Raw genomic sequence first — 115,343 nt, forward strand, 5'->3', positions numbered from 1 at the left:
GACGCCGCCGAACAATCATTGAGCCTCAACCCCCGGACTCGGTCCGGGGGTTGAGGCTTTTTTGCGTTCCGGCGTCCCTCCTGAAGCACGGGTCGCGCCGGCGTACGGGCGTTTTGGAAACGCCCGTACGGATGGGCTATGCTTCATCTCGTTGCCGCGCGGACACCGCGGAAGCAACAGGCCCTATAGCTCAGTCGGTAGAGCGTCTCCATGGTAAGGAGAAGGTCAACGGTTCGATTCCGTTTGGGGGCTCGGTAACGCAAGAAGGCCCCCCGCCCAACCGGCGGGGGGCCTTCTTCCTTTGTCAGCTCTTATGGGGCTCGTGCACGCGCATGGCCAGGATCGCCATGTCGTCCGAGGCGGGCTCCGCGGCGAAGCGTTCGACCGCCCGCAGCACCCGGGCGGCCACCGCTCCCGCCGTCAGGCCCGTGCAGGTCCTGAACACATCGGCGAGACCGTCGTCGCCCAGCATGCGCGGGCCCTCGCGGCGTTCGGTGACGCCGTCCGTGACGCACAGCAGGACATCGCCGGGGTCCAGGGTGACGACCTGCTCGTAGAGCTCCAGGTCGTCCATCACGCCAAGCAGGGGTTGTGGGTCCGCCGCCGGTTCCACGGAGCCGTCCTGACGCAGGCGCAGCGGCAGCGGGTGACCGGCACACACCACCTTGAGCACCGCGCTGCCGTCCTCCTGCGGCCACAACTCCCCGTACAGCAGTGTGAGGAATCGGCTGCGGGCGCCCTCGTCGAGGATGGCGGCGTTGAGCCGCTCGAGCACCGCGGGGCCACCGAAGCCCTCACGGGCCAGCAGACGCAGGGCGTGGCGGGCGAGGCCGGTGACGGCCGCCGCTTCCGGTCCCGTACCGCAGACATCGCCGATGGCGAAGCCGTATGCGCCGTCCCGGATGGGGAACAGGTCGTAGAAGTCCCCGCCCACCTCGTTGCCCTCGCCGGCGGCACGGTAGACGACCTCGACCTCGACGCCGGGGATCTGCGGCATGTCCGGTGGGAGCAGGCTGCGCTGGAGGGACTGGCTGATCGCCACGCGCTCGGAGTAGAGGCGGGCGTTGTCGAGGGCGAGAGCGGCCCGGCGCGAGAGGTCCTCGGCCAGTTCCAGGATCTCCTGGCGGAAGTGGTCGTCGGACGGCTTGCCGAGCGTCAGCATGCCGATCACGCGGTTCCGCGCGACGAGCGGGAGAACAACCGTCTCCCCGCCGACCGCCGCCGCCGTCGCGAGCGTCACGCCGATACCGGAGGAGACCGGCGGGCTGGAGCCGAGGCCCAGTTCCCGCTTGGAGGCGAGCAGAGCGGCGCGCTGTGCGGTCTCCGCCGGTGCGTTCCACACCCGGGCGCCCGGGGTCGGTACAGGGTCCGGCGGATCGATCCTGGACAGAAGCGCCTTGAGGCCGTCGATGCGGTCCTCGTCCTCGTGGAGCACATAGCTGAGGTACGGCTCGGAGGACTGGTCGGCGATCGTGTAGACCGCGCACCAGGTGGCGAGGGTGGGGACCGTCATCTGGGCCATCAGGGCCAGGGTCTGGTCGCGGTCCAGCGTGCCCGCGAGCAGATCCGACGCCTCGACGAGGAAGGACAGGGAGCCGCGTCGGAGCCGTTCCAGTTCGCCGAGGCGGGCCGACTCGACGGCCAGCGCGATGCGGTCGGCGGCGAACTGCAGCCGCAGGGCCTCTTCGTTGGAGTAGCGTCCGGCGGATTCGGCGGCCACGCCGAGGGAGCCGGTGAGCCGGCCCTCGACCTTGAGCGGGACGGTGACCACCGATCGCATGCCGGTGGAGTTGAGGAGCGGTACGGCGCCGGGGACGGCGGTGAGGTCCTCGTGGACGGCGGGCATTCGAGCCGAGCCGTAACGGCCGGTGCCGGCCTCGACCGGGACGCGGGCGAACCGCTGGCGGGCCGAGGGGAGTCCGGTGGTGGCGCGTACCTCCAACTCGGTCTCGTCGTCCGTGGCGAGCAGCAGGAAGGCGGCGTCGCCGTCGAGCATGTCGCGGGCCCGTTCGACCGTGCGCTGGAGCAGGCCGTCGAGATCGTCCGGCGCGGGCGAGCCGATGAAGACCTCGAACGGGTCGGTGGCGCGGCTCTCCGCGCCGTGGTCGGAGACGGGCGCGCGCTGCGGGGACTGCAGAACGGCCCGTTCCTCGTCGCGTACGAGGAGACAGACCGTGGACGGCTCGCCGTTCCTGTCGCGTACCCGGAGGTGGGAGGCGTAAACGGGGACGACGCGGCCGTCCGCCCCGCGGATGCCGTAACTGCCTTCCCAGCGGGAGAGCTGCAGTGCCTCGGCGATGCCTGTGCCGATGCCGGGCGTGTGCGGCCAGGCGGCGAAGTCGGTGAGCGGTTTGCCCATGACCTGCTCGGCCGGGTAGCCGAAGAGCCGCTCGGCGTCCTCGTTCCATACGACGATCGTGCCGCTGCGGTCGATCTGGATGACGGCCACGCGCATCCGCTCGTCGGCGACGGGGAGCATGGCCGTGGGGAGGGCGGGGCCCGCCGAGCGGGTGCCCACCGGACGCTGCGGAAGGTCCAGTTGGAACCAGACCTGCTTGTGCGTGGGCGTGTACTCGACACCCCAGCGGGAGGCGAGTGCCGCGCACAGCAGCAGTCCGCGTCCGTTCTCCCGGTCGGGGTTGCCGAGCGGAAGACCGGTGCCCTGAATGGGGATCTCGCGCTCGGGGTAGCGGTCGGCGACCTCGATCCGCACACCGTCCTCACTGCGCAGGCACAGGACGTCGGCCGAGGTGCCCGCGTGGATGACGGCGTTGGTGACCAGCTCGCTGGTGAGGACCACGGCGTCGTCGACGACGTCCGAGTACCCCCAGCCCTGGAGGGTGTCGCGGACAAAGGCACGGGCGGTCGCGACGGACCGCCCGATGGGGTCGAAGCTGGCGGCCGCCCGCGCGGTGATCACAGAACTCCTCGTACGCGTCTCGACGCCCGGCTCTGCCATGGTCGGCTTGCCCCTCCCCGTGCCCGGTGGTCGTGGATTGCACCGCACCGCCCCCGCCGGGCGGACCGGGGCGGTTGGACAGCCGGACGCCAGGTTACTTACCTTCGCTGTCCGAGCGGATGCCGGTCGAGGCTGTTTCCGCCCTCCGGGGGTGGGGACGCTATGCGAAGCTGCCGAACTGTTATGGCCTGGTTCCGGCATGGTGAAACACTGGGCAGGCTGCTGAGTAGGCCCGGGCAGTACGGTCAACCCCTGCGGGAGGGACACGGTGGAGTCTGGCGTGGCGGCGCGTGGCAAGGATACGCGCGCGAAAGGCGGACGGTCCCGGAGCAATGGGACAACCGAAGTCGACACAGCGGCCCTGAACAGGCTGAAGTCGGCGCTGGTGGCGATGCGGGACGGGAACTTCCGGCGCCGCTTGACCGTGTCCGGCGACGGCGTCATGGCCGAGATCGCGGCGGTCTTCAACGAGGTCGCCGACCGCAATCTGCATCTCACGGGCGAGATCGCCCGGGTCCGCCGCATGGTCGGGCGCGAGGGAAAGCTCACGGAGCGGCTGGAGACCGGGGCCTGCGAGGGCTCGTGGGCTACGGCCATCGACGCCTCGAACGAGCTGGTGGACGATCTCGCGCGGCCCGTCTCCGAGGTCGGCCGGGTGCTGTCGGCGGTCGCCGAGGGTGATCTGGACCAGCGCATGGAGCTGCGCTCGCACTCGACGGACGGCCAGGACGGCACGGTGCGGCCGCTGCGGGGCGAGTTCCTGAAGGTCGCGCGTACGGTGAACAGCTTGGTGGACCAGCTGTCCGCGTTCACCGACGAAGTGACCCGGGTCGCGCTGGAGGTCGGTACCGAGGGCAAGCTCGGCGGCCAGGCCCAGGTGCGCGGAATGTCGGGTTCGTGGAAGGACCTCACGGATTCGGTCAACACCATGGCGTACCGGTTGACGGCTCAGGTGCGGGACATCGCCCTCGTCACGACGGCCGTCGCCAAGGGCGATCTGTCGCAGAAGGTGACCGTCCATGTGGCGGGAGAGATGCTGGAGCTGAAGAACACCGTCAACACGATGGTGGACCAGCTGCAGTCGTTCTCCTCCGAGGTGACGAGGGTCGCCCGGGAGGTGGGCACGGAAGGCGAGCTGGGCGGCCAGGCGACTGTTCCCGGTGTGGCCGGCGTGTGGAAGGACCTCACCGATTCGGTGAACACGATGGCCGGCAACCTGACCTCCCAGGTGCGGGGCATCGCCGAGGTGACGACGGCCGTCGCGAACGGCGATCTGTCGCAGAAGGTCACGGTGAGCGCACGCGGCGAGGTGGCGCAGCTCGCCGAGACGATCAACCAGATGACCGAGACGCTGCGGACGTTCGCCGACGAGGTCACGCGTGTGGCCAGTGAGGTCGGTGCGGAGGGTCTGCTCGGCGGCCAGGCGCAGGTGCCGGGTGCGGCGGGTACGTGGAAGGACCTCACCGATTCGGTGAACACCGTCTTCCGGAACCTGACCACCCAGGTGAGGGACATCGCGCAGGTGACGACTGCGGTGGCGAACGGTGACCTGTCGCAGAAGGTCACGGTCGACGTCGCGGGCGAGATGCTCGAGCTGAAGAACACCGTGAACACCATGGTGGACCAGCTGCAGTCGTTCGGTTCCGAGGTGACCCGGGTGGCACGGGAGGTCGGCGTCGAGGGCCGGCTGGGCGGTCAGGCCGAGGTGCCGGGTGCGGCGGGTACGTGGAAGGACCTCACCGATTCGGTGAACACCGCGTTCCGCAACCTCACCGGCCAGGTGAGGGACATCGCCCAGGTGACGACTGCGGTGGCGAACGGTGACCTGTCGCAAAAGGTCACGGTCGACGTCGCGGGCGAGATGCTGGAGCTCAAGAACACCGTCAACACGATGGTGGCGCAGCTGTCCTCGTTCGCCGACCAGGTGACGCGGATGGCGCGGGACGTGGGCACCGAGGGCCGCCTCGGCGGTCAGGCGCGGGTCGACGGCGTCAGCGGTACGTGGAAGGAGCTGACGGACTCCGTCAACTTCATGGCCGGCAACCTGACGTCCCAGGTACGCCAGATCGCCCAGGTGACGACGGCGGTGGCGCGCGGTGATCTGTCGCAGAAGATCGACGTGGACGCGCGCGGCGAGATCCTGGAGCTGAAGAACACCATCAACACGATGGTCGACCAGCTCTCCGCGTTCGCCGAGCAGGTGACCCGGGTGGCCCGTGAGGTTGGCACCGACGGGCGGCTGGGCGGCCAGGCGCAGGTGCCGGGCGTCGCCGGTGTGTGGCGCGACCTGACGGACTCGGTGAACGGCATGGCCGAGAACCTCACGGGCCAGGTGCGCAACATCGCGCAGGTCGCCACGGCGGTGGCGCGCGGTGATCTGTCGCAGAAGATCGACGTGGATGCCCGGGGCGAGATCCTGGAGCTGAAGAACACGCTCAACACGATGGTCGACCAGCTGTCGAACTTCGCCGAGCAGGTGACGAGGGTGGCCCGCGAGGTGGGCACCGAGGGCATCCTCGGCGGCCAGGCGGAGGTACAGGGTGTCTCCGGCACCTGGAAGGACCTCACCCAGTCCGTCAACTTCATGGCGAACAACCTCACCAGTCAGGTGCGCAACATCGCCGAGGTCACGACCGCGGTCGCCAAGGGCGATCTGTCGAAGAAGATCACCGTCGACGCCAAGGGCGAGATCCTGGAGCTGGTGACGACCGTCAACACGATGGTGGACCAGCTGTCGGACTTCGCCGACGAGGTGACGAGGGTCGCCCGCGAGGTGGGTACGGAAGGTGTGCTGGGCGGCCAGGCGCGGGTGCGCGGTGTCACCGGCATCTGGAAGGACCTCAGCGACAACGTCAACCTCATGGCCAACAACCTGACCAACCAGGTGCGCAACATCGCCCGCGTCTCCTCCGCGGTCGCCAACGGTGACCTGACCAAGAATGTGACGGTCGAGGCGCGCGGTGAGGTGGCCGAGCTGGCGGACACGGTCAACACCATGGTGCGGACGCTGTCGTCCTTCGCCGACGAAGTGACCCGGGTGGCCCGAGAGGTGGGCACGGACGGGCGGCTGGGCGGTCAGGCGCATGTGCCGGGCGTCTCGGGCACCTGGAAGGACCTCACCGAGTCGGTGAATTCCATGGCCTCCAACCTCACCGGTCAGGTGCGGCAGATCGCCACGGTCACCACCGCGATCGCGAAGGGCGATCTGACCCGCAAGATCGACATCGACGCGCGGGGCGAGATCCTGGAGCTGAAGACGACGATCAACACGATGGTCGACCAGCTGTCGTCGTTCGCCGAGGAGGTCACGCGCGTGGCCCGCGAGGTGGGCACAGACGGGCAGCTGGGCGGTCAGGCGCGGGTGCGCGATGTGGACGGCACCTGGCGCGATCTGACCGAGTCGGTGAACGAGATGGCCGGGAACCTGACCCGGCAGGTGCGTGCCATCGCGGCCGTCGCGACCGCGGTCACCCGCGGCGATCTGAATCTGAAGATCGACGTGGACGCGGCGGGGGAGATCCAGGTCCTCCAGGACAACATCAACACGATGATCGCTAATCTGCGCGACACCACCCTCGCCAACGAGGAGCAGGACTGGCTGAAGGGCAACCTGGCCCGTATCTCCGGTCTGATGCAGGGCCGGCGCGATCTGGACGACGTCGCCTCGCTGATCATGAGCGAGCTCACTCCGGTGGTCTCGGCGCAGCACGGTGCGTTCTTCCTGGCGATGCCGACGGGCGGTGGCCCGGACGTGTCGGGCGGAGGTGAGTCGTACGAGCTGGTCATGCGCGGCAGCTACGGCTACTCGGCGGGTCTGATGCCGACGTCGTTCCGGCCGGGGGAGACGCTGATCGGTACGGCGGCGGAGGAGAAGCGGACGATCCAGGTCAATGTGCCGCCGGGTTATCTGAAGATCTCCTCGGGGCTCGGTGAGGCGTCACCGGCGTATGTGATCGTTCTGCCGGTGCTGTTCGAGGGGAAGGTCCTCGGTGTCATCGAGCTGGCGTCGTTCCAGCCGTTCACGCAGATCCAGCGGGACTTCCTGAACCAGATCGCCGAGATGATCGCCACGAGCGTCAACACGATCAGCGTCAACACCAAGACCGAGGTGCTGCTGAAGCAGTCGCAGGAGCTCACCGAACAGCTGCGTGAGCGTTCCGCCGAGCTGGAGAACAGGCAGAAGGCCCTCCAGGCGTCCAACGCGGAGCTGGAGGAGAAGGCCGAGCTGCTGGCCCAGCAGAACCGCGACATCGAGGTGAAGAACACCGAGATCGAAGAGGCGCGGCAGGTGCTGGAGGAACGGGCGGAGCAGCTCGCGGTCTCCATGCGCTACAAGTCGGAGTTTCTGGCGAACATGTCGCACGAGCTGCGGACGCCGCTGAACTCGCTGCTGATCCTCGCCAAGTTGCTCGCCGACAACGCCGAGGGGAATCTGTCGCCGAAGCAGGTCGAGTTCGCGGAGACGATCCACGGCGCCGGTTCCGATCTGCTGCAGCTGATCAACGACATCCTCGATCTGTCGAAGGTCGAGGCGGGCAAGATGGACGTCAGCCCGACGCGTATCGCGCTGGTGCAGCTCGTGGACTACGTCGAGGCGACGTTCAGGCCCCTGACGGCGGAGAAGGGGCTCGACTTCTCGGTCCGGGTCTCCCCGGAGCTGCCGGCGACGCTGCACACCGACGAGCAGCGGCTGCTGCAGGTGCTGCGCAACCTCCTGTCGAACGCGGTGAAGTTCACCGACAGCGGCGCGGTCGAGCTGGTGATCCGGCCGGCGGGCGCCGATGTGCCGCAGTCCATCAGGGAGCAACTGCTGGAGGCCGGTTCGCTGCGGGACGCGGACGCGGATCTGATCGCCTTCTCGGTGACGGACACCGGTATCGGGATCGCGGCCGGCAAGATGCGGGTGATCTTCGAGGCGTTCAAGCAGGCGGACGGGACGACCAGCCGGAAGTACGGCGGTACGGGACTGGGGCTGTCGATCAGCCGGGAGATCGCGCGGCTGCTGGGCGGCGAGATCCACGCGGCGAGCGAGCCGGGCCGCGGCTCCACGTTCACCCTGTATCTGCCGCTGTATCCGAGCGAGCTGCCGCCGCACGGGTACCCGCAGCTCGCGCCCGGTACGGGTGACGACCGGAGTGAGGAGCCGGCCGCGGTGGAGGGCATGCAGGCGCCGGCCGCATCCCCTCGGCCTGCCGGAGCCCAGGTGGGGCCCGCGGCGCTGCTGCGCCGGCGCCGCAAGGCCCTGGCTGCGAGGAACGGGCAGCAGACGCTGCCCGGCCAGACGCAGGGCCTGGAGCCGTGGGCCGACGTGAGCGCCGGTCAGGAGGGGGCCGAGGAGCGGCGGGTGTTCGCGTTCGACGGCGAGAAGGTGTTGATCGTCGACGACGACATCCGCAACGTCTTCGCGCTGACGAGCGTGCTGGAGCAGCACGGTCTGTCGGTGCTGTATGCGGAGAACGGCCGGGAGGGCATCGAAGTCCTGGAGCAGCACGACGATGTGACGGTCGTGCTGATGGACATCATGATGCCGGAGATGGACGGCTATGCGACGACGACGGCGATCCGCAGGATGCCGCAGTTCGCGGGGCTGCCGATCATCGCCCTGACCGCGAAGGCGATGAAGGGGGACCGGGAGAAGGCCATCGAGTCCGGCGCTTCGGACTATGTGACCAAGCCGGTCGATCCCGATCATCTCCTCGCCGTGATGGAGCAGTGGATGCACGCGAGGTGAGCGGGCGCCGCCCGCGTCGCGTCCTGTCGCTGATCGATCCCGTCCGAAAGTGTGTGGGGTTGGCGTCTACGGGGAACTATCCGGTCTCCCCCCACGTTTTCGGTACGTGCACAGTGACATCACGGTGACAGGGTGTGGCGACGGGCGGGGTGCGGCTACGATGACCGGCACAAGGACGGGCGACGCAAGGGAGTCGTCCCCTGGGGCGGCGCCCGGTGCGTCCTCCGGCTCTGTGAGCCGGAGAGACCCCATGCCGGGGCGAGGAGGACGGGGCATGGTGCAGAAGGCCAAGATCCTCCTGGTCGATGACCGGCCGGAGAATCTGCTCGCGTTGGAGGCCATCCTCTCCGCGCTGGATCAGACACTGGTGCGGGCATCGTCAGGGGAGGAAGCGCTCAAGGCGCTGCTGACAGACGATTTCGCGGTCATTCTGCTGGATGTCCAGATGCCGGGCATGGACGGGTTCGAGACCGCCGCACACATCAAGCGGCGTGAGCGGACCCGCGACATCCCGATCATCTTCCTCACGGCGATCAACCACGGACCCCACCACACCTTCCGGGGTTACGCGGCAGGGGCCGTCGACTACATCTCCAAGCCGTTCGACCCCTGGGTGCTGCGCGCCAAGGTGTCGGTGTTCGTCGAGCTCTACATGAAGAACTGCCAACTGCGTGAGCAGGCGGCTCTGCTGCGCCTCCAGCTGGAGGGCACCGGCCAGGGCGACGCGGGCGGCAGCCGTGAGCCCGCCGGCCTGCTGGCGGAACTGTCCGCGAGGCTCGCGGCAGTTGAGGAGCAGGCCGAAGCGCTCTCCAAGCAGCTCGACGACGATTCCGCCGACGCGGCGGCGGTGGCGACCGCGGCCCACCTCGAGCGCAAACTCACCGGTCTTCGCCGTGCCCTCGACGCACTGGAGCCCGGCACCGGCGGGGGTGCCCCGACGCTGCCCTCCCAGAGCTGAGCCGTCCGCGGTTCGGCGGAGGGGCGGTCAGCGTCCTGAAAAGGCGTCAGTTTCCTGCCCCGTCATGCGCGACACGAACGGGTGAAGCGGTGGGCACACGTGTCCGCTGCCGTCGTCACCGGTAACCTCAGCACCATGGCCTCACGTACGTCCGGCAAGGGTTCCCAGGGCACGGCGGGCACCGCGAAGCCGCGCGCCGGCCGTACGACCGACGCAGCGAAGAAGGCGGTGCCCGCCAAGAAGACCGTCGGGAAGAAGTCCGCACCCGCGAAAAAGGCGCCCGCGAAGAAGGCCGCGGCCAAGAAGACGGCCGCCCCGAAGCCGGCACCGTCCCCCACCGGGGGCGTGTACCGGCTCGCGCGGGCCCTCTGGCTCGGTCTGGCGCACACGGTGGGCGCGATGTTCCGCGGGATAGGGCGCGGCGCCAAGGGACTTGACCCGGCGCACCGCAAGGACGGCCTCGCGCTGCTGCTGCTGGGCCTCGCGCTCGTCGTCGCGGCCGGCACCTGGTCGAACCTCCGCGGGCCCGTCGGCGATCTCGTCGAGATGCTGGTGACCGGCGCCTTCGGACGCCTCGACCTGCTCGCACCGCTGCTGCTCGGCGCGATCGCCGTGCGCCTGATCCTGTATCCCGAGAAGCCCGAGGCCAACGGCCGGATCGTGATCGGCCTGTCCGCTCTCGTCATCGGTGTACTCGGCCAGGTCCACATCGCCTGCGGCTCGCCCGGCCGCGACGAAGGCACCGAGGCCATGCAGGATGCCGGAGGACTGATCGGCTGGGTGGCGTCCAAGCCGCTGATCTTCATGATGGGCGAGGTGCTCGCGGTCCCCCTGCTGGTGCTGCTCACCGTCTTCGGCCTGCTCGTCGTCACCGCGACTCCTGTCAACGCCATCCCGCAGCGGCTGCGCCTGCTCGGCTCCAAGCTCGGCCTCGTCGACGCCGAGCGCGAGAGCGGCATCGACGGCACCGAGGACGAGGAGCGCTACGACGAACAGTGGCGGGAGTCCCTGCCCGGCCGTCCGCGCCGTTCCTCTCCGCGCCGCCGTGACGAGCCCGCCGACGCCTACGGCCCGGACCTCCCCGAGCAGGAGGCGCTCGAACGGCGCAAGCGCCCGCGCCGCCCCTCCGTGCAGCCCGCCATGGGGCGCGAGATGGACGCCGTGGACGTCGCCGCCGCGGCGGCGGCCGCGCTCGACGGAGCCGTACTGAACGGCATGCCGCCCTCCCCGCTCGTCGCCGACCTCACGCGCGACGTCACCGCGGACCGGCAGCGGGTCGCCTCGCCGGTGCCCACCGCGCGCGAGCCGGAGGGCACCGGGCCGAAGCCGCAGGACTCCCGGCGGATGCCGCAGGAGCCGGCGGCCAAGGGTTCCGTACCGGACCTCACCAAGCCGGCGCCCGACGATTCCCAGCCTCTGCCGCCGCGCGCCGAGCAGCTGCAGCTGTCGGGCGACATCACGTATTCACTGCCCTCGCTGGACCTCCTGGAGCGCGGCGGCCCGGGCAAGACGCGCAGCGCCGCCAACGACGCGGTCGTCGCCTCGCTGACCAACGTCTTCATGGAGTTCAAGGTCGACGCGGCCGTCACCGGCTTCACCCGTGGCCCGACGGTCACCCGCTACGAGGTGGAGCTCGGTCCGGCCGTGAAGGTCGAGCGCATCACGGCCCTGACCAAGAACATCGCGTACGCGGTCGCGAGCCCCGACGTGCGGATCATCTCGCCTATCCCCGGCAAGTCCGCGGTCGGCATCGAGATCCCCAACACCGACCGGGAAATGGTCAACCTCGGAGACGTGCTGCGCCTCGCGGACGCCGCCGAGGACGACCACCCGATGCTCGTCGCGCTCGGCAAGGACGTCGAGGGCGGCTATGTGATGGCCAACCTGGCCAAGATGCCGCACGTCCTGGTCGCCGGCGCCACCGGTTCCGGCAAGTCCTCGTGCATCAACTGCCTGATCACGTCGGTGATGATACGAGCGACACCGGAGGACGTCCGGATGGTGCTCGTCGACCCCAAGCGGGTCGAGCTGACCGCGTACGAGGGCATCCCGCATCTGATCACGCCGATCATCACCAACCCCAAGCGGGCCGCCGAGGCCCTGCAGTGGGTGGTACGCGAGATGGACCTGCGCTACGACGACCTCGCGGCCTTCGGCTACCGCCACATCGACGACTTCAACCAGGCCGTGCGCAACGGCAAGGTCAAGCCGCCCGAGGGCAGCGAGCGCGAGCTCCAGCCGTACCCCTACCTGCTGGTCATCGTCGACGAACTCGCCGACCTGATGATGGTCGCCCCACGTGACGTCGAGGACGCCATCGTGCGCATCACCCAGCTGGCGCGCGCGGCGGGCATCCATCTGGTACTGGCGACCCAGCGCCCCTCGGTCGACGTCGTCACCGGCCTGATCAAGGCGAACGTGCCCTCACGGCTCGCGTTCGCGACCTCGTCGCTCGCCGACAGCCGGGTCATCCTCGACCAGCCGGGAGCGGAGAAGCTCATCGGCAAGGGCGACGGGCTGTTCCTGCCGATGGGGGCAAACAAGCCGACCCGTATGCAGGGTGCCTTCGTCACCGAGGCAGAGGTCGCCGCGGTCGTCCAGCACTGCAAGGATCAGATGGCCCCGGTCTTCCGTGACGACGTCGTGGTCGGCAGCAAGCAGAAGAAGGAGATCGACGAGGACATCGGCGACGACCTCGACCTGCTGTGCCAGGCCGCCGAGCTGGTCGTCTCCACTCAGTTCGGCTCGACGTCCATGCTGCAGCGCAAGCTGCGCGTGGGCTTTGCGAAGGCCGGCCGGCTGATGGACCTGATGGAGTCACGGAACATCGTCGGCCCGAGCGAAGGGTCCAAAGCGCGTGACGTTCTCGTGAAACCGGACGAATTGGATGGAGTGCTCGCCGTGATCCGGGGAGAGACTCACTCGTAAGGGTTTCGGGAGCAACCGTTTCCCTTGGTCGTACGTCAAGTTGGAGGGAGGAGCAGCAAGGTGTTCTGCCTTGGGAAAGAGCGGCCATTCCTATGGCGTACAAAGTCTCGCGCCCGGTTGCCCCACCCTTTCGTACCACCCATAGACTGAACCTCCAGCAGGTGGTTACACGCTCGAAAGGCGCCCCCGTGTCCATCGGCAACTCCCCCGAAGACAACCGGCCTTCAGTCGAAGAAGACGACCGGCCGTCGATCGGTCACGCCCTGCAGCAGGCGCGTGTCGGCGCCGGTCTGACCGTCGACGAGGTCAGCTCCTCCACCCGGGTGCGCATCCCTATCGTGCACGCGATCGAGGAGGACGACTTCTCCCGCTGCGGCGGCGATGTGTACGCGCGCGGCCATATCCGCACGCTCGCACGCGCCGTCGGGCTCGCCCCCGAACCCCTGATCGAGCAGTACGACGCCGAGCACGGCGGACGCCCGTCGCCGACGCTCGCCGCACCGCTGTTCGAAGCCGAACGTATCCGCCCCGAACGACGACGGCCCAACTGGACCGCGGCCATGGTCGCCGCCATCGTCGTCGTGGTCGGCTTCGCCGGCTTCACGCTCTTCAGCGACGGCGACGGCAGGGACACCCAGGTCGCCGAGGGGCCCGCGCCCGCCGAGCCCAGCCCGGCCAAGCCCGGGGTGACCAAGCCCGCCGACCCCAAGCCCGACCCCTCGGACAGCGCCATCGCGGCAGTGCCCAAGGACAAGGTCACGGTCAAGCTGTCGGCCACCCACGACAAGAGCTGGATCTCCGCCAAGTCGCACAACGGCAAGCTGCTCTTCGACGGCACCCTGCTCAAGGGCGAGTCCAAGACCTTCCAGGACGACGAACGCGTCGATCTCATCCTCGGCAATGCGGGGGCGATCGAGCTGTTCGTCAACGGCAAGAAGGTCGACGGCGACTTCGAGATGGGTGGCGTCGAGCGGCTGTCCTACACCAAGGGCGACCCCGCGGCCGGCTGACCGGGCGCGGGGCCGCGCCCCGGCGACGGGCGGCCCACGGGCGCAAGGCGAGCGGGCGACGGACGGGAGAACCCTCGCGGCAGGGAGGCGGGCCGGGACAAAGTAGTCTTGAGTCCATGCCCGAACGCCGTACCGTCGCCCTTGTCACTCTCGGCTGCGCCCGTAACGAGGTGGACTCGGAGGAGCTCGCAGGCCGCTTGGCAGCGGACGGCTGGGAGCTCGTCGAGGAAGCCTCCGACGCGGATGTCGCCGTCGTCAACACCTGTGGATTCGTCGAAGCCGCCAAGAAGGACTCCGTCGACGCCCTGCTGGAGGCCAACGATCTCAAGGATCACGGGCGCACCCAGGCGGTCGTCGCCGTCGGCTGCATGGCCGAGCGGTACGGCAAGGAGCTCGCCGAGGCGCTGCCCGAGGCGGACGGCGTGCTCGGCTTCGACGACTACGCCGACATCTCCGACCGGCTCCAGACCATCCTCAACGGCGGGATCCACGCCTCGCACACCCCGCGCGACCGGCGCAAGCTGCTGCCGCTGAGCCCGGTCGAGCGCCAGCACACCGAGGTGGCCCTGCCCGGGCACGGAGACATCGCGCCGGCGCCGCAGGACCTCCCGGAAGGTGTCGCGCCGGTGTCCGGCCCGCGCGCACCGCTGCGCCGCCGCCTCGGCACCAGCCCCGTCGCCTCAGTGAAGCTGGCCTCCGGCTGCGACCGGCGGTGCACCTTCTGCGCCATCCCGTCTTTCCGCGGTTCCTTCATCTCGCGCCGCCCGAGCGATGTGCTCGGCGAGACGCGCTGGCTGGCCGAGCAGGGCGTCAAGGAGATCATGCTGGTCTCCGAGAACAACACCTCGTACGGCAAGGACCTCGGCGACATCCGCCTCCTCGAGACGCTGCTGCCCGAGCTGGCCGCCGTCGACGGCATCGAGCGCGTGCGTGTGAGCTACCTGCAGCCCGCCGAGATGCGCCCCGGCCTGATCGACGTGCTCACCTCCACGCCCGGGATCGCCCCGTACTTCGACCTGTCCTTCCAGCACTCCGCCCCGGGCGTGCTCCGCGCGATGCGCCGCTTCGGCGACACTGAGCGCTTCTGGGAGCTGCTGGAGACCATCCGGGGCAAGGCCCCGCAGGCAGGTGTACGGTCCAACTTCATCGTCGGCTTCCCCGGTGAGAGCGAGGCCGATTTCGCCGAGCTGGAGCGCTTCCTCGGCGAAGCCCGCCTCGACGCCATCGGTGTCTTCGGCTACAGCGACGAGGAGGGCACCGAGGCCGTCTCCTACGACAACAAGCTCGACGCCGACGTCATCGCCGAGCGCCTTGCGCACCTGTCCAGACTCGCCGAGGAGCTCACGGCGCAGCGCGCCGAGGAGCGCATGGGTGAGACCCTCGAGGTACTGGTCGAATCCGTGGACGACGAGGACGGGGCCGTGGGCCGCGCCGCACACCAGGCGCCGGAGACCGACGGCCAGGTGCTGTTCACCTCCCCCGAGGGCCTGGTGCCCGGCCGCATGGTCGAGGCGAAGGTCGTGGGCACGGAGGGCGTCGACCTCGTCGCCCAGTGCCTTGGCGAGGAGGCGGGCAGATGACCGGAGTGCCGGCATCCGCGGCGGGTGGTTCCGGGAGGCCGGCGCCCGGCGGCAAGCTGGGCACTGCGGCCGTCAATCAGGCCAGCCTCTGGAACATCGCCAACATCCTGACCATGGTGCGCCTGGTGCTGGTGCCGGGCTTCGTGGTGCTGATGCTCCAGGATGGCGGCTACGACCCGGCCTGGCGCGCCTGGGCCTGGGCGGCGTTTGCCGTTGCCATGATCACGGACATCTTCGACGGGCATCTGGCGCGCACGTACAACCTGGTCACCGACTTCGGGAAGATCGCCGACCCCATCGCCGACAAGGCGATCATGGCGGCGGGGCTGATCTGCCTGTCGGCTCTCGGTGAGCTGCCGTGGTGGGTGACCGGCGTCATTCTCTTCCGCGAGCTGGGGATCACGCTCATGCGGTTCTGGGTGATCCGGCACGGGGTGATTCCGGCCAGTCGCGGCGGCAAGATGAAGACCCTCGCCCAGGGCACGGCGGTCGGGATGTACGTGCTGGCGCTGACCGGACCGCTGGCGACCATGCGCTTCTGGGTGATGGCGCTCGCGGTCGTGCTGACGGTGGTCACCGGCCTGGACTACGTGCGACAGGCGATCGTCCTGAGGCGCCAGGGGATCGCCGAGGAGCGGGCCGCCCGGGCGGCGGCGTCCGATGCCGAGGGCGCGGAACGGTGAACACGGCGGCTCGCGTGCTGGCGCTGCTCGCGCAGCGTGGCGAGACGCTTGCCGTCGCCGAGTCCCTCACCGGCGGTCTGGTGGCCGCGCAGCTGACGGAGGTCCCAGGAGCCTCTCAGTCCTTCCGTGGGTCCGTGACGGCCTATGCGACCGCCCTCAAGACGGATCTGCTGGGGGTCGACGGCGCTCTCCTGGCGGCCCGCGGCGCGGTCGACGGCGAGGTCGCGGCGCAGATGGCGGCGGGTGTACGGGGCCGGCTGGGTGCCGTGTGGGGCATTGCCACAACCGGCGTCGCGGGGCCCGAGCCGCAGGACGGACAGCCGGTCGGCACGGTCTATGTTGCCGTTTCGGGACCTTCCGGCGCCGGGAAAGTGGCCGCTTTGCGGTTGAACGGCCACCGGGAGGAAATCCGTAGAGAGACTGTACGCAGAGTGCTCGACCTGCTCTCTGACGAACTTCACGGAAATGCGCGGACACAGGATACGGAACAGAACGGGGGGACTTGATGTTTGCAGCCCTGAGTGAACACGACATCGCTCCCCGCACGGCCGCCGTGCAAGGCGGTACGGTGGGGCGTGAAGGATGCGGCTACGCGGTCCGAGGAGGGAGCCACCGATGATTCTGCTCCGTCGCCTGCTTGGTGACGTGCTGCGTCGGCAGCGCCAACGCCAGGGCCGTACTCTGCGCGAAGTCTCCTCGTCCGCCCGAGTTTCGCTCGGCTATCTCTCCGAGGTGGAGCGGGGGCAGAAGGAGGCATCCTCCGAGCTGCTCTCCGCCATCTGCGACGCGCTTGACGTACGGATGTCCGAGCTCATGCGCGAGGTGAGCGACGAGCTGTCTCTGGCCGAACTGGCCGAGTCGGCAGCCGCCACCGAACCGGTGCCCGCGCCGGTACGCCCGATGCTCAACTCCGTCTCCGTGACGTCGGTGGCAGGTGTGCCGACGGAGCGGGTGACGATCAAGGCGCCCACGGAAGCGGTCGACGTCGTCGCCGCCTGATCCGTAAGGCACTGCACGGCTGGGTTTGAGGCAGGTCCCGAGTGGTACGCGAGTACTGGTCGGGGCCTTCTTCTTGTTCCCGAATGACCCTTTTGTGTAGTTGTGCGATTGTGGAGCGTAGTCGGCATCCCAAGGGAGGACGCGCATGTCTGTCGTGAAGAGCCCTCTGTCCGAGGCGGACCTCAAGACGGTCGGTGACGCGCTGAGGGGCGCACTGGTCGACCTGATCGATCTCGCCCTGGTGGCCAAGCAGGTCCACTGGAACGTGGTCGGGCCACGGTTCAGGTCCGTCCACCTCCAGCTCGACGAAGTCGTCGCCACCGCGCGCCAGCACTCCGACACAGTGGCCGAGCGCTCGGCGGCGATCGGTGTGACGCCGGACGGGCGGGCCGCCACGGTGGCCGCGCAGAGCGCGATCGCGTCCGTGCCGGAGGGCTGGATCAAGGACGTGGACGTGGTGCGGACGCTGGTCGACGCACTGGGCGCGGTCATCGTCCGGATGCGGGAACGCATCGATGCGACGGAGAAGCCGGACCCCGTGACCCAGGACATTCTGATCGGGGTGACGGCCGACCTCGAGAAGCACGCGTGGATGTTCCAGGCGGAGTCCGCCTGACCGGTGGTCGTGCGCGGGCAGTTCCCGGTGCCGGGCGACGGACGCTTGAAGGGGGTGGCGTTTCGCGAGGGGGCCATGCCGGGGTGCCGATCGGCCGGGTGGACAAGGACGTTCGAGCGCCGGGGCTGCCAACCGTGCGCCCCTCCCGGCGACCGGATCCGCCGCACTACCGTGGACGGTTCCAAGGAGGCGGCATGGCGATACGCACAGCGGTTCTCGTGCCCGTCGCACTGCTCGGTCTCGTGGCGGGCGCGGTGTGGTGGTGGGCCGTCCTGCGTCTGGCGCTCGTGCCGGAACAGGCGGGCGTCCTGGAGGGGGCGGTGGCGGCGGGTGGTTGGGGGCTGAGCCTGCTGCCGGTACATGTGTCGGCGTCCCGCGGCGTCACCAGGGCATCACGACGCCGCCGTTCGGACGGAATATCTGACCCGTCGTGAACGACGAGGCGTCGGAGGCGAGATGAAGGACCGCGTGGGCGATGTCCTCCGCTTCGCCGACGCGGCCCAGCGGGGACGCCCTGATGAGCGCAGCCTCTGCCCGGCGCTGCTGCTCGGCGTCATGACGGTCGGTCATGGGGGTGCGGATCCAGCCGGGGGCCACGGCGTTGACGCGGATGCCGTGCGGCCCGAGCTCGGTCGCGAGTGTCCTGGTGAGCTGGACGACCGCCGCCTTGGCCGCGCTGTAGCAGAGCAGACCCGCTTGTGCCGAGTCGACGGCACCGGACGCCATGGTGACGATCGAGCCGCGGCCGGCGGGGCGCTCGGATGCAGGGACGGCCGCCGAGCTGCGTTCGCTGCTGCCCGGACGGGCCCGGTCGATCATGGCCCGGGCTGCCTCCTGACAGGTGTACAGCACTCCCTTGAAGTTGACGGCCAGGACGCGGTCGAGATCCCCGTCCCGCGTCTCGAGCACCGTGCCGGTGTGCATGATCCCGGCGATTGCGGCCACGATGTCGAGTCCGTCCGTGCTCCCGATCGCGGCCCTGAGCCCCACCCGATCGGTGACGTCGACGGTGTGGGTGACGGCGGTGCCGCCGCCGCTGCGGATCAGGGACCGGGTCTCGTCGAGGCCCCGTGCGTCGATGTCGGCGCAGTGCACGACGGCCCCCGCTTCGGCGAGCAGGACGGCCGAGGCGCGTCCGATGCCGCCCGCGGCTCCGGTGACGAACGCCGTACGGCCGCCGAGATCGTACGCCGAGAGGCCCATGGGCGGACCGTACGACCGATCTGACGGTCCGTCAATCAACGGGCCCCGATTGGCAGCCCGGGCACCAGTAGGTGGGGCGATCACGGCCCCCGTCACCTTGATCGGCCCTGCGTACGAGCGTTCCGCAGCGGGGACAGGGGCGGCCCTCGCGGCCGTAGACGTACAGCCGCTGTCCGGGGCCGCGACGGCCTGTGGTGACACGTTCGGGGCGGGACTTGTTGGCGTCCAGGAGCCGGTGGGCGGTGGCCAGGAGACGGGCGAGCGTGTCCGCAGGCAGCTCGCCGACGGGGAGCCAGGGCGTCACGCGGGCCAGGAAGGCCAGCTCGGACTTGTAGACATTGCCGATGCCGGCGAGGTTTCGCTGGTCGAGCAGGGCCTCGCCGAGGGGGCGGGCAGGGTCGGCGAGGAGGTTGGCCACCGCTGTGTGCGGATCCCAGTCGGGGCCGAGCAGGTCGGGGCCGAGATGCCCCACGGCCTGCTCCTCGTCCGCGGTAGGGAGCAGTTCCAGGACGGGCAGGCGATAACCGACTGCCGTGTAGGCCTCGTTGCCGAGGACGGCACGGATCTGGTGCGCAGGGCCACCGCGCCAGCGCTCACCGGAGCCGTACACCTGCCAGGAGCCGTCCATCCGCAGGTGCGAGTGCAGGGTGAGGCCGCCCTCGATGCGGGTGAGGAGGTGCTTGCCGCGCGGAGTGACGTCCAGGACGGTGCGGCCGGTGAGATCCGCGGTGGCGAACCGGGGCACTCGCAGATCGGACAGGGTCAGCACGCGGTCGGCCAGTGCGCGGTGCAGGCGGTGGGCGGCCAGCCAGACGGTGTCTCCTTCGGGCATGGCATCCATGATGCGGGACGAAGTCGGGAGGGGCGGGCGGGCGGGCCTGGGCTCGGCTGGTCGGGGCGCAGCCGGACGGACGCGACGGCGCGGGAGGGGGCGTCCGGCTGGTCAGGAGGGCAGCGGGGGCGGTCCGGCGTCTTTCCGGCGGACGGGGTGAGGATGCTCGCGCGGGCTCGCGGGGGAGCCTACGAGGCCCGGGCGGGCGACGGGCGGCGTCTTTCCGGCGGGCGGAGTCGAGGATGCTCGCGCTGTCCGGCGGCGGGGCCTGGGCCCGATTGGCTGGGAGGGCGGTCGGCGGCCTTGATGGGCCGGTCCGGGGCTGGAGGAGAGGCGCCCGGAGGACTGGCGGGCGGGGCCTGGGCCCCCTGCCGGCTGGGAGGGCAGTGGGCGGCCTCGATGGTGGAGGGTGCCCGGGCGGTCGGCGGGCGGAGTGGAGGGTGCCCGGCCGGTCCGAGCGCCGGGTGGCGTCCGCAGGCGTCGGGCGTCCGGTCGGGCGAGACGAGCGTGGACCGCGGCATCCGGCTGGTCGAGGAGGGCCGGGCCGGGCTCGGGTCAGGGCCGCAGGCGCAGGCCCCTCGGTGTGGCGTGGAATCCGGCGGTCTCCAGCACACCGCCCAGGGGCGAGGTCAGTGCAGGCGAGCCGTTGGCCCGCTCCACCGTCACCGTCCCCAGCGCGCCCTCGCGGGCCGCGGCGGCCAGTGCGGCGGCCGCCGCATGCAGGGCCGGGGCCTGCGGGTCCGTCACCCAGGAGAGCAGCGTCTTGCCGCCGCGCTCCATGTAGAGCGTCAGCTCGCCGTCGACGAGGACGACGAGGGAGCCCGCCTTGCGGCCCGGCTTGTGCCCGGCGCCGTCGGGCGGCTCGGGCCACGGAAGCGCCGCCCCATACGCGTTCGCCGGGTCGGCGGCGGCCAGCACCATCGCGCGGGGTGCCGCCCGGCCCTCGTCGCGGTCCCGGGCGGTGGAGGCGGCACGCAGCCGGTCGACGGCGCCGTCCATCGCGAACTGGGCGGCTCCCAGGCCCTCGACGACATAGCCGCGGCGGGCCTGCCCGCTGTCCTCGAAGGCCGACAGAACGCGGTACGTGGCGGAGAAGCCGCCCTCCACGCCCTCGGCGGCCACCGCGCCGCGGGTCACCACACCATGGCGGTCGAGCAGGGTGCGGGCGAGAGCGTGCGCCCGGTGGGTCGGCTCGGGCTCCGGGGTGGGCAGGAGGGACCAGCGGCCGCTCACGGTCGGGGGGCCGGAGCGGGTGGCCGGCCGGGCCGCCACCGACACGGTGCCGTACCGGCCGCGGGGGACCGTGCGCTTGGCGCGATGCGCCGTCGAACCGGCCGTGCGGCCCGACCCGAGCAGGGCGCGCAGCGGCGCCAGAGTGTCGTTGGTGAGCCGGCCGGACCAGGCCAGGTCCCAGATCGCGTCGGCGAGTTGGGGATCGGCGACGTCGGGGTGGGTGGTGGCGCGCACCTGGTCGGCGATCTGACGGAAGAACAGGCCGTACCCCCCGGACAGGGCGGTCAGCACCGACTCGTGCAGGGCCGTCAGCTCCAGCGGGTGCGGGGGCGGGAGCAGGAGCGGAGCGGCGTCGGCCAGATAGAGGGAGACCCAGCCGTCCTTGCCGGGCAGGGCGCCTGCGCCCGCCCACAGCACCTCGCCGGTCGTGGTCAGTTCGTCGAGGAGCGTGGTGCTGTAGTGGGAGACGCGGGAGGGGAGGACCAGTTTTTCCAGAGCGGAGGCCGGGACAGCCGCGCCCTGGAGCTGCTCGACGGCGCGGGCCAGGCCGTCGATGCCGCGCAGCCGGTTGCTGCCCATGTGCTGCCACTGGGGGAGGAACGCGGCGAGCGCGGCGGGCGGGACCGGCTCCAGCTCATGGCGGAGCGCGGCCAGGGAGCGGCGGCGCAGACGGCGCAGCACGGCCGCGTCGCACCATTCCTGGCCGATGCCCGACGGGTGGAACTCGCCCTGCACGACGCGCCCCGAAGCGGCAAGCCGTGCCAGACCGCCTTCCGTGACGGCCGGGCCCATTCCGAAGCGGGCCGCTGCCTGGGCCGAGGTGAACGGTCCGTGCGTCCGTGCGAAGCGGGCGAGGAGATCGCCCAGGGGATCCTTGACCGGCTCGGTGAACGCCTCGGGGACACCCACGGGCAGCGCGCTGCCGAGGGCGTCGCGCAGTCGGCCCGCGTCCTCGACCGCGGCCCAGTGGTCGGTGCCCGCGATGCGGACGCGGATCGCGCGGCGCGAGGCCGCCAGCTCCAGGGGCCAGGCCGGCTCGCCACCGCGCTCGGCGAGCTCGGCATCGGTGAGGGGGCCGAGTACGCGCAGGAGATCCGCCACACCCTCCGCGTCCTTGACCCGACGGTCGTCCGTGAGCCACTGCAGCTCCCGCTCCAGCTCGCTCAGCACGTCGGCGTCGAGCAGCTCGCGCAGCTCCGCCTGTCCCAGCAGTTCGGCCAGCAGCCGGGAGTCCAGCGACAGGGCTGCCGCCCGCCGCTCGGCGAGCGGTGAGTCGCCCTCGTAGAGGAACTGGGCCACGTAGCCGAACAGCAGGGAGCGGGCGAACGGAGAGGGCTCGGGCGTGGTGACCTCGACCAGGCGGACCCGGCGGGACTCGATGTCCCCCATGAGCTCGGTCAGCCCTGGGACGTCGAAGACGTCCTGGAGGCATTCGCGGACGGCTTCGAGGACGATCGGGAAAGAGCCGAACTCGCTCGCCACCTGGAGCAGTTGGGCCGCGCGCTGGCGCTGCTGCCACAGGGGTGTGCGCTTGCCGGGATTGCGCCGCGGCAGCAGCAGCGCCCGCGCGGCGCACTCCCGGAACCGGGAGGCGAACAGGGCGGAGCCGCCGACCTGGTCGGTCACGACCTGGCTGACCTCGCCCTTGTCGAAGACCGTGTCCGCGGCTCCGACGGGTGCCTGCTCGCTGTCGTACGCCGTGTCGACGTGGACCGGGTCCTGATCGAGGAGGTCGAGACCCATCAGGTCGGCGTCGGGCAGGCGCAGGACGATGCCGTCGTCGGCGTGCATGACCTGCGCGTCCATGCCGTACCGCTCGGCGAGGCGGGCGCCGAGCGCCAGTGCCCACGGCGCGTGGACCTGCGCGCCGAACGGTGAGTGGATCACCACACGCCAGTCGCCCAGCTCGTCCCGGAACCGCTCCACGAGGATCGTGCGGTCGTCCGGGACGTGGCCGCAGGCCCGGCGCTGCTCGTCGAGATACGCCAACACGTTGTCCGCCGCCCAGGCGTCCAGGCCCGCCGCCAGGAGTCGCAGCCGGGCGTCGTCGGGCGCCAGCCCGCCGACCTCGCGCAGGAACGCGCCGACGGCACGTCCCAGCTCCAGCGGGCGGCCAAGCTGGTCCCCCTTCCAGAAGGGGAGGCGGCCGGGGACACCCGGGGCGGGTGAGACCAGCACCCGGTCCCGGGTGATGTCCTCGATCCGCCAGGACGTGGTGCCCAGGGTGAAGACATCGCCGACCCGGGACTCGTACACCATCTCCTCGTCGAGCTCCCCGACCCTGCCACCGCCCTTCTTGGGATCGGCGCCGGCGAGGAAGACGCCGAAGAGCCCCCGGTCGGGGATGGTGCCGCCGGAGGTGACGGCGAGCCGCTGCGCCCCCGGCCGGCCTGTCACCGTGCCCGCGACCCGGTCCCACACCACGCGCGGGCGCAGTTCTGCGAAGGCGTCCGACGGATAACGCCCCGCGAGCATGTCCAGGACAGCGGTGAACGCCGACTCGGGCAGCGCGGCGAACGGTGCTGCACGGCGGACCAGCGTCAGCAGGTCGTCGAACTGCCAGGTGTCCATGGCCACCATGGCCACGAGCTGCTGGGCCAGTACGTCCAGAGGATTGGCCGGGACGCGCAGCGATTCGATGGAGCCGGTGCGCATCCGCTCCGTGACGACGGCCGCCTGCACCAGATCGCCGCGGTACTTGGGGAAGACGACCCCTGTCGAGACAGCGCCGACCTGGTGCCCTGCCCGGCCGACACGCTGGAGACCCGAGGCGACCGAGGGGGGTGACTCCACCTGGACGACTAGGTCCACCGCTCCCATGTCGATGCCCAGCTCCAGGCTGGAGGTGGCGACGACGGCGGGCAGCCGGCCCGCCTTGAGGTCCTCCTCGACCAGGGCGCGCTGCTCCTTGGAGACCGAGCCGTGGTGGGCACGGGCGAGGAGCGGGGGCGCGCCCTGAGCGGCCCCCGACTGCGCCATGATCTCGGCCGGGGGCCCCTCCTCCGGCAGGGGAGCGCCCATCGCCCGCTCGTAAGCGATCTCATTGAGGCGGTTGCACAGACGCTCCGCGAGGCGGCGGGAGTTGGCGAACACGATCGTGGAGCGGTGGGCCTGGACGAGGTCGGCGATCCGCTCCTCGACGTGTGGCCAGATCGAGGGCTTCTCGCCGGGACCCTCGGACGCGTCCGCGGCGGGCGAGCCGCCGAGCTCCCCCAGGTCCTCGACGGGGACGACGACCGAGAGGTCGAACTCCTTGCCGGAAGGCGGCTGGACGATCTCCACCCTGCGCTGCGGCGACAGGTACCGGGCCACTTCGTCGACCGGCCGGACCGTGGCCGACAGGCCGATCCTGCGCGCCGGGCGCGGCAGCAGCTCGTCCAGACGCTCCAGCGACAGGGCGACGTGCGCGCCGCGCTTGGTGCCGGCCACCGCGTGGACCTCGTCGAGGATGACGGTCTCGACACCCGCCAGGGCGTCCCGCGCGGAGGAGGTGAGCATCAGGAACAGCGACTCGGGCGTGGTGATCAGGATGTCCGGGGGCCTGGAGACCAGCGCACGGCGCTCGGCGGCCGGGGTGTCGCCGGACCGGATGCCGACCCGCACCTCGGGCTCGGGCAGGCCCAGCCGCACCGACTCGTGCCGGATCCCGGTGAGCGGGCTGCGCAGATTGCGCTCGACGTCGACCGCCAGCGCCTTGAGCGGGGACACGTACAGCACACGGCAGCGCTTCTTGGTCTCCGCCGGGGGCGGTGTGGACGTGAGCCGGTCGAGGGCGGCGAGGAAGGCGGCCAGCGTCTTGCCGGAGCCGGTGGGCGCCACCACCAGAACGTCCGCGCCCTCACCGATGGCCCTCCAGGCTCCCTCCTGCGCGGCAGTGGGCGCGCTGAACGCCCCCGTGAACCAGCCTCGGGTCGCGGGGGAGAAGGAGTCGAGCGCAGTCCTGGCCATGCCCCCCATCGTGCACCCGACCACTGACAACGCGTGTCCACGAGGCGGACGGGCAGGTCGCGGACGCTGGGCCGGGCGCAGAATTGCTGCATGGAGAGCGACGCGGCACCTGACCGGAAGGACGAGTGGGCGCGGCACTGGCAGCACCCCGGTGTACCCGGTCTGGACCTGCTGCGTGCCCGTTATGTGCGTCACTCGTTCACCCGGCACACGCACGAGGGCTTCGTGCTCGGCGCCGTACGTCGGGGTATCGAGGACGTGCTCATGCCGGAGGGGACGATCCAGGCCAGGCCGGGCACCGTAGTCATGATCAATCCGGAAGTGCCGCATTCGGCGAGGGCGGGGGCGCCGGAGGGCTGGGTGTACTCGACCCTCTACCCGTCTTCCGGGCTTGTCGCGACGATCGCCGAGGACGTGACCACGCTGCGCGGCACCGCCGGATTCGCCGAGACGATCGTCGAGGACCCGGACACCGCCCGCCTGGTCCACGAGGTGCACCGTGCCGCTGAAGAGGGCAACGCGCTCGCCGCCGACAGTGTGCTGCGCATCACGGTCGCGCGGCTGCTGCGCCGCCACGGGCGTTCACTGCCCGCCCGTCCGCCGCTCGCGTCGGGAGCCCGTACGGCGGCGCTGGCCAGACAGCTTCTTGAGGAGCGGATGGCCGATCCGCCGTCGCTGGAGGAGCTCGCGCAGGAGCTCGGCACCAGTCCCTTCGCGCTCCTGCGCGCCTTCAAGGCCGCGTACGGTCTGCCGCCGCACACCTGGCTGACAGACGCGCGCGTGCGCCGCGCCCGCCATCTCCTGGAGGCCGGGACGGCACCGGCCGAGGCTGCCGTCGCCGTCGGCTTCGCCGATCAGCCCCACCTGAACCGCCACTTCACCAGGATCGTGGGCGTGCCGCCGGGGGCCTACCGGCGTGAGCGCACCGTTGTCCGCCCCAAGTCTGCTCGTTGATCGCAGCGCACGTACTAGGCGAGTCACCGCCGCCTCGACTGCACCGATCCACGGAAGCCGCCGAGGTCGTGCCTTGCCGACCTGCTCATGCGACTGCTTGGCAAGATCGAGGCCAGCCGGAAGCCCTGGCTCACCCAGCACTCCGCTCAATCCACCCGTGCACTCTTTCGCGTGAGGTGCAGAGAAGCACGTCGGACGTGAAAACGCAGCCCGATCCGGACCCTGTTCACGAAGCTCGCCCGGGTGCTTTTCTACGCGGGCCGCCAGTGCGGATGTTGCACTGCAGCGGGCAGCGGGCAGCGGGCCGCGGAGAGCGACCACCGCGCGGCGATGGCTCCAGTCGCGATCGACCGGTCCGCCGGCAACGGCCTTCGACGTGTGAGCACTTGGCGGCCGATTCAAACGCGGAGGGGACGCGCCCCCGCGGCGCGGTCTCCGAGTGCGCGGCCACCGCAGCGGGCGCGCGGTCCGGGGCGCGGGCGGGCCCTGGGTCGGCGTCGTACGTAGGCGTCGTACGTCGCACCGGGACCCCCTTGCCCCCAGCGGGACGGCACCGTACGCTCACCAACGACGTACCGACCAGCCGGTATGTCCCGTGCCTGAGTAGTACGCGGCGACGAGCAGCCTGCCGGCTGCGCCGCAGGCCCGATCCACCGCCGATCGCAGGAGCCGCCGGAGATGACCAACGTCAACCACCAGGTGCGCCTGGCCGCCCGTCCGGTGGGCGAGCCACAGCCCACAGACTGGAAGCACGTCGAGGAGCCGGTCGGTGAACCGGGCGACGGGGAGTTCCTGGTACAGGTGCTCTACCTGTCGATCGATCCGGCGATGCGCGGCTGGATGAACGCGGGCAGGTCCTACATCCGCCCGGTGGAGATCGGCGAGGTGATGCGCGCCGGCGCGGTGGGACGGGTGATCGCCTCCCGGCACCCCGGCTTCGCGGTCGGCGACCATGTGTCGGGCACATTCGGCGTGCAGGAGTACTGCCTGTCGGACGGGCGCGGCGTCACCAAGGTCGACCCGGAGACGGCCCCGCTGCCGACGTATCTCGGCACGCTCGGCATGTCGGGCCTGACGGCCTACTTCGGCCTGATCGACATCGGACGTCCCGAGCCGGGCCAGACCGTCGTGGTCTCCGGGGCGGCCGGGGCGGTCGGCAGCGTCGTCGGCCAGATCGCCAAGATCCTGGGCTGCCGGGTCATCGGCATCGCCGGTGGCGAGCGCAAGTGCCGACTGGTGGTCGATGAGTTCGGGTTCGACGCCGCGATCGACTACCAGACCGAGGACGTCCGCAAGGCGCTGCGCGAGCATGCCCCCGACGGCGTCGACGTGTACTTCGACAACGTCGGCGGCGACGTCCTGGACGCCGTGCTGCTCCGGCTGGCGCGCGGCGCCCGCGTCGTCATATGCGGCGCGGTCTCCCAGTACAACAGCACGGAGACGAAGGGCCCCGGCAACTACATGTCGCTGCTGGTCAACCGCGCCTCCATGACCGGCATGGTGGTGTTCGACTACGCGGAACGCTACGCCGAGGGAATCGCACAGCTCGTCACGTGGCAGGCGGAGGGCCGGCTGCGTGCGCTGGAGGACGTCGTACCAGGTGGGGTGGCGGCGTTCCCTGAGACCCTGATGCGCCTGTTCCGCGGTGAGAACCACGGCAAGCTGGTGCTCAAGGTCGCGGACGAGTAGGGCAGAGGGGAGAGGAATCCGGTGAAGGCACTGACCTACCACGGCCGCCATGACATTCGATACGGGGATGTCCCCGACCCAGCCGTCACCAGCCCCACCGATGCCGTCGTCCAGGTCACCACGGCCGGTATCTGCGGCAGCGACCTGCACATCTACAGCGGCAACTCGTTCAGCCCGGAACTGGGCTACACCCCGGGACACGAGTGCGTCGGCGTGGTCGTCGACACCGGCGACCAGGTCACCCGCTTCAAGCCCGGCGACCGGGTGCTGGTTCCCGCCTCGGTCGGCTGCACCCTGTGCCGGACCTGTGCGGCCGGGTTCACCGCCCGGTGCGAGCGCGCCAAGACCATGACGGACCTCTGCTACGGCGTGAGCCCGCAGCTCCCGGGCAGTCAGGCCCAGGCCCTCGCGGTGCCCTACGCCGACATCAACCTGGTGCACCTGCCCGAGGGCATCTCCGACGAGGCCGCCGTGGTCCTCACGGACAACGCCCCGACGGCCTGGTACGGGTGCCGCCGCGCCCGTATCCAGCCCGGCGAGACCGTCCTGGTCATCGGCCTCGGCCCGGTCGGCCTCATGGCCGCCCAGTCCGCCTTCGCGATGGGCGCCGCCCGTGTGCTGGGCGCGGACCTGGTCGCGGAGCGCCGTGCCTTCGCCGCCACCCTGGGCGTCGAGCCGGTCGAGGGCGAGGACGCACGGACGGCCGTACGGGAGATGACCGCAGGACGCGGTCCGGATGCCGTGATAGAGGCCGTGGGCTCGGACGCCACCATCGAACTCGCCCTCAAAGCCGTCCGGCAGGCTGGACGGGTCAGCGTCATCGGGGTCAGCCAGAACAAGGCCTTTCCCTTCCACATGGGACTGGCTCAGGTCAAGGAGCTGGAGTTCGCCATCGGACTGTGTTCGGTCCACTACGAACTCCCTGCCCTGATCGCCCTCGCCCAAGCCGGCCGGATCACCCCGGAGGTCGTGGTCTCCCACCGCTTCACCCTCGCCGAGGGCCCTGCCGCGTACGAACTGTTCAACAGCCGCGCCGACGGCGTCCGCAAGGTCCTTCTCGACCCTGCCCGTTGATGCACCTCGGTGCTGCCGCCGCGTCACACCTCCCGTGCCGGTGGCAGCACCACACCCCCCAACCCGTTGCGCGCCTAATGTGCGGAAGATCCGCGCCACCCATGCCGACAGCAGACCCCGCACCTCCCGGAGAAACGCGACCAGGCCGCACGTCGTGTCGGCCCGGGGCTCGGCTCGGGCGCGCAGACCGCCCAGCTCCGACCGTGAGCGGTACAAACGCCACCACAAGATCGAATGTCGGATCGGACTGCTGAAACAGGCCGGCGGCAGGGCCACGCCCTACGAGAGACTCGCCGTCCGCTACGAGGCGACCGTCCAACTCGCCTGATACGGCAGTGGCTGCAGCTGCCTGAGCAAGAGCTCAAACGCTGCCTACAGCCGCCCACACCGCCCCGGACGTCACCAGCGTCGCGACCCGCTCGACGCTCGTCCCTGGACGTCTCCAGCCACCGCGGCCTTGGTGCACAGAAGCGCAAGAACGTACAAGACGTCCCACGGCGCCCTTGCGTAACGTCCCCCGCGTGGCAGAACAGACAGCTCACCCAGAGATACCCACCCGAGAGGCACCGGTGCCGGGGCCGCGTGAGGCGACCAAACCGGACTCGGCCGTCGTCCGTGACGCCCTCGGCGTCGGGATCGCCGTCGGCCTGTCCGGATTCGCCTTCGGCGTGACGTCGGCGGGCTCCGGTCTCACCCTCCTGCAGACTTGTGCGCTCAGCCTGCTGGTGTTCACCGGCGCCTCGCAGTTCGCGCTCGTCGGGGCCATCGCGGCGGGCGGCAACCCGTTCGCCGCCGCGGCGGGCGCGTTCTTCCTGGGTGTACGCAACGCCTTCTACGGGCTTCGGCTGTCGCAGCTGCTCGCCCTGCCCCGTTTCGTACGGCCGCTGGCGGCCCACTGGGTCATCGACGAGACCACCGCCGTCGCGCTCGCCCAGCCCACGCGGCGCAGCGTGCGCATCGGCTTCACGGTCACCGGGCTCACGCTCTACGTGCTGTGGAACCTGACCACGCTCCTCGGAGCACTGGGCGCGGAGGCGATCGGTGACACCGACGCGTGGGGACTGGACGCGGCCGGGCCCGCCGTCTTCCTCGCCCTGCTCGCTCCCATGCTCCGCACGGCCACCGAGCGGGCCGTGGCCGGGCTCGCGGTGGTGCTCGGACTCGGCTTCCTGCCGGTCCTGCCCGCCGGAGTGCCGGTGCTGGTGGCGGCGCTCGCCGCGCCCGCCGTGCTGTGGCTCAAGGGCCGTGCCATCGGCGGGAAAAGGGACACCGCCCGGCACGCGGACGCGACGAGCCGCGGGCACGACGCGGACGGGGCAGGAGGGACAGGCCGTAAGAGGGCCCCGGTGACGGGCCGTACGAGGGCCCCGGACACGGGAAAGGCCCCGCAGAAGGGAAAGGGAGAGGACCGTTGAGCATCTGGATCGCGATCGCGGCGACCGCCGTCGGCTGCTACCTCGTCAAACTCGTCGGCCTCCTCGTACCGGCCGACACCCTGGAACGTCCGCTCGTGCGGCGGCTGGCCGCGCTGCTGCCCGTCGCCCTGCTCGCCGCACTGACGGCGCAGCAGACCTTCAGCGTTGGTGACGCGCTCGCCCTCGACGCCCGGGCGGCCGGACTCGGAGCCGCCGCCGTGGCACTGCTGCTGCGCGCGCCCTTCCTGGTCGTCGTCGGGGCGGCCGTGGCGGTCACGGCGGGCGTACGCGCGCTCGGGGGCTGATGGCCACGCGCGCGTGAATAGGGATCTTTCCGGGGAGCGCCCCCTCATCGCACGTCGCCCTATGGTCCCCACGCGCGCGTGGGGACCCGTACTCGGTCCGGGGAGGCTCCTGGCAGGGACGCGACTGCGGCCGTGCGCGCGTGAGTCGTCGGGGAACGCCGCCATCTCGCCGGCGACCAGGTGTCAGCGGTCACGCACGCGTGGGCCCGGCGCCAGGCAAGGTCTGGCGCCGGGCAGTGGCAGGGTCGGGCGTCGGCGGCGGGTCAGCCGATCGGACGGCCGTACGCCTGGAGCGTCCGCAACGCCTCGATGGTCGCCAGCGGCCGGGCTTCCAAGGCCGTCCCAGGCGCCCACGCGCGATAGGTGATCGGCCAGCCGCCGTCCGGCTCCTGCTGCGCCACCAGGTGATCCAGTGAGCCGGCCATCTCCTCGTCCGTGAACCAGCGACGGGCGAGGGACGCCGGAGTGGGGGCGTAGTGGTGCGGGAAGTGGTGTTCGCCGGGGGCGTACCCCGGGGCCACGGGCTGGTCGTCCAGCCGCCGCGGATCGAGGGCGACCAGCCGCTGTTCGCGGACCATCCGGCCGAGCCGGTCCGCGGTGGCCTCGGCGCGGGAGCGGTCCGGCGCGCTGTCCAGGAACGCGACCGCCGCCTCGATCTCGTACGGATGGGACTTGTCGAGGGCGTCCACGGCCGCCCAGCAGAAGTCAGTGGCCCGGAACAGCCAGGCGTGCCATACCTGATTGCGGTGCAGCAGACCGACGACCGGGCCTGTGGCGAGCAGTTCACTCGGCGGGTTGTCGACGATCGGGAGGAACGGGGCGGCCGGATATCCGCGCTGCGACGGGTGGATGGCGGGCAGCGCGCCGTCCGGCGTCGACACCTGGGTGAAGTAGCGGCACATCCGCTCCACACGCAGACCGCCGCAGCGGCCGATGGAGTCCAGCACCCGCAGGGCGTGCGCCGTGTGCAGGGGCTGGCTGACGGGGCCGCGCAGATCGGGTTCGAGCGCGTGGCCGTAGCCGCCGTCCTCGTTGAGGTACGCGGCCAGAGCCGTCTCGACGGCGTCCGAGCCGCCGCCGAGGAAGTGGTACGCGAACCGCCGCTCCTCGAGGACACGGGCGGTCAGCCAGATGAAGCGCTCGGCGCGGGCGAGTGGAGACGCGAGCGGTGTCTCGTTGGTTGCTCCGGTTCCAGCCATGTTCCGACCGTAGGGCGGAAAGGGCTTTCGGCAAGCCCGACGGGCGGGGCTGCACTCTCAGGGGGCGGGATACTGGAGTCATGCGGTTGACGATTTTCTGGGAGCGGATGGCCGATCACTTCGGCGCCACCTACGCCGACTCGTTCGCGCGTGATCATGTGATGGCCGAACTGGGCGGCCGCACGGTCCACCAGGCCCTTGCGGCGGGCTGGGAGGCGAAGGACGTATGGCGCGCTGTCTGCGCCGCCATGAACATCCCCGCTGACAAGCGCTGACACCCGGGGCAGGCAGTCCCTGCCGTCGGCGTACGCGACACTTGGCCGGTGGACCGGACCGACAGCAACACCCAGGACGAGACCTCCGCAGACGTGACCGCGCAGGACGTCGCCGCCTCCACCACACCGCCGGGCGCGCTCCCGCCGACGGCGGTGAACGGGAACGGCGGCGCTGTTCGCATGCCGCGCTGGCTGCCGCGCGCCATGGTGCTGGCGCTCGCCCTCTACGCCTGTTTCCAGCTCGGGAGCTGGGCCTTCCACCAGCTCATCGGGCTGCTGATCAACATCCTGATCGCGTTCTTCCTGGCGCTCGCCGTGGAACCCGCGGTGGGCCGCATGGCCGCGCGCGGCATACGTCGAGGGCTCGCCACCTTCCTGGTCTTCTTCGCGGTCCTGGTGGCCGGGATGGGGTTCGTCGTGCTGCTCGGCTCGCTGCTGGCCGGCCAGATCATCGACATGGTCGAGGACCTCCCCAAGTACATCGACTCCGTCATCCGCTGGATCAACGGCACCTTCCGCACCGAGCTGTCCCGGGTGGAGGTGCAGGACAGCCTGCTGCGCTCCGACTGGCTGCGAAAGTACGTGCAGAACAGTGCCAGCGGAGTGCTCGACATCTCGGCGACCGTACTGGGCGGGCTGTTCAAGCTGCTGACGATCTTCCTGTTCTCGTTCTACTTCGCGGCCGACGGTCCGCGGCTGCGCCGCGCCCTGTGCTCCGTCCTGCCGCCGGCCAAGCAGACCGAGGTGCTGCGCGCCTGGGAGATCGCGGTCGACAAGACCGGCGGATATCTGTACTCACGCGGACTGATGGCGCTGATCTCCGGCGCTTCGCACTTCGTCCTCCTGGAGATCCTGGGGGTGCCGTACGCTCCCGCGCTCGCGGTGTGGGTCGGCCTGGTCTCGCAGTTCATCCCGACGATCGGCACCTACCTCGCGGGCGCCCTGCCGATGCTGATCGCGTTCACCGAGAACCCCTGGTACGCCCTGTGGGTGCTCGGGTTCGTCGTGGTCTACCAGCAGTTCGAGAACTACATGCTGCAGCCCAAGCTGACCGCCAAGACGGTGGACATCCACCCGGCGGTCGCCTTCGGCTCGGTGGTGGCGGGAACGGCGCTGCTGGGGGCGGTCGGCGCGCTGATCGCGATCCCGGCGGTCGCGACGCTCCAGGCGTTCCTCGGCGCCTATGTGCGACGGTACGACGTGACCGACGACCCGCGCGTGCACGGACACCACCGGCCCCGCGCGAGCCGGGCGCTCGCCCGGATGCGGCTGGCGCTTCGCCGCGACCGGCCGGCGCCGGAGGGGCATCGGGCCGGGGTCGACGGGCTGCCGGAGGCGTGACCGGCGCGGGGGCGCCCGGTCGAGGCCTCGGCGCGACCGGCCTCGGTGCCGGTGGCCCGGCCCTGTCCCGGGACGTTGTCCCGGCCGGGGAGCGGGAGGACCCTGAAGAGGTACTACGACGCGACGGCGTACCGCCGGGGCCCGTTCACCCACCGGCATGGTGAGCTTGACACCAAAATCGAACATCCATTCTTATGGGGTTCCGGCCCTGATTCCCGCGGGATCCCGTGAGTTATCCACAGGCTGGAGGGACGGCGGGGCCCATTGTCAGTGGCAGGGGTTAGCGTCTTTGACGTGAAGCGATCGACTCAAGCAAATCGGGTGGAACCCATGGCAGGAACCGACCGCGAGAAGGCGCTCGACGCCGCGCTCGCACAGATTGAACGGCAGTTCGGCAAGGGCGCCGTGATGCGTCTGGGCGAGCGGCCGAACGAGCCCATCGAGGTCATCCCCACCGGGTCGACCGCGCTCGACGTAGCCCTCGGCGTCGGCGGCCTGCCGCGCGGCCGCGTGGTGGAGATCTACGGCCCCGAGTCCTCCGGCAAGACGACCCTGACCCTGCACGCCGTGGCCAACGCGCAGAAGGCCGGCGGCACCGTGGCCTTCGTGGACGCGGAGCACGCCCTCGACCCCGAGTATGCGAAGAAGCTCGGCGTCGACATCGACAACCTGATCCTGTCCCAGCCGGACAATGGCGAGCAGGCGCTGGAAATCGTGGACATGCTGGTCCGCTCCGGTGCCCTCGACCTCATTGTCATCGACTCCGTCGCCGCCCTGGTGCCGCGTGCGGAGATCGAGGGCGAGATGGGCGACTCCCACGTCGGTCTGCAGGCCCGTCTGATGAGCCAGGCGCTCCGGAAGATCACCAGCGCGCTCAACCAGTCCAAGACCACCGCCATCTTCATCAACCAGCTGCGCGAGAAGATCGGTGTGATGTTCGGCTCCCCGGAGACCACGACCGGTGGCCGGGCGCTGAAGTTCTACGCCTCGGTGCGCATGGACATCCGCCGCATCGAGACCCTGAAGGACGGCACGGACGCGGTGGGCAACCGCACCCGTGTCAAGGTCGTCAAGAACAAGGTCGCGCCGCCCTTCAAGCAGGCCGAGTTCGACATCCTCTACGGCCAGGGCATCAGCCGCGAGGGCGGTCTGATCGACATGGGCGTGGAGCACGGCTTCGTCCGCAAGGCGGGTGCCTGGTACACGTACGAGGGCGACCAGCTCGGCCAGGGCAAGGAGAACGCGCGCAACTTCCTGAAGGACAACCCCGACCTCGCCAACGAGATCGAGAAGAAGATCAAGGAGAAGCTGGGCGTCGGCGTCCGCCCGGAGGCGCCCGCGGCCGAGCCCGGCGCGGACGCGGCAGGCGCGGCGGTGCCCGAGGACGCGGCGAAGTCCGTGCCCGCACCGGCTTCCAAGGCGAAGTCGGCCAAGACGGCGGCGGCCAAGGGCTGACCCATGGCCCGGCGCACCGAATGGCCGGGCGACAGCGCCGACTCGTCGAGGGCCGAGCAGGCGCTGCCGCCCCAGGATCCGGCGGAGCGGGCGCGGGCGATCTGCCTGCGCCTGCTCACCGGGACACCCCGCACCCGTAAGCAGTTGGCCGACGCGCTGCACAAGCGGGAGATCCCCGCGGAGGTGGCCGAGGAGGTCCTCTCCCGGTTCGAGGACGTGGGGCTGATCAACGACGCGGCTTTCGCCGACGCCTGGGTGGAGTCGCGGCACCACGGCCGCGGCCTCGCCCGCCGGGCGCTGGCGCGGGAGCTGCGGACCAAGGGCGTCGACGCCACTCTGATCGACGAGGCAGTGGGGCAGCTCGACCCGGATCAGGAGGAGGCGACGGCTCGGGAGCTGGTCGAGCGCAAACTGCGCGCCACCCGTGGCCTCGACCGTGACCGCCGCCTGCGCCGCCTGGCCGGGATGCTGGCCCGCAAGGGGTATCCGGAGGGCATGGCGCTCCGGGTGGTCAAGCGCGCCCTCGAAGAGGAGGGCGAGGACACCGCGGACCTGGACGACACGACGTTCTAGCGGGTGGCCCGGGTGTCCGGGCGCCCGGCCCGCCGCCCCCTCGCGGCGCGTGCGCCAACGCCGGTACCTCCCGCGCGACCGACAGGCCCGCCGACCGGCCACTGCGTGCCACGATGCGCGCCGGCCCGCCTGCAACACGTGCGCCGACGCCTGCGACGCGCGATGCCCGGCCGCCACGCGTGTGCGCCGACGCCCGTGCGGAGCGGCCAGGGCGACTCGGTCCGCTGCCGACCAGGCGTGCGCCGACGCCGCCCGCGACGCCCGCCACGTGTGTGCGCCCAGGCACGTGCTTGCCATGACGCGCGACGCCCTCATGCCGAGGCCGTGCGCCTCTCCGCGCCTACCGCGTCACCGGCAGACCCGCCGCCCGCCAGGCCTGGAAGCCGCCGACGAGGTCGGTCGCACGGCTCAGGCCCAGTTGATGCAGAGAAGCGGCCGCGAGGGAGGAGGCGTAGCCCTCGTTGCAGATCACCACGATGCGAAGGTCGTGGTGCGTCGCCTCCGGGGCGCGATGGCTGCCCTGCGGGTCGAGCCGCCACTCCAGCTCGTTGCGTTCCACGATCAGCGCGCCGGGGATCACTCCGTCCCGCTCCCGCAGCGCCTGGTAGCGGATGTCCACGAGGAGCGCTCCGTCCTCGGCCGCCTCGAACGCCTCCAGCGGCCCGACGCGTACCAGTCCTTCCCGTACGTGCTCCAACAGTTCGTCGATCCCTGGGCGTTCGCTCACTGCCAGTCCTCCGGGCGCTCGACCTGCTCGAGCCGGAGTACCGCGCCCGACCTGCTGAAGCGCCTCATCAGCGGGAGCGGCGGATAGTAGGCGTGCACGGAGACGGCGTGGTCGGTGGGCGACTCGTTGAGCACTTCGTGGACATGGTGCCTGCCGAAGGCGCGCGCCCGGCCCGCGCTCAGGCGGCGCCTGCGGTCCACGCCTTCGTTCAGTTCGAGCGTCTTCCAGCCGCTCGCGGGAAGCCGGACGGCCAGGGAGTGTTCGGTCAGCTGCCCCTCGGCGGTGGCGAACGCGCCCAGCGACTCGGCGTGGTCGTGCCAGCCGGTGCCGGTGCCGGGCGGCCAGCCGATCAGCCACGCCTCACTCCCGCGCGGGCCGTCGAGCCGCAGCCAGGTGCGGCCTTCGGGGTCGCGCGGCAGGGAGGCGATCAGTTCCCGGTCGGCGGCGGCGCGCCGTACGAAACCGAGCAGCTCGGCGGCGGTGGGGCCGCCCGGAGCGTAGGCGCCGGCCGGGCGTGGAGCAGTGATGACAGCGGGTGCGGGAGCAGACTGGGACACGAAACCGTCCTGGAAGTTCGCTGGTGAGCGCACCGGCACAGCGGGCCACGGCGCGGGGAAGGCGATTCAGCAGGACGGGCGACACACGCAGCCCGCGTAGCGGACGAGGTCCATATGGACCCTCCGCCACAGGCGCACATCGGTGTCGTTCACGCTCCGGAGTACACCACGGGGCACAGTACGGGTCAATTGATGTCCGCGGTACGGCCGGCACGGTCGGTGCGAGCCGCTGAGGGTGCGCCACCGCGTACCGTGTCGGCCGCCGCGTACAGCTCGGCGGGCCGTACGCCCGCGAAGGCCGCCGCCAGGTGTCCGTCCGGCCGGACGAGCAGCACGGTGTGGGCCGACGCCCCGGGATAGCTCTCCGTCACCAGCAGCTCGGCCTGCATCGGAAGCCCCGTCACGGCCTTCGCCAGCCTGGGCATCACTCCGGCGCTCACCCAGTGCCGCCGGTCCCACACCCCGGTGCCCGGCGCGACGAGGACCACGAGCAGGCGGCCCTTCCCCAGCCGGTCCCGCAGCCGTGCCGCGGTGCCGTCGGGAGCGGTCACCCGTACGTCGTCGACGGGGGCGCCCGTCTCCGTGCCCACCGCGGTCCAAGGGGTCATGGACTCGGGCGTGAGAACCGAGTGCGCGTAGACGGGGGGTGCGCCGAGCGCGCCCTGACCGAGGTGACCATCGGTGAGCATCGTGTCGTGGCCGCGCGCCGCCCCGGGCAGGTAGGTCCGCAGACCGCTGCCGCTGCGCAGTATCGGCAGCGACTGGTCCGCGGCGCGCAGCCGCGCGGCGACGGCGGTGCGGCGCTCCTCCTGATAGCTGTCCAGCAGGGTCCCGGACGCCCCGTGGTGCCAGGCGCGCGCCAGCTTCCAGGCCAGATTGTCGACGTCCCGCAGCCCCTCGTCGACGCCCTGCGTGCCGAGTGCGCCGAGCAGATGCGCGGCATCACCGGCGAGGAAGGCCCGCTCGACGCGCCACCGGCGTGCCAGGCGGTGGTGCAGGGTGTACACGCCGGTGTCGATCAGCTCGTACGCCGGGGTCGCGCCGCACCAGCCTGCCAGGGTGTCCCGTACCCGGGCCACCAGCGCCTCGGGGGTGACCAGTTCGCCGCGGGGCGGCAGCAGCCAGTCCAGCCGCCACACGCCGTCCGGCAGGGGGCGCGCGACGACCTCGTCGCCCCCCGACGGCCACGGCGGCCGGCGGTGCAGCAACGCTTCGCCCTGCCAGGGGAGTTCGGTGCGCAGCGCGGCCACCGCATGGCGTTCCACCGCCGTACGCCCAGGGAAGCGGATGCCGAGGAGCTTGCGGACCGTGGACCTTGCGCCGTCGCAACCGACGAGGTAGCTGCCCCTCCACCAGGTGCCCGAGGGGCCGCGGCTGTGGGCGGTGACGCCGCTGCCGTCCTGCTCCAGCGAGTCCAGGCGGCTGTCGGTGGCGAGCCGTACGAGCCGCTGCCCGGCGACGGCGTCCCGCAGCCCGCGGGTGAGGGCGTGCTGCGGGATGTGCAGGGGGGCAGGGGTGATGCTGTCGCCGAGCGGAATGTGCCGCATTTCCTGCCTGCGCCGCATCGACCGCCAGCCCGTCCAGCGGATGCCCTCGTCACGCAGGGTGCCGCAGCCGAGCCGCTCCACCAGGTCGGCCGTGTCCGAGCGCAGGACGACGGTCCGCGCGGGCCGGGGCTCGTCCTTGCCGTTGCTCTCGTCGAGGACGACGGAAGGGACGCCCTGCGCGGCGAGGGCGAGGGACAGGGCGAGGCCGACCGGCCCGGCTCCGACCACGATCACCGGGTCCACGAGGTGACTCCTCGGACGCGAAGGGTCATGCGAAGAGGTACGGAACAAGCCCGGTGCGCGATCACAGAACGTATGCAACTCACTGCCGGTGCCTGCGTCAAGCGACACCGGGGTGCGGCGAGGGGCGGTGGCCCGTGGCCACCGCCCCTCAGCGGTCGAACATCCGATGAACCGTCAGACGGGCCGCCCGTCGTCGGTCTTGGTGACCCCGGGCTCCCCGACGGGCTCCTCCGCGCCGCCCGGCGCGGTCAGCACCGCTCCGGTGCTCTTCTTGGCCCGTCGCAGCCTGCCCTCCAGCCAGGAGGCGAAGGTCGTGAGCAGCAGGTTGAGGAGGATGAAGACCACCGCGACGACGATGAAGCTCGGGATGGTGTTCGCGTAGTTCGCGGCCAGCGTGCCTTGAGCGCTGAGCAGCTCGGCGAAGGCCAGCAGCGCGCCGCCGAGTGCGGTGTCCTTGACGATCACGACGAGCTGGCTGACCAGCGCCGGCAGCATCGCGGTGACGGACTGCGGGAGCAGCACGTTCGTCATCGTCTGGCCCTTGCGCAGGCCGATCGCCTTGGCGGCCTCCGACTGGCCCTTGGGCAGCGACAGGATGCCTGCCCGTACGACCTCGGCGAGGACCGACGCGTTGTACAGCACCAGGCCTGTGACCACGGCGTACAGCGGGCGGACGTCGCTGCTGATGTCGGTGTAGCTCGAGTAGAACTCGTTCGCGAACAGCATCAGGATCAGGACCGGGATCGCGCGGAAGAACTCCACCACGGCCCCGGCCGGGACGCGGACCCAGCGGTGGTCGGACAGCCGGGCGATGCCGAAGACCGCACCCAGCGGGAGCGCGATGACCATGGCAAGGGCCGCTGCCTTCAGCGTGTTGCCGAGGCCGGGCAGCAGATAGGTCGTCCAGGCCGGAGCCTCGGTGAACGGCTTCCACAGGGACCACTCGAGCTGTCCGTGGTCGGACATGACGCTCAGGGCCCACCAGATGCCCAGCACCAGCAGGGCGAGGAACGCGACCGTGTAGACGATGTTGCGCCGCTTGGCGCGGGGCCCGGGAGCGTCGTAGAGGACCGATGTCATCGCTTCACCGCCATGCGCTTGCCGACCCAGCCGAGGATGAGTCCGGTGGGGAGGGTGAGGACCACGAAGCCGAAGGCGAAGATCGCCGAGATGAGCACCAGTTGTGCCTCGTTCTCGATCATTTCCTTCATCAGCAGAGCCGCCTCCGCGACGCCGATGGCCGCCGCGACCGTGGTGTTCTTGGTGAGGGCGATCAGTACGTTGGTCAACGGGGCGATGACCGAGCGGAACGCCTGCGGAAGCACGATGGTCGTCAGGACCTGCGTGAAGCTCAGACCGAGGGCGCGTGCCGCCTCCGCCTGGCCGACCGGCACGGTGTTGATGCCGGACCGCACGGCTTCGCAGACGAAGGCAGCGGTGTAGGTCGAGAGCCCGAGGACCGCCAGCCGGAACGCCAGCGCGTTGAAGTCGTCGGCCACCCCGAGGGTCATACCGAAGACATCGGCGAGACCGATCGAGGAGAAGACGATGATCACGGTCAGCGGGATGTTCCGGACCACGTTCACGTAGACCGTACCGAACGCGCGCATCAGAGGCACCGGGCTCACCCGCATCGCGGCGAGGACGGTGCCGAGCACCAGGGAGCCGATTCCGGAGAGGACGGTCAGCTTGACCGTCATCCAGAACGCCCCGAGCAAGTCGTAACCTTCAAGAAAGTCGAACACGATCTCCCGCGCTTCCGCGTGTGGGAGGGCCCGGCGCGCCGCCGTCAGCGGCGGCGCGCCTCGTCAGCCCTGCTTCACTTGACGATGTTGCCGATCTCCGGGGCGCGCTCGTTCTGGTAGTTCGCCGGGCCGAAGTTGGCCTTCACGGCCGCGTCCCAGGACTTGTCCTGGACCATCTTCTCGAGGGCGGCGTTGATCTTGTCGACCATCTCCTTGTCGCCCTTCTTGACGCCGATGCCGTAGTTCTCGTTGCTCAGCTTGAGGCCGGCGATCTTGAACTTGCCCTTGTACTGCTCCTGCGCGGCGTAGCCGGCGAGGATCGAGTCGTCCGTGGTCAGCGCGTCGACCTGGCCGCTCTGGAGGGCGCCGAGGCACTGGGAGTACGTGGGGTACTGCCGCAGTTGGGCCTTCGGCGCGAAGTCCTTCTTCACATTCTGCGCGGACGTGGAGCCGGTGACCGAGCAGAGCTTCTTGCCGTTGAGGTCGTCGCCCTTGGTGACGTTGTCGTCGGCGCGGATCAACAGGTCCTGGTGGGCGAGGAGGTACGGGCCGGCGAAGTCGACCTTCTGCTTGCGCTCGTCGGTGATCGAGTACGTGGCGGCGATGAAGTCCACGTCGCCGCGGGCCAGCGCGGTCTCGCGGTCGGCGCTCTTCGTCTCCTTGAACTCGATGTCCTTCTCGTCGTAACCGAGTTCCTTGGCGACGTACTTCGCGACGTCGACGTCGAAGCCGGTGAACTTGCCGTCCGGCGTCTTCAGACCGAGGCCGGGCTGGTCGTACTTGATGCCGACGGTGATCTTCTTGCCGCCGCCATCGGTGCCGGTGCCGGTGCCGCTCTCCTTACTGTCGGAGCCGCAGGCGGTGGCCGACAGGGCGAGCGCGAGAACGGTGGCCGAAGCGGCGGTGACCTTACGAAGCTTCATGATGACTTCCCTAGAGTTTGACGCGAAGTGTTGGATCAGACGCGGTACGGACAACTGATCCAGGACTCAGTGGTGAAGGATCTTCGACAGGAAGTCCTTGGCACGGTCGCTGCGAGGGTTGCTGAAGAACTCCTCGGGCGACGCCTCTTCGACGATCTTGCCGTCCGCCATGAACACGACCCGGTTGGCGGCGGACCGGGCGAAGCCCATCTCATGCGTGACGACCACCATTGTCATCCCGTCACGCGCGAGCTGCTGCATGACCTCGAGGACCTCGTTGATCATCTCGGGGTCGAGCGCCGACGTCGGCTCGTCGAAGAGCATGACCTTGGGGTCCATGGCAAGCGCCCGTGCGATCGCCACACGCTGCTGCTGGCCACCGGAGAGCTGAGCGGGATACTTGTCGGCCTGCGCCGCGACCCCCACCCGGTCGAGCAGCGCCCGCGCCTTCTCGTCGGCGGCCTTCTTGTCCATCTTGCGCACCTTGACCTGGCCGAGCGTCACGTTCTCCAGCACGGTCTTGTGCGCGAACAGGTTGAACGACTGGAACACCATGCCCACGTCGGCGCGGAGCCGTGCGAGCTCCTTGCCTTCGTGGGGCAGCGGCTTGCCATCGATCGTGATGGTGCCGGAGTCGATCGTCTCCAGGCGGTTGATCGTGCGGCACAGCGTGGACTTTCCGGACCCGGACGGTCCGATCACCACGACGACTTCGCCGCGCGTGATCGTCAGGTCGATGTCCTGGAGCACATGCAGCGCGCCGAAGTGCTTGTTCACGTCGCTCAGTACGACCAGGTCGCCCGCAGCGGATACGGCTTCGTCTGCGCCCTTGGTCACTGACACTCCGCTCATCGGCTTCTTGCTCCGTCCTCCTCGGTTGCTGAGGACCCTAATCACGCGCTGCGACCACAGTCATTACATCTGAGGGGAAATTGAGCATAACGATCGGGCCGCAATCGGACACTCTGCGTGAACAGGGCGGTGGTCAGCGTACCGGGTAGGTAACAGAAACCACTGTGTAACAGGATGCCCCTTGACTCCTTGCTGGCGCATCGGCGTTCATGCCCTGTTGGATGCCGCGACAACGCTCTGACACCCTGACGTCGGCGCCGACCATCCGACGTCCTTGCAGATCGCCGCATCATCGACCGTACGACCACCGCACACGAACGTAGGGGGGCCATGAGGCTGCTGCTCGTCGAGGACGACGACCACGTCGCCGCCGCCCTGTCCGCGGTGCTGGCGAGGCACGGGTTCCAGGTCGTCCACGCCCGCAACGGTGAAGAGGCGCTGCGCGCGGTGCTGCCCGACAGCCACCCGGACAAGCAGCCCTTCGGCGTCGTGCTCCTCGATCTCGGCCTCCCCGACCAGGACGGCTACCAGGTCTGCGGCAAGCTGCGGAAGCTCACCTCCACACCCGTGATCATGGTGACCGCGCGCTCGGACGTCCGGTCCCGCATCCACGGGCTCAACCTGGGCGCCGACGACTACGTGGTCAAGCCGTACGACACCGGTGAGCTGCTGGCCCGTATCCACGCGGTCAGCCGGCGGACCGGAGCCACCGACGACGCCCAGCAGGGCGCCACGGGCGAGGCCCTGCGGCTCGGCCCGGTCGTCATCGAGCTGCCGACCCGGCGCGTCAGCGTGGACGGCGCAGATGTCCAGCTCACCCGCAAGGAGTTCGATCTGCTGGCGCTCCTCGCCCAGCGGCCCGGAGTCGTCTTCCGGCGCGAGCAGATCATCAGCGAGGTCTGGCGCACCAGCTGGGAGGGAACCGGCCGCACGCTGGAGGTGCACGTCGCGTCCCTGCGGTCCAAGCTGCGCATGCCGGCGCTGATCGAGACCGTGCGCGGCGTCGGGTACCGGCTCGTCGCGCCCGCCGGGGCGTAGGGCAGGCCGTTCCCCGTGCGTACCCGACTGCTCCCGCTGCTCATCGTGCTCATGGCCGGCGTGCTGCTCGCGCTCGGCTTCCCGCTGGCCGTGAGCCTCGCCGCCGCGCAGCAGCAGCGGGTCGTGGTCGACCGGATCGACGACACCGTGCGCTTCGCGGCGCTCGCGCAGTTCGTCACCAAGGGGCCGGCGGTGACGGACGAGCGCCGCTCCACCCTCCAGGAACAGCTCGATCGGTACTACGACACCTACGGCATCCGCGCGGGCGTCTTCTACCGGGAGATGAACTCCATGGCGCGCGCGCCGCAGACCTGGGTGCTGCCGGGAGAGGGGGACGGCCGGGAGGCGTTCGAGGAGGCGCTCGCCGGCCGGCGCAGCGAGGATCCTCCGCAGGTCTGGCCCTGGCAGCGGGGCGAGCGGCTCGTCGTCGCCTCTCCGGTCGTCCGGGACGGAGATGTCGTCGCCGTCGTCTTCACCGACTCGCCCACCGGTCACCTGCGTTCACGCATCCTGCAGGGCTGGCTGCTCATCGCGGCCGGCGAGAGCGCGGCGATGCTCCTGGCCGTGGGGGCCGCGTTCCGGCTCACCGGCTGGGTGCTGCGGCCCGTACGCGTCCTGGACGCGGCCACGCACGACATCGCCACGGGCCGGATGAACTCCCGCGTCGCCGCCGCCGGCGGCCCGCCGGAACTCAGGCGGCTCGCCCGCTCCTTCAACGAGATGGCCGACAACGTCGAGGAAGTGCTCGAACAGCAGCGTGCATTCGTCGCCGACGCCTCCCACCAATTGCGCAACCCCCTGGCCGCCCTCCTGCTGCGCATCGAGCTCCTCGCGCTGGAGCTGCCGGCGGGCAACGAGGAGATCGCCTCCGTGCGCACGGAGGGCAAGCGCCTCGCGCAGGTCCTCGACGACCTCCTGGACCTGGCGCTGGCCGAACACGCCGCCGCGGACCTCCAGCTGACCGACATCGGTGAGCTGGCGGCCGAGCGGGTCGCCGCGTGGCGGCCCCTCGCGGACGAGAAGGGCGTGGTGCTGGGCGGGGCCACGGCACCGGTCACGGCATGGGTGGATCCGGTGGCGCTCTCCAGCGCCCTGGACGCGGTGATCGACAATGCCCTGAAGTTCACGCCGCGGGGGGAGCCGGTCACCGTCGACGTCACGTCGAACGGCGACACATCCACGATCGTGGTGACGGACTGCGGGCCGGGGCTGACGGACGAGGAGCTGTCCCGTGTCGGCGACCGCTTCTGGCGCAGCGGCCGTCACCAGAACGTGACGGGGTCGGGCCTGGGCCTCTCCATCGCCCGTGCGCTGCTGATGGCGGGCGGCGGCTCGATCGACTACGCCCACCACGAGCCCCGCGGCCTGCGCGTGACGGTGACGGTGCCGCGCACGCCGCCGGGCGGTGAGTGATACCCGGGTCGTTTGCCGGGGTGAGTGACACCGGGCCGTACGCCGGGGGCGGGTGTGCCCGAGCCGGCGCGGGTGGCGGTGGCGCGTGCGGGCGGGTGGCGGTGGCGGGCGCGGATGTCGGTGGCGTGTGTAGGCGCGGGTGGCGGTGGCGCGTGCGGGCGGGTGGCGGGCGCGGATGTCGGTGGCGCGTGTAGGCGCGGGTGGCGTGTGCGTTCCGGCCCGACGCGGCCCTGTCGCGCGGCCGGGGGCAGCGCCCGGGCCGTTACGGCTTGGCCGAGCGGTAGTAGCGCCGGGCGCCGTCGTGCAGTGGCAGCGGAGCCGTGTAGACCGCGGTGCGCAGATCCACCAGCTGGGCGGGATGCACCGTGTTGCCGATGTGGTCGCGGCTGTCGATCACCGTCCGCGTGAAGCCCTCCGTCATCGCCGGATCGGTCCTGTCCGTGGTCACCAGAAGGTTCGCGACCGCGATCGTGGAGACGGGCGTACCGCCCTGCGCCTGGAGATACGCGTCCGCAGGCATCACCGCGGAGCGGTAGTAGCTGGTCGAGTCGCCCGTGGCGTGCAGTTTGTCGACGACCTCCGCCTCGAGCGGGACGAGCCGGATGTCGAACCGCTCGGACAGTTCCTGCACGGTGTTCGTGGGCAGACCGCCCGACCAGAAGAACGCGTCCAGGCTGCCGTTCTCCAGCCGCCCCGGCATGGTGTCTATCCCGGCGGGGACGGGGGTGATGTCCTGTTGCGGATCCAGTCCCGCGGCGGTCATCAGCCGGTCGGCGACCAGCCGGACCCCCGACCCCTGCTGGCCGACGCCCACCACCTTGCCCCGCAGGTCGCGCACCGACGAGACCGGCGACTTCTGCGGCACGATCAGGTGCACGTAGTCGTCGTAGAGCCGCGCGCAGCCTCGCAGCCGGTCGGCGCCCGGCAGACCGTCCCGCTTGTACGTCGCGACCGCGTCGGCCGTGGCGATGGTGAAGTCCGCCTCGCCGGACGCCACGCGCGCGAGGTTCTGCTGCGACCCCTCGCTGGTGATCAGATCGATCTCCACGTCGGGCATGTCCTTGGCGAGTGCCTCTTCCAGCAGCACGCCGTACCGCTGATAGACGCCGCTGCGCGACCCCGTGCTGAAGGTCAGCTCGCCGCTCGGCGACGTCCGCCCGAAGGGCAGCAGCCACCACGCGAGCAGCCCGAAGGCGACAAGGGCGGCCGTCGCCGCCGTGAGGGCACGGCGGCGGCTGATGCGGAGGCCGACGGGGAGCATGGCGCGATCCTGCCAGCTCACCGGCCGTACTGGCCAGGCCCCTCCGGTGCGCACCGGGTCGGCCCCGCCGCCGGGGTCCGCGAAGGCAGAGGCGTAGCGGCACGGCGACCCCGTACCCTGGTGGGCGCGATGAGTGCGAAAACTTACGAGGTGCGCACCTACGGGTGCCAGATGAACGTCCACGACTCCGAGCGGCTGTCGGGCCTGCTGGAGGACGCCGGTTACGTGCGGGCTCCCGACGGCGCCGACGGTGACGCCGACGTCGTCGTCTTCAACACCTGTGCGGTGCGGGAGAACGCCGACAACAAGCTCTACGGCAATCTCGGCCGTCTCGCGCCGATGAAGGCCAGGCGCCCCGGGATGCAGATCGCCGTCGGCGGCTGCCTCGCCCAGAAGGACCGCGACACCATCGTCACCAAGGCGCCGTGGGTCGACGTCGTCTTCGGTACGCACAACATCGGCAAGCTCCCCGTGCTGCTCGAGCGCGCCCGCGTCCACGAAGAGGCGCAGGTGGAGATCGCCGAGTCGCTGGAGGCCTTCCCCTCGACGCTGCCGACCCGCCGCGAGTCCGCGTACGCCGCCTGGGTCTCGATCTCCGTCGGCTGCAACAACACCTGCACCTTCTGCATCGTCCCCGCCCTGCGAGGCAAGGAGAAGGACCGCAGGCCCGGCGACATCCTGGCCGAGATCGAGGCACTCGTCGCAGAAGGCGTCTCCGAGATCACCCTGCTCGGCCAGAACGTCAACGCCTACGGCTCCGACATCGGCGACCGCGAGGCGTTCAGCAAGCTGCTGCGGGCCTGCGGGAAGATCGAGGGTTTGGAGCGGGTCCGGTTCACCTCCCCCCACCCGCGCGACTTCACCGACGACGTCATCGCGGCCATGGCCGAGACGCCGAACGCGATGCCGCAGCTGCACATGCCGCTGCAGTCCGGGTCGGACACGATCCTCAAGGCGATGCGGCGCTCGTACCGGCAGGAGCGTTTCCTCGGGATCATCGAGAAGGTGCGCGCGGCCATTCCGCACGCCGCCATCTCCACCGACATCATCGTGGGCTTCCCCGGCGAGACCGAGGAGGACTTCGAGCAGACGATGCACACCGTGCGCGAGGCCCGTTTCGCCAACGCCTTCACCTTCCAGTACTCCAAGCGACCCGGCACGCCCGCGGCGACCATGGAGAACCAGGTCCCCAAGGAGGTCGTCCAGGAGCGCTACATGCGTCTGGTCGCCCTGCAGGAGGAGATTTCCTGGGAGGAGAACAAGAAGCAGGTCGGGCGCACCCTCGAGGTCATGGTCGCCGAGGGCGAGGGCCGCAAGGACGGCGCCACGCACCGGCTCTCCGGCCGCGCGCCCGACAACCGCCTCGTCCACTTCACCAAGCCGGACGCCGAGGTGCGTCCCGGTGACGTCGTGACGGTCGAGATCACATACGCCGCTCCGCACCACCTCCTCGCGGAGGGTGTGGTGACGTCCGTACGCCGCACCCGCGCGGGCGACGCGTGGGCGCAGCGCAACGCGGCGGAGGCCGCGAAGCCGACCGGTGTGATGCTCGGCCTGCCGAAGATCGGCGCCCCGGAACCGCTGCCCGCGGCTGCTGCACCGGGCTGCGGCTGCGACTGACCCCCCCTGTCAGCCGTTGCCTCGGCGGGCGGCCACGATCGTGTCCGGCACGCGCGTGCCGGACATGCCGATCGCACCCGACGCGCCGCTCGTATGCGGCGGTCGCCGGGGTGGGGCCGTGCGGTGTGCATCGCGCGATGCGGTGGTCACTGTGGTGGATCCCTGCGGTGGGTCCCTGCGGGGTCTGCTCGCGCTGCGGTAGGGCCAATGCGGTGTGCCTCTTGCCATGCGACGGTCACTGCGACCGTGATCGGGCGGACCTCGTTCCGGGACCGCGGCCCCGTTCTGCGGCGCGCAGGCGCTCCTGACGGGCCGCGTGCCACTCTCCGACCAGGGTCTTCCGCGGCCGCGGCCGCTCACTGGGGTGCGCCGGGTCGCCGACCCGGTGGCACGTGCACGCACTAGGCTGCCGATCATGCTCGTCGCCGCCGCCGTGTGCCCTTGCCCGCCCCTCCTGGTGCCCGACATCGCTGCCGGAGCCGCACCCGAACTCGACACCGCCCGCGAGGCGTGCGCCGACGCCGTGGGCCTGATCGCCGCTGCTCGGCCCGACCTGCTGCTCGTGGTCGGACCGGCCGCGGAGGCCGAGCACGGCACGTACCCGGCGGGATCGCGCGGCTCCTTCTGGAGCTTCGGCGAGGATCTCTCCGTATGTCTGGGCGTGGGGCCTGAGCAGGAACGGCAGCTGCCTCCCTCGCTCGCCGTCGCGGCATGGCTGCTCAGGCGTGCGAATTGGGCGGCCTGTCCGGTGGAGGGCCTCGGCGTGGACGACCGGCTCGTCGGCGAACGCTGCGCCGCGCTCGGGCGCGAGGCCGCCGAGCGGAGCGAGCGGGTCGCGATGCTGGTGATGGGCGACGGCAGTGCCTGCCGGACGCTCAAGGCCCCGGGGTACCTCGACGAACGTGCGGCGGGCTTCGACCGGGACGCCGCTCGGGCGCTGGGCGCGGCGGATGCCGAGGCACTGATGGTGCTGGACGAGTCGCTGGCCCGGGAGCTCAAGGCCGCCGGCCGCGCCCCCTGGCAGGTGCTCGCGGGCGCCGCGCGGGGGGCGGGACTCGAGGGCCGCCTGCTGTACGAGGACGCACCGTACGGGGTGGGCTACTTCGTCGCGACCTGGTCCTGACCACCGCGCAGGCCGACCGGGCGCCATGGCCGGAACCGGTCCGGGCCTGCCCCACCGGCCCTGGCACGGCCCTACCGCCGCGGCAGCGCGCCGGCCGGGAGGGCCCCCGGCCGCGCCCACGTGCCGGCGCCGCATCTCGCGAAGACGGACGGCCGCGGAGCATGCGCTCCGCGGCCGTCCTTGTTCACCTCAGGCTGCCGGCGGCGTCGTGCCGGGGCCCTTCTCGTCGCGGTGCGCGATGCGGCCCAGGGCCTCCTTGGCCTTGCCTGTACCCGTCTCGATCTTGCTGCTGTACTTGCCCTTGGTCTTGTCGTCGACCGTCTTGGCGGCCCTGTCCAGGCCCTTCTCGATCCTGCCCTCGTGCTGCTGGGCCAGGTCGGTGACCTTGTCCTTGGCCGGGGCGAGCTTGGCCTTCAGGGTGTCCAGGAAGCCCATGGTCCACCTTCCCTCGTCATCCCGTATGGGGCACTACTTCCGGGCGCTTTCTCCGGCCTCGCTGTCCGCCGCTTCCTCGGCGGACTGCTGCTTGGGGATGTCCACCCCCGTGGCGGCCGTCTCCTCGGCGAGCGTGCCATCTGCATCGGCTTGGGAGTCGGACGGGGCGCCGGCCGGGGGCTCCGCCGCCACGGTGGCGAGGGGTGCCTCCTGGTCCGACGCCTCGGCGGTCGCCACAGACTTACCGCGGAACCATGAAAAAACGCCCATATCTGCTCCATAGCGTACTCGTGCGGGCGAAGTTCCGCGCCGCCCGGAGCGTTCCATTGCGCCGCTCGCGGGTACCGGCCCGAAACCGGCGTCCGGAACCTCGCAACAGGCAACGACCCCCGCCGCCTGCCGTCACTTCGCTCGTTCGGGGAGCGGCGCCGGGGTTTGCGAGACTGGGGCGGTGAGAAGTGCAGCTCCCGCACCGCGGGTCATCGCCGTCGTCGGTCCCACCGCGGCCGGAAAGTCCGATCTTGGGGTCTTCCTGGCCCAGCGGCTGGACGGCGAAGTCGTCAACGCCGACTCCATGCAGCTCTACCGTGGGATGGACATCGGCACCGCCAAGCTGACGGTCGAGGAGCGCCACGGCGTCCCGCACCGGCTGCTCGACATCTGGGACGTCACGGAGACGGCGAGCGTCGCCGAGTACCAGCGGCTGGCCAGGGCGGAGATCGACCGGCTGCTCGCCGAGGGCCGCACACCCGTCCTGGTGGGTGGTTCGGGGCTGTACGTGCGCGGGGCGATCGACGCCCTCGAATTCCCGGGAACCGACCCCGATGTGCGGGCCCGGCTGGAGGAGGAGCTGACCTTGCGCGGCTCCGGGGCACTCCACGCCCGTCTCGCCGTCGCCGACCCCGCTGCGGGCCGCGCGATCCTGCCGGGCAACGGGCGTCGCATCGTCAGGGCCCTCGAGGTCATCGAGATCACGGGCAAGCCCTTCACGGCCAACCTCCCGGGCCACGACTCCGTCTACGACACCGTGCAGATCGGCGTCGACGTCGGGCGGCCGGAGCTCGACGAGCGCATCGCCCTGCGCGTGGACCGCATGTGGGAGGCCGGGCTCGTCGAGGAAGTACGCGCCCTTGCGGAGCAGGGGCTCCGCGAGGGGCGCACCGCGTCCCGCGCGCTGGGCTATCAGCAGGTGCTCTCCGCGCTCGCGGGGGAGTGCACCGAACTCCAGGCGCGCGAGGAGACCGTGCGCGCCACGAAACGCTTCGCACGCCGACAGGACTCCTGGTTCCGGCGCGATCCGCGGGTGCGCTGGCTCAGCGGCGCGACTGAGGACCGGGAGGAACTTCCGCAGCATGCGCTGGCGTTGATCGAACGAGCGGTCACAGCCTGATCACGTGATGGCATCGGGACGCTCCGCCCGTCATATCGGCCACCTGGAGCGTGCCATCATCGAGCATCGATCGACAGCTGAGTCCGAGTTGGGAGGGCGCGTGGCGATGGAGGCCGGCCCTCGCGACACCGAGCGGGAGCGCCGAGATGCCGCCGAAGGCACCTCGGGGCTGAGCCCGGATGGTCCCGACGAGCAGGACGTGCTCGCCGACGAGGTCGAGGTGGAGCTCCGCCCGCAGCGGCGCCTGCGCATCTGGCAGCTCGCCCCGATCGTCGCGCTCGCCGCTGTCGGCTCCCTGATGTTCGCCTTCCCGCTCGCCTTCGGCACGGGGGACGGCGGGGCGGTGGTCGCCATGCTCGGCCTGCTGATCAGCTGCTGCGCGGCCGGCTGGGGCGTGATGGCGGCCCGTCGCGTCGGGCACACCTGGCCCGGCCTGCCCGCCCGTGGCTCCGGCGAGCGTCCGGACTGGCGCGTCCTGGCTCTGTATGTGGGCGTGGGTGCGGTCCTCGTCGCCCTCGCGGTGTGGCGGGTGGCCCGCCTGCGCTGAGCCGGCGCACCGGGGGTCGGATGCCTGCGTGAGCGGCGCTCACCGGACCCGTATGCCTGAGCTGAGCGGCACCGCACGTGCTGCGCCTGCGCCGGTCGTACGTCCGCCCGCGCGCGCCCGTGCCGCGCCGTGCACCGCATCCGCTTACGCCGCGCATCATGCACCCGTGCCGAGGGCGCCTCGACCGACCAGCGCCGAGCACGGCCCTGCCGCCCGGCGCGGCTCTCGCCCGGCTGCCTCCCCATCCACCAACGACCCCTCCCCATCCACCGGACGACCCGCTGTCGGACCGTCCTCGTACGATGGTGGGCGTGACCATCTCGCAGACCTCCCCCATCCCCTTCCTCAAGGGCCACGGCACCGAGAACGACTTCGTGATCGTCCCGGACCCGGACAACGGCATCGACCTGCCGGCGGCGGCCGTCGCCAGGCTGTGCGACCGCCGGGCCGGTATCGGCGGTGACGGACTGCTGCACGTGGTGCGCTCGGCGGCTCACCCCGAGGCCCGGAGCATGGCGGACGAGGCCGAGTGGTTCATGGACTACCGCAACGCCGACGGCTCCGTCGTGGAGATGTGCGGAAACGGCGTCCGGGTCTTCGCCCGCTACCTCCAGCGTGTCGGCCACACCGAGGCCGGAGACATCGCCGTGGCGACCCGTGGCGGCGTCAAGAAGGTCCACATCGCCAAGACGCCGGCCGGCACCGGTGCCGACGCCGGTGACATCACCGTCTCCATGGGGCGCGCACTGCTCCCCGAGGACGGCGTGACCGTCACGGTCGGCGACCGCAGCTGGCCCGCGAGGAATGTGAACATGGGCAACCCTCACGCGGTCGCGTTCGTCGACCGTCTTGACCACGCGGGGAATCTGCACGCGGCGCCCCCGTTCAGCCCGGCGTCGGTCTACCCGGACGGGGTGAACGTGGAGTTCGTCGTCGACCGCGGTGAGCGTCACGTCGCCATGCGCGTGCACGAACGGGGGTCCGGCGAGACGCGTTCCTGCGGTACGGGGGCGTGCGCGGTCGCCGTCGCGGCGGCCCGCAGGGATGGCGTGGACCCGGCCGTCACCGGCACCCCCGTCACGTACACGGTGGACCTGCCCGGCGGCCGCCTCGTCATCACCGAGCGGCCCGATGGGGAGATCGAGATGACCGGACCGGCCGTGATCGTCGCCGAGGGATACATCGAGCCGGCCCTCCTCCAAGCCGTGCTCGCATAGAGCTTCGCTCGAATGGGTGATCCGGTTCACGCTGGGCGAGAGCGGGACTGCGCCACGTGGTGGGCTCGGTAGCATCAAGCACCGGCCCGGAGGCACGATCTGACCTTCCATCGCCGGTCGAAGCAGCCGGAGGTGCCCATGAGTGCAGAGGCCGCCAACCCTGGTGCCCACAGCCGCAGGCGCGGCCGTCCCAGGATCGACCTCCGCCGGATCGGCCGCGCCGCGCTGCTGGGCCCCACCGGGCGTGACCGTCTCCCCGACGCGATCGGACATGTCGTCGACGCGCACCGCGCACACCATCCGGACGCCGATCTCGCCCAGTTGCACAAGGCGTATGTGCTGGCGGAGTCGTCCCACCGCGGGCAGTTCCGCAAGAGCGGCGAGCCGTACATCACCCATCCCCTCGCCGTCACGCTCATCCTCGCCGAACTGGGCGCGGAGACCACCACGTTGACAGCTTCGCTGCTGCACGACACCGTCGAGGACACCGAGGTGACGCTCGATCAGGTGAAGGCCGAGTTCGGTGCCGAGGTCGCCTACCTCGTCGACGGTGTCACCAAACTCGAGAAGGTCGACTACGGTGCCGCCGCCGAACCGGAGACGTTCCGCAAGATGCTCGTCGCCACCGGCAACGACGTCCGCGTGATGTCGATCAAACTCGCCGACCGGCTGCACAACATGCGCACCCTCGGCGTCATGCGCCCCGAGAAGCAGGCGCGCATCGCCAAGGTGACCCGTGACGTCCTCATCCCCCTCGCCGAGCGGCTCGGTGTCCAGGCGCTGAAGACCGAACTGGAGGATCTGGTCTTCGCGATCCTGCACCCCGAGGAGTACGAGCGCACGCGCGCCCTCATCGCCGAGAACGCCACGGCGTGCAACGCACTCGCCACCATCGCCGAGGACTTCCGGACCGTGCTGCGCGACGCCGGTATCACGGCCGAAGTCCTCATCAGACCCCGGCACTTCGTGTCCGTGCACCGTGTCTGTCTCAAACGTTCCGAGGTGCGCAGCACCGACTTCGGGCGCGTACTCGTCCTCGTCGCCGAGGACGCCGACTGCTACGGGGTGCTCGGCGAGCTGCACACCTGCTTCACGCCGGTGATCTCCGAGTTCAAGGACTTCATCGCCGCCCCCAAGTTCAACCTGTACCAGTCGCTGCACACGGCCGTCGCGGGCCCGGACGGCGCCGTCGCCGAAGTCCTCATCCGTACCCACCAGATGCACCGGGTGGCCGAGGCCGGGGTGGTCGCGCTCGGAAATCCGTACGTGCCGACCGAGGGCGCGGAGCCGCTCGACGGCGAGCGCGCCGATCCGACCAGGCCCGGCTGGCTGTCCCGGCTCCTCGAATGGCAGCAGTCCACACCCGACCCGGACACCTTCTGGACCTCCCTGCGCGCGGACCTGGCGCAGGACAAGGAGATCACCATCTTCCGGGCCGACGGCCGGGCGCTCGGCCTGCCGGCCGGTGCCACCTGTGTCGACGCGGCCTACGCCCAGTACGGCGAGGAGGCGCACGCCTGTATCGGCGCCCGCGTCAACGGCCGCCTGGCGACCCTGAGCACCCAGCTCAACGACGGCGACACCGTGCACGTCCTGCTTGCCCAGGACGCCTCCTCGGGCCCGTCGCCGGACTGGCTCGACCACGCCCGCACCCCCGCCGCACGGATCGCCATCAGCGGCTGGCTCGAAGCCCACCCCGAGGGCGTGAGCGCCCAGGCCGCCGCTCCCCGGCACCCCGCCCCACGCGCGGCCGACCGGCCGGCCTCGGTGAACGCTGTCGTCGACCTTCCGGGCGCGACGGTACGGCTCGCCGGCTGCTGTACGCCCGTCCCGCCCGACACCGTCACCGGCTTCGCCGTTCGCGGCGGCGCGGTGACCGTCCACCGTGCGGAATGTCCCGCGGTGGCCCGCATGGAAAGCGTCGGCCGCGCGCCGGTGAACGTGCGCTGGGGCGACGGCTCCGAGTGCCGGGTCACCCTGGTCGCCGAATCGTTCGGCCGGCCCCGGCTGCTCGCCGACCTCACCGAGGTCATCGCGGGCGAGGGCGCGGCCATCGTCTCGGCCACGGTCGAACCGCCGAGCCAGCAGCGCGTACGGCACACGTACACCCTGCAACTGCCCGACGCCGCCGGACTTCCCGCCCTGATGCGCGCCATGCGCGACGTCCCGGGCGTGTACGACGTCAGCAGGACCCAGCATCCGGCCGCCACCGCCTGACCTCGTTCGGGTGGGGACGCGGCCCGCCGTCGCGTGCCGTCGTGGCAGCCCAGGAGTGCGCTGGTAGCGGTAGGGCATGCTGCACACTCCCCGACGCCGCCTGCGTGCCCTGCTGATGGCCGCAGCATCGGCCGGCCTCGTCGCCGCGACACTGCCCGAACCCACCGCCCTCGGGATCGGCGACCGGCTCTTCCCCCAGCTGGGCAACCCCGGTTACGACGTCGTCGCGTACGACATCGCCCTCACCTATACAGGCAGCAACACCAAACCCCTGGACGCCGTCACCAAGATCGACGCGTTGACGCACGAGCGTCTCGACCGGGTCAACCTCGACTTCAGCCATGGCACGGTCCGCTCGGTCGAGGTCAACGGCAGCCCCGCCGAGTTCGCGTCCGCCGGTGAGGACCTCGTCGTCGAGCCCTCCACGCCCCTCGCCGCCGGATCGCACCTGCAGATCACCGTCACGCACACCAGCGACCCGCGCGGGCCCAAGACCGCCGGCGGGTGGGTGCGCACCGGCGACGGACTGGTGATGGCCAACCAGGCCGACGCGGCCCATCGCGTCTTCCCCTGCAACGACCACCCCTCGGACAAGGCGTACTTCACCTTCCGTGTCACCACCCCCGACAACCTGACAGCCGTCGCCAACGGTCAGCAGGTGGCCCGTTCCCGGAACGGCACCAGCGCCTCCTGGGTCTACCGGACCGGCCACCCCATGGCCTCCGAACTCGCCCAGGTCGCCATCGGCCGTTCCGCCGTCGTCGAGCGGCAGGGCCCGCACGGCGTGCCCATCCGCGACGTCGTCCCCGTCGCCGACAAGGCCAGGCTCGAACCCTGGCTGAAGAAGACCCCCGGCCACCTGCGGTGGATGGAGGAAAAGGTCGGCGCCTACCCCTTTGAGACATACGGCCTGCTGGTCGCCGACGCCGACACCGGTTTCGAGCTGGAGACCCAGACGCTGTCGCTCTTCGAGCGGTCCCTGTTCACCGACGCCGCCTACCCCGAGTGGTACGTCGACTCGGTCATGGTCCATGAACTGGCCCACCACTGGTTCGGCAACAGCGTGTCGCCCCGTACCTGGTCCGACCTGTGGCTCAACGAGGGGCACGCCACCTGGTACCAGGCGCTGTACGCCGAGGAGAAGGCGAAGCAGCCGCTGGTCGAACGGATGCGGCAGGCCTACCGCCTCTCCGACGGCTGGCGAGCGGCCGGAGGGCCGCCCGCTGCACCACAGGCGCCGGCGCCGGGACAGAAGCTCGGTCTCTTCCGGCCTGTGGTCTACGACGGCAGTGCCCTCGTCCTGTACGCCCTGCGGCAGACGATCGGCGAGGCCGCCTTCGCACGGCTGGAGCGGGAGTGGGTCACCCGATACCGGGACGCCACGGCGAGCACGAAGGAGTTCACCCAGCTCGCATCCCGCGTCGCGGGGCGTGACCTCAGCGGATTCTTCGACGACTGGCTCTACGAGAAGAAGACACCGGCCATGCCGGGCCACCCGGACTGGCGCAGCGTGGCCCCGAAGCCCGCGCCGCCCGCTGAAAAATTGGCGTGACTGCCCCGGGAGGTCCGTGGGACCATTCAAGAGGCGGTCGACGCTGCCGGGGCCGGGAACCCCTAGGGGAATCTTCCGGGGCCGTGACACGTTGTGACTATTGAAACCAGGGCACACTGCCCTTGTGGGCACGCCGCTCGCATCCGCTCTTTCCATCGACGTAAGGATCCAATGACCTCCTCTTCTTCCCCTTCCCAGGACGAGCAGAGCTTCGCGGAGACGCGCACCGAGAGCCTTCGGGCCGATGCCCTGATGGAAGAGGACGTCGCCTGGAGCTACGAGATCGACACCGAGCGGGACGGCGATCAGTTCGACCGCTCCGAGCGGGCCGCTCTGCGGCGCGTGGCGGGCCTTTCCACCGAACTCGAAGACGTCACCGAGGTCGAGTACCGGCAGCTGCGCCTGGAGCGCGTCGTGCTGGTCGGTGTGTGGACCTCGGGGACGGTGCAGGACGCCGAGAACTCGCTCGCGGAGCTCGCCGCACTCGCCGAGACCGCAGGCGCGCTGGTGCTCGACGGCGTCATCCAGCGGCGCGACAAGCCCGACCCGGCCACCTACATCGGATCGGGCAAGGCGACCGAGCTGCGCGACATCGTGCTCGAAACCGGAGCCGACACCGTCGTCTGCGACGGTGAGCTCAGCCCCGGCCAGCTCATCCACCTCGAGGACGTCGTCAAGGTCAAGGTGGTGGACCGCACCGCCCTGATCCTCGACATCTTCGCCCAGCACGCCAAGTCCCGAGAGGGCAAGGCGCAGGTCGCCCTGGCGCAGATGCAGTACATGCTGCCCAGGCTGCGCGGCTGGGGGCAGTCGCTGTCCCGGCAGATGGGTGGCGGCGGCGGTGGCGGCATGGCCACCCGAGGCCCCGGTGAGACCAAGATCGAGACGGATCGGCGACGGATCCGCGAGAAGATGGCGAAGATGCGCCGTGAGATCGCGGAGATGAAGACCGGCCGCGAGATCAAGCGCCAGGAGCGCCGCCGCAACAAGGTGCCGTCGGTCGCGATCGCCGGTTACACCAACGCCGGCAAGTCGTCCCTGCTCAATCGCCTCACCGGCGCCGGTGTCCTGGTGGAGAACGCGCTGTTCGCCACCCTGGACCCCACCGTCCGCCGCGCCGAGACCCCGGGCGGCCGGCTCTACACCCTCGCCGACACCGTCGGATTCGTCCGGCACCTGCCGCACCACCTGGTCGAGGCGTTCCGCTCCACGATGGAGGAGGTCGGCGACTCCGACCTGATCCTGCACGTGGTGGACGGTTCGCATCCGGCTCCGGAGGAGCAGTTGGCTGCCGTGCGCGAGGTGATCCGCGACGTGGGCGCGCTGGACGTGCCCGAGATCGTCGTGATCAACAAGGCGGACGCGGCCGATCCGCTGATGCTGCAGCGACTGCTGCGCATCGAGCGGCACGCCATCGCCGTCTCGGCCCGCACCGGTGCGGGCATCGGAGACCTGCTGGAGCTCATCGACGCAGAACTGCCCCGCCCGGAGGTCGAGATCGAGGCCCTCGTCCCGTACACCCGGGGCGGGCTCGTCTCCCGTGCGCACGCCGAGGGCGAGGTCATCTCCGAGGAGCACACCACGGAGGGCACCCTGCTCAAGGCGCGGGTCCACGAAGAGCTGGCCTCCGCACTGGCTCCCTACACACCGGCGACCCGCTGACGCGGTACAGCGGTCCAGCGGTCCCCGGAACGAAACGGAAGGCCCGCCTCCCTGAAGGAGGCGGGCCTTCCGCGTTGTCCAGCCGGTGCTCGAAGGGCCTACCGGCCCGCGAACTTGTCGCTCATCACCGAGAAGATCTGCTGCGCCCCGCGGTCCAGCCGCGGGCCGGCCAGCCAGCCCGAAGTGACCGGGCCGATCGACGTGTTGGAGACGAGCACCGTCTTGCCGCCGGGCTGCCGGACGAACCAGCCGCCGCCCGAGGAGCCGCCCGTCATGGTGCAGCCGATGCGCCACATCGTCGGCGTGCCGGGGGCGATGGAGAGCCGGCCGGGCCGGTCCACGCACTTGTGCATGATCGCGCCGTTGTACGGCGGTGCCGCCGGGTAGCCCCACGCGCCCATCGTGTCGATGCTCTTCGCCTCAGGAGCCTCGAAGTCGACGTCGAGGGCGGCGCCCACCGTCTCCTCCGGCGACTTGGAGCCCCGCTCCGGCTTCACATGCATCACGGCGTAGTCGTAGGGGGCGCCGGTGCCGCCCGTGGGACCGCCCTGGTCGATCCACTCGCCCGACGTGGCGACCCAGTCCGCCCAGTAGACGCCGTACGGGGCGATCTCCTGGGGCTGCGCCTTCTCCAGCGCGGCGGGGGACTTGCCCTTGTCGTTGTAGGCCGGGACGAAGGCGATGTTGCGGTACCAGCCGCCGGCCCGGCCCGCGTGGACGCAATGACCGGCGGTCCAGACGAGATTCGACCGGCCCGGGTTCTTCGGGTCCTTGACGACCGTCGCCGAACAGACCATCGAGCCCTCAGGGGCGTCGAAGAACACCTTGCCGACCGGTGCGGCGTTCTTGTGGTAAGGCCTCTTCTCCGCCTCGGCCCGCACTGGGCGCGGCTCCGGGTCGGTGACGTCCTGGTCACCGGAGATGTCGCCGGCGGCGAGCGTCTTGGCCGGTGCCTTGGCCGTCGTCATCCGCTCGGGCTTCCACAGACCCTCGATCACCGGGTTGACGAAGTCCTTGGCATCACGCAGCCACTTGTCCTTCTCCCAGTTCTTCCACTCGCCGTTCTTCCACTTGTCGAGGTCGACACCGTGGTCCTTGAGCTTGTCGGCCAGGTCGGCTGGAAGTGCGGCGTCTGCGCCGCCGTTGCCTGCGCCTGCCGCGGAGGCGGCGGGCTTGTCGGCAGCCTGGTCCTCGCCGGGCCCGCAGGCGGTCGCCGTCAGCGCGAGAGCCGAGACGAGGCCGGCGGCAGCCAGCAGCGGACGTATGGATCGCATGGAAACGATTCCCCCTGAAGTACGTGCGAAATGTGCCGTGAACGCGGGTGCACCAGCGCCTGATGCGACACGTCGAGGCAGGTGCGCACTGCGTACTTGCCATGGGCGTGTCATGCGAAGAGGCGGCGGCCTTCCGGAGCCGCCGCGGGTGCGGCACCACTCTAAGCCGGTGCGCAGGCGCGCAGTTGAGGCCGGTCGGCAACTCCACGGAGTCTCCACGTGATCAGCAAGGGGCGCCCGGCCTCACGGCCGAACGCCCCTGCTCTCACTCACGCCTCTGGTCCGTCACGCCTCCGGCCCCTCACACGGCGGCTCCGTCGACGCGAGGTTCTGTCACGCGGCGGCTGCGACAGAGGAGGCTCTGTCACGCGACGGCTTCGTCATGCGAACGCGGACATCCCCCGGTCACTGCCCCGCGAACTTCTTGCTGACCGCCGTGTAGACGCCCTCGGCCTCCTTGCCGAGGCGCGGACCCGCCAGCCAGCCGGCCGTCACCGGGCCGATGGAGGTGTTGGACACCAGGGCAGGCTTGCCGTCCTGGCCCTCGGCCACCCAGCCGCCACCGGAGGAACCGCCGGTCATCGTGCATCCGATGCGGTACATCGTCGGCTCCTCGGCCTTCAAGGAGAGCCGGCCCGGCTTGTCGGCGCACTGGAACAGCTTCTGGCCGTCGTACGGCGGAGCCGCCGGGTAGCCGGTCGCCGTCATGGCCGCGATGTCGGGTACCGCCGGGGCGTTGAAGTCGACCGGCAGCGCGGCGCCGACCGTCTCCTCGAGCGACTTGCCCGTGCTGCCCTTCTCCGGGGTGACGTGGATGACCGCGAAGTCGTACGGCGCACCCTGGCCGCCGGTCGCCGCGCCCTGGGCGATCCACTGCTCGGACGTCTGGGCCCAGTCGCCCCACCACACGCCGTACGGAGCGATCTCCTCCTTCGGAGCCTTCTCCAGCTCCGAGGTGGGCTTGGCGCTGTCGTTGTACGACGGGACGAAGGCGATGTTGCGGTACCAGCCGCCGCTCTTGCCGGCGTGGACGCAGTGGCCGGCCGTCCACACCATGTTCGACTTGCCCGGGTTGGCGGGGTCCTTCACCACGGTGGCGGAGCAGACCATCGAGCCCTGCGGGCCGTCGAAGAAGACCTTGCCCGCCTCGGCGGCGCTCGCGTGGTACGGGGCCTTCACCGGCACGGCGTCGACGGGCTTCGGCGTCGGGTCGGTGACACCCTCGTCACCCGAGATGTCCGGGTCCACGGGCTTCGCCGGCGGCTTGTCCGCATCGCGCATCCGGTCGGGGTCCCACAGGTCCTCGATGATCGGGTTGACATAGTCCTTGGCCTCACGGAGCCACTTGTCCTTGTCCCAGTTCTTCCACTCGCCGTTCTTCCACTTGTCCAGGTCGATCCCGTGCTCCTTGAGCCGGTCCTTGAGATCGTCCGGAATCGTGATCTTGTCGTCGGCGGTCTGACTGGCCGGGGCACTCGGCTTGTCGCCCGCGGTGTCCTCGCTCGGACCGCAGGCGGTGGCAGCCAGCGCCAGCACGGCGGCAAGGGACGCCGCTGCCAGCGTCGGGCGAATGGGTCGCATCTCGTGATCCCCCTGGGACTTCGGTGCTGCTGTTCTGTCTGAACTTCAGGCAACTGTCGGCAATGTCGGTGCTTTTGGCGGCGAACCGGCCCGCCGCCGTCCCGGTGGATCCCGCCGCCGGGTGCGGCCCCCACTATGCCGGTGCCGATGGGGACGGCGTGCACCAGGTCCGCGGTTCCGCCCGCGCAAGGATCTTCCTCCCGGCCGTGATCCCCGGCCCGCCGCGTCGTTGGTACGGGCGGGGGACACGGAGGGCGGCCTCGACGCCGAGCGGTTGCAGGCCCGGAGCCGTACCCATGGGAGACGCAACCGTGACAGCGGGAGGACCAACAGCCGTGGCCGTGACCGAACCTGCTCCGACCGCCCCGGCCGCCCAGGAGGGCATCCTGCGCCGGCAGTCGTTGCGCGAATCGGCCGCCCGCACCTATGCGCGTTCGCTGCCCATCGTGCCCGTACGCGCCCGGGGCCTGACGATCGAGGGCGCCGACGGCCGCCGCTACCTCGACTGCCTCTCCGGAGCCGGCGCCCTTGCGCTCGGGCACAACCACCCCGTCGTCCTCGAAGCCATCAGGAAGGTCCTCGACTCCGGTGCGCCGCTGCACATCCTGGACCTGGCCACACCCGTCAAGGACGCCTTCACCACCGAGCTGTTCGCCACCCTCCCACCGCAGTTCGCCGCCGACGCCCGGATCCAGTTCTGCGGGCCGGCGGGGACCGACGCCGTCGAGGCGGCACTCAAACTGGTCCGCACCGCGACCGGCCGCAACGGGATCCTCGCCTTCACCGGCGCGTACCACGGCATGACGGCCGGAGCTCTCGACGCATCGGGCGGCGCCACCGGCGTACGTGTGACACGCCTGCCCTACCCGCACGACTACCGCTGCCCCTTCGGCATCGGCGGCGAGCGCGGGGCCGAACTCACCGCACGCTGGACCGAGAACCTCCTCGACGACCCCAAGGGCGGAACACCCGCGCCCGCCGGAATGATCCTCGAACCCGTACAGGGCGAGGGCGGAGTGATCCCGGCCCCCGACGAGTGGCTGCGCCGGATGCGCCGGATCACCTCCGCCCGCTCCATCCCGCTGATCGCCGACGAGGTGCAGACGGGTGTGGGACGCACCGGCACCTTCTGGGCCGTCGAGCACAGCGGCATCGTGCCCGACGTCATGGTGCTGTCCAAGGCCATCGGCGGCTCACTTCCGCTGGCGGTCATCGTCTACCGGTCCGAGCTCGACACCTGGCAACCAGGAGCGCACGCCGGGACGTTCCGCGGCAATCAGCTCGCGATGGCCGCCGGGGCGGCCACGCTCGCGTACGTACGCGAGAACCGCCTCGCCGAACGGGCCGCCACCCTCGGCGCCCGCATGCTGTCCCGCCTGCAGGGCCTGGCCGCCGCCCACCCCTGCATGGGAGACGTGCGGGGCCGGGGACTGATGATCGGCGTGGAGCTGGTCGACCCCGACTCCACCGCCCCCGACGCGCTCGTCCCACCGCCCGCTCCCGAACTCGCCGCGACCGTCCAGCGCGAGTGTCTGAACCGCGGCCTCATCGTCGAACTCGGCGGACGACACTCCGCCGTCGTCCGCCTCCTTCCTCCGCTCACCCTCACCGACGAACAGGCCGTGGCCGTCCTCGACCGCTTCGCGGACGCACTGGCCGCCGCCGAACGCTCCACTCGACGCCGCACCGACAGCGGGCAGTCGTACTGACCCCGGACACCGCCACAAGGAAGCCTCCGTGAACCCGATCCCCGCACCCGAAGTGCCCGAGGCCCACGGCCGCCCCACCGCCGCACACCTCCCCCACGTCGCCGTGAGCGGACCGCTCACGGCCGAGGCGGCGACGGTGCCGCGCCAGCAGGGCGGGAGCCTCGACGACGAAACCCCTGACCCCGCACGGCAGTTGCCGACGTCCCCCGAAACGGCGGATCACCTCGACCACCCGGATCCCCGCCGTGCGGCCGATGCCGCCGCGATCGAGAACCTGCTCCGCTGCTGGGTGCGCGAGAACAACCTTGCCCCGCCCGACGGCAACACCCTGCGCATCCCGCTCCACGCCAGCGGAACCGCGCTGCTGGTCCCCGTCCGCTACTGGTCGGCCACCGGTTGGCACCGATTCGGGCTGCCGTCTCTGGAGAGCAGCCCCCACGATGCCACCACCACCGACGCGGTGACCGTCGCCGCGCTCCTCGGCAGGGAAGCCGGCGGCGCCGAAGGGACCGATCTCGTCGGCCGTGTCGCCGATTCCGTACAGCGCACCGCGCAGTTCATCGCCCACCGCCGCAGGCTCCCCGCCGCCCCCGAGGCCGCGGACCTCTTCCTCTCCGCCGAACAGTCCCTCCTGCTCGGCCACCCACTGCACCCCACGCCCAAGAGCCGCGAGGGACTGTCCGACGCCGAGTCCCGTCTCTACTCACCCGAGTTGTACGGCGCCTTCCCCCTTCACTGGCTGGCAGTCGACCGCTCCGTCCTCGCCGGTGACTCGGCCTGGACCGAGCGGGGCCGCACGCTCGCCGCCGAGCAGCTCACCTCCCGCCTCGCCGGTGACCTCCAGGTCCCCGGCGACTGCGCCGCGCTGCCCCTGCATCCCTGGCAGGCACGCGACCTGCGCCACCGGCCCGCCGTGGCCGCGCTCCTGGACGCCGGTCTCCTCCACGACCTCGGCCCTCACGGGGCCGATTGGCACCCCACCTCCTCCGTCCGTACCGTGCACCGCCCCGGGGCACCCGCCATGCTCAAACTGTCCCTGGGGCTGCGCATCACCAACTCTCGCCGGGAAAACCTCCGCAAGGAGCTCCACCGTGGTGTGGAGGTCCACCGTCTGCTCCGCGCGGGACTCGCCGAGCAGTGGCGCGCCGCCCACCCCGGGTTCGACATCGTGCGCGACCCCGCATGGCTCGCCGTGGACACGCCGGACGGAGAACCCGTCCCGGGACTCGACGTCATGCTGCGCCACAACCCCTTTCACCACGGCGACGACGCCGTCTGCATCGCCGCCCTGACGTCCCCCCGGCCGTGGCCCGGACGCACCGGCACGCACTCGCGACTCTCCGACACGGTCGAGCGCCTCGCCGCCCGCACCGGCCGGCCCGTCGCCGCGGTGGCGGCGGAGTGGCTCCTGCGCTACCTCGACCAGGTCGTACGCCCCCTGCTCTGGCTCGACGCCACCGCGGGCATCGCCCTCGAAGCGCACCAGCAGAACACGCTGGTACTCCTCGACCCCGAAGGCTGGCCCGTAGGAGGCCGTTACCGGGACAACCAGGGCTACTACTTCCGCCAGTCCCACCGCGACGCTCTCGAGCGCCGCCTCCCGGGCATCGGCCGCGACAGCGACACGTTCGTCTCCGACGACGTCACGGACGAGCGCTTCGCGTACTACCTCGGCATCAACAACGTGCTCGGCCTGATCGGCGCCTTCGGAGCGCAGCGCCTCGCCGACGAACGGGTCCTCCTCGCCGCCTTCCGGCGCTTCCTGGCGACCCATGTCCGTCTCGGCTCGCCGCTGCCGACGCTGCTCCTCGAAGCCCCGACGCTGCGGGCCAAGGCCAACCTGCTCACCCGCCTGCACGGCCTCGACGAACTCGTCGGCCCTGTCGACACCCAGTCCGTCTACGTCACCATCGCCAACCCTCTCGTGTCCTGAGAAGCGTGCGGATCACCGAACGCCGACACCGTGACGCCGTCCGAACGACGAGAGGAGACCGTCGCCGTGCCACACCCCGAAGCCATGACCGACACCGGCGCGGAAGAGGCTTCCCCGCCCGGCTCAGGCCCGGAGGACACCCTCCATCTACGCCTGCCCGACGAGTTCCGCACGCTCTTCCACCAAGGCGCCCACAGCAGCGTTTCTCGCGCGAAACAGATCTCCGTGTCCGCCCAGGACCTCTTGGTCGCCCCGGCAGACCTGTTGGACAGCCCGGCGGACTGGGGACCGGTGAGCACCCCCGCCGGTGAGTTCCACCTCGTTCCCGTACGTCCGGAACGGGACCTTGCGCTGATCACCCGCTGGATGAACGACCCGTCCGTTGCCGCCTTCTGGGAGCTGGACGGACCCGAGTCCGTCACGGCCGCGCACCTGCGCGGCCAGTGCGACGGAGACGGCCGCAGCGTCCCCTGCCTCGGCGTACTCGACGGCACACCCATGAGCTACTTCGAGATCTACCGTGCCGACCTCGATCCCCTGGCCCGTCACTATCCCGCCCGCCCGCACGACACCGGCATTCATCTCCTCCTCGGCGGCGTGGCCGACCGCGGACGGGGCCTGGGGTCCGTACTCCTCAGAGCCGTCTCCGACCTCGTACTCGACCGCCGCCCGCGCTGCGCACGTGTCGTCGCCGAACCCGATCTGCGCAACACCCCCTCCGTGTCCGCCTTTCTCAACGCCGGCTTCCGCTTGTTCGGGGAAGCCGACCTACCCGACAAGCGAGCCGCGCTCATGGTCCGTGATCGCGGTCTGCGGCACCTGCTGTGACCGGCTCGCTGCGTTCCTACACCGCTCGAACCGCATCGGTTCCACTCGAGGAGTCCCCGTGCCGAAGCCCCCTGCCAGCCACGACTCCACCGCCTCGACCGAAAGCACCGCCTCGATCGAACCCACCGCCTCGACCGACTCCGCCGCTTGGGCAGAGTCCAGCGCCTCGACCCGCTCCACGCCTTCGACCGCACGCATCGGCGCTGCACGCGCTGCCGGCACCGCACGCGCCGAACCCGCCGCACGCGCCGAACCGGCGACCCAGCCGTCGCCGTCCGGCCTGTGTGTGCCACCCGGCCTCGACCGGGACAGCTGGGAGCGGGCCGCCGCCCGACTGCTGGCCAAGATGATCGGCGAGTTCGCCTACGAGGAGATCATCGAGCCGAAGATCGCCGAACCGCGGGCGGACGCGGCCGCTGTCCCTCACAGCGCCCAGCCCGGCGACCTCACACGCCCGGCACCGAGCCGGCGCTACGTCCTCACCGTCGACGACCGCGGAGACCTGACCTTCCTGGCGCGGCGCGGTGCCTACGGAAGCTGGCGCGTGGAGGCCGGCTCCGTCGAGTGGAGCGGGCAGCCCTTCTCGGACCCGCTCGCCTTCCTCGCCCGGGCGAAGGACACCCTCGCCCTCGACGGGGCCACCCTCGGCCACCTGCTGCGCGAGCTCTCCCTCACCCTCACCGCCGACACCGCGCTCTCCCACAGGGCGGTCATGGCCGCCGAGCTGGCCGACCTCGGCTACGCCGAACTCGAGGGACACCAGACCGGGCATCCGTGGCTCGTCCTCAACAAGGGCCGCATCGGATTCTCGGCACGCGACGCCGCCCGCTGGTCACCCGAAGCACGCAGCCCCGCTGCACTGCCGTGGATCGCCGTCGGCACCGCACTCGCGCGGTACCGGGGCGTCTCGCACCTCGCCACACCGGACGACCTCTATCACCGCGAGCTCGACGACTCCGTGCGCGCCGCTTTCGACGCCGCACTGCGCGCCAGAGGGCTTGATCCGGCGGCGTACCTCTTTCTGCCCGTACACCCCTGGCAGTGGGACGAGGTGCTGCTGCCGCTGTACGCACCGGCCATCGCCCGGCAGGAGATCGTCCCGCTGACCGAGGACGGCGATCTCCGGCTGCCCCAGCAGTCCATCCGTACGTTCGTGAACGTCGACCGCCCTGATCGGCACACGGTCAAACTGCCGCTGTCCATCCTCAACACGCTGGTGTGGCGCGGACTGCCCACGGAACGGACCCTCGCAGCTCCGGCCGTCACCGCGTGGGTGCAGGGACTGCGGGATGCCGACCCGTTCCTCCGCGACGACTGCCGGGCGATCCTGCTCGGAGAGGTCGCCTCGGTCACCGTCGAGCATCCCCTGTACGACCGCCTCGACGGTGTGCCCTATCAGTACAAGGAACTGCTCGGCGCCATCTGGCGCGAGCCGCTCGGGCCGCGCCTGGACCCGGGCGAGCGGGCCCGCACCCTCGCGTCACTGCTCCACACCGATCCCCGGGGCCGCGCCTTCGCCGCCGAGCTGGTCGAGCGGTCGGGGCTCGGCCCCGACGTCTGGCTCCAGCGGCTGTTCGCCGCTCTCCTGCCTCCGCTGCTGCACTTTCTCTACCGCTACGGGACGGTCTTCTCCCCGCACGGGGAGAACGCGATCGTCGTCTACGACGAGCACGACGTCCCGGTGCGGCTGGCGATCAAGGATTTCGTCGACGACGTCAACGTCAGCGCCCGGCCGCTGCCCGAGCACGCCTCGATGCCGGACGAGGTGCGGCGTGTCCTGCTGACCGAGGAGCCCGGTTTCCTCACCCAGTTCATCCACTCGGGACTCTTCGTGGGCGTCTTCCGGTATCTCGCCCCGCTCTTCGATGATCAGCTCGGAGTCGCCGAGGCGGCGTTCTTCTCCCTCGTACGGGCGGAGATCCTCCGGTATCAGGCCCGCTTCCCGGAGCTCGAGGAGCGTTACGAGCTGTTCGATCTGCTCACGGAACGTATCGATCGGTTGTGCCTCAACCGCAACAGGCTTCATCTCGACGGTTACCGTGACCGGCCCGACCGTCCCCACGCCGCCGTGCACGGCACCGTGCCCAACCCGCTGAGCATGGCCTGATGCGCGCGATGGGTGATCGTGGTGTCAGTGGTGCCCCGTAGGCTGGTCGAGCTATGACGAAGCCATCCCTCCCCGAGCTCCTCCATGCCGCCGTCACCGCCGTCGGCGGGGTGGAACGGCCAGGCCAGGTCACGATGGCCGAGGCCGTCGCCGAGGCCGTCGACGACAATTCCCACCTTCTGGTGCAGGCCGGCACCGGCACCGGAAAGTCCCTGGGATATCTGGTCCCGGCGCTTGCCCATGGGGAAAGGGTGGTCGTCGCCACCGCCACCCTCGCGCTGCAGCGGCAGCTGGTGGAGCGTGATCTTCCGCGCACCGTCGACGCGCTGCACCCCCTGCTGCGCCGGCGGCCCGAGTTCGCCATGCTCAAGGGCCGCTCCAACTACCTCTGCCTGCACCGTCTGCACGAGGGCGCGCCGCAGGACGAGGAGGAGGGCCTCTTCGACCAGTTCGAGGCCGCCGCGCCGACGAGCAAGCTCGGCCAGGACCTGCTGCGCATGCGGGACTGGGCGGACGAGACCGAGACGGGCGACCGCGACGACCTCACGCCCGGTGTTTCCGACCGGGCCTGGGGCCAGGTCTCCGTCTCCTCCCGCGAATGCCTCGGGGCGTCCAAGTGCGCATACGGCGCCGAGTGCTTCGCCGAGATGGCCAGGGAGCGTGCGAAGCTCGCCGACGTGGTGGTCACCAATCACGCGCTGCTCGCGATCGACGCCATCGAGGGAGCGCCGGTCCTGCCGCAGCACGAGGTGCTGATCGTCGACGAGGCGCACGAGCTGGTCTCGCGCGTGACCGGTGTCGCCACCGGCGAGCTCACCCCGGGCCAGGTCAACCGCGCTGTGCGCCGCGCGGCGAAACTGGTCAACGAGAAGGCGGCGGACGCGCTCCAGACCGCCTCGGAGACGTTCGAGCGCGTGATGGAGCTGGCGCTGCCGGGCCGCCTCGAGGAAATCCCGGAGGACCTGGGCTACGCGCTCATGGCGCTGCGTGACGCCTCACGGACGGTGATCAGCGCGATCGGCTCCGCCCGGGACAAGTCGGTCCAGGACGAGGACGCGGTGCGCAAGCAGGCGCTCGCCTCCGTGGAGAACATCCATGCCGTCGCCGAGCGCATCACCCAGGGTTCCGAGTACGACGTCGTCTGGTACGAGCGGCACGACCGCTTCGGCGCTTCGCTGCGTGTGGCGCCCCTGTCGGTCTCGGGGCTACTGCGCGAGAAGCTGTTCTCGGAGCGGTCGGTGGTGCTCACGTCCGCGACCCTCAAGCTGGGCGGCGACTTCAACGGGGTGGGGGCATCGCTGGGGCTCGCCCCGGAGGGCACCGGCGGGGAGGAGGTGCCGCAGTGGAAGGGCCTCGATGTCGGTTCGCCCTTCGACTACCCCAAGCAGGGCATCCTCTACGTCGCACGGCACCTTGCGACGCCGGGCCGTGAAGGTTCGCGCGGCGACATGATGGACGAGCTGGCCGAGCTGGTGGAGGCCGCCGGCGGACGCACCCTCGGGCTGTTCTCCTCCATGCGGGCCGCCCAGGCCGCCGCCGAGGAACTGAGAGGGCGGCTCGACAAGCCGATCCTGCTGCAGGGCGAGGAGACGCTCGGCGAGTTGATCAAAAATTTCGCCGCCGATCCCGAGACCTGCCTCTTCGGCACGCTCTCCCTCTGGCAGGGCGTCGATGTGCCGGGCCCCGGATGCCAGCTGGTGGTCATGGACCGCATCCCGTTCCCGCGGCCCGACGACCCGCTGATGAGCGCGCGGCAGAAGGCGGTGGAGGAAGCCGGCGGCAACGGCTTCATGGCCGTCGCCGCGACGCATGCGGCCCTCCTCATGGCGCAGGGCGCCGGCCGTCTGGTGCGTGCCACGGGCGATCGTGGCGTCGTCGCCGTGCTGGACCCGAGGCTGGCCAACGCCCGGTACGGGAGCTATCTGCGGGCTTCTCTGCCCGATTTCTGGTACACGACGGACCGCAATCAGGTGCGCCGGTCGCTGGCGGCCATTGACGCGGCGGCCAAGGCGGACGGCAAGTAGCCCAGCGGCCGCGTGCGTCCCGCCGGGGGAGACCCACACATCCTTCCCGCCTGTAGAAGACACGGCTGGTAGAAGACACGGCTGGTAGAAGACACGGCAGGAAGAAGACACGGCAGGACCCCGGGACCGGCGCAGTGGGTCCCGGGGCCCGGTCAGAGCCGGCGAGTCCGTCAGACCCGCCGCAGCACCGCCACCACCTTGCCGAGGATGGTCGCCTCGTCGCCGGGGATGGGCTGGTACGCAGCGTTGTGCGGGAGCAGCCAGACATGGCCGTTCTCCCGCTTGAAGCGCTTGACGGTGGCCTCGCCGTCGAGCATCGCGGCGACGATGTCCCCGTTCTCGGCGACGGGCTGGCGGCGCACCGTCACCCAGTCGCCGTCGCAGATCGCGGCCTCGATCATCGAGTCGCCGACGACCTTGAGGACGAACAGCTCGCCGTCACCGACCAGCTGCCGGGGGAGGGGAAAGACGTCCTCGACGGACTCCTCGGCGAGGATCGGGCCACCGGCCGCGATCCGGCCCACCAGCGGCACATACGAAGCGGCGGGCTTGCCTGTGGTGTCCGTCGGCTGGGTGCTGGGCTGGTCGGAGCCGCGGACCTCGTACGCGCGGGGGCGGTGCGGGTCCCGCCGCAGGAAGCCCTTGCGCTCCAGCGCCATGAGCTGGTGTGCGACGGAGGAGGTGCTGGAAAGCCCGACCGCCTGGCCGATCTCGCGCATGGACGGCGGGTAACCCCGGCGCTGCACGGAGTCGCGGATCACCTCGATGACACGCCGCTGCCGGTCCGTGAGGCCGGAGCTGTCCGCCCGGATCCCTGGAGGTCGGCCGGGCAGCGAGCGGGTGGGCTTGGGCCCCTCCGGGGTCGTGGCTGCGTCATTCATGGCATGCACCGGCTCGAATCGGTTCTGGGAGCGGTCCTGGGCAGTGATGGCGGCACTGTCAGCGGTGGTGGTCACGTCGGCCCCTCTCGAATGGTCTCCCTAGCTGGACAACGGTAGTTGCTTTCGAAAGGTTGCGCCAAACACACGTTCGAGTGAAAAATCGCGGATTGTCTGACGTGGCTGCTCAGCTGGGTGTATGTGCGAACGCCGTGATGCGGGTCGGCGGGAGTTCTTACGGTAGCCTCCGCCGCCGGAGGGGTGGGGGCCGGGCCGGTGATCAGTCTGGCACTGCCTTCCGTCCGGCACTCGTAGCCGCGCTCGCGCGCCCGCTCGCTCCCCGCTCGTGCGGCTGCGCTTTCGGTGCTTCCCTTGCTCCGGGTGTGCGCTCCGGATTCTTCCCGTGCGCTCCGTGCTCGGCCGTGCGGGATGCGTTTCCCTCGTTTCGTGTGCGCTCTGTGGATGGCCCTCATACGGCCCGTACGCGGCCGGTCGCCCGGCCTGTGCGCGCGACACGCGCTACGGACCGAAAAATCGGTCGGACCCCAGATCTAGTGGTTGGATTGTGACCGCCACCCAGAAGTTGTGGTCCCCGGTCCGTCGAAGCCCGGGGGATCGCCTATGCTTGGGGCTGCTTCGGGGGGCTCAACGGGCCTGTTGAGGCTATTCGGTCGTGCTGTTGAAGGAGGGGTTGGGAGCCATGCACTGTCCCTTCTGCAGGCACCCTGACAGCCGCGTCGTCGACAGTCGGACCACCGACGACGGAACGTCGATCCGACGCCGCCGGCAGTGCCCCGACTGCTCCCGCCGCTTCACGACGGTGGAGACCGCGTCGCTGATGGTGATCAAGCGCAGCGGCGTGACGGAACCTTTCAGCCGCACCAAGGTCATCTCCGGCGTCCGCAAGGCGTGCCAGGGGCGACCGGTCACGGAAGACGCTCTCGCTCAGCTCGGCCAGCGGGTCGAGGAAGCGGTGCGCGCCACCGGAAGTGCCGAGCTGACCACCCACGACGTCGGTCTGGCCATACTCGGCCCCCTGCAGGAACTCGACCTCGTCGCGTACCTGCGTTTCGCGTCCGTCTACCGGGCGTTCGACTCACTCGAGGACTTCGAGGCCGCCATCGCGGAGCTCCGCGGCGAGCGGCCACCCGTAAAGGAGCGGAGCGACGGGGCCGTCGAGGTCCCCGTTCCCGCGACCGCCGCCGACTGAGCGGCACCGGCCGAGCGGGCGGAGCCTGTGCGTCACGGGCTCTCCGGCCGGCTCAGGGCGGCACATGACCTGTCACGGGCGCCGAAGAGGCGCTCCGGGACAACAGACACAAGCAGTGCCACGGGAAGATCTGGGCACTTCAGGGCGTTTTTGCCCATGTATGGGAGGCGGCATGACCGAGACGACGAGCGGCCCGGCACGAGGGTCCCGCACCAAGGGAGCCAAGGCGAGCAAGGGCCTGCGTATCGAGCGGATCCACACCACCCCCGGCGTGCACCCGTACGACGAGGTGGTCTGGGAGCGCCGTGACGTCGTCATGACCAACTGGCGCGACGGCTCGGTGAACTTCGAGCAGCGTGGCGTCGAGTTCCCCGACTTCTGGTCGGTGAACGCGGTCAACATCGTCACCAGCAAGTACTTCCGCGGGGCGGTCGGCACCCCCCAGCGCGAGACCGGTCTCAAGCAGCTCATCGACCGGATCGTGAAGACGTACCGCAAGGCCGGCGAGGACTACAACTACTTCGCCTCGCCCGCCGACGCCGAGATCTTCGAGCACGAGCTGGCGTACGCCCTGCTGCACCAGATCTTCAGCTTCAACTCTCCGGTGTGGTTCAACGTCGGCACGCCCCAGCCGCAGCAGGTCTCCGCCTGCTTCATCCTGTCCGTCGACGACTCCATGGAGTCGATCCTCGACTGGTACAAGGAAGAGGGCATGATCTTCAAGGGCGGCTCCGGCGCCGGCCTGAACCTCTCCCGTATTCGCTCCTCCAAGGAGCTGCTGTCCTCGGGCGGCAACGCCTCCGGCCCCGTTTCGTTCATGCGCGGTGCCGACGCCTCTGCAGGAACGATCAAGTCCGGCGGTGCCACGCGTCGTGCGGCCAAGATGGTCATCCTCGACGTCGACCACCCCGACATCGAGAACTTCATCGAGACCAAGGTCAAGGAAGAGGAGAAGATCCGCGCACTGCGTGACGCGGGCTTCGACATGGACCTGGGCGGCGACGACATCACGTCCGTCCAGTACCAGAACGCCAACAACTCGGTGCGCGTCAACGACGAGTTCATGAAGGCCGTCGAGTCCGGTGGGAAGTTCGGGCTGCGCGCCCGGATGACCGGTGAGGTCATCGAGGAGGTCGACGCCAAGGCGCTCTTCCGCAAGATGGCCGAGGCCGCCTGGGCCTGCGCCGACCCGGGCATCCAGTACGACGACACGATCAACCACTGGCACACCTGCCCCGAGTCCGGCCGCATCAACGGCTCGAACCCTTGCAGCGAGTACATGCACCTGGACAACACCTCGTGCAACCTGGCTTCGCTGAACCTCATGAAGTTCCTCAAGGACAACGGCAAGGGCAACCAGTCCTTCGACGTCGAGCGCTTCTCCAAGGTCGTCGAGCTGGTCATCACCGCGATGGACATCTCCATCTGCTTCGCGGACTTCCCGACGCAGAAGATCGGTGAGAACACCCGCGCCTTCCGCCAGCTGGGCATCGGTTACGCCAACCTGGGCGCCCTGCTCATGGCAACCGGCCACGCCTACGACTCCGACGGCGGCCGCGCCCTCGCCGGTGCCATCACCTCGCTGATGACCGGCACGTCCTACAAGCGCTCCGCCGAACTCGCCGCGGTCGTCGGCCCGTACGACGGCTACGCCCGCAACGCCGAGCCGCACCAGCGCGTGATGAAGCAGCACGCCGACGCCAACGCCAAGGCCGTCCGCATGGACGACCTGGACACGCCGGTCTGGGCCGCGGCCACCGAGGCCTGGCAGGACGTGATCCGTCTCGGCGAGAAGAACGGATTCCGTAACTCCCAGGCGTCCGTCATCGCCCCGACCGGCACCATCGGTCTCGCGATGTCCTGCGACACCACCGGTCTCGAGCCGGACCTGGCCCTGGTCAAGTTCAAGAAGCTCGTCGGCGGTGGCTCGATGCAGATCGTCAACGGCACGGTGCCGCAGGCACTGCGCCGCCTCGGCTACCAGCCGGAGCAGATCGAGGCGATCGTCGCCCACATCGCCGAGCACGGCAATGTGATCGACGCGCCCGGCCTGAAGCCGGAGCACTACGAGGTCTTCGACTGCGCCATGGGCGAGCGCTCCATCTCCGCGATGGGCCACGTCCGCATGATGGCCGCCATCCAGCCGTGGATCTCGGGTGCGCTCTCCAAGACGGTCAACATGCCGGAGTCGGCGACCGTCGAAGAGGTCGAGGAGATCTACTTCGAGGCGTGGAAGATGGGCGTCAAGGCGCTCGCCATCTACCGCGACAACTGCAAGGTCGGGCAGCCCCTCTCCGCCAAGAAGAAGGAGAAGGAGAAGGCCGAGGTGACCGCGAAGGCCGAGGAGACGATCCGGTCCGCGGTCGAGAAGGTCGTCGAGTACCGCCCCGTCCGCAAGCGCCTCCCCAAGGGCCGCCCGGGCATCACGACCTCGTTCACCGTCGGTGGCGCCGAGGGATACATGACGGCCAACTCCTACCCGGACGACGGCCTCGGCGAGGTCTTCCTGAAGATGTCGAAGCAGGGCTCCACCCTCGCGGGCATGATGGACGCCTTCTCGATCGCCGTCTCGGTGGGCCTGCAGTACGGCGTTCCGCTGGAGACGTACGTCTCCAAGTTCACCAACATGCGCTTCGAACCGGCCGGTATGACCGACGACCCGGACGTGCGGATGGCGCAGTCGATCGTCGACTACATCTTCCGACGCCTGGCGCTGGACTTCCTGCCGTTCGAGACGCGTTCCGCGCTCGGCATCCACTCGGCCGAGGAGCGTCAGCGTCACCTGGAGACCGGTTCCTACGAGCAGTCCGTCGACGATGTCGAGCTCGACGTCGAGGCGCTGGCACAGTCAGCCCCGCGGCATCAGGAACTGAAGGCCGTGGCTCCCCCGAAGGCGGAGGTCCCGGCTCCCAAGCAGGCTCACACCTCGGCCGAGCTGGTCGAGATGCAGCTCGGCATCAGCGCCGACGCGCCGCTCTGCTTCTCCTGTGGAACGAAGATGCAGCGGGCCGGTTCCTGCTACATCTGCGAGGGCTGCGGCTCCACCAGCGGCTGCAGCTGAAACCGAGCGGAACCGCGTGGGATGCCACGTCCGACGTAGCCCGCACTGGTAGCTGACCAGCAGCGCACGAAGGGGACCGACCTCAGGTCGGTCCCCTTCGTCGTGCCTGCCCCGGGCGGAGCCGCGGACCGGCCGGCGGAGCTGTGGACCGGCCGTCAGCCGCTCATCAGGCTGACGAAGTCCTGCGGGTCGGTGTCGAAGCCGCGCACCGATTCTCGGAACTGCCAGTTCCCCGCCTCATCGCGGGTGAACTCGCACACGACGGCGGCCGTGGACTGCGAGACCGCGGTGAAGTCGCACGCTGCCAGCTCGCCATGCCCTTCCAGGACCCGCACCAGCGTGTTGGCTATGTCGCCGAACACCTTCCGGCCGTCGCGCTGCTGGATGACGACGCCCACGACGACCCGCCCGTACACCGGCGCCAGCCGGTCGAACTCCAGCGTCATGACCTCGTCGGCGCCGAATCCCTGCCCGGTCCTGCTGTCCCTCGTCAGGATGATCGTCCCGTCCGGTGACCTGCTGTCGAAATGGACGACGTACGCCGGCTTGCCGTTCGTGGAATCCGACCGGTACGTCGCTGCCACCAGGTCGAGATCGTGGGGCATCTCGCCCAGCGGACTCGGATCCCACTTGAGGGCCACCTCGGCCTTCCGGACCCCCTTGCTGAGGCTGCTCACCGGATCTCCCTCCCCGTAACTGCCTTCAGACCTATGAGTGTTGACCGTAGTCGCTCGGCAGGGGATGCGGCGAGGCGGCCGCTGTCGCACGGCCACATCGCGGAACTCCTCGTCGAGGCTGCCGCCAGAGGGCTCGGACCGGGACGTCCTGGCGCATGACCAGCGCACCGTCGCACGGGCGGATGCACTCCTGCCGACGGGGGCCGGGGCCGCGGTCCGGGCCGTACGATGGCGCGGTGCTGGTCAAGTGGATTCGCTGCACCGTGGTGGACCGTCGAGGGTTCGAGCGGGGGCAGCGGAAGTGGGCGGGTCTGCTGGGTGAGCCGGGATTCCGGGGGCAGGGCGGCGGTTGGAGCCGAATACGGCCTGATGTCGCCCATGTGTTCTCCTTCTGGGAGAGCCGGCCGTTCTACGACTCGTTCATGGCGCGGTCCCACGACAGGCTGGCAGCGGGGCAGTCGGGCACGTACAAGGACATCCAGGCCAAGCTCTTCGACTACCGCTTTGATGTGAAGACAGGCTTCGAGCCGCGTTTCGCGGATGCGGATGTGGTGCGGGTGGCGCACTGCCGTGTCCGTGAGGAACGGGTCGAGCACTTCACCCTCATGCAGGAGAAGGTGTGGAATCCCGCGATGGCCGGATCTCCGGGGATGGTGCGCGGGCTGTTCGGCGAGGCACCCGGAAACGAATTCCTGGTGATGTCCATGTGGTTGTCCGCGGCGGAACACGGTAAATACCGCAGAGAGCGGGTCGAGCGGCTCCTCCTGCGGGCACAGACCGAGGCCGACGTCTCCGCCCTGGCCGGGGACGTCGTGGAACTGGAGCCGTCCTGGACGGTCTGATCGTGCCCTTCCGCGACCCGGCCCGACATCGACGGAGGATCACGCCCTCGCCTGTGTCGAGAAGACACCGGCACGAACCGCCGCGATCGCCGCTGCTGCCGACCGGTCGGCGAGAGCCCGGTCGACCGGCTCGCGCGTGATGAACAGCCGGAAGAACAAGGGTGCGGAAACCGCTCGCACCACGTCGCCCGCATCGGTTGCTGCGGGCGCCTCGCCGCGCGCGACCGCTCGTTCGACGACGGCTGCCGACCGTCTGAATCGCGCCGCGTAGAAGGCGTGCAGGGCCTCGGCCGCGCGCTCCGACCGGAAGGCTGCGGCGATGAACGCCGCAGGGGCTGCCGCCGCCGCCGGGTCGTTGAGGAATTCCGCCACCTCCCGTGCCAGCGCATGAAGGTCTCCTTCCAGGCTGCCGGTGTCGGGTGGGGTCCAGCTGTCCTCCCCGGCGAGGTCGAGTGCGTCGGCCACGAGCTCTTCGACGCCTCCCCACCGGCGGTAGAGGGTCGTCTTGTGGACGCCCGAGCGCTCGGCGACGTATTCCACGGTGAGGCCGGGGTAGCCGTGCTCGCCGAGGCCCGTGAGGACGGCATCTCGGACCGCTGCGCGGGTGCGTGCGGTTCGACCGCCGGGGCGCTGGGTGCCGGGCGCCGGCGCCTTCTCGTCCAATTGCCACTCCTGTTGCGTTAGTGGCCTTCATGGTGGCACACTCTTCGTAACGCGAAAAGTGTTGCGTTAGTCGGCGCGGCCGGTCGGTCGGTCGCTTCTTCCGCGCTCGGAGGGGAGTCATGGGGTACCTCGCCCAGGAGATACCGGTGAGCCGCGCGGGCGAGCCCTTCTTCCTGCCTTCGCGCGCGGCCTTACTTCGCGGACGAGGAGGAGCAGGGGGAGCTGCTGCTGTCCTTCGGTCCGCTCCGCCCTCGCGATCTCCCGTCAGATACGCCGGATGCATTCGGGCCGACTCCTCGACCGGCAACGGCCGGGCCTAGGGTCGTCCCATGGCACGACCGCGACGCATCGTCCTTGTACGGCACGGAGAATCGGTGGGCAACGCCGACGACTCGGTCTATGAGCGCGAGCCCGATCACGCGCTCCGCCTCACGGCGCTGGGAGTGGCCCAGGCAGAGGAGACCGGCGTACGACTGCGCGAGATGTTCGGTCGGGAGCGTGTCAGCGTGTACGTCTCGCCGTACCGCCGTACCCACGAGACCTTCCGTGCGTTCGGGCTCGATCCGGAGCTGGTCCGCGTCCGGGAGGAGCCGAGGCTCAGGGAGCAGGACTGGGGGAACTGGCAGGACAGGGATGACGTCCGGCTGCAGAAGGCGTACCGCGATGCCTACGGCCACTTCTTCTACCGCTTTGCGCAGGGCGAGTCCGGCGCGGATGTGTACGACCGCGTCGGGGCGTTCCTGGAGAGCCTGCACCGCAGCTTCGAAGCACCCGACCATCCGCCCAACGTCCTGCTGGTCACTCACGGACTGACCATGCGCCTGTTCTGCATGCGCTGGTTCCACTGGTCGGTCGCCGAATTCGAGTCGCTGGCCAACCCGGGCAACGGAGAGACCCGGATACTTCAGCTGCGCGAGGACGGGCGCTATGCGCTGGACCGGCCGTTCGAGCGCTGGAGAACCCCAGAGCCGTACGGCGTCACCGGATAGAGTGGCAACAAGATGACCGCTGATTCCTCTCGCGACCGGCGCTTCGTACGCGCCCTGGACAGCCTGCGCGGACTGTCCGTGGGAGACGCCCTGGGCTCCCAGTTCTTCGTACCTTCGAACTATCCCCTGCTGAAGCGGCGCGAGCTGCCGCCGTCCGACTGGCAGTGGACCGACGACACCGAAATGGCCTGCTCCGTCCTCGCGGTGCTCGTTGAGCACGATCGCATCGAGCAGGACGCGCTGGCCCGCTCGTTCGCCGAGCACCACGACTTCGACCGCGGTTACGGTCCGGCCGTCAACCGGATGCTCCGGCTGATCAGGGAGGGAGGGGACTGGCGGGAGCTGGCCGCCGCTCTCTTCCAGGGCCAGGGATCATGGGGCAATGGTTCGGCGATGAGGATCGCTCCGCTCGGCGCCTGGTACGCGGACGACCCCGAGCAGGCGACCCACCAGGCAGAGATCTCCTCCTACACGACCCACCAGCACCGCGAGGCGGTCGTCGGCGCCATGGCCGTGGCCGCAGCGGCCGCACTGGCCGCGAATCCGGCCGGCACACCGGGGCCGGCCGAGCTGCTGGACGGTGTGATCGCCCTGGTTCCCCGCAGCGCTGTCGGTGCGGGCCTGAGGCGGGCACGGGACATGCTCGACTTCGGCGACGCCGGCACAGTGGCGGCCGTCCTCGGCAGCGGCCGGCGCACCAGCGCCCATGACACCGTGCCGTTCGCCCTATGGTCCGCTGCCCGGTCCCTCGGGGACTTCGAGGAGACCTTCTGGACGACCGCGCAAGTCGGCGGAGACGTCGACACCACCTGTGCGATCGCCTGCGGCGTGGTCGCGGCGGGGAAGGCAGGCCGGCCGCCGGCCGCCTGGCTGGAGCGGACCGAGGACCTTCCGGAGTGGCTGCCCGAGGGCCCGGGCTGATCGGATCCGGTGGCACACGTGGGTACGGGCCGTCCCCCGCACGGCCCGTACCCCATGACCAGGACCCGATGGTGTGATCGGCTCCTAGCCCGCGTGTGCGCCCGGACCGGCCGCGCCGCTCAGCGCCTCGACGTCGCTCTTTCGGACCCGGATGACGAAGACGGCGGCCAGTACCGCGAGCCCGACCAGTCCCACACCGGCCCAGAAGGCGGTGGCGATCCCCTCGGCGAGTACCTGATGCCCCCATGGCGGCGGCAGCTCGTGCGTCTTGGCGAACGCCTCCTTTTGGTCAGGAGTGGACTCGGCGAGGAACGAGGGAAGCTGCCGCTCCGCCTCTTCCCTGCCGGCGGTTCCGAAGACGGTCATGAGAATCGACAGCCCGAGGGAGCCGCCGACCATCTGCGTCGCATTGAGCAGACCGGAGGCTGCGCCCGACTCGTGCTGTGCCACCCCCGACACGGCCGTCAGCGTCGCGGTGACGAAGACGAGTCCCATGCCGAAACCGAACAGCAGCATCGGCCCGAGGACCCCTCCGACGTAGGAGCTGTCCGGGGCGATCGCCGTCAGCCACGCCATGCCGCCGCCGCTGAGCACGGCGCCCGAGACCAGGAAGGGCTTGGGGCCGAGTACGGGCAGCAGCTTCGAGGAGATTCCCGCGGCGGCCACGATCATGACGGTGACCGGAAGGAAGGCCAGCCCGGAGGTTATGGGGCTGTAGCCCAGCACGTTCTGGACGAAGAGCACGATGAAGAAGAACATGCCGAACATCGCGGCCGAGAGGCTCATCATGATCAGGTAGGTGCCGGATCGGTTGCGGTCCGCGAACATGTGCAGGGGCGTGATCGGCTCGCGCGCCCTGCGCTCGACGAGGACGAACGCGGTGAGCAGAACCGCGGCCACGGCAAAGGCCCCCAGGGTCAGTTCGTCGCGCCAGCCCTCCTCGGACGCCCGGATGAACCCGTAGACCAGGGAGGCCATGCCCACGGTGGACGTGAGCGCGCCGGAGACGTCGAACCGGCCGGATTGACGCTCCGACTCGTTGATGAACACGGGAGCGAGGACCGCGATCAGGATGCCGATGGGGAGGTTCACGTAGAACACCCATCGCCAGTCGAGCCACTCCGTGAGCATGCCGCCCGCCAGCAGACCGATGGCCGCCCCGCTGGCGGACACCGCCGCGAAGATGCCGAACGCCCGGTTCCGCTCAGGGCCTTCGCGGAAGGTCGTGGTGATGAGGGCGAGTGCGGTGGGGGAGGCGATGGCCCCGCCCACACCCTGCAGGGCACGCGCCGCGAGCATCTGCCACGGTTCCTGGGCGACGCCGCACAGCAGGGAGGCGACGGTGAAGAGAAGCACGCCGGAGACGAAGACCCGGCGTCGCCCGAGGATGTCGCCCGCCCTGCCGCCCAGCAGCAGGAGGCCGCCGAAGGTGAGCGTGTAGGCGTTCACCACCCATGAGAGCTGCGTCGTGGTGAACTCGAGAGCTCCTTGGATATGGGGCAGCGCGATGTTCACAATCGTGGTGTCGAGGACCACCATGAGCTGGAGAGCCGCGATCACTGCGAGGGCGATTCCGGGGCGGCCCTGCCGTCGGGCCGCCCCGGGTTTGTCAGGAGCCGTCAATTGAAAGGTTGTCACTTCATATCCCCCACCAACGAGTTAGTGAACGGAGCCGTTCACTTTTCCGTCAACCGTAGAGAATCCCCGTCAGTGAACGCAAGCGTTCACTAGACCTCCAGTCCCCAACGGAGAGATGAAGATGGCCACTTCGCGCTGGTGCCCTGGTGCGCAGGCCCCGCCGGGTCCGCTGCGCCGCCGAGGGCCCGTGCTGGAACGAGCGATCCTGGAAGCCGCGCTGGAGCAGCTGAGCACGGTCGGCTGGGGTGGCCTCACGATGGAAGGCATCGCCGCCGGAGCCCAGACAGGCAAGGCCGCCGTCTACCGCCGCTGGCCGTCGAAGGAGGACCTGGTCGCCGACGCCCTCGAAGCCGGGCTGCCGACATTGGACGAGGCCGCCGACCACGGCGACATCCGCGAGGATCTCTACCAGCTCTGCCGGCAGGTGCGGGACGCCATGTTCTCCCGCTCGGGCGTGGCGCTGCGCTCGGTGCTTTACGAATGCGACACCGCCTCCGCCGAGCGCTTCCGCAATGTCATCGTCAACCGGGTCGTCGAACCGTCCAACCGTCTCTTCCGGGAGGTTGTGCGCCGTGGTGTCGCCAGGGGCGACGTCCGGGCCGACGCCACATGTGACCTGGTTTTCGACGTCGTCCCGGGCTTGCTGATGTATCGCTCCAAGGTGTGCGGGAGCGAATGGCCGGACCAGGACATCGCCGAAATGATCGACCAGGTCATGGTGCCGCTGCTACGGCCGGGCAGCGGCTGACGGGCGGCGCGAAGAGCCTGACGGGAATCCGGGTGTCGCAGCGCCCCTCAGGCGGCGTAACCTTGCTGGCGCCATGCCGTACGAACCACCTACTCACGCAGTCGAGCGCTCGATCCGGGCAACCACCGGCGCCAAGATCGTCGCAGGCGTCGACGAGGTCGGCCGCGGGGCATGGGCAGGACCGGTGACCGTCTGCGCGGCGATCACCGGACTGCGCAGGCCGCCCGACGGGCTCACCGACTCCAAGCTGATCACCCCGAAGCGCCGCACGGAGCTGGCGGTCCGGTTGGAGTCCTGGGTTACGGCACATGCTCTCGGTCATGCGTCTCCCGAGGAGATCGACGACCTGGGGATGACCGCCGCACTGCGGCTCGCCGCAGTCCGGGCCCTCGCCGCTCTGCCGGTGCGCCCCGACGCCGTCATCCTCGACGGCAAGTACGACTACCTGGGAGTGCCCTGGCGAGTGCGTACGGTGATCAAGGGCGATCAGTCCTGTGTCGCCGTGGCCGCCGCGTCGGTGATCGCCAAGGTGCGCAGGGACGCCATGATGGCTGAGCTGCAGGGGGAGTTCGCCGTCTTCGGCTTCGCCGACAACGCCGGTTACCCCTCACCCGTGCACAAGGCGGCGCTGGCGGAGCTGGGGCCCACGCCGTACCACCGGCTCTCCTGGGCCTATCTGGACGCGTTGCCCAAGTGGCGGCACCTCAAGAAGGTCCGCCTCTCCCCGGAGGCGGCCGCACTGGAAGACGGGGGCCAGCTCGGCTTCGACTTCTGACCGCGTCCCGCCAACGCCCGGGTCGCTCTTTTGTACCCACCCGCCGATGCCATCGGCACCTGCATTTGATAGACATCCACCCATGCCTCTCATCCCCGAGGAGCCTCAGATTCACGAGAGCGCCCAGGGTCCCCGCGTGACACCGGCCGCAGGCCGCACCGCGCCGACCCCCCGTCCCGTACCCGGTCCGCGGTCCGCGGCCTCGCCGCGTCCCGGACACCCGGGACCTGGTCCGGCCAGGCCCGCGCCCCCCGCGCCGCGCCCGTCGGCGGCCGCCGGGAAATCCCAGCCGCCCCGGAAGGAAAGTCGTTCCGGACCGCAGATCCAGCTCATCCCCGCTCCGGCGGACGGTGCCCTCGACGCCGCAGGCGAGGCGGTCGACCTGCTGCTCGACTCCGGGCGTGCACCGGGCGACATCCTGGTCCTCAGCACGGGCGAACTGCATCCGTGGGCGGCTCACGAGCTGTCCTTCGGCGAGTCCGCCTACTGGGCCCAGCACGACGCCCGTGACGACGTCTTCTACGCGGCCGCGGCCTCGGTCGAACGGGCATCCGCCCGTCCCGTGGTGGTCGTCGCCGTCAACGGCGGCGTTGACGACTCTGCCGCACACGCATTGCCCGCTGCCGTGGCCAAGGCCTCGGCGCTCCTGATCGTGTGTGGTGATCCCGAGCGGATCAACAGCGCGATCGGCGCTGGTGTTTGAGACTGCTCAGCAGTCGCGGACCCATGGTCCGGTCGTGATCCGGCTGCCCTGATAACGGGCAGCCGGTGGATGACCGTCAGCGGGCTGCGGTGCGCCGCAGCGCGTCCACCGCTCCGCCTGCCGTGCGCAGCGGGACGGGATCGCTCTCCAGACCGGCATCGGCCAGACAGCCAGGGGCCGAGGTGGAGTTGGGCCGGCGGCCGCCACGGCCTTCACCCAGCACCTGCCAGCCGCCACCAGTGAGCGTGATGTACGCACCGCAGCGCAGCCCGTGCAGCGTGCAGGCGTCGCGCAGCCCCCACATCCAGGCCCCGTCCTCCTCCGTCCAACGCTCGTCGCCTTCACGGCAGTAGAGCAGAATGGCGGTGCGCACAGGGGTGCGCCGGCGCAGGTCGTGGGGGATGACGCGGCGCAGGTGAGCCAGTAGGGCATTGCGGAACTCCCAGCCGTCCACAGGCGTCGAGCGCCGGGAGAACGACGCGCTCGCGGCCAGGCGCTCCTCGTGATCGAGCACGGCGACGACGGCGGTCGCCGGTGCCGGACGGTGTCGGGCGTGCAGCCCACTGACCACCTCGCGCGGATTGCGCAGCAGCGGAATTCCGGCTGCCGCCCACTCGGCGGGCTCCAGCAGCCGAGCGAGGCGGCTGGCCGAGTTGGCCGTCGCAGTGATCGAAGTGGCTGCGGACGAAGCGAATCCGAAGGTCACGGTCCTCCCTTCGCATACGCGCCCACAGTGCGGGCAGGGTCGGGTGAGGGCGCACCACGACAGGACCCTCAGAGCCGAACAGGCCTGCGCGGGGAGCAGTTCAATTCTTCCTGGCGCATGAGGATGCGGCAACGAGCAATTCGGCGTGACCGACGGGAATCGGCGGGTATGAGACTCATATCCTTCCCTTCTTCCAGACATCCACGCGTCGCCACCGTCCGCGTCAGGACTGGACGGCAAGGACCAGCGGAAACACGCCCTTTGCCCCCGCCCGGCGCAGCAGCCGCGCGGCCACCGCAAGAGTCCAGCCGCTGTCCGAGCAGTCGTCGATCAGCAGCACCGGGCCGTCTACGCCTTCAATGGCCTCCGCGAGCTGCGGCGGAACGACGAACGCCTCATGAAGCGCCCGGACGCGCTGGGCGCTGTTCGTGCGGGAGAAACGCGACTCCAGAGCCTCCGGTGCGTACTCGACGGAGCCGAGCAGGGGCATCCGCCCGACCTCGGCGATGCGTCCGGCGAGCGAGCCGATCAGCACGGGCCGCGAACGGGATGCGACGGTGACGACCCCCGCCGGCCGCGGGGGAGCGTCGTCGGAGCCGGACGCCCAGCCGCCCGGTCCCCTGGCCCAGTCGGCGAGCACGCTCACCACGGCGCTCGCCATGTCGTCGGGCACCGGAGTGTCCGGCGCCTGCGGCGAGACCATGGGCCGCAGGCGATTGCCCCAGCCGATGTCCGACAGGCGCCCGAGCGCCCGTCCTGTGAAGGCCTGCTCGCCCTCCGGGATACGGCCCTTCAGGCTCACGCCGACGGCGGCGAGACCCGTCGGCCACATCTTCCGCGGCTCCAGGTCGACACCCGGCCGGCCCAACTCGCCGCGCGCCGCGTCCAGCGCCGCCTCGGAGACCTTGTCACTGAACCGCGCGCCGGAGCAGTTGTCACAGCGGCCGCACCGCGAGGCCTCCTCGTCGTCCAGCGTGGTCCTCAGGAACTCCATCCGGCAGTCCGTGGAACGCACATAGTCCCGCATCGCCTGCTGCTCGGCCTCGCGCTGGCGAGCCACCCAGGCGTACCTCTCCGTGTCGTAGGACCACGGCTGTCCGGTCGTCGTCCAGCCGCCCTTGACCCGGCGCACCGCGCCGTCCACATCGAGCACCTTGAGCATGGTCTCCAGACGAGTGCGGCGGAGCTCGACCAGCGGTTCCAACGCGGGCAGCGACAGCGGCCGGTCGGACCGCGCGAGCACATCCAGGGTGCGCCGCACGAGCTCCTCCGGCGGGAAGGCGACCGAGGCGAAGTACTGCCAGATCGCTTCGTCCTCCTTGCCCGGCAGCAAAAGCACCTCCGCGTGGTCGACCCCGCGGCCCGCCCGGCCGACCTGCTGGTAGTAGGCGATGGGGGAGGAGGGAGAGCCGAGGTGCACGACGAACCCGAGGTCGGGCTTGTCGAAGCCCATGCCGAGCGCCGACGTCGCGACAAGTGCCTTCACGCGGTTGGCGAGGAGGTCGTCCTCGGCCTGCTGACGGTCGGCGTTCTCCGTGCGGCCGGTGTAGGAGGCCACAGTGTGGCCGCACTGGCGCAGATATGCGGTCACCTCCTCGGCCGCCGCCACCGTCAGGGTGTAGATGATCCCGGACCCGGGCAGCTCACCGAGATGATCGGCGAGCCAGCCGAGACGGTGCGCGGCATCAGGAAGCTGCACCACGCTCAGGCTGAGGCTTTCCCGGTCAAGAGGGCCCCGCAGCACCAGAGCGTCCGTTCCCACGCCCGTGCCCAGCTGCTCGGCGACATCAGCCGTCACCCGGGCATTGGCCGTGGCGGTCGTCGCGAGCACCGGCACGCCTGCGGGCAGGTCCGTGAGCATCGTGCGCAGCCTGCGATAGTCGGGCCGGAAGTCGTGTCCCCAGTCGGAGATGCAGTGCGCCTCGTCCACGACCAGCAGGCCGGTGGCTGCCGCCAGCCGGGGCAGGACCTCATCACGGAAGTCCGGATTGTTCAGCCGCTCGGGGCTCACCAACAGCACGTCGACCTGTCCCGCCGCGATCTCCGCCTGGACGGTCTCCCACTCCTCCGTATTGGAGGAATTGATCGTCCGGGCCCGGATACCCGCCCGGGCAGCGGCCTCGACCTGGTTGCGCATCAGCGCCAGCAGCGGTGAGACGATCACCGTGGGCCCGCTGCCGGCCGCCCGCAGCAGGGACGTGGCGACGAAGTAGACCGCGGATTTACCCCAGCCGGTGCGCTGGACGACCAGTGCCCGGCGCTTGTCGGCAACAAGCGCCTCGATCGCCCGCCACTGGTCCTCCCGCAGGCGGGCGGAGCCCGAGGGATCACTGACGAGACGGGCGAGTACGGCATCGGCGGCGGCCCTGAGCTCCGCACGGTCTGCGTTGGTCATGCCCCCATGCAACCCGATGGCACCGACAAAGCGCGAACCAGCGGCCGGGCCTGTGGACAAAGTTATCCACAGGGGTCGCGGCAGACTGCTGCTCCGCGAGACGGTCCTGCCATGAACAAGCACCACGACTTCGCCGCCCGATCCGCCGACGACCAGCAGATCACCCTGCGCAGCCCTGCCGAACTGGCCGACGCACTCCCGTACATGATGGGTTTCCACCCGAGCGACTCGATCGTGCTGGTCGCCCTGCACGGCAGCCGAGGGCGGTTCGGCGGACGGCTCAGGCTCGGCATCCCCCGCGCGCCGCGCGAATGGGAGCCGGTGGCGCGGCAGCTCGCCGAGTGCCTGATCCACGGCAGCGAGCGCCGGGGGCCGCGCCCTGACGGGATCGTCGTCTTCCTCTGCCAGGAGCCGGCGGACGGCGAGGGCGGACTGGATGTGATGGACCGGCTGCGCCCGCTGGCCCAGCGACTGCGCACCGCCTGCGGCGCACTCGAGGTCCCCGTGTACGAGGCCCTGTGCATCTCCGACGGCCGCTTTTGGAGCTACTGCTGCCCCGACGTGCGCTGCTGCCCGCCCGGCGGCACGCCACTCGCCCTTCCGGGCACATCGGTGATGGCCGCGGCCGCCGCCTATGCCGGCATTCAGGTTCGGGGCAGCCTGAGCGAGATGGAGGCCCGGCTGATGCCCTGGACCACTGGGGAGGCGAGGGAGCATCAGCAGCGGGCCCTGGACCAGGCCGGCACGGCCCTCGTGCCCCGGATTCTGGACGAGGAGGGACGACGGCAGCTGGCCGCGGACACCCTGGAGCTGGCCCGGGGCCTGCTGGATCGGCTGGCACAGACCCCGCAAACACCGCAGAGCCCGCGGACGGCCGCATCCGGCGAGGCCGACCAGGTGGACGACCGGCTCGTCTCCCACCAGGAGGCAGCCGAGCTGATCCTCGGTCTCCAGGACCGCCGGACCCGGGACCGAGCCGCTCAATGGATGGAGGGCCCCGACGCCGTTCCCGCGCTTCGTCTGTGGCGCGCTCTGTCCCGGCGATGCGTCGGAAGCTATGACAGTCACGCCGCCGCGCCGCTCTCGCTCGCGGGCTGGGTGTCCTGGTCCCTCGGCGACGAGCCTGCGGCGCGGGTCGCCCTCGGTCTCGCCCTGCGCGCAGACCCGGAGTACGTCTTCGCACGACTGCTCCACCAGGCCTGCAACGAGGGCCTAGACCCCGAGACGCTGCGGCACTGTCTGCGCCAGGAACAGGACTGGCCCACGCCAGGTGACCAGCCGGCGGTCGCCGTCTCCCCGGCCGGACGTACGGCCGCCGGTGACCAGGACACCCCCGACCGGCAGGCATCGGCGGATCAGCCGGCTGCGGCGACGGCCGCCGAGGCGCAGCGCCCCCGTCACCGCCGGCGCTCCGCCCGGGTTCGTTCTGCCGCTCGTGCCGCTCGTGCCGCTCGTGCCGCTCGTGCCGCTCGTGCCGCTCGTGCCGCTCGTGCGCCTCGTGCCGCTCGTGGTCCCGCCGCCGGCTCCCGTAACGGCGCGATCGCCGGAGGGACCCAGGTGCGCGTGGGCAGGCGCAGCGGGCAGCGCGGCACCAGGAGTCGGCGATGACGCCCGTGACCTGGGAGCCCCGGCAGCCGTTCATCGTGGCGGCGGGCCGGTACGGCCCGTGCCGTCCCGCATGCAGCGGCTGTCCGACGTGTCAGGAAGGCGTGGCAGACCATCCATGGCCCCCAGTGCACCTCGCCGCCCGCCCCCGCCCGCAGGCCAGTTCTCCGGAGCCGGGCCCCGATCGCCGGCTCCGGTCCGCAGACCCGATCTGCCACCCCTGCACGAGGCCATCATGTGCGTCGCCCTGCCGTGCCTGGCGGTGTCGCCCCAGCACGGCCAGCTCAGCGGCAACGGAATCGAGGGCGTCTACCGGTCGGGCCGACGGCTGCTATCCCGCTGCCGGCTGCGCGTCCATGGCCGCGAACCACTTGCCCTGCAGGGCCGGTTGCTGTCCGCCGACGTCGCCGAGTTCCTGGCCGTCGTCCGTATTCCGTCCGAGAGCGGCCCTGACCCGGAGGTCGTCGTCGAACGGTCCCGCGACGCCCAGGGGACGGAGCGGATCACGCTGCGCAGTGCGGCGGCGCGCACACTCAGCTTGCCGGTCGAGATCGTCCTCGGCACGGATCTCGCGGAGCTGGGAGTCATCGCCGCAGGACGCTCCGGCCCCGAACTCCCCGCCAGCGTCCACGACTCGGGCCTGCTCTGGTCGGCCGGCCCCGACGGGGGCGGCGTCGGCGCGACCGTCACCGCGGACCCGGCCCCGCACGACGCACTCGCCTCCGCCGGAGTCCTGCGGTGGGACCTGGAGCTGCCTCCAGGGGCCTCACGCACCATCGAGCTGCGCGTGCGCGCGCGTGCCGCCCGCCACGGCACCGAGCCCGCGCCCGGCCTCTCCCGCCCGGCCGCCCGAGCCCTCGTCCCGGAACCGGGTCTCGAGTGCGACGACGACCGTCCGGCGGCGCTCGTCGCCACCGCCGTCGGCGATCTGCGGGGTCTGCTCGACCGCGATCCGGCGTACCCGGCGGACGCCTGTCTCGCGGCCGGGGTGCCGTGGCGCTGCAGGATGGCTCCCGCGGAGGCCTTGTGGGCAGCCCGGATGGTCCTGCCGCTCACCACCCGGCTCGCCTCCGCCACCCTGCGGAGCATCGCCCGCACGCAACGAACCGGTCCCGGCCCCGACTTCGGACACATCCCCGGTCCTCTCCGTGACGCCGGGCCGCACCTGCCCGCCATGTGCACGGGCACGGAGGCGACCCTGGCGTTTCCGACGGTCGTCGCGGAAGCCTGGCGCTGGGGTCTGCCCGAGCGGGACCTGGCCGAGTTGCTCCCGGCGGTGGAAGGGTGTCTCAAATGGCTGCGGCAGGCTGCCGGCGAGACGGTCCTGCTCGCCGAGCCGGGGACCCCCGGCTTCCACCGCTCCGAGACCCAGGCGCACGCACACCGGGCCGCGCTGCTGGGCGCCGATGTTCTCGAGGCCACGGGCCGCCCCGGAGCGGGGTTCTGGCGGGCATGGGCAGAACGGCTGCGGCAGCGATTCCGGGACCAGTTCTGGCTCGACGACCCGGGCGGTGGTCGCCCCGCCGCGGGCAGACTGCCCGGCGGCCGGCCCGTGCCGCAGATGGGAGCGGGGGCGGCGCACCTGCTCGACACCGGACTGCTCGGCGGCGGGAAGCACGCGGCCGGACTGCTCGACAAGGCGCAGGCCGAGCAGCTGGCCCGTCTCTTCGACAGCCCGGCACTGCATTCGGGCTGGGGGCTGCGATCGCTCGGAGCGAAGGAGCAGGGCCACAACCCCTTCGGCCACCGCTCCGGAGCGGTGCGGGTCCACGAGACGGTGGTCGCCATCGTCGGGCTGGCCGCCGCCGGGTTCGAGCACGAGGCGTCCTCTCTCCTCCGCGGCGTGCTCGATGCCTCCGACCGGTTCGGCCATCGGCTTCCGGAGATGTTCGCCGGAGTGCAGCGCGGGGCGGGCAGCAGCCCGGTTCCGCACCCAGCCGCGTGCCGGCCGGCCGCCCTGGCCGCGGCAGCCTCCGTCCGCCTGGCCGTCGTTCCGGCCGGGATCCGGCCGGATGCGCCCGGAGGGACCGTCGCATTGCACCCCATGCGCAGCGTGCCGCTCGGAGCCGTGCAGATCTCCGGGCTGAGCGTGGGCGGTGAGCCGTTCGCCGTTCGGGTCAGCAGGCTCGGCCTCGGCATGGTCGAGGAGGCCGGCGAGGGTCTGCAATTGGGGGTGTGACGGGAGAGGGTGGGATCCGTGCGAGCGGGTGAGGAAACGGGGGCAGGAGATGAGGAAGGGTGTCTTTATCGTCAGGCAGACGACTATGATCGCGGCATGTCTCCCTACGACCCGTCGGCCTATCCGCCCTTTGCTGTCACCGTCGACCTGGTCGTGCTCACTGTGCGCCGCCATGCCCTCTGTGCGCTGGTCGTGCGTCGCGGGGAGCCGCCGTTCCAGGGGCGGTGGGCGCTGCCCGGAGGGTTTGTCCGGGCCGAGGAGGACCTGGCTGCCGCTGCGGCGCGCGAGCTCGCGGAGGAGACAGGGCTGTGCGCCCATGACCCGTCGTCACCCGCACCGGCCAACGGGGCCCACCTGGAGCAGCTCGCCACCTACGGGGACCCCCAGCGCGACCCGAGGATGCGTGTGGTCAGCGTTGCGCATCTCGTCCTCGCCCCCGACCTGCCGGCCCCCCGCGCCGGCGGCGACGCGAACAGTGCCCGCTGGGCCCCGGTGGAGGATCTCCTCGGTCAGGAGAACGGATTCGCGCGCGAGGACGAGCAGCAGGGTCCACTCGCCTTCGACCACGCGCTGATCCTCGCGGACGGAGTCGAGCGCGCCCGTTCCAAGATCGAGTATTCGTCGCTGGCCACGGCCTTCTGCCCGCCCGAGTTCACGGTCGGGGAGCTGCGGCGGGTGTACGAGGCGGTGTGGGGCGTGGCCCTCGACCCGCGCAACTTCCACCGCAAGGTGACCGGTACGCCGGGCTTCCTGGTGCCCGCGGGCGGCACGACCACACGGCAGGGAGGTCGTCCGGCGCAGCTGTTCCGGGCCGGCGGGGCCACCCTGCTCAACCCGCCGATGCTCCGTCCGGAGGTCTGACCCCCGACTCGGACCGGGGCGCGGCAGCCAGAGGTCCTGGGGACACCCTGGAGTCGTCGACTGCGCAAGATGTCTGAAATGTCGCGCCGTTCTGCCGCCCAGCGTTTTCGCCGCCTGGCCCGATGTGCTGCCGCTGCCTCCCGTGGCGCTCGGCGCCGGGCTGATCGGGGTTGTCCTTCGGCGAGGAGTTCCGCCATCCCGCACTCGCAGCCGCGATTCGGGGCACCGTGCCCCAGCAGGCGGGACTGCTGTTGGCCGAACTCGCGGTGACGGCTGCCGCCGCCCTGCTGCTGGCGACTGTGGTGGTGGCAGCCGATGTCCAGGCTCTGTGCCTGGTCTAGGCGCCGACTTGGGCGTGTTGCCCGCGAAGTGGCCTCATTTCGCCGCGACTTGGGTGGGCCTGTGTGTTGGGCTGCGCCTGGGCAGGCCTGCTCGCCGTCGGCGTCTTCAGGGGCACAGCAGCCGGGGTTGCCGCGGTTCTGGCGGTGCCGGAGCTGATCGCGCCGCTCGTCGAGCTCGCGCTGCTGGTTCCGGCAGTTCGAGCGGTCGCCGTGACTCCCGGGCCGCTTCCACGGCATGGCCCGGGTGCGGCTGCCGCGTCAGCCGGAGCGCTGGTCGGCAGTGGCCCTGCAGGTGGTTGCGCAACAGGTCGGAGCAGCAACGGTGTTGTCATTGTCGGAACTGATTTGCGCATATCTGTTCATGGCGGTTCGGTGCAGAGCGCCCTGGTGATCAAGGCCGACCGGTTGGGGTCGGGCTGCTCGCAACTCCCCTGAGACTGCCCGATTCCTTACGATAAGGCGTCAATTGCGGGGTGGACGCCGATCACCCTTTCGTGTGCTTTTCACCAAAGACCTCAAGGGGCTTCGAAGCCGAGCCGACAAAGGATGCGTGAGTACCCTTGCGCACACCATGATGACCGCCGCCCGCCCCTCCGAGACCGGCCTCGCAGGCCCGGGCGAACTCGACCGATACCCCTACGCGGAGTCGCCGGGCGCCGACCGTGTCAGCCCTCCCTCCTGGGAGGGCGGGAACGCGGAGCTCGGCCGGGTCGCCCGCCGCGCGGCAGGCAACCGTGGCCGTGGTCTGCACGGTCAACTCGTCCAGCAGTTGGGACAGATGATCGTCTCCGGCGACCTCGGTGCCGACCGTCCGCTCGTCCCCGAGGAGATCGGCCAGCGATTCGAGGTCTCCCGCACCGTCGTACGCGAGTCGCTGCGCGTTCTCGAGGCCAAGGGCCTGGTCAGCGCCCGCCCCAATGTCGGTACGCGGGTGCGGCCGGTGAGCGACTGGAATCTGCTCGACCCCGACATCATCGAGTGGCGCGCCTTCGGCCCCCAGCGTGACGACCAGCGCCGGGAGCTGAATGAGCTGCGCTGGATGATCGAGCCGCTCGCCGCCCGCCTCGCCGCCGGCCACGGCCGCGACGACGTCCAGCAGCGGCTCGGTGACATGGTCGAGATCATGGGGCACGCCCTTGCCCAGGGTGACGGCCTCACCTTTTCGCGGGCCGACGCCGAGTTCCACTCCCTGCTCATCCAGCTCGCGGGCAACCGCATGCTGGAGCACCTCTCCGGAATCGTCTCCGCCGCCCTCCAGGTGTCCGGAGGGCCGGTCACGGGCTGTGACCATCCCACCGAGGCCTCGCTCACCTGCCACAGCCGAATCGTCGAAGCGCTCGCCTCGGGCGATTCGCAGGCCGCCGAATCGGCCATGCGGCAACTGCTCACGGTTCACCCGGACGTGGAGCGAGTGGTTCCTGCCCCGCGGGAGCACTGACCGCCTCGGCGGCCGGGGAGTGCGGAGGCGTACGCAGAAGGTGTCGCCGGATTCCACGGGGATCCGGCGACACGCTATGCGGCGAATGTCCCCATCTGGCCGTTTCACGGCATATGGGGTGTGACTCGGGCCACGCGAATTGGGCGTAACACTCCTCGAAACAGTGCGATGACCTAAGAGGTGACAGCCGAGGAGGGAATACAGCCGCCGTGAACGGCGCTGTGACAGCTCCGAGGTTCCGCCCGCGCCACCGGCACATCCGCAGCCCGGTGGTCGTCGGCTCCGGCCCGATCATGGGCGGGGCCGGAAGCCGTTTTCCATCGTTCCGAGAGGTTGTTCGTGTCGGCCAGCACATCCCGTACGCTCCCGCCGGAGATCGCCGAGTCCGAGTCTGTGATGGCGCTCATCGAGCGGGGAAAGGCTGATGGGCAGATCGCCGGCGATGACGTGCGTCGGGCCTTCGAGGCTGACCAGATTCCGCCAACCCAGTGGAAGAATGTTCTGCGCAGCCTCAACCAGATCCTCGAGGAAGAGGGTGTGACGCTGATGGTCAGTGCAGCGGAGTCGCCGAAGCGCGCCCGCAAGAGCGTCGCAGCGAAGAGCCCGGCAAAGCGCACCGCCACCAAGACCGTCGCCGCCAAGACGGCTCCGGCGAAGACCGTCGCCGCCACCGCGGCGCCGTCGGCCGAGACCGTCGACGTCACGGCCGACGAGTCGGCAGCCGACGCTCCCGCCAAGAAGACCGCCGCGAAGAAGACGGCGGCCAAGAAGACCGCGGCGAAGAAGACCGTCGCCAAGAAGACCGCGGCGAAGAAGACCGCGGGCAAGAAGGACGCCGACGAGGCCGTCGAGGGCGAGGAGCTGCTCGAGGAGGTCCAGCCCGGCGGCAAGGGCGACGAGGAGGAGACCGAAGGCGAGAGCAAGGGCTTCGTCCTCTCCGACGACGACGAGGACGACGCGCCCGCTCAGCAGGTCGCTGTCGCCGGTGCCACCGCCGACCCGGTCAAGGACTACCTCAAGCAGATCGGCAAGGTCCCCCTGCTCAACGCCGAGCAGGAGGTCGAGCTCGCCAAGCGCATCGAGGCGGGCCTGTTCGCCGAGGACAAGCTGGCGAACTCCGACAAGCTCGCCCCCAAGCTCAAGCGCGAGCTGGAGATCATCGCCGAGGACGGCCGCCGCGCGAAGAACCACCTGCTGGAGGCCAACCTCCGACTGGTCGTCTCGCTGGCCAAGCGCTACACCGGCCGCGGCATGCTCTTCCTGGACCTGATCCAGGAGGGCAACCTGGGTCTGATCCGCGCCGTCGAGAAGTTCGACTACACCAAGGGCTACAAGTTCTCCACGTACGCCACCTGGTGGATCCGCCAGGCGATCACGCGTGCCATGGCCGACCAGGCCCGCACCATCCGTATCCCGGTGCACATGGTCGAGGTCATCAACAAGCTCGCGCGCGTCCAGCGCCAGATGCTCCAGGACCTGGGCCGCGAGCCCACCCCGGAGGAGCTGGCCAAGGAGCTCGACATGACCCCCGAGAAGGTCATCGAGGTCCAGAAGTACGGTCGCGAGCCGATCTCGCTGCACACTCCGCTCGGCGAGGACGGCGACAGCGAGTTCGGTGACCTCATCGAGGACTCCGAGGCGGTCGTCCCGGCCGACGCGGTCAGCTTCACGCTGCTGCAGGAGCAGCTGCACTCGGTGCTCGACACGTTGTCCGAGCGGGAGGCCGGCGTGGTCTCGATGCGTTTCGGACTCACGGACGGCCAGCCGAAGACCCTGGACGAGATCGGCAAGGTCTACGGCGTGACGCGTGAGCGCATCCGTCAGATCGAGTCGAAGACGATGTCGAAGCTGCGTCACCCGTCACGCTCCCAGGTGCTGCGCGACTACCTCGACTAGGTCGTCACCGCACCTGCTGCCGGCATACGGCTGGAAGGGCCCGGTTCCCCGCGGGGAACCGGGCCCTTCGTCGTGCCCGGGCCCTGGCGAGGGTGCGGTCGACGGCACTCTGCACGACTCTGAGTGCACACAGTTCACGCAGAGTCAGGAGGCCGTATGCGTCGTCCCACTGTCCGAGGCCCGGCCGGAGTGCTGGCCCTCATCGCCGCTGCGGTCGTGGCACCACTGGTGATGCCCCGTCCCGCCGCCGCCGACAGCGTGGTCGTCGGCGGCTACGAGGTGCGGGCCCAGGACAGTCCCTGGGTCGTGGCGCTGTCCAGCCGTGACCGATTCGGCCCAACGCGGGCCGGACAGTTCTGCGGCGGCGTGGTCGTCGCGCCCACGAAGGTGATGACGGCCGCCCACTGCCTGAGCAATGCCGTGCTGGGCAAGGACGTGAGCGCGGTACGGGATCTCCGCGTCATCTCCGGCCGGTCGAAGCTCGACGCCGGCGGAGGGCGGGAGATCGCCGTGCGGTCCAGCCGGGTGTCTCCGGCGTACGAGCCCAACACCAACAGCGCCGACCTGGCGCTGCTCACCTTGGCCGAGGCCCTGCCGCAGGCCAGCGTGCTTCCGGTCGCGAAGGCGGGGGAGGCGGTGTACGAGACCGGCACCGGTGCCACGGTCTACGGCTGGGGCGACACGATCGGTGGCGGCCGCTACGCGCCCACGCTGCGCGCGGCACGTGTGTCCGTACTGCCGGACGACACCTGTGAGAAGGCGTACCCGGGCGGACTGGGCGGCCGGTACAAGAAGACCACCATGCTCTGCGCCGGGGACCCGCAGGGCGGCCACGACGCCTGTCAGGGGGACAGTGGGGGCCCGCTGATCGCGCAGGGGCGGCTCATCGGCATCGTGTCGTGGGGCAGCGGCTGTGGCCGCCCTGAGGCGCCTGGGGTGTACACCCGGGTCTCGACCGTCGCCCCCTCGATCGGGGACGGCGTCAAAGCAGCCCGGTGACCGTTGTCAGGGTCACCCTGTGAAAGCGGGCGGCCGCCCCCTGTGTCCAGGGGCGGCCGCCCGCTACCGGTCCTCGACCGGCCCATGGCTCGTCGTGGATGCGAGGTCTCAGTGGTCCTCTTCGCCGGCCCCGGCCGGAACGGCCGTCAGTCGGTCCGTCTCATCCTGTATCTCCGCGGCGATCTTCTTGAGTTCCGGCTCGAACTTGCGTCCGTGGTGGGCGCAGAAGAGCAGTTCACCACCGCTGATCAGGACGACGCGCAGGTAGGCCTGGGCGCCGCAACGGTCGCAACGGTCAGCGGCCGTCAGGGGGCTCGCGGGGGTCAGAACAGTAGTCACGTCGCCTCTTCTCTAGCTCGACGAGCTGTCGTACCAGGGGCAACATCCAACCAGCCCGAAAACGTTCCCGCTCGGGGCTTTCCCTCGAAATATTTTTCCCGAGGTGGCTGTCTGCTGCCGGTTGGCGGCGAATGAGCCGTATTGCTGCGCTCTACGGATTTCGCGTTGCTTGTCTCGTTTGGCCCTCCCGGCTGGGTTGCCGGTTGTTCTTGAGGACGTGCCCGGAGCCTAAATGGTTCATGCCTGGAAGGGAACGTGATGTGCACGTCACCCCATCGAGGGATCGAACACTCATGCGATGCTGGACTAGCATGAGAAATCACGTGGGTGGCGTTACATCGGCTCTACCAGGCCTCGGTACGCTCTGTGCGGCGACCGACGCCCGGGCCTTTACCCCACTTGGCCACATCTGAAATTCAGCGAGGAGCGAACCGCGTGACCGCCGAAACGTCCGTGCCGTCCACAGCGCTGCTGACCGCAGACCGTGACGGTTCCAACTACACCGCGCGGCACCTGCTCGTCCTGGAGGGGCTCGAGGCTGTCCGTAAGCGACCTGGCATGTACATCGGGTCGACCGACAGCCGAGGCCTGCTGCACTGCCTTTGGGAGATCATCGACAACTCCGTGGACGAGGCCCTCGGTGGCCACTGCGACCACATCGAGGTCATCCTTCACGAGGACGGGTCCGTCGAGGTCCGGGACAACGGCCGTGGCATCCCGGTCGACGTCGAGCCCAAGACCGGCCTGTCGGGCGTCGAGGTCGTGATGACCAAGCTGCACGCCGGCGGCAAGTTCGGCGGCGGGTCATACGCGGCCTCCGGCGGTCTCCACGGAGTCGGCGCCTCAGTGGTGAACGCGCTCTCTTCCCGCCTCGACGTCGAGGTGGACCGCAACGGCGCGACCCACATGATCAGCTTCCGGCGCGGTGTGCCCGGCATCTTCACGGAGTCCGGTCCCGACGCCCCCTTCGATCCGGCCAACGGGCTCCTGAAGGGCAAGCGCGTACCCAAGGCCCGCACCGGCACGCGCGTGCGCTACTGGGCGGACCGCCAGATCTTCCTCAAGGACGCCAGGCTGTCGCTGGAGACGCTCTACCAGCGCGCCCGCCAGACCGCCTTCCTCGTGCCCGGGCTGACCATCGTCGTCCGTGACGAGCGCGGCCCGGGCGGCGGCGACGGCGAAGGCAAGAGCGTGGAGACGTTCCGCTTCGATGGCGGGATCAGCGAGTTCTGTGAGTACCTGGCGCAGGACAAGGCGGTCTGCGACGTACTGCGCCTGAGCGGCCACGGCACCTTCAAGGAGACCGTGCCGGTCCTCGACGACCGCGGTCACATGACCCCGACCGAGGTCACCCGGGAGCTCGGCGTCGACATCGCCATGCGGTGGGGCACCGGTTACGACACCTCGGTCAAGTCCTTCGTCAACATCATCGCCACGCCCAAGGGCGGCACCCACGTCACCGGCTTCGAGCGCTCGGTGACCAAGACGATGAACGAGGTCCTGCGCTCCGCCAAGCTGCTGCGCGTCGCCGAGGACGACATCGTCAAGGACGACGCCCTCGAGGGCCTGACCGCGGTCGTGACCGTCCGGCTGGCCGAGCCGCAGTTCGAGGGCCAGACCAAGGAGGTCCTCGGCACCTCCGCCGCCAACCGGATCGTCGCCAACGTGGTGGCCAAGGAGCTCAAGGCCTTCCTGACGTCCACCAAGCGGGACGCCAAGGCCCAGGCACGTGCCGTGCTGGAGAAGGCGGTCGCCGCCGCCCGGACGCGCATCGCGGCCCGGCAGCACAAGGAGGCGCAGCGCCGCAAGACGGCCCTGGAGTCCTCGTCCCTGCCGGCCAAGCTCGCGGACTGCCGCAGCGACGACGTGGAGCGCAGCGAGCTCTTCATCGTCGAGGGGGACTCCGCGCTCGGCACGGCCAAGCTGGCGCGCAACAGTGAGTTCCAGGCGCTGCTGCCGATCCGCGGCAAGATCCTCAACGTCCAGAAGTCGTCCGTCTCGGACATGCTGAAGAACGCCGAGTGCGGCGCGATCATCCAGGTCATAGGAGCAGGCTCCGGCCGGACCTTCGACATCGACGCCGCGCGCTACGGAAAGATCGTGCTGCTGGTCGACGCCGATGTCGACGGCGCGCACATCCGCTGCCTGCTGCTCACGCTCTTCCAGCGCTACATGCGGCCGATGGTGGAGGCCGGGCGGGTGTTCGCCGCCGTGCCGCCGCTGCACCGGATCGAGCTGATCCAGCCGAAGAAGGGCCAGGACAAGTACGTCTACACGTACTCGGACAACGAGCTGCGGCAGACGCTGCTGGAGTACCAGCGCAAGGGCGTCCGCTTCAAGGACTCCATCCAGCGCTACAAGGGCCTCGGCGAGATGGACGCGGACCAGCTGGCGGAGACGACGATGGACCCGCGCCACCGCACACTGCGCCGGATCAACATCGGCGACATCGAAGCATCCGAGCAGGTCTTCGACTTGCTGATGGGCAACGAGGTCGCGCCCCGCAAGGAATTCATCACCGGCTCGGCGGCCACGCTCGACCGCTCGCGCATCGACGCCTGACGGGCCCACCCAGGGGTGGAGACAACCTCCACCCCTGGTTCCTCCCGCCGTCCGATCCGGTGCCGGTCCGCTTCCGTAGCATCGGCGCGGACGGAGGAGGACGGGGCGTCCGCCCACACATGGACGGATGGGCCGACGCGCGAGGCGCTGTCCCGGATCGGGATCCCCCGGGCGCGCATCGCGCTCGGCGTCGCCCTGCTGGCCGCCCTGGCCACCTGGGCGGTGTACAGCGCCTAGGCCTCCGGGACCTTCCACGGCGCACGTGCCGTGCTTCCGCCGCTGTGCCTCGCCGCCTGCGCGGCGGCCGTCATACGGTTCCACCTGACCACGCTCGGTCACCGGCTGCTGCCGTCCCTCGGCCTGCTCGGGGCCCTGTCCGCCGTCGGGGCGGGGCGTATCTCGCCGGGGCAGATGTCGCCGCCGTGGTGCTGTGGATCTGTACCTGGTCATGGCGATGGAGCGCCTGCCCCTCGCCGCGGCCCTGGGCACCGTCGTCCTCGTGGCCGCCGGATTCATCCGGATCGACGACGACCCCTGGGGCCTGCATCATCACCGGCACCGTGCTGCTCGGGGGACACTCCCTGCGCCTCGACGCCCATGCCAAGGGCACCGGCTTCCGCCCCCTCGCACAGGAGCGGGCGGCGCGCGAGGCCGAGGCCACGTCGGCGACGCTCGCCGAGCGGGCCCGCACGGCCCGCGAGATCCACGATGTGCTCGCGCACAGCCTGTCCGCGCAACTGGTGCATCTGGAGGCGGCGAGGCTCCGGATCGAGCGTGAACCCGTGGGCTCCTTCCGGGACGCGATCCTCGAGCGGGGTGGTGGCGGCGCGGGGCATGGCCCGGGAAGGGCTCGCCGAGACCCGGCAGGCTCTGTCGGCGCCGCGGGGCGAGATGGCGCCCGGTTGGACCTGCGGATGCCGCGCTGCGACGGGGTGGAGGCGACCCGCCGCATCCGCGGCGAGCACCCCGCGACACAGTCGTCGTGCTCACCACCACGCGGACGACGACTTGCTCTTCCCCGCCCTGCGAGCAGGGCGCGGGGCCATCTCACCAAGGATGCGGACGGCGACGAGATCGTCCGTGCCGTCCAGGACGTCATGGCGGGCCGCGCCGGACTCTCCGCGGTCGTCCAGCAGCGGCTGCTGGAGCAGGTCACGGCCGAACCCCGACCGGCCGGTCCACGCCTGCCCGACGGGCTGACGGCCCGCGAGGGCGAGGTGCTCACCCTGATCGCCGAGGGCCTCGGCAACGCGGACATCGGGCGGCGGCTGCGCATCTCCACGGCGACGGTGAAGACCCACATCAACAACCTCTTCACGAAGGCCGGCCTCCATGACCGTGCCCAGGCGGTGCGCTACGCCTGTCGGGAAGGACTCGCGCAGCCACCAGGGGCGGGCGTCACCTGATGGGGTGAAGAGCAGGGAGAGAAGAGTCCGGGATCTTCCCGCTCTGTCCATACTTGTGCACGCGGGCCGAAACGGTTTGCTGACAAGGAGAGTTGAGCGTGGACGACAGGGAAGGGCACAGCGCGTCGGCGGTGCGGCTCGAGGATCCGTGGTACGACGCGCCGGCCTCCGGCTGGGGCCGGATGGACAGCACCGGCGGGCAGGTCCCCCCGCCCGCGTCCGCGCAGGAGCGCGAGACCGGCCCGAGCGCCGCCGAGATCTACCTCGAGGTGCAGCGCAGCCCCGCCTTCCAGGAAGTGCGCCGCCGCTACCGGCGGTTCGTCGTGCCGGCATCCATCGCCTTCTTCCTCTGGTACCTCGCCTATGTGGTGGCCGCGACCACCGCGCCGGAGCTGATGGCCCGCCCGGTCGCCGACGCGGTGAACGTGGCGATGGTCGCGGGATTGGCACAGTTCCTCACCACGTTCCTGCTGACCTGGGCGTACGCCCGTCATGCCCGGCACCGGCGCGATCGCGCCGCGCTCGATCTGCGCTGGGACACCCAGGAGATGACCCGGGGAGCCGGGCGTTGAGCGGCGATCACCAGGCACTGGCACTGCTGCTGTTCAGCGCGTTCATCGCGCTCACCCTCGGCATCACGACCTGGGCAGGCCGCAACAGGCGTGGTTCGGCCGAGGAGTTCTACGCCGGCGGACGGCTCTTCACCCCGATGGAGAACGGTTTCGCCATCGCGGGCGACTACATGTCGGCCGCGTCCTTCCTCGGTATCTCCGGTCTCATCGCCCTGTTCGGCTACGACGGAATGCTCTACTCGGTCGGATTCCTGGTCGCCTGGCTCGTCGTTCTCCTCCTCGTCGCGGAACTGGTCCGCAACTGCGGCCGGTTCACCCTCGCCGATGTCGTCGCCTCGCGGATGAAAGAGCGGCGCGTCCGCATCGCGTCGGGAACTTCCTCGGTCACCGTGTCCGTTCTGTATCTGGTGGCGCAGATGGTGGGAGCCGGGTCCCTCGTCGCGCTCCTGCTCGGCGGGACGAGCGAAGCCGCGCGCTCGTGGACCGTCGTCGGCGTGGGTGCCCTGATGGTGATCTATGTGTCGATGGGAGGGATGCGAGCCACCACCTGGATCCAGATCGTGAAGGCCGTGCTGCTGATGGCGGGCGCGATCGCGATGACCGTGCTCGTGCTGATGCGGTTCGGCGGTGACATCAACCAGCTGCTCGACTCGGCTGCGGACCGCAGTGGTTACGGCAGGGAGTTCCTCGCGCCCGGCCTCCGGTACGGAGGGGACTGGACCGCACGCTTCGACTTCATCAGCCTCGGCCTGGCGCTGGTGCTGGGCACGGCGGGACTGCCGCACATCCTGTCGCGCTTCTACACCGTGCCGACCGCGCGGGCCGCCCGCCACTCGGTCGTGTGGGCCATCGGTCTCATCGGCGGCTTCTATCTGATGACGATCGTGCTCGGCTTCGGCGCCGCGGCCGTGGTCGGCACGCACGAGGTACGCGCGTCGAACGCCGCCGGGAACACCGCCGTGCCGCTGCTCGCTCTCGACCTCGGCGGGGGAGCGGGCTCGACCGGAGGCACCGTGCTCTTCGCGGTGGTCGCCGCCGTGGCCTTCGCGACGATCCTCGCGGTCGTCGCCGGTATCACGCTGGCCTCCTCGGCTTCGGTCGCGCACGACCTGTACGCGTCGCTGAGGCGGCGGTACGGCGGCCGGTACGGCGAGGTCGCGGTCGCACGCATCGCCGCCGTCGGGATCGGCGCGGTCGCGATCGCGCTCGGCCTGCTGGCCCGGGATCTGAACGTGGCCATTCTGGTGGGCCTGGCGTTCGCGGTCGCCGCGTCCGCGAACCTCCCGGTCCTGCTCTACTCGCTGTTCTGGCGCAACTTCACCACCCGAGGAGCGGTGTGGTCGGTGTACGGAGGTCTCGTTCCCTCTGTGTTGCTCGTGGTGCTGTCACCCGTGGTGTCCGGAAGTCCGCAGGCGCTGTTCCCGGGCGTGGACTTCCATGTCTTCCCACTGGAGAACCCGGGACTGGTCTCGATCCCGCTGGGCTTCCTCGCCGGCTGGATCGGCACCGTCACGTCCTCGGAGCCGCCGGATGCGGCCCGGCACGCCGAGACCGAGGTGCGTGCGCTGACCGGAGCCGGCGCCGCATAGGGCGGGCGGGCCGGTGCGGGCTTCCGGCATCAGCGCGACCAGGATCACCGCGATCGGCATCATCGCGGACACCGATCGGCTGCGCCGACTCGCCGTCGCCGTTCTGGACGACTGACACAGCGCGCGTGCGGCACGCGTCGGGGCGCCGGAGGTTCAGCCGCTGGTCGTCCAGGAGTAGCGGTGCTCGGGACGGCCCGTCTCGCCGTACTTGAGGCTCAGGCGGACCCGGTTCGTCCGTTCCAGCAGCTTCAGGTAGCGCTGTGCGGTCTGCCGGCTGATCCCCGCCCGCTCCGCGATCTCCTGGGCGGACAGCGGGCCGTCGGCAGCCAGCAGGACCTGGCGCACCAGCTCGGCTGTCGTCGTGGAGTGCCCCTTGGGCAGCTCCGGGGCGACCGATCCGGCCGACAGGACGCCGAAGATCCGGTCCACCTCGGCCTGCTCCGCCTCGCCGCCCCCGTCGAGGGCGCGCCGCAGGGTCGCGTACGCCTCCAGCTTGGCGCGAAGCCCGGCGAAGTTGAACGGCTTCACCAGGTACTGGAGTGCGCCGTGCCGCATGGCGGCCTGCACCGTGGCCACGTCGCGGGCCGCCGTCACCATGATCACATCGGTCTGATGGCCGAGGCGGCGCAGTTCCCGGACCACGGCGAGCCCGTTCTCGTCCGGCAGGTAGTGGTCGAGCAGGATCAGATCCACCGGCGTCCCGGCGATCCGGGCCAGTGCCTCGGCGGCCGAGTGGGCGACGGCGGCGACCTGGAAGCCCGGCACCTTGGCGACATAGGCCGCGTTGATCTCGGCGACCCGGACGTCGTCGTCCACGACCAGTACGTCGATCATCGTGCGTCTCGCGTCTTCTCGGCGGCGGCCGCAACCGTCTGCGCCGGCCCCGTCGCCGGGAGCGGCTGCTCCGCCAGTGCCTCCGGCAGGACGACGGTGAACTCGGCGCCGCCGCCCGCGGCCTCGCGCACCACCGCGCTGCCGCCCTGCCGTTCGGCGAACCTGCGCACCAGCGCGAGGCCGAGCCCGCGCTTGCCGTGCACGGGCAGCTCCTTCGTCGACCAGCCCTCGGTGAAGATCAGCTCACGCTGCCCGGCCGGCACCCCCGGCCCGCTGTCCGCGATACGCAGCACGACCGTGCGGCCCTCCGCGTACAGCTCCACCTCGACCGTCGCGTCCGGTGTGCCCGCGGCCGCGTCCAGCGCGTTGTCGACGAGATTGCCCACGACCGTCACCAGCCCACGCGGATCCACCAGCCGGTCCGGCAGCAGCGTCGCGGGCGCGATGCGCAGCGACGCGCCGCGCTCGGCCGCCACGGTCGCCTTGCCCACCAGCAACGCGGCGAGCAGCGGATCGTGGATCTTCTCCGTGACCTGCTCCGCGGTGGCCCGGTGCACACCGACGACCTCCGTCACGAACTCCATGGCGTCCTCGTGCATCTCCAGTTCCAGCAGGCCGAGGAGCGTGTGCATCCGGTTGGCGTGCTCGTGGTCCTGGGCCCGCAGGGCGTCGATCAGTCCCCGGGTCGAGTCCAGCTCCCGGCCCAGCTGCTCCAGTTCGGTGCGGTCGCGCAGAGTCACGACGGCACCGCCGTCGTCCGTCGGCATACGGTTCGCGATGAGCACGCGGCTGCCGCGTACGGTCAGCAGGTCCTCACCGCTGACCCGGCCCGCCAGGACGTCGGTCGTGCGGCCCTCGCCCAGCACCTCGCCCAGGGGCCGGCCTGTGACGTCGGGGCCGACACCCAGCAGGCGCTGTGCCTCGTCGTTGAGCAGCCGGATCCGCCCGGACCGGTCGAGGGCCACGACGCCCTCCCGGATGCCGTGGAGCATCGCCTCGCGTTCGGCGAGCAGCGCCGAGATGTCGGAAAAGGCGAGGTCATGGGTCTGCCGCTGGATCCTGCGGGAGATCAGGTAGGCGGCGAGCGCGCCGACGGCCAGCGCGCCGCCCGCATAGGCGATGAGGCCGGGGATCGCGGCGAGCAGCCGGGCCCGGACGCTGTCGTACTCGATACCGACCGACACGGCCCCCACGATCCGGCCCTCGTCGTCCCGGAGCGGCACCTTGCCCCGCGCGGAGCGGCCGAGGGTGCCGCTGTCGATCTCCATCACCTCATGGCCGGCGAGGGCGTCACTGGGGTCGGTCGAGACGATGTGCCCGATCTCGGAGGGGGAGGTGTGCGACCAGCGGACGCCGTTGTCGTTCATGACGACGACGTACTCGGCGCCGGTGGACAGCCTGATCCGTTCGGCCTCTTTCTGCACCGGGCCGTCGGCGGCCGGGCGGGAGCCGGTCAGCTCGTCGGCGAGCTCCGGGGAGGCGGTGGTCTGGGCGATGGCAAGGGCGCGCCGCATCGCCTGGTCGTCGAGCTGGGAGCTGAGCGGTGCGAGGAACAGGCCGGTGGCCAGAGCCGTGACGCCGGTGGCGATGGCCAGCTGCATGAGCAGGACCTGGGAGAAGACCCGCTGCGGCCAGCCGAACCGGCGTCGCCGGGCGGTGGCGGTCGGTACGGGACTCATGCCTGAGAACGGTAAACGGCACATCCTCCATCGCGAAATGGACGGTACCGCCAAGGGAGACGCGCCCCGGCCGCTGACGCCCATTGCTGCCGACCCGCCGGGGCCGCCGCGGCACATCCCGCCGGCGTCACCACGGCTGAGGGCGTCATGGCACAGCCCGTACGAACGACGACGTGCCCGGCACCGGTCGGTGCCGAGCACGTTCGGTCCCCGTCGGCCGTTACGCGTCGGGGATGTCGGCCTTGGCTCTGATGAGCGTTTCGCGACTGATGATCACGATGCGCTCGTAGTCCGCGCGGGCGGCGTCGGCCGGAAGCTCCTTGTCGAGGTCTTCCGTGGCCTCGGTGCCGATCACGGCGAAGCGGCCGTCGCTGAGCTCGAAAATGTCCGGGCAGGTCTGCCCGGACAGGCTTCCGCGCTCGCGAGGAGAGGCTCCGATCCTACGAACGATCTTCACTGGCGCCGATCCTTGTGTGTGGAGAGAGGTATGACACGGCTGGGGCGCAGTGTGTCACGCTCGGTCCACTGCGGTCCCCGGTTGCACACAGGTGAAACGAGGACGTTGCTCCCCGGTCACCCCGCCGGACCTGGGCGGTCACCCCGCTGGACGTCGTCGATCACCCGGTCGACCATCCGCCCGAGCCTGGCCTCGTCGGACTCGTACGGCAACTCTTCGCGGTGCGTCCGGGTCGCCTGCCAGTAGTCGTGGAAGAGCGGGCTGCGGCAGATCACCTTCACATGGCCCCGCAGGTCCCGCTCGCTGGTCGAGCCGATCCGGTAGGCGTGCAGGAGGTTGCTGTAGAGGGCGTTGGCGTACAGGTACTGGCGCTGCTTCACCGGCGAGACGTCGTCGCCGTACGCGTTGAGCACCGCGGCGAGATCCGGATCGTCCATGGCCTTGGACAGCAGCTCGAACTGGAGCCGGTGCTGGCTGGTGATGTCGGCGCGCCGCTGGTAGCCGTTGGCTGCCTCCATGTGTTTCAGCTGCGTGGCGAGGCTGGAGTTCTGCCGGCGCATCTGGCCGTGCTGGATCACCAGGGCGACAAGGACCGCGCCGAAGGCCAGACCGGAGAAGACGGCGTTGGCGGCGGAGACGTCGGTATCGGGGGCGAGTGCCTCCATCGACGAGCTGATGACCAGGCTGAGTGCGGCGACCAGTCCCACCATGCCTGTTGCGGAGGCGAGGACGAGTGCGATGCCTGCCGCCACCCCTCGCTGCTGCCGATTTCCCTGTGTGCCCATGTCAACCCCCGAAACAGGCGACCGTCCACCGAACCGGGCGGAGTGCGCGGCGCCGGGCACCGCGAGCGGTCGTCGACTGCATGTCTGCGACTCCCAGAGTGCCGAGCGGCGCTGACCGGCGGGGAGGCGGAGATGACGGCGCACGGAGGGAACGCCGTGGCGTACGTCCATGGGCCGTGCCGAATGTGTGCCCGGTACGCGCTGCTAACAATCGTTCACTTCATGTCGCGCCCTTATCCTGGGCCGCCGGAGCAGTCGAACCGTCCGAGGTGCAGCAGTGAGCCCGACCAGGCCCCAGATCCCCGTCGTCGTCCTCGCGGGCTTCCTCGGATCCGGGAAGACCACGTTGCTCAACCATCTGCTGCGGCGCAACGGCGGCAACCGCATCGGTGTCGTCGTCAACGACTTCGGATCGATCGAGATCGACGCCATGACCGTTGCCGGACAGGTCGGTTCGACGATCTCCCTCGGCAACGGCTGTCTCTGCTGCGCCGTCGACGCGAGCGAGCTGGACGACTATCTGGACAAGCTCACCCGGCCCTCGGCACGGATCGACGTCATCGTGGTCGAGGCGTCGGGGCTGGCCGAGCCGCAGGAGCTCGTGCGGATGATTCTCGCCAGCGACAACCCCCGCATCGTCTACGGAGGGTTGGCCGAGGTCGTCGACGCCGCCGAGTTCGACGCGATCAGGGCCCGGCATCCCGAGATCGACCGGCATCTCGCGATCGCCGACCTCGTCGTCCTCAACAAGACCGACCGGGTGGGCGGGGCCGGCCTGGAGCGGCTGCGGGACACACTCGCCCAGCTCGCCGGCGGCACGCCCGTCGTCAGCGCGCAGTACGGCCGCATCGACCCGGAGCTGCTTCTCGACCCGGCCGTACGGCCCGAGCGGGACGAGAAGGTCCGCCAGCTGTCCTTCGAGGACCTCTACGCCGAGGCGTACGACCGTGAGCACAGCCATGAGCACGCGCACGAAAGCGGCCACGAGGGGCATCTGCACACCGCGTACGACAGCGTCTCCGTCGCCCTGGACGTGCCGGTGCACCCGCGCCGTCTGATGACGTTCCTGGACTCGAGGCCCGCCGGGCTGTACCGGATCAAGGGCTTCGTCGACTTCGGTGCGGCCGATCCGCGGAACCGGTACGCGGTGCACGCGGTCGGACGCTTCCTGCGCTTCTATCCGCAGCCCTGGCCTGCCGGTGCGGATCCCAGGACACAGCTCGTGCTCATCGGCTCCGGCATCGACGCCGAAGGGCTCCGCAAGGAGGTCGAGTCCTGCGCGCTGAGCGGCTCAGACGACCTCCCCGACGAGCGCAGCATGTGGGGCGTGCTGCGCTACGTGCCACGGGAGGCCGACGGCGACGAGGCGCCGGGGGAGCCGGACGGGACCGGCGCCCCCGACCACGACATCTAGCTCGCGGGCCCCGCCAGCACCGCGACCGGTGACGTCAGCGGCGTGCCCGAGCCGTCACGGCGCGGGTCGAGCTCAGGCAACTGCGCCGGTGCGCCGTTCTTCTGCGCCGCGCGCGCCGGGGCCGCGCCGGCCCAGGCCAGGACGAGCATGTCCTCACCCTTCAAGAAGCGCTGGCAGCGCACACCACCCGTCGCGCGCCCCTTGCGCGGGTACTGGTCGAACGGCGTGAGCTTCGCCGTCGTCGGACCGTCAACCAGAGTGCCCTGCGCGCCGGCCACCGTGAAGACCACCGCGTCCCCCGCCGGGTCGACCGCGGTGAACGAGATCACCTCGGCGCCTTCCGCAAGCTTGATACCGGTCATGCCGCCGGCCGCCCGGCCCTGCGGTCGCACCTGCGAGGCCGGGAAGCGCAGCAGCTGCGCGTCGGAGGTGATGAAGACCAGGTCCTCCTCGCCCGTATGCAGCTCCGTGCCGCCCACGATGCGGTCGCCCTCCTTGAGGGTGAAGACCTCCAACTCGTCCTTGTTGGACGGATAGTCGGGGACCACCCTCTTGACCACGCCCTGCGCGGTGCCGAGCGCGAGGCCGGGGGACGACTCGTCCAGCGAGGTGAGACAGACGACCTTCTCGTCCGCCTCCAGCGACAGGAACTCCGCGACCGGCGCGCCGCCCGCGAGGTTGGGGTCGGACGCCGTGTCGGGAAGCTGCGGCAGGTCGATCACCGACAGGCGCAGCAGCCGTCCCGCCGACGTCACCGCACCCACCTCGCCGCGCTGCGTCGTGAGCACCGCCGAAACGATCACGTCGTGCTTGGTGCGCCGGGTGCCGTGGTCCACCAGCGGCTCGCCGGTGGCGGTCCGCGCCAGCAGGCCCGTCGAGGACAGCAGTACACGGCACGGGTCGTCCGCGACCTGGAGGGACGCGGCGGGCGCCGGTGTGCCCGCGGACTCCAGCAGCACCGTGCGGCGCGGGGTGCCGAACTTCTTGGACACCGCGGCCAGTTCGGCGGAGACCAGCTTGCGCAGCTCGGCGTCCGACTCCAGGATCCGGGTGAGCTCCTCGATCTCGCCGGTGAGCCGGTCGCGCTCGCTCTCCAGCTCGATCCGGTCGAACTTGGTCAGGCGCCGCAGCGGAGTGTCGAGGATGTACTGCGTCTGGATCTCGCTCAGGGAGAAGTGCTGGATCAGGCGCTCCTTGGCCTGGGCGGAGTTCTCGCTGGAACGGATCAGGCGGATGACCTCGTCGATGTCGAGCAGGGCGACGAGAAGCCCCTCCACCAGGTGCAGCCGGTCGCGGCGCTTGGTCCGGCGGAACTCGCTGCGGCGGCGCACCACCTCGAACCGGTGGTCCAGATAGACCTCCAGCAGCTCCTTCAGCCCCAGGGTGAGCGGCTGACCGTCCACCAGGGCCACGTTGTTGATGCCGAAGGACTCCTCCATGGGCGTCAGCTTGTACAGCTGCTCCAGGACGGCCTCGGGGATGAACCCGTTCTTGATCTCGATGACCAAGCGCAGACCGTGCTGGCGGTCCGTGAGGTCCTTGACGTCGGCGATGCCCTGGAGCTTCTTCGCCGAGACCAGGTCCTTGATCTTGGAGATGACCTTCTCCGGACCGACCGCGAAGGGCAGTTCGGTGACGACCAGACCCTTGCGGCGGGCGGTGACCGTCTCGACGGACACAGTGGCACGGATCTTGAACGTGCCGCGACCGCTCTCGTACGCGTCCTTGATCCCGCCCAGGCCGACGATCCGGCCACCCGTGGGCAGGTCGGGACCGGGCACATGGCGCATCAGCGCCTCGAGGTCCGCGTGCGGGTATCGGATCAGGTGGCGGGCGGCGGCGATGACCTCGCCCAGATTGTGCGGGGGCATGTTGGTGGCCATGCCGACCGCGATGCCGGAGGCACCGTTGACCAGCAGGTTCGGGTAGGCGGCCGGGAGGGCTACCGGCTCCCGCTCCTGGCCGTCGTAGTTCGACTGGAAGTCGACCGTGTCCTCGTCGATCGACTCCGTCATCAAACTGGTGGCATCCGCCATGCGGCACTCGGTGTACCGCATGGCGGCGGGCGGGTCGTCATTGCCCAGCGAGCCGAAGTTCCCGTGGCCGTCGACGAGCGGCAGGCGCATCGAGAACGGCTGCGCCATGCGCACCAGGGCGTCGTAGATCGACGCGTCTCCGTGCGGGTGCAGCTTGCCCATGACCTCGCCGACGACGCGCGCGCACTTCACGTAGCCGCGGTCGGGGCGCAGGCCCATCTCGTTCATCTGGTAGACGATGCGGCGGTGCACCGGCTTCATGCCGTCGCGGGCGTCGGGCAGGGCGCGGGAGTAGATCACCGAGTACGCGTACTCGAGGAAGGAGCCCTGCATTTCGTCCACGACGTCGATGTCGAGGATCCTCTCCTCGAAATCGTCCGGCGGCGGGGTCTTCGTGCTGCGGCGGGCCATCGCGGCTGCTGCTCCTTCACGTACCAGGCTGGATCTGACGCCGACCATTGTGGACCTTCCCACCGACAACGCGGACCGCGACCCAGGTTCAACCCCGGCCGCGGCCCCGCCCACGAGCGGGGGAACAACGCGGACCGTCGGCCGGGAACTTCGCCAGGCGTCAGCGCGCTTGCATACAGTGGCAGGTCTGGCAGCAATTCCAGCATCGCGATCGAAGGGACGTACATGCCCATGGGTCACACGGCCACAGCTCAGGCCGGGTCCGGCGGCCTGACAGCGACCGAGCACCGCCTGGCCAACGGCCTGCGCGTCGTGCTCTCGGAGGACCACCTGACCCCGGTCGCCGCGGTCTGCCTCTGGTACGACGTCGGCTCCCGCCACGAGGTCAAGGGCCGTACAGGACTCGCCCACCTCTTCGAGCACCTCATGTTCCAGGGCTCGGCCCAGGTGAAGGGGAACGGCCACTTCGAGCTGGTGCAGGGGGCCGGCGGCTCGCTGAACGGGACCACCAGTTTCGAGCGCACCAACTACTTCGAGACCATGCCCACTCATCAGCTGGAGCTGGCGCTCTGGCTGGAGGCCGACCGCATGGGCTCGCTGCTCGCCGCGCTCGACGACGAGTCGATGGAGAACCAGCGCGACGTCGTCAAGAACGAGCGCCGCCAGCGCTACGACAATGTGCCGTACGGCACGGCGTTCGAGAAGCTGACCGCCCTGGCCTACCCCGAGGGTCACCCCTACCACCACACGCCGATCGGCTCGATGGCCGACCTCGACGCGGCGACCCTCGAGGACGCCCGCGCCTTCTTCCGCACGTACTACGCGCCGAACAACGCGGTCCTGTCGGTCGTCGGCGACATCGACACGCAGCAGACGCTCGCGTGGATCGAGAAGTACTTCGGCTCCATCCCCTCGCACGACGGCAAGCAGCCCCCGCGCGACGGCTCCCTGCCGGAAGTCATCGGCGAGCAGCTGCGCGAGGAGATCGTCGAGGAGGTGCCCGCCCGCGCCCTGATGGCCGCCTACCGCCTCCCGCACGACGGCACCCGCGAGTGCGACGCCGCAGACCTGGCGCTCACCGTCCTCGGCGGCGGCGAGTCCTCCCGCCTGCACAACCGCCTGGTCCGCCGCGACCAGACGGCCGTCGCCGCCGGGTTCGGGCTGCTGCGCCTGGCCGGTGCTCCCTCGCTCGGCTGGCTGGACGTCAAGACGTCCGGCGGTGTCGAGGTCCCGCAGATCGAGGCCGCGGTCGACGAGGAGCTCGCGCGGTTCGCCGCCGAGGGACCGACGCCCGAGGAGATGGAGCGCGCCCAGGCCCAGCTGGAGCGCGAATGGCTCGACCGGCTGGGCACCGTCGCCGGCCGCGCCGACGAACTGTGCCGTTACGCCGTCCTGTTCGGCGACCCGCAGCTGGCGCTGACCGCCGTGCAGCGCGTCCTCGGTGTCACCGCCGAGGAGGTGCGGGCGGTCGCCGAGGCACGGCTGCACCCCCGGAACCGGGCTGTACTGGTCTACGAGCCCATCTCCGCCGACGACAGCGACGAGGCCGCGGCGGCCGACGACAGCGACGAGCACAAGGGGGCGGACCAGTGAGCGACGCTGCCGTGACCATGGAGTTCCACCCGCAGCCCACCCCCGGCACCGCCCGGCCCTGGGCCTTCCCCGCCCCCCAGCGCGGCACGCTGGACAACGGACTGACGGTGCTGCGCTGCGACCGCCCGGGCCAGAAGGTCGTCGCCGTGGAGATCCTCCTCGGCGCCCCGCTGGAGGCCGAGCCCGAGGGGCTCGACGGCGTTGCCACGATCACGGCGCGCGCCCTGTCGGAGGGCACGGACAAGCACAGCGCCGAGGAGTTCGCCGCCGAGCTGGAGCGCTGCGGTGCCACGCTCGACTCGCTCGCGGACCACCCCGGTGTCCGCGTCTCCCTGGAGGTCCCCGCCTCCCGGCTGCCCAAGGGACTCGGCCTGCTCGCCGAGGCGCTGCGCGCCCCCGCCTTCGCGGCGGGCGAGGTCGACCGGCTGGTGCGCAACCGGCTCGACGAGATCCCGCACGAGATGGCCAATCCTGCCCGCCGTGCGGCCAAGCAGCTCTCCCAGGAGCTCTTCCCGTCGTCCCTCAGGGTGTCGCGCCCGCGCCAGGGGACCGAGGAGACGGTGGCCCGGATCGACTCCGCTGCCGTGCGGACCTTCTACGAGGCGCATGTACGGCCCGCCACGTCGACCGCCGTGATCGTCGGCGACCTCTCCGGGATCGACGTGGACGCCGTCCTCGCCGACACCCTCGGGGCCTGGACGGGTGACAAGGGCGACACCCGGCCCGTGCCTGCCGTCACTGCCGACGACACCGGCCGGGTGGTCATCGTCGACCGGCCGGGCGCCGTGCAGACGCAGCTGCTCATCGGCCGTATCGGTCCCGACCGCCACGACAGCGTCTGGCCGGCCCAGGTGCTCGGCACGTACTGCCTGGGCGGCACGCTGACCTCCCGGCTCGACCGCGTCCTGCGCGAGGAGAAGGGCTACACCTACGGCGTACGGGCCTTCGGCCAGGTGCTGCTCTCCGCTCCGGACGGCTCGGGAGCCTCGATGCTGGCCATCAGCGGCTCCGTGGACACCCCCAACACCGGCCCCGCGCTGGACGACCTGTGGAAGGTGCTGCGCACGCTGGCGGCGGAGGGGCTCACCGACGCCGAGCGCGACGTGGCCGTGCAGAACCTGGTCGGCGTGGCCCCGCTGAAGTACGAGACCGCGGCGTCGGTCGCGGCCACGCTCGCCGATCAGGTCGAGCAGCACCTCCCGGACGACTACCAGGCGCAGTTGTATGCCCGCCTGGCCGCGACGGGGACGGTGGAGGCGACGGCGGCGGCGGTCTCCGCGTTCCCTGTGGACCGTCTGGTCACCGTGCTGGTCGGCGACGCGGCCCAGATCGAGGAGCCCGTCAGGGCGCTCGATATCGGTGAAGTGACCGTCGTCACGGGCTGATCAAAGGCCACCTGTCGGGCGGACAGGTACAGAACGAGTGCTGTGCACTCAAGCGGAACCCCGGCTTTGAGTCCTTTGCCGGGGTTCCGGGCTTTGCCCGTTTTGATGGGGAGGCTGCCTGTCTGCCCTGTGGCATGCGCTACAAAACAGGCTGTCCGTTTGGTTATCGGCAGATGACCTGCCTAGCGTCGGTCCGGCTGTTCGCCTGGATCACGCCGCACCCGCGGCATCGGACAGTCATCGCCGAGTCCCCTTCAGGCGCGAGCCCGGGGAGCCGGGGACCCACCCTCTTTGCCCGCCATCGGGCACAAGAGGTCCATTCCCTGGGGTGAATCGGACGCCTTCGCCCGCGCGGAGGGGCCCGTAGGAGACCTTCCTGCTCCGAACCCGTCAGCTAACCCGGTAGGCGAGAAGGAAGGAAAGGACCAGCCTTTTCATGGCGTTCACCCGTGCCACCGGGAAGCACCGTGCCCCGAGCCGCCTCACGCGCAGGAGTGCGAGCTTCGCCGGAGTCGCGACTCTGGCCACCACCGGCGTCATCGGAAGCCTCGCCTCCCCAGCACTCGCCGCCGAAGCCGAGCCCTCGGTCGAGGACACCGGCCTGACCCAGATCGTCTCCATGGGGTCCATCGCCGACGAGATCGCCGACCAGGCCGCCGCCCAGAAGCAGGAGGCCGCCGCCAAGGCCCGGGCGAAGGCGAAGGCCGAGGCGAAGCGCAAGGCCGAGGCACGGGCCAAGGAGGCCCGCGAGGCCAAGGAGCGCGCCGCCCGCGAGGCCGAGCGCCGGCGCCTGAACTCCTTCCGGCTCCCCGTCGCGGGCTCGTACGTGACCACCGGCTACCAGGCCGGCGGGTCCCTTTGGTCCTCCGGCAGCCACTCCGGCGTCGACTTCCGTGCCGCGTCCGGCAGTTCGGTCGTGGCCGTCGGTGCCGGCACCGTCGTCGAGGCGGGCTGGGCCGGCGCGTACGGCAACAACATCGTGCTCCGCATGAACGACGGCACCTACACCCAGTACGGCCACCTGTCGTCGATCAACGTCTCGGTCGGCCAGCAGGTCATGCCCGGGCAGCAGATCGGCCTCTCCGGCTCGACCGGCAACTCGACCGGCCCGCACCTCCACTTCGAGGCCCGGACCACGGCGGAGTACGGCTCCGACATGAACCCGGTCGCGTATCTGCGCGCACGCGGCGTCAGCGTCTGAACCGACGGATCTTGGGAAGACCCCCGGCGTGCCGCCGGGGGTCTTCCGCGTCCGCGGCACCGCTCGCGTGTCCTGTGTCCCGTGTCCCGTGCCCGGGCCGGTCCCGCCGTCCCCTGCCCGATCTCGTGTCCGATCCCGTGTCCGGGGCGGGCAGCCGACCGATCGCATTCCGCCGTTTCCGGCCAAAAGATATCCATGGAATGCGGTCGGCCATCGGAAAATCCCGCGGACTGGAATAGAGTCACTGGACACGAGTCAGTCGGCTGCGTTTCGCGCGTATCAAGGCGGAGGTTCGGACATGCGCATTCCCGCGCACTCTGTATGCACGGCGATCCGCGACGACATCGTCTCCGGTGTATTCGAGCGCGGCAGCCGGCTCACCGAGGAGAACCTCGCACGCCGCTACGGGGTCTCCCGCGTCCCGGTGCGCGAGGCGCTGCGCACTCTGGAGTCCGAGGGCTTCGTCGTCACCCGGCGCCACGCCGGCGCCCATGTCGCCGAGCCCACCGAGCAGGAGGCGGCCGACCTACTGGAGATCCGCATGCTGCTGGAGCCGCTCGGCGCCGCGCGCGCCGCCCAGCGGCGGACCGAGGCGCATCTGAAGGTGCTGCGCGGCCTGGTGAGGCTGGGTCAGGAACGCGCCCGCCGCGGCCAGGGCGAGGACCTGCGGTCCCTGGGCGCCTGGTTCCACGAGACACTCGCGCAGGCTTGCGGCAGCCCCGGGCTGACCGCCCTGCTGACCCAGCTGCGGCACAAGATCGCCTGGATGTACGCCGTCGACCAGCCGGCCATGCCCGTCGAGTCCTGGGCCGAGCACGGCGCGATCGTGGACGCCGTGGCGCGCGGCGATGTGGAACGTGCGCGGTCGCTCACGGCCCTGCACGTGGAAAGGGCGTCGGCCGCACACCGGCTGCGGCGCCCGGAGCGGGTGAGGACTTCGCAACATCCCGTAAACATCGCGAGCGTCCGCAATTAACAATCGAGCCGTATACAAGAAGGGGCCTATTCGGTCCCGCTGATTTTCGGTTGCTCGAATTCATTTCCCGGTGGACGTACGGGAACGCAAAAGCCGCGGAGTTCCTTTTCCGGAACGCCGCGGCTCTGCCATGGTCGTCGGGTGAGCCGGCCGGACGGGACCGGATCACCGGAACGCGGGGTTCAGACGGTCTCGGGGAGTTCGTCCAGACCCTCGGCCACGAGCTTGGCCAGGCGGTCCAGCGCGGCGTCGGCGCCGTCCGCGTCGGAAGCGAGCACGACCTCCTCGCCGCCCTGTGCCCCGAGGCCGAGGACGGCCAGCATGGAGGCGGCGTTGACCGGGTTGCCGTCGGCCTTGGCGATCGTCACCGGAACGCCGGCTGCCGTCGCGGCACGAACGAAGATGGACGCGGGGCGGGCGTGCAGGCCCTCGGCCCAGCCGACATTGACGCGACGCTCAGCCATGGTGTTGCCCTTCAAGTCTCAACGAGTTGTCTAGACCAGTCTCTCATGCGTTCCGGTGTGCTTCCCATGGCGTCCGGATCGTGGTCACGGCCGCTGCGAAGCCCTCTCAGCCTGCCCGTCCACAACCACCCACGCGACCGGTGGCCGCGCCGTACGCTTGCCCCATGCAGACCTCGGAGCACGCTTACCCGGATCACTGGGAAGCAGACGTGGTGCTGCGCGACGGCGGCACCGCGCGCATCAGGCCCATCACCACCGAGGACGCCGACCGGCTCGTCAGCTTCTACGAACAGGTCTCCGACGAGTCGAAGTACTACCGCTTCTTCGCCCCCTACCCCCGGCTGTCCGACAAGGACGTGCATCGGTTCACCCACCACGACTACGTGGACCGGGTGGGGCTCGCGATGACGGTCGGCGGCGAGTTCATAGCGACCGTCCGCTACGACCGGATCAACGCGCAGGGCCGCCCCGCCAGTGCGCCCGCCGACGAGGCCGAGGTCGCCTTCCTCGTCCAGGACGCCCACCAGGGGCGCGGCGTCGCGTCCGCCCTGCTGGAGCACATCGCCGCCGTCGCGCGCGAACGTGGCATCCGGCGGTTCGCGGCGGAGGTCCTGCCCGCGAACAACAAGATGATCAAGGTGTTCCGGGATGCCGGATACACGCAGAAGCGCAGCTTCGAGGACGGCTCGGTCCATCTCACCCTCGACCTCGAACCGACGGAGGAGTCCCTCGCCGTGCAGCGCGGCCGCGAGCAGCGGGCCGAGGCCCGCTCCGTGCAGCGCCTTCTCGCGCCCGGCTCGATCGCGGTGATCGGTGCGGGCCGTCGGCCGGGCGGCGTCGGCCGCACCGCCCTGCGCAATGTTCTGGGCGCGGGCTTCACGGGCCGTGTGTACGCGGTGAACCGCGCCTTTCCCGAGGGGCGCACCGAGCTGGAGGGCGTGCCGGCCGTGCGCTCGGTCGGCGACATCGGCGAGCCCGTCGACCTGGCGATCGTCGCCGTGCCCGCCGAGCGGGTGACCGAGGTGCTCGCCGACTGCGGCGAGCACGGCGTCCAGGGCCTGGTGGTGCTGAGCGCCGGATACGCGGAGAGCGGCGCGGCAGGCCGCGAGCGCCAGCGCGAACTGGTGCGGCAGGCACGCTCGTACGGCATGCGGATCATCGGCCCGAACGCCTTCGGCATCATCAACACGGCGGACACCGTCCGGCTCAACGCCTCTCTCGCCCCCGAGTCCCCGGCGACCGGGCGGATCGGTCTGTTCACCCAGTCCGGGGCGATCGGCATCGCGCTGCTCTCGGGACTGCACCGGCGTGGCGCGGGGCTGTCCTCCTTCATCTCTTCCGGCAACCGCGCGGACGTGTCGGGCAACGACTTCCTCCAGTACTGGCACGAGGACCCGGGCACGGACGTCGTCCTGCTCTATCTCGAGTCCATCGGCAACCCCCGCAAGTTCACCCGGCTCGCCCGGCGCACGGCGCCCGTCAAGCCGGTCGTCGTCGTCAAGGGCGCGCGCCACAGCGGCAGCGCGCCGCCGGGGCACGCGGTGCCGGTGACGCGGATGCCGGACGCGACGGTCGGCGCGCTGATGCGTCAGGCGGGCGTGATCCGGGTGGACACCGTGACGGAGCTGAT

General features: G+C 70.6%; 88 protein-coding genes, 1 tRNA gene, 2 pseudogenes and 1 riboswitch (1 of these 92 running past the window's edge). Of the genes and pseudogenes, 60 read left to right on the plus strand and 31 right to left on the minus strand.

What is annotated here, in order from left to right; genetic code table 11:
* The first annotated feature begins 179 nt into the window (after positions 1-179).
* A tRNA-Thr gene (locus tag J7E88_RS00045) sits at positions 180-252 on the plus strand.
* A 52-nt stretch (positions 253-304) separates the two neighbouring features.
* On the opposite strand, the gene J7E88_RS00050 is transcribed toward J7E88_RS00045, so the two are convergent.
* On the minus strand, positions 305-2,959 hold the full coding sequence (locus J7E88_RS00050) for a SpoIIE family protein phosphatase (protein ID WP_215175923.1): 2,655 nt from the start codon (positions 2,957-2,959) through the stop codon (positions 305-307).
* Positions 2,960-3,227: 268 nt separating this feature from the next.
* On the opposite strand from J7E88_RS00050, the gene J7E88_RS00055 reads away from it, so the two are divergent.
* The 10 genes from J7E88_RS00055 (at position 3,228) to J7E88_RS00100 (ending at position 17,898) form a co-directional block, all read left to right on the plus strand.
* Complete coding sequence (locus J7E88_RS00055) at positions 3,228-8,690, plus strand: HAMP domain-containing protein (protein ID WP_308307194.1); 5,463 nt, start codon at positions 3,228-3,230, stop codon at positions 8,688-8,690.
* A 274-nt stretch (positions 8,691-8,964) separates the two neighbouring features.
* Positions 8,965-9,648, plus strand: a complete 684-nt coding sequence (locus tag J7E88_RS00060) for a two-component system response regulator (protein WP_215175925.1) — start codon at positions 8,965-8,967, stop codon at positions 9,646-9,648.
* A 135-nt stretch (positions 9,649-9,783) separates the two neighbouring features.
* Positions 9,784-12,576, plus strand: a complete 2,793-nt coding sequence (locus tag J7E88_RS00065; protein WP_215175926.1) for a DNA translocase FtsK — start codon at positions 9,784-9,786, stop codon at positions 12,574-12,576.
* A 188-nt stretch (positions 12,577-12,764) separates the two neighbouring features.
* A complete protein-coding gene (locus tag J7E88_RS00070; protein WP_308307195.1) occupies positions 12,765-13,586 on the plus strand; it encodes a helix-turn-helix domain-containing protein in 822 nt (273 codons plus the stop codon).
* A gap of 116 nt (positions 13,587-13,702) precedes the next feature.
* Positions 13,703-15,166 (plus strand): 30S ribosomal protein S12 methylthiotransferase RimO, encoded by a 1,464-nt coding sequence (rimO, locus tag J7E88_RS00075; RefSeq protein WP_215175929.1) that lies wholly within the window; start codon positions 13,703-13,705, stop codon positions 15,164-15,166.
* Positions 15,163-15,849 (plus strand): CDP-diacylglycerol--glycerol-3-phosphate 3-phosphatidyltransferase, encoded by a 687-nt coding sequence (gene pgsA, locus J7E88_RS00080; RefSeq protein WP_215175931.1) that lies wholly within the window; start codon positions 15,163-15,165, stop codon positions 15,847-15,849. Before rimO ends, pgsA begins: the two co-directional genes overlap by 4 nt.
* Positions 15,846-16,355, plus strand: a complete 510-nt coding sequence (locus J7E88_RS00085; RefSeq protein ID WP_215175933.1) for a CinA family protein — start codon at positions 15,846-15,848, stop codon at positions 16,353-16,355. Before pgsA ends, J7E88_RS00085 begins: the two co-directional genes overlap by 4 nt.
* A gap of 109 nt (positions 16,356-16,464) precedes the next feature.
* Complete coding sequence (locus tag J7E88_RS00090) at positions 16,465-16,848, plus strand: helix-turn-helix domain-containing protein (RefSeq protein WP_177151709.1); 384 nt, start codon at positions 16,465-16,467, stop codon at positions 16,846-16,848.
* Positions 16,849-16,993: 145 nt separating this feature from the next.
* Complete coding sequence (locus J7E88_RS00095; RefSeq protein ID WP_215175935.1) at positions 16,994-17,464, plus strand: Dps family protein; 471 nt, start codon at positions 16,994-16,996, stop codon at positions 17,462-17,464.
* 194 nt (positions 17,465-17,658) lie between these two features.
* The gene (locus J7E88_RS00100) at positions 17,659-17,898 is read left to right on the plus strand and encodes a hypothetical protein (protein ID WP_215175936.1); all 240 of its coding nucleotides are present in this window, start codon (positions 17,659-17,661) and stop codon (positions 17,896-17,898) included.
* On the opposite strand, the gene J7E88_RS00105 is transcribed toward J7E88_RS00100, so the two are convergent.
* The 3 genes from J7E88_RS00105 to J7E88_RS00115 all read right to left on the minus strand — a co-directional run bounded on the left by J7E88_RS00105 (position 17,846) and on the right by J7E88_RS00115 (position 24,680).
* On the minus strand, positions 17,846-18,667 hold the full coding sequence (locus tag J7E88_RS00105) for an SDR family NAD(P)-dependent oxidoreductase (protein ID WP_215175939.1): 822 nt from the start codon (positions 18,665-18,667) through the stop codon (positions 17,846-17,848). The genes J7E88_RS00100 and J7E88_RS00105 overlap by 53 nt on opposite strands.
* 31 nt (positions 18,668-18,698) lie before the next feature.
* Entirely contained in the window at positions 18,699-19,499 is an 801-nt protein-coding gene (locus J7E88_RS00110) for an Fpg/Nei family DNA glycosylase (RefSeq protein WP_215175941.1), read from the minus strand.
* A 555-nt stretch (positions 19,500-20,054) separates the two neighbouring features.
* Positions 20,055-24,680 (minus strand): ATP-dependent helicase, encoded by a 4,626-nt coding sequence (locus J7E88_RS00115; protein WP_215175942.1) that lies wholly within the window; start codon positions 24,678-24,680, stop codon positions 20,055-20,057.
* Positions 24,681-24,770: 90 nt separating this feature from the next.
* Here J7E88_RS00115 and J7E88_RS00120 point away from each other — a divergent pair, with 90 nt between their 5' ends.
* The 5 genes from J7E88_RS00120 to J7E88_RS00140 all read left to right on the plus strand — a co-directional run bounded on the left by J7E88_RS00120 (position 24,771) and on the right by J7E88_RS00140 (position 30,117).
* A complete protein-coding gene (locus tag J7E88_RS00120; RefSeq protein WP_215175943.1) occupies positions 24,771-25,634 on the plus strand; it encodes an AraC family transcriptional regulator in 864 nt (287 codons plus the stop codon).
* Between the two features lie 678 nt (positions 25,635-26,312).
* Complete coding sequence (locus J7E88_RS00125) at positions 26,313-27,323, plus strand: NADP-dependent oxidoreductase (protein ID WP_215175944.1); 1,011 nt, start codon at positions 26,313-26,315, stop codon at positions 27,321-27,323.
* A gap of 21 nt (positions 27,324-27,344) precedes the next feature.
* Complete coding sequence (locus tag J7E88_RS36915) at positions 27,345-28,397, plus strand: alcohol dehydrogenase catalytic domain-containing protein (RefSeq protein WP_215175946.1); 1,053 nt, start codon at positions 27,345-27,347, stop codon at positions 28,395-28,397.
* Positions 28,398-28,918: 521 nt separating this feature from the next.
* A complete protein-coding gene (locus J7E88_RS00135; protein WP_374196199.1) occupies positions 28,919-29,812 on the plus strand; it encodes an AzlC family ABC transporter permease in 894 nt (297 codons plus the stop codon).
* Positions 29,809-30,117, plus strand: coding sequence for an AzlD domain-containing protein (locus tag J7E88_RS00140; protein ID WP_215175949.1), 309 nt, complete (start codon positions 29,809-29,811; stop codon positions 30,115-30,117). Before J7E88_RS00135 ends, J7E88_RS00140 begins: the two co-directional genes overlap by 4 nt.
* A gap of 263 nt (positions 30,118-30,380) precedes the next feature.
* Here the strand turns inward: J7E88_RS00140 and J7E88_RS00145 are convergent, their stop codons facing one another.
* Positions 30,381-31,316, minus strand: coding sequence for a hypothetical protein (locus J7E88_RS00145; RefSeq protein WP_215175951.1), 936 nt, complete (start codon positions 31,314-31,316; stop codon positions 30,381-30,383).
* Positions 31,317-31,396: 80 nt separating this feature from the next.
* Here J7E88_RS00145 and J7E88_RS00150 point away from each other — a divergent pair, with 80 nt between their 5' ends.
* From J7E88_RS00150 to recX, 4 genes are all read left to right on the plus strand, one after another.
* On the plus strand, positions 31,397-31,591 hold the full coding sequence (locus J7E88_RS00150; RefSeq protein ID WP_215175953.1) for a DUF3046 domain-containing protein: 195 nt from the start codon (positions 31,397-31,399) through the stop codon (positions 31,589-31,591).
* A gap of 180 nt (positions 31,592-31,771) precedes the next feature.
* Positions 31,772-32,932, plus strand: a complete 1,161-nt coding sequence (locus tag J7E88_RS00155; RefSeq protein ID WP_215176183.1) for an AI-2E family transporter — start codon at positions 31,772-31,774, stop codon at positions 32,930-32,932.
* 330 nt (positions 32,933-33,262) lie between these two features.
* The gene (gene recA / locus J7E88_RS00160) at positions 33,263-34,387 is read left to right on the plus strand and encodes a recombinase RecA (RefSeq protein WP_215175956.1); all 1,125 of its coding nucleotides are present in this window, start codon (positions 33,263-33,265) and stop codon (positions 34,385-34,387) included.
* Positions 34,388-34,390: 3 nt separating this feature from the next.
* Positions 34,391-34,960 (plus strand): recombination regulator RecX, encoded by a 570-nt coding sequence (gene recX, locus J7E88_RS00165; protein ID WP_215175958.1) that lies wholly within the window; start codon positions 34,391-34,393, stop codon positions 34,958-34,960.
* 340 nt (positions 34,961-35,300) lie between these two features.
* Here the strand turns inward: recX and J7E88_RS00170 are convergent, their stop codons facing one another.
* The 8 genes from J7E88_RS00170 to J7E88_RS00200 form a co-directional block, all read right to left on the minus strand.
* Positions 35,301-35,687: a rhodanese-like domain-containing protein gene (locus J7E88_RS00170; RefSeq protein WP_215175960.1), complete on the minus strand. Its 387-nt coding sequence runs from the start codon at positions 35,685-35,687 to the stop codon at positions 35,301-35,303.
* A complete protein-coding gene (locus J7E88_RS00175; protein WP_215175962.1) occupies positions 35,684-36,244 on the minus strand; it encodes a cysteine dioxygenase family protein in 561 nt (186 codons plus the stop codon). Before J7E88_RS00175 ends, J7E88_RS00170 begins: the two co-directional genes overlap by 4 nt.
* A gap of 66 nt (positions 36,245-36,310) precedes the next feature.
* Complete coding sequence (locus tag J7E88_RS37230) at positions 36,311-36,358, minus strand: hypothetical protein (RefSeq protein WP_309506048.1); 48 nt, start codon at positions 36,356-36,358, stop codon at positions 36,311-36,313.
* A gap of 71 nt (positions 36,359-36,429) precedes the next feature.
* The gene (locus tag J7E88_RS00180) at positions 36,430-38,034 is read right to left on the minus strand and encodes an FAD-dependent monooxygenase (RefSeq protein WP_215175964.1); all 1,605 of its coding nucleotides are present in this window, start codon (positions 38,032-38,034) and stop codon (positions 36,430-36,432) included.
* A 174-nt stretch (positions 38,035-38,208) separates the two neighbouring features.
* A complete protein-coding gene (locus tag J7E88_RS00185; RefSeq protein WP_215175965.1) occupies positions 38,209-39,114 on the minus strand; it encodes an amino acid ABC transporter permease in 906 nt (301 codons plus the stop codon).
* Entirely contained in the window at positions 39,111-39,779 is a 669-nt protein-coding gene (locus tag J7E88_RS00190) for an amino acid ABC transporter permease (RefSeq protein ID WP_215175968.1), read from the minus strand. The genes J7E88_RS00185 and J7E88_RS00190 overlap by 4 nt, the downstream gene beginning before the upstream one ends.
* Before the next feature lie 74 nt (positions 39,780-39,853).
* A complete protein-coding gene (locus J7E88_RS00195) occupies positions 39,854-40,702 on the minus strand; it encodes a glutamate ABC transporter substrate-binding protein (protein WP_215175970.1) in 849 nt (282 codons plus the stop codon).
* Between the two features lie 66 nt (positions 40,703-40,768).
* Complete coding sequence (locus J7E88_RS00200) at positions 40,769-41,554, minus strand: amino acid ABC transporter ATP-binding protein (protein ID WP_215175971.1); 786 nt, start codon at positions 41,552-41,554, stop codon at positions 40,769-40,771.
* Positions 41,555-41,884: 330 nt separating this feature from the next.
* On the opposite strand from J7E88_RS00200, the gene J7E88_RS00205 reads away from it, so the two are divergent.
* Both J7E88_RS00205 and J7E88_RS00210 read left to right on the plus strand, forming a co-directional pair.
* Positions 41,885-42,592, plus strand: coding sequence for a response regulator transcription factor (locus J7E88_RS00205; RefSeq protein ID WP_215175972.1), 708 nt, complete (start codon positions 41,885-41,887; stop codon positions 42,590-42,592).
* 15 nt (positions 42,593-42,607) lie between these two features.
* Entirely contained in the window at positions 42,608-44,005 is a 1,398-nt protein-coding gene (locus J7E88_RS00210) for a HAMP domain-containing sensor histidine kinase (protein WP_215175973.1), read from the plus strand.
* Between the two features lie 262 nt (positions 44,006-44,267).
* Here J7E88_RS00210 and J7E88_RS00215 read toward each other — a convergent pair whose 3' ends face one another.
* Positions 44,268-45,266 (minus strand): TAXI family TRAP transporter solute-binding subunit, encoded by a 999-nt coding sequence (locus tag J7E88_RS00215; protein WP_215176190.1) that lies wholly within the window; start codon positions 45,264-45,266, stop codon positions 44,268-44,270.
* A 129-nt stretch (positions 45,267-45,395) separates the two neighbouring features.
* Between J7E88_RS00215 and miaB the strand changes: the two genes are divergently transcribed.
* Entirely contained in the window at positions 45,396-46,886 is a 1,491-nt protein-coding gene (miaB, locus tag J7E88_RS00220) for a tRNA (N6-isopentenyl adenosine(37)-C2)-methylthiotransferase MiaB (protein ID WP_215175975.1), read from the plus strand.
* A 415-nt stretch (positions 46,887-47,301) separates the two neighbouring features.
* A complete protein-coding gene (locus tag J7E88_RS00225; protein WP_215175976.1) occupies positions 47,302-48,009 on the plus strand; it encodes a class III extradiol dioxygenase subunit B-like domain-containing protein in 708 nt (235 codons plus the stop codon).
* A 189-nt stretch (positions 48,010-48,198) separates the two neighbouring features.
* Here J7E88_RS00225 and J7E88_RS00230 read toward each other — a convergent pair whose 3' ends face one another.
* Positions 48,199-48,444: an antitoxin gene (locus tag J7E88_RS00230; RefSeq protein WP_215175977.1), complete on the minus strand. Its 246-nt coding sequence runs from the start codon at positions 48,442-48,444 to the stop codon at positions 48,199-48,201.
* Between the two features lie 33 nt (positions 48,445-48,477).
* Entirely contained in the window at positions 48,478-48,714 is a 237-nt protein-coding gene (locus tag J7E88_RS00235) for a gliding motility protein (RefSeq protein ID WP_215175980.1), read from the minus strand.
* Positions 48,715-48,895: 181 nt separating this feature from the next.
* Between J7E88_RS00235 and miaA the strand changes: the two genes are divergently transcribed.
* The 6 genes from miaA (at position 48,896) to hflX (ending at position 57,029) form a co-directional block, all read left to right on the plus strand.
* Positions 48,896-49,834 carry a tRNA (adenosine(37)-N6)-dimethylallyltransferase MiaA gene (miaA, locus tag J7E88_RS00240; protein WP_215175982.1) on the plus strand — a complete coding sequence of 313 codons (939 nt, stop codon included), beginning with the start codon at positions 48,896-48,898 and terminating at the stop codon, positions 49,832-49,834.
* A gap of 106 nt (positions 49,835-49,940) precedes the next feature.
* Positions 49,941-50,381, plus strand: coding sequence for a hypothetical protein (locus J7E88_RS00245; protein WP_215176191.1), 441 nt, complete (start codon positions 49,941-49,943; stop codon positions 50,379-50,381).
* A gap of 302 nt (positions 50,382-50,683) precedes the next feature.
* Positions 50,684-51,598, plus strand: coding sequence for a diaminopimelate epimerase (gene dapF / locus J7E88_RS00250; protein WP_215175983.1), 915 nt, complete (start codon positions 50,684-50,686; stop codon positions 51,596-51,598).
* Between the two features lie 138 nt (positions 51,599-51,736).
* Positions 51,737-53,815: a bifunctional (p)ppGpp synthetase/guanosine-3',5'-bis(diphosphate) 3'-pyrophosphohydrolase gene (locus J7E88_RS00255; protein WP_215175985.1), complete on the plus strand. Its 2,079-nt coding sequence runs from the start codon at positions 51,737-51,739 to the stop codon at positions 53,813-53,815.
* A 76-nt stretch (positions 53,816-53,891) separates the two neighbouring features.
* On the plus strand, positions 53,892-55,367 hold the full coding sequence (locus J7E88_RS00260; RefSeq protein WP_215175987.1) for a M1 family metallopeptidase: 1,476 nt from the start codon (positions 53,892-53,894) through the stop codon (positions 55,365-55,367).
* Positions 55,368-55,538: 171 nt separating this feature from the next.
* On the plus strand, positions 55,539-57,029 hold the full coding sequence (hflX, locus tag J7E88_RS00265; RefSeq protein WP_215175989.1) for a GTPase HflX: 1,491 nt from the start codon (positions 55,539-55,541) through the stop codon (positions 57,027-57,029).
* Positions 57,030-57,127: 98 nt separating this feature from the next.
* Here the strand turns inward: hflX and J7E88_RS00270 are convergent, their stop codons facing one another.
* Both J7E88_RS00270 and J7E88_RS00275 read right to left on the minus strand, forming a co-directional pair.
* On the minus strand, positions 57,128-58,303 hold the full coding sequence (locus J7E88_RS00270) for a serine protease (RefSeq protein WP_215175990.1): 1,176 nt from the start codon (positions 58,301-58,303) through the stop codon (positions 57,128-57,130).
* Between the two features lie 405 nt (positions 58,304-58,708).
* Positions 58,709-59,884 carry a serine protease gene (locus J7E88_RS00275; RefSeq protein ID WP_215175991.1) on the minus strand — a complete coding sequence of 392 codons (1,176 nt, stop codon included), beginning with the start codon at positions 59,882-59,884 and terminating at the stop codon, positions 58,709-58,711.
* Between the two features lie 335 nt (positions 59,885-60,219).
* On the opposite strand from J7E88_RS00275, the gene J7E88_RS00280 reads away from it, so the two are divergent.
* From J7E88_RS00280 to J7E88_RS00300, 5 genes are all read left to right on the plus strand, one after another.
* Positions 60,220-61,593, plus strand: a complete 1,374-nt coding sequence (locus tag J7E88_RS00280; RefSeq protein WP_215175993.1) for a diaminobutyrate--2-oxoglutarate transaminase family protein — start codon at positions 60,220-60,222, stop codon at positions 61,591-61,593.
* Positions 61,594-61,621: 28 nt separating this feature from the next.
* Positions 61,622-63,526: an IucA/IucC family siderophore biosynthesis protein gene (locus J7E88_RS00285; RefSeq protein WP_215175996.1), complete on the plus strand. Its 1,905-nt coding sequence runs from the start codon at positions 61,622-61,624 to the stop codon at positions 63,524-63,526.
* A gap of 66 nt (positions 63,527-63,592) precedes the next feature.
* On the plus strand, positions 63,593-64,354 hold the full coding sequence (locus tag J7E88_RS00290; protein ID WP_374196200.1) for a GNAT family N-acetyltransferase: 762 nt from the start codon (positions 63,593-63,595) through the stop codon (positions 64,352-64,354).
* 286 nt (positions 64,355-64,640) lie between these two features.
* The gene (locus J7E88_RS00295; RefSeq protein WP_308307218.1) at positions 64,641-66,461 is read left to right on the plus strand and encodes an IucA/IucC family siderophore biosynthesis protein; all 1,821 of its coding nucleotides are present in this window, start codon (positions 64,641-64,643) and stop codon (positions 66,459-66,461) included.
* Positions 66,462-66,514: 53 nt separating this feature from the next.
* On the plus strand, positions 66,515-68,485 hold the full coding sequence (locus J7E88_RS00300) for an ATP-dependent DNA helicase (protein ID WP_215175998.1): 1,971 nt from the start codon (positions 66,515-66,517) through the stop codon (positions 68,483-68,485).
* Between the two features lie 170 nt (positions 68,486-68,655).
* Here J7E88_RS00300 and lexA read toward each other — a convergent pair whose 3' ends face one another.
* Complete coding sequence (gene lexA, locus J7E88_RS00305) at positions 68,656-69,441, minus strand: transcriptional repressor LexA (RefSeq protein WP_215176000.1); 786 nt, start codon at positions 69,439-69,441, stop codon at positions 68,656-68,658.
* Between the two features lie 622 nt (positions 69,442-70,063).
* On the opposite strand from lexA, the gene nrdR reads away from it, so the two are divergent.
* Positions 70,064-70,573 (plus strand): transcriptional regulator NrdR, encoded by a 510-nt coding sequence (nrdR, locus tag J7E88_RS00310; protein ID WP_215176002.1) that lies wholly within the window; start codon positions 70,064-70,066, stop codon positions 70,571-70,573.
* A 172-nt stretch (positions 70,574-70,745) separates the two neighbouring features.
* On the plus strand, positions 70,746-73,634 hold the full coding sequence (locus J7E88_RS00315) for a vitamin B12-dependent ribonucleotide reductase (protein WP_215176003.1): 2,889 nt from the start codon (positions 70,746-70,748) through the stop codon (positions 73,632-73,634).
* 155 nt (positions 73,635-73,789) lie between these two features.
* Here J7E88_RS00315 and J7E88_RS00320 read toward each other — a convergent pair whose 3' ends face one another.
* Positions 73,790-74,311, minus strand: coding sequence for a TerD family protein (locus J7E88_RS00320; RefSeq protein WP_215176005.1), 522 nt, complete (start codon positions 74,309-74,311; stop codon positions 73,790-73,792).
* Between the two features lie 236 nt (positions 74,312-74,547).
* Here J7E88_RS00320 and J7E88_RS00325 point away from each other — a divergent pair, with 236 nt between their 5' ends.
* Positions 74,548-75,153: a YdbC family protein gene (locus J7E88_RS00325; RefSeq protein WP_215176007.1), complete on the plus strand. Its 606-nt coding sequence runs from the start codon at positions 74,548-74,550 to the stop codon at positions 75,151-75,153.
* Positions 75,154-75,192: 39 nt separating this feature from the next.
* Here J7E88_RS00325 and J7E88_RS00330 read toward each other — a convergent pair whose 3' ends face one another.
* On the minus strand, positions 75,193-75,816 hold the full coding sequence (locus J7E88_RS00330) for a TetR/AcrR family transcriptional regulator (RefSeq protein ID WP_215176009.1): 624 nt from the start codon (positions 75,814-75,816) through the stop codon (positions 75,193-75,195).
* A 329-nt stretch (positions 75,817-76,145) separates the two neighbouring features.
* Here J7E88_RS00330 and J7E88_RS00335 point away from each other — a divergent pair, with 329 nt between their 5' ends.
* Both J7E88_RS00335 and J7E88_RS00340 read left to right on the plus strand, forming a co-directional pair.
* Positions 76,146-76,805 carry a histidine phosphatase family protein gene (locus tag J7E88_RS00335; RefSeq protein ID WP_215176010.1) on the plus strand — a complete coding sequence of 220 codons (660 nt, stop codon included), beginning with the start codon at positions 76,146-76,148 and terminating at the stop codon, positions 76,803-76,805.
* 12 nt (positions 76,806-76,817) lie between these two features.
* Positions 76,818-77,726 carry an ADP-ribosylglycohydrolase family protein gene (locus J7E88_RS00340; RefSeq protein WP_215176011.1) on the plus strand — a complete coding sequence of 303 codons (909 nt, stop codon included), beginning with the start codon at positions 76,818-76,820 and terminating at the stop codon, positions 77,724-77,726.
* 84 nt (positions 77,727-77,810) lie between these two features.
* Here J7E88_RS00340 and J7E88_RS00345 read toward each other — a convergent pair whose 3' ends face one another.
* Positions 77,811-79,364 carry an MFS transporter gene (locus tag J7E88_RS00345; RefSeq protein WP_215176013.1) on the minus strand — a complete coding sequence of 518 codons (1,554 nt, stop codon included), beginning with the start codon at positions 79,362-79,364 and terminating at the stop codon, positions 77,811-77,813.
* A gap of 121 nt (positions 79,365-79,485) precedes the next feature.
* On the opposite strand from J7E88_RS00345, the gene J7E88_RS00350 reads away from it, so the two are divergent.
* From J7E88_RS00350 to J7E88_RS00360, 3 genes are all read left to right on the plus strand, one after another.
* Entirely contained in the window at positions 79,486-80,112 is a 627-nt protein-coding gene (locus tag J7E88_RS00350; RefSeq protein WP_215176014.1) for a TetR/AcrR family transcriptional regulator, read from the plus strand.
* A 73-nt stretch (positions 80,113-80,185) separates the two neighbouring features.
* Positions 80,186-80,887: a ribonuclease HII gene (locus J7E88_RS00355; RefSeq protein WP_215176016.1), complete on the plus strand. Its 702-nt coding sequence runs from the start codon at positions 80,186-80,188 to the stop codon at positions 80,885-80,887.
* Between the two features lie 82 nt (positions 80,888-80,969).
* Positions 80,970-81,590 (plus strand): hypothetical protein, encoded by a 621-nt coding sequence (locus J7E88_RS00360; protein WP_215176018.1) that lies wholly within the window; start codon positions 80,970-80,972, stop codon positions 81,588-81,590.
* A gap of 76 nt (positions 81,591-81,666) precedes the next feature.
* Here J7E88_RS00360 and J7E88_RS00365 read toward each other — a convergent pair whose 3' ends face one another.
* Both J7E88_RS00365 and J7E88_RS00370 read right to left on the minus strand, forming a co-directional pair.
* On the minus strand, positions 81,667-82,296 hold the full coding sequence (locus tag J7E88_RS00365) for a hypothetical protein (protein WP_215176019.1): 630 nt from the start codon (positions 82,294-82,296) through the stop codon (positions 81,667-81,669).
* Between the two features lie 223 nt (positions 82,297-82,519).
* Entirely contained in the window at positions 82,520-84,691 is a 2,172-nt protein-coding gene (locus J7E88_RS00370; protein WP_215176020.1) for a RecQ family ATP-dependent DNA helicase, read from the minus strand.
* A gap of 111 nt (positions 84,692-84,802) precedes the next feature.
* Between J7E88_RS00370 and J7E88_RS00375 the strand changes: the two genes are divergently transcribed.
* The 6 genes from J7E88_RS00375 to J7E88_RS00400 all read left to right on the plus strand — a co-directional run bounded on the left by J7E88_RS00375 (position 84,803) and on the right by J7E88_RS00400 (position 94,010).
* Positions 84,803-86,299 (plus strand): DUF4192 domain-containing protein, encoded by a 1,497-nt coding sequence (locus J7E88_RS00375; RefSeq protein ID WP_215176022.1) that lies wholly within the window; start codon positions 84,803-84,805, stop codon positions 86,297-86,299.
* A 232-nt stretch (positions 86,300-86,531) separates the two neighbouring features.
* Positions 86,532-88,475 (plus strand): glycogen debranching N-terminal domain-containing protein, encoded by a 1,944-nt coding sequence (locus tag J7E88_RS00380; RefSeq protein WP_215176023.1) that lies wholly within the window; start codon positions 86,532-86,534, stop codon positions 88,473-88,475.
* Between the two features lie 96 nt (positions 88,476-88,571).
* Complete coding sequence (locus J7E88_RS00385; RefSeq protein WP_215176024.1) at positions 88,572-89,336, plus strand: NUDIX domain-containing protein; 765 nt, start codon at positions 88,572-88,574, stop codon at positions 89,334-89,336.
* 891 nt (positions 89,337-90,227) lie between these two features.
* Positions 90,228-91,115: a FadR/GntR family transcriptional regulator gene (locus tag J7E88_RS00390; RefSeq protein WP_215176025.1), complete on the plus strand. Its 888-nt coding sequence runs from the start codon at positions 90,228-90,230 to the stop codon at positions 91,113-91,115.
* Between the two features lie 339 nt (positions 91,116-91,454).
* Positions 91,455-93,011, plus strand: coding sequence for an RNA polymerase sigma factor (locus J7E88_RS00395; RefSeq protein ID WP_215176026.1), 1,557 nt, complete (start codon positions 91,455-91,457; stop codon positions 93,009-93,011).
* A gap of 156 nt (positions 93,012-93,167) precedes the next feature.
* Complete coding sequence (locus J7E88_RS00400) at positions 93,168-94,010, plus strand: serine protease (RefSeq protein WP_215176027.1); 843 nt, start codon at positions 93,168-93,170, stop codon at positions 94,008-94,010.
* A 108-nt stretch (positions 94,011-94,118) separates the two neighbouring features.
* Here the strand turns inward: J7E88_RS00400 and J7E88_RS00405 are convergent, their stop codons facing one another.
* Positions 94,119-94,349 carry a hypothetical protein gene (locus tag J7E88_RS00405; RefSeq protein ID WP_100109587.1) on the minus strand — a complete coding sequence of 77 codons (231 nt, stop codon included), beginning with the start codon at positions 94,347-94,349 and terminating at the stop codon, positions 94,119-94,121.
* A 435-nt stretch (positions 94,350-94,784) separates the two neighbouring features.
* On the opposite strand from J7E88_RS00405, the gene J7E88_RS00410 reads away from it, so the two are divergent.
* The 5 genes and pseudogenes from J7E88_RS00410 to J7E88_RS00430 all read left to right on the plus strand — a co-directional run bounded on the left by J7E88_RS00410 (position 94,785) and on the right by J7E88_RS00430 (position 100,478).
* On the plus strand, positions 94,785-96,911 hold the full coding sequence (locus tag J7E88_RS00410; RefSeq protein WP_215176028.1) for a type IIA DNA topoisomerase subunit B: 2,127 nt from the start codon (positions 94,785-94,787) through the stop codon (positions 96,909-96,911).
* Positions 96,912-97,030: 119 nt separating this feature from the next.
* Positions 97,031-97,645, plus strand: a pseudogene (locus tag J7E88_RS37235) (hypothetical protein); the annotation flags it as partial.
* A 165-nt stretch (positions 97,646-97,810) separates the two neighbouring features.
* Positions 97,811-98,317 (plus strand): annotated as a pseudogene (locus J7E88_RS37240) (LuxR C-terminal-related transcriptional regulator); the annotation flags it as partial.
* 131 nt (positions 98,318-98,448) lie between these two features.
* Positions 98,449-98,889 (plus strand): DUF485 domain-containing protein, encoded by a 441-nt coding sequence (locus J7E88_RS00425; RefSeq protein ID WP_215176196.1) that lies wholly within the window; start codon positions 98,449-98,451, stop codon positions 98,887-98,889.
* Positions 98,886-100,478, plus strand: coding sequence for a cation acetate symporter (locus J7E88_RS00430; protein WP_215176030.1), 1,593 nt, complete (start codon positions 98,886-98,888; stop codon positions 100,476-100,478). The genes J7E88_RS00425 and J7E88_RS00430 overlap by 4 nt, the downstream gene beginning before the upstream one ends.
* Positions 100,479-100,631: 153 nt before the next feature.
* On the opposite strand, the gene J7E88_RS00435 is transcribed toward J7E88_RS00430, so the two are convergent.
* The 4 genes from J7E88_RS00435 to J7E88_RS00450 all read right to left on the minus strand — a co-directional run bounded on the left by J7E88_RS00435 (position 100,632) and on the right by J7E88_RS00450 (position 104,200).
* Positions 100,632-101,312 (minus strand): response regulator, encoded by a 681-nt coding sequence (locus J7E88_RS00435; RefSeq protein ID WP_215176035.1) that lies wholly within the window; start codon positions 101,310-101,312, stop codon positions 100,632-100,634.
* Complete coding sequence (locus J7E88_RS00440; RefSeq protein ID WP_215176037.1) at positions 101,309-102,991, minus strand: sensor histidine kinase; 1,683 nt, start codon at positions 102,989-102,991, stop codon at positions 101,309-101,311. The genes J7E88_RS00435 and J7E88_RS00440 overlap by 4 nt, the downstream gene beginning before the upstream one ends.
* A 220-nt stretch (positions 102,992-103,211) precedes the next feature.
* Complete coding sequence (locus tag J7E88_RS00445) at positions 103,212-103,448, minus strand: hypothetical protein (RefSeq protein ID WP_177151644.1); 237 nt, start codon at positions 103,446-103,448, stop codon at positions 103,212-103,214.
* A gap of 116 nt (positions 103,449-103,564) precedes the next feature.
* Positions 103,565-104,200, minus strand: coding sequence for a DUF6082 family protein (locus J7E88_RS00450; protein ID WP_308307201.1), 636 nt, complete (start codon positions 104,198-104,200; stop codon positions 103,565-103,567).
* A gap of 310 nt (positions 104,201-104,510) precedes the next feature.
* Between J7E88_RS00450 and J7E88_RS00455 the strand changes: the two genes are divergently transcribed.
* Positions 104,511-105,647: a GTP-binding protein gene (locus J7E88_RS00455; protein WP_215176039.1), complete on the plus strand. Its 1,137-nt coding sequence runs from the start codon at positions 104,511-104,513 to the stop codon at positions 105,645-105,647.
* Here J7E88_RS00455 and J7E88_RS00460 read toward each other — a convergent pair.
* The gene (locus J7E88_RS00460) at positions 105,644-108,094 is read right to left on the minus strand and encodes a DNA topoisomerase (ATP-hydrolyzing) subunit A (protein WP_215176041.1); all 2,451 of its coding nucleotides are present in this window, start codon (positions 108,092-108,094) and stop codon (positions 105,644-105,646) included. The genes J7E88_RS00455 and J7E88_RS00460 overlap by 4 nt on opposite strands.
* Positions 108,095-108,319: 225 nt before the next feature.
* Between J7E88_RS00460 and J7E88_RS00465 the strand changes: the two genes are divergently transcribed.
* The 4 genes from J7E88_RS00465 to J7E88_RS00480 all read left to right on the plus strand — a co-directional run bounded on the left by J7E88_RS00465 (position 108,320) and on the right by J7E88_RS00480 (position 113,249).
* The gene (locus J7E88_RS00465; protein ID WP_215176043.1) at positions 108,320-109,687 is read left to right on the plus strand and encodes a pitrilysin family protein; all 1,368 of its coding nucleotides are present in this window, start codon (positions 108,320-108,322) and stop codon (positions 109,685-109,687) included.
* A gap of 17 nt (positions 109,688-109,704) precedes the next feature.
* A complete protein-coding gene (locus J7E88_RS00470; protein ID WP_215176198.1) occupies positions 109,705-111,072 on the plus strand; it encodes a pitrilysin family protein in 1,368 nt (455 codons plus the stop codon).
* 231 nt (positions 111,073-111,303) lie between these two features.
* A riboswitch (cyclic di-AMP (ydaO/yuaA leader) is annotated at positions 111,304-111,496 on the plus strand.
* Between the two features lie 12 nt (positions 111,497-111,508).
* The gene (locus J7E88_RS00475) at positions 111,509-112,273 is read left to right on the plus strand and encodes a M23 family metallopeptidase (RefSeq protein WP_215176044.1); all 765 of its coding nucleotides are present in this window, start codon (positions 111,509-111,511) and stop codon (positions 112,271-112,273) included.
* A 298-nt stretch (positions 112,274-112,571) separates the two neighbouring features.
* Complete coding sequence (locus J7E88_RS00480) at positions 112,572-113,249, plus strand: GntR family transcriptional regulator (RefSeq protein ID WP_215176045.1); 678 nt, start codon at positions 112,572-112,574, stop codon at positions 113,247-113,249.
* A 182-nt stretch (positions 113,250-113,431) separates the two neighbouring features.
* Here J7E88_RS00480 and J7E88_RS00485 read toward each other — a convergent pair whose 3' ends face one another.
* Positions 113,432-113,713 carry an HPr family phosphocarrier protein gene (locus tag J7E88_RS00485; RefSeq protein ID WP_215176046.1) on the minus strand — a complete coding sequence of 94 codons (282 nt, stop codon included), beginning with the start codon at positions 113,711-113,713 and terminating at the stop codon, positions 113,432-113,434.
* A gap of 164 nt (positions 113,714-113,877) precedes the next feature.
* On the opposite strand from J7E88_RS00485, the gene J7E88_RS00490 reads away from it, so the two are divergent.
* A protein-coding gene (locus tag J7E88_RS00490; protein ID WP_215176048.1) for a GNAT family N-acetyltransferase crosses the window boundary here: on the plus strand, positions 113,878-115,343 show its start. Its footprint extends 2,287 nt past the window's final position; only the first 1,466 of its 3,753 coding nucleotides appear in the window; it begins with the start codon at positions 113,878-113,880; the stop codon falls past the right edge of the window.

It is taken from the genome of Streptomyces sp. ISL-10 (genome assembly GCF_018614575.1).
Taxonomy (GTDB): Bacteria; Actinomycetota; Actinomycetes; order Streptomycetales; family Streptomycetaceae; genus Streptomyces.

What these genes read in the sequence shown, in the direction of transcription:
- J7E88_RS00050 (WP_215175923.1), bottom strand. Translation starts at nt 2,959, where the DNA reads ATGGCAGAGCCGGGCGTCGAGACGCGTACGAGGAGTTCTGTGATCACC.
- J7E88_RS00060 (WP_215175925.1), top strand. Translation starts at nt 8,965, where the DNA reads ATGGTGCAGAAGGCCAAGATCCTCCTGGTCGATGACCGGCCGGAGAAT.
- J7E88_RS00065 (WP_215175926.1), top strand. Translation starts at nt 9,784, where the DNA reads ATGGCCTCACGTACGTCCGGCAAGGGTTCCCAGGGCACGGCGGGCACC.
- rimO (WP_215175929.1), top strand. Translation starts at nt 13,703, where the DNA reads ATGCCCGAACGCCGTACCGTCGCCCTTGTCACTCTCGGCTGCGCCCGT.
- pgsA (WP_215175931.1), top strand. Translation starts at nt 15,163, where the DNA reads ATGACCGGAGTGCCGGCATCCGCGGCGGGTGGTTCCGGGAGGCCGGCG.
- J7E88_RS00090 (WP_177151709.1), top strand. Translation starts at nt 16,465, where the DNA reads ATGATTCTGCTCCGTCGCCTGCTTGGTGACGTGCTGCGTCGGCAGCGC.
- J7E88_RS00095 (WP_215175935.1), top strand. Translation starts at nt 16,994, where the DNA reads ATGTCTGTCGTGAAGAGCCCTCTGTCCGAGGCGGACCTCAAGACGGTC.
- J7E88_RS00100 (WP_215175936.1), top strand. Translation starts at nt 17,659, where the DNA reads ATGGCGATACGCACAGCGGTTCTCGTGCCCGTCGCACTGCTCGGTCTC.
- J7E88_RS00105 (WP_215175939.1), bottom strand. Translation starts at nt 18,667, where the DNA reads ATGGGCCTCTCGGCGTACGATCTCGGCGGCCGTACGGCGTTCGTCACC.
- J7E88_RS00110 (WP_215175941.1), bottom strand. Translation starts at nt 19,499, where the DNA reads ATGCCCGAAGGAGACACCGTCTGGCTGGCCGCCCACCGCCTGCACCGC.
- J7E88_RS00115 (WP_215175942.1), bottom strand. Translation starts at nt 24,680, where the DNA reads ATGGCCAGGACTGCGCTCGACTCCTTCTCCCCCGCGACCCGAGGCTGG.
- J7E88_RS00120 (WP_215175943.1), top strand. Translation starts at nt 24,771, where the DNA reads ATGGAGAGCGACGCGGCACCTGACCGGAAGGACGAGTGGGCGCGGCAC.
- J7E88_RS00125 (WP_215175944.1), top strand. Translation starts at nt 26,313, where the DNA reads ATGACCAACGTCAACCACCAGGTGCGCCTGGCCGCCCGTCCGGTGGGC.
- J7E88_RS00145 (WP_215175951.1), bottom strand. Translation starts at nt 31,316, where the DNA reads ATGGCTGGAACCGGAGCAACCAACGAGACACCGCTCGCGTCTCCACTC.
- J7E88_RS00150 (WP_215175953.1), top strand. Translation starts at nt 31,397, where the DNA reads ATGCGGTTGACGATTTTCTGGGAGCGGATGGCCGATCACTTCGGCGCC.
- J7E88_RS00155 (WP_215176183.1), top strand. Translation starts at nt 31,772, where the DNA reads ATGCCGCGCTGGCTGCCGCGCGCCATGGTGCTGGCGCTCGCCCTCTAC.
- recA (WP_215175956.1), top strand. Translation starts at nt 33,263, where the DNA reads ATGGCAGGAACCGACCGCGAGAAGGCGCTCGACGCCGCGCTCGCACAG.
- recX (WP_215175958.1), top strand. Translation starts at nt 34,391, where the DNA reads ATGGCCCGGCGCACCGAATGGCCGGGCGACAGCGCCGACTCGTCGAGG.
- J7E88_RS00185 (WP_215175965.1), bottom strand. Translation starts at nt 39,114, where the DNA reads ATGACATCGGTCCTCTACGACGCTCCCGGGCCCCGCGCCAAGCGGCGC.
- J7E88_RS00195 (WP_215175970.1), bottom strand. Translation starts at nt 40,702, where the DNA reads ATGAAGCTTCGTAAGGTCACCGCCGCTTCGGCCACCGTTCTCGCGCTC.
- J7E88_RS00200 (WP_215175971.1), bottom strand. Translation starts at nt 41,554, where the DNA reads ATGAGCGGAGTGTCAGTGACCAAGGGCGCAGACGAAGCCGTATCCGCT.
- J7E88_RS00205 (WP_215175972.1), top strand. Translation starts at nt 41,885, where the DNA reads ATGAGGCTGCTGCTCGTCGAGGACGACGACCACGTCGCCGCCGCCCTG.
- J7E88_RS00215 (WP_215176190.1), bottom strand. Translation starts at nt 45,266, where the DNA reads ATGCTCCCCGTCGGCCTCCGCATCAGCCGCCGCCGTGCCCTCACGGCG.
- miaB (WP_215175975.1), top strand. Translation starts at nt 45,396, where the DNA reads ATGAGTGCGAAAACTTACGAGGTGCGCACCTACGGGTGCCAGATGAAC.
- J7E88_RS00225 (WP_215175976.1), top strand. Translation starts at nt 47,302, where the DNA reads ATGCTCGTCGCCGCCGCCGTGTGCCCTTGCCCGCCCCTCCTGGTGCCC.
- J7E88_RS00230 (WP_215175977.1), bottom strand. Translation starts at nt 48,444, where the DNA reads ATGGGCTTCCTGGACACCCTGAAGGCCAAGCTCGCCCCGGCCAAGGAC.
- J7E88_RS00235 (WP_215175980.1), bottom strand. Translation starts at nt 48,714, where the DNA reads ATGGGCGTTTTTTCATGGTTCCGCGGTAAGTCTGTGGCGACCGCCGAG.
- J7E88_RS00245 (WP_215176191.1), top strand. Translation starts at nt 49,941, where the DNA reads ATGGAGGCCGGCCCTCGCGACACCGAGCGGGAGCGCCGAGATGCCGCC.
- dapF (WP_215175983.1), top strand. Translation starts at nt 50,684, where the DNA reads ATGGTGGGCGTGACCATCTCGCAGACCTCCCCCATCCCCTTCCTCAAG.
- J7E88_RS00255 (WP_215175985.1), top strand. Translation starts at nt 51,737, where the DNA reads ATGAGTGCAGAGGCCGCCAACCCTGGTGCCCACAGCCGCAGGCGCGGC.
- J7E88_RS00260 (WP_215175987.1), top strand. Translation starts at nt 53,892, where the DNA reads ATGCTGCACACTCCCCGACGCCGCCTGCGTGCCCTGCTGATGGCCGCA.
- hflX (WP_215175989.1), top strand. Translation starts at nt 55,539, where the DNA reads ATGACCTCCTCTTCTTCCCCTTCCCAGGACGAGCAGAGCTTCGCGGAG.
- J7E88_RS00270 (WP_215175990.1), bottom strand. Translation starts at nt 58,303, where the DNA reads ATGCGATCCATACGTCCGCTGCTGGCTGCCGCCGGCCTCGTCTCGGCT.
- J7E88_RS00275 (WP_215175991.1), bottom strand. Translation starts at nt 59,884, where the DNA reads ATGCGACCCATTCGCCCGACGCTGGCAGCGGCGTCCCTTGCCGCCGTG.
- J7E88_RS00300 (WP_215175998.1), top strand. Translation starts at nt 66,515, where the DNA reads ATGACGAAGCCATCCCTCCCCGAGCTCCTCCATGCCGCCGTCACCGCC.
- nrdR (WP_215176002.1), top strand. Translation starts at nt 70,064, where the DNA reads ATGCACTGTCCCTTCTGCAGGCACCCTGACAGCCGCGTCGTCGACAGT.
- J7E88_RS00315 (WP_215176003.1), top strand. Translation starts at nt 70,746, where the DNA reads ATGACCGAGACGACGAGCGGCCCGGCACGAGGGTCCCGCACCAAGGGA.
- J7E88_RS00335 (WP_215176010.1), top strand. Translation starts at nt 76,146, where the DNA reads ATGGCACGACCGCGACGCATCGTCCTTGTACGGCACGGAGAATCGGTG.
- J7E88_RS00340 (WP_215176011.1), top strand. Translation starts at nt 76,818, where the DNA reads ATGACCGCTGATTCCTCTCGCGACCGGCGCTTCGTACGCGCCCTGGAC.
- J7E88_RS00350 (WP_215176014.1), top strand. Translation starts at nt 79,486, where the DNA reads ATGGCCACTTCGCGCTGGTGCCCTGGTGCGCAGGCCCCGCCGGGTCCG.
- J7E88_RS00355 (WP_215176016.1), top strand. Translation starts at nt 80,186, where the DNA reads ATGCCGTACGAACCACCTACTCACGCAGTCGAGCGCTCGATCCGGGCA.
- J7E88_RS00360 (WP_215176018.1), top strand. Translation starts at nt 80,970, where the DNA reads ATGCCTCTCATCCCCGAGGAGCCTCAGATTCACGAGAGCGCCCAGGGT.
- J7E88_RS00370 (WP_215176020.1), bottom strand. Translation starts at nt 84,691, where the DNA reads ATGACCAACGCAGACCGTGCGGAGCTCAGGGCCGCCGCCGATGCCGTA.
- J7E88_RS00375 (WP_215176022.1), top strand. Translation starts at nt 84,803, where the DNA reads ATGAACAAGCACCACGACTTCGCCGCCCGATCCGCCGACGACCAGCAG.
- J7E88_RS00380 (WP_215176023.1), top strand. Translation starts at nt 86,532, where the DNA reads ATGTGCGTCGCCCTGCCGTGCCTGGCGGTGTCGCCCCAGCACGGCCAG.
- J7E88_RS00385 (WP_215176024.1), top strand. Translation starts at nt 88,572, where the DNA reads ATGTCTCCCTACGACCCGTCGGCCTATCCGCCCTTTGCTGTCACCGTC.
- J7E88_RS00400 (WP_215176027.1), top strand. Translation starts at nt 93,168, where the DNA reads ATGCGTCGTCCCACTGTCCGAGGCCCGGCCGGAGTGCTGGCCCTCATC.
- J7E88_RS00435 (WP_215176035.1), bottom strand. Translation starts at nt 101,312, where the DNA reads ATGATCGACGTACTGGTCGTGGACGACGACGTCCGGGTCGCCGAGATC.
- J7E88_RS00440 (WP_215176037.1), bottom strand. Translation starts at nt 102,991, where the DNA reads ATGAGTCCCGTACCGACCGCCACCGCCCGGCGACGCCGGTTCGGCTGG.
- J7E88_RS00460 (WP_215176041.1), bottom strand. Translation starts at nt 108,094, where the DNA reads ATGGCCCGCCGCAGCACGAAGACCCCGCCGCCGGACGATTTCGAGGAG.
- J7E88_RS00465 (WP_215176043.1), top strand. Translation starts at nt 108,320, where the DNA reads ATGCCCATGGGTCACACGGCCACAGCTCAGGCCGGGTCCGGCGGCCTG.
- J7E88_RS00470 (WP_215176198.1), top strand. Translation starts at nt 109,705, where the DNA reads ATGGAGTTCCACCCGCAGCCCACCCCCGGCACCGCCCGGCCCTGGGCC.
- J7E88_RS00475 (WP_215176044.1), top strand. Translation starts at nt 111,509, where the DNA reads ATGGCGTTCACCCGTGCCACCGGGAAGCACCGTGCCCCGAGCCGCCTC.
- J7E88_RS00480 (WP_215176045.1), top strand. Translation starts at nt 112,572, where the DNA reads ATGCGCATTCCCGCGCACTCTGTATGCACGGCGATCCGCGACGACATC.
- J7E88_RS00485 (WP_215176046.1), bottom strand. Translation starts at nt 113,713, where the DNA reads ATGGCTGAGCGTCGCGTCAATGTCGGCTGGGCCGAGGGCCTGCACGCC.